The following is a 111,234-nucleotide window of genomic DNA, read 5'->3' as shown; positions in this document are numbered from 1 at the left end:
CTCACGGATTTGTCCGGCAACTGGCGCGCTGGAATGTAGCGGTGGGACAGCTTCACTGACGCTTCCAGCGCTTCGTCGAGGATCTGCACCTGATGGTGTTTTTCCATGGTCGAGGCCACGCCGCGCATCATCAGCAACGCCTTGTCTTCAGACGGCTCGGCCACTTGCACCACCTGGAAGCGACGGGTCAGGGCCGGGTCTTTTTCGATGTGCTTCTTGTACTCGGCCCAGGTGGTGGCGGCCACGGTACGCAAGGTGCCGCGGGCGAGGGCGGGTTTAAGCAGGTTGGCCGCGTCACCGGTCCCGGCGGCGCCACCGGCACCTACCAGGGTGTGGGCTTCGTCGATAAACAGGATGATTGGTTTCGGCGAGGCCTGGACGTCTTCGATGACCTGGCGCAGGCGCTGTTCGAACTCGCCTTTCATACTGGCGCCGGCTTGCAGCAGGCCGACATCGAGGCTGCGCAGTTCCACATCTTTCAGCGCGGGTGGTACGTCGCCGGCGACGATGCGCAGGGCGAAGCCTTCGACCACGGCGGTCTTGCCGACGCCGGCTTCACCGGTAAGGATCGGGTTGTTCTGGCGGCGACGCATGAGGATGTCCACCAGTTGGCGGATCTCTTCGTCACGCCCGACGATCGGGTCGAGCTTGCCGCTGCGGGCCTGTTCGGTCAGGTCGACGGTGAAGCGCTTGAGGGCTTCCTGCTTGCCCATCGCGCTCGGGGCCATGGCGCCGCTGGCCTCGCCCGGTACAGCACCGGCATTGAAGCCGTCGCTGGCACTCAGTGCATTTTCGGGCGAGTCGCCGACGTATTCGTCAAAGCGTTCGCTCAGGGCTTCGGCCTTGATCTTGTCGAACTCACCGGACAAGCCCAACAGCGCATGGCGCAGGCTCGGCGTCTTGAGAATTCCCAGCACCAGGTAACCGGTGCGTACCTGGCTTTCACCAAACATCAGGCTGCCGTAGACCCAGCCACGCTCGACCGCTTCTTCCACATGGGACGACAAGTCAGTGATCGACGTCGAGCCACGGGGCAGGCGGTCCAGGGCTTCGGTCAGGTCGCGGGCCAGACGCGCCGGCTCGACATTGAACTGTCGAATGATGCGGTGCAGGTCAGAGTCCTGCAGTTGCAGCAACTGGTGAAACCAGTGGGCCAGTTCCACGTACGGGTTGCCCCGCAGCTTGCAGAACACGGTGGCGGCTTCGATGGCCTTGTAGGCCACGCTGTTGAGTTTGCCGAACAGTGCGGCGCGACTGATTTCACCCATGCTCTGGATTCCTTGAGGTGTTGGCGTGTTCGGCGTAATGCCGGGCCAGGATTAGGTCGTTGGCGTCATGCTCGGGTTGGCCGAGCCAGGTGTTGAAGCCCAGGCGGAACTGGCCGTTGAGTTGCAGGGCCGGCACTTCCGGTTGTTGCAGGATCAGGTTCAGGTCCCAGTCCAGTTCGTGGCCCAGGTACTCGGCGACCCACGCCACCAGCTCGTTGAACGGCTGGCTGCCGGGCAGCATGCCCATGTAGTCATCGAGCTTCAGCGGGCCCAGGCGAATGCGGAATTTATGCTGGCGGTCCCACACGTGGCTGCCCAGGCAAAAGTCCACGCCCAGCTGGTTGGCGCTGACACTCACGCGGCTGCGTTCGGGCAGCTCCAGCCATTGGCCGATGTACTCTTCGATCTCCACCGGCAGGCCGAAGTACTCGCCGAGAATCGCCTTCAGGCCGTCCGGATAGCGGGTTTGTGCCGACAGGTGGCCGCTGTAATGCAGCTTCGCCGTGTCGGGGATCAGGCCCTGGTTGAGCAGGCTCGGGGTGCCGCGACCGCTCAATGCGGCGAGGCGCGCCGACCAGTAGTCATCGTCCGGGCGATCATGGCTGACGGTAGGCCGTGCCTCGGCCCAGGCGCGATAAAACAGGGTCAGCAGGCGGTGGTGGAACACATCCAGGAAGCGCTTGCTGGTGCTGTCGGCGTTGTTGCGCTGGCGCTCACGCACGTACTCGGTGATGTGCAGCGGCAGCGGGCCGTTGGGGCCGCCGAGGCCGAAGAAGAACTGCTCCAGCCGTGCCGGCTGGCCTTCAGCCCCAGGTTCGACCGAGGCCAATGTGGCCGGCGCAAAGGTGCAATCGGCCTGCTGCCCGAGACGCAGCGGGTCATCCGCCAGGCGCAGGGAGTGCCCCAGGCGTGGCAGGTCCGGCGATTCGCACTCGATGCGCCGCAGCGCCTGGAAGAAGTCATATTCCCAGGGCTCCTGATGCATCGCATCCAGGGTACTCACAGGGTCGGACGGCGTCCGGGCTTGGCTTTCCATCGCATGATCTCGCCGCGTTCGGTGGTACGGATCACCGTCTCGGTAAAACTGTTGATCGACACATAGCGTGCCAGGAACCGTTCAAACACCGCACCGAGCAGGAACACGCCGGTGCCGCGGAACGCGTTTTCATCAAATTCCAGAGTGATCTCAAGGCCGCGGCCAAACACGATCGGGCCGGGCATCGGCAGGCGCCGGGTCACCGCCTTGCTGCTGACTTCCCGCAGGCCTTCGATCTGCAATTGCAGGGCGGCGTCGTTGCTGTCGCCATACAGGCGCAGCAGTTCACGCAGCGCGGCGGCGCCCTGGCCTTGCTCGCTCAGCGACAGGTAGTTCAACGACAACTGGCTGATCAGACGCCAGGCCTTGGCGTCATGGGCATGGCTGGCGCGCGGGCGGCTTGGCCCGGCGACGCAGCGCACGGCCAAGACCGGCGCACTGTCGGCCAGGGTGAAGTCGGTCTTGCCGTTGCCCACGCTCATGAACAGCGGCAAGTCGCGGTTAGTGCACAGTGCGGTCACGCCCAGTTGGCGCAGGTCATGGCGGTACGGGGCTTGCTGGGTGTCTACCAGGCTGACGAAGGTTTCGCTGCCCACATAGGTGGAGCGCGGCCCGTTGCGGCGCTGGTCGCTGGACAACACGCGGGGTTCGCGACGCACCGTGTAGTAAGCCTGGTCACGGCCATAGCGCGACGGATCGCGTACCGCGTAGAACGGCAGGAACGGCTGCTCCGGTCCGGTGCCGTGGCCCGTGATGCCGCTCAAGGAGTGAATCTCGAAATCCATCGGTCGCGTGCGGTCGGCGATCACATGGTGTTCGTTGACCCGCTCGGACAAGTGAATCCGGTCCACACGCTTGGGAAACAGGTTGATTGCCGGGGTGCAGAACGGCACGAATTGCGCCTTGCCGACGCTGCCTTCCAGGCTTGGATCGTGACGGTCGAACAGCACGATCAGTTCCAGTTCCTGGCCGTCACAGCGTTTGACGGCGCGGCTCAGCTCAGCGAATTCAACGAATAGAAAACGGTGGGGCAGGGCGAAGTATTCCTGGAGCAAGCGATAGCCCTGGAATGCCCGAGGCACCACCGGCATTGCCGCATCGGCGTCGTCGAAACCCCGGGAGCGCAAGGCATCCGGCGGCAGGCGTTCAACCCAATCACCGCCGGGCTTGCGCGCGAACACCGCGCAGGCATTGCCCAGCAGTTGTTCGTAGAGGCGGAACGGTTGCTCGTCGGCACCGCTGAGGTACAGCGGCAAGTTATCCAGGGCGAGGCTGTTGAACGGCAGTTCGGCGCCGGTACGCAAGGTCAGGCGCAGGCCGGCCTTGGCCTTGGGTTCGCTGGCGGCCAACCGCCCGAGCACGGCGGACGGGTTGCCGAAGTACTCGGCCTGGGCGACCTGCAACGGCCACAGCGTCACCGGGTGCGCGGTGCGGTACTCGCAGCAGGTCTGGGTTTCGCGGCCCAAGGCGGCGCGCAGGACGGTGTCGCGGGGCAGTGGAAAACCACTGGCCAGGGAGCCTTCATCGGGATCGGCCTGCAACTGCACCACGGTCATCGACGGGGTCGGCGCCAGGTAGTGCGGGTAGGCGATCTCCAGCAGGTTGTTGGTGAAGGTCGGGTACTCGGCGTCGAGCTTGAGCTGGACCCGGGCCGTGAGATACGCAAAGCCTTCGAGCAAGCGTTCGACGTACGGGTCGGCGCAGTCCATGCCGGACAGGGTCAGCCGACTGGCGATCTTCGGGTATTCCTTGGCGAACTCGGCGGCGCTTTCGCGCACGTGGTGCAGTTCCTGGTTATACAGCTCCAGCAAGCGCGGGTTCATGGGCGTCTCCGCTGGTCGGCGTTGACCACACGTACATGGCCGGACTCCAGGTCCAGGTCGGTTTGCAGCAACAGGCGCAACGGCACCGGCTGCGCCCACAGGTCGCCTTCGATCTCGAAACTCAGGGCGTTGTGGTTCATCTCACCGTGGCCGACGCGTGCCTTGACCCGCAAGGTGTGGCGCAGGATGCGCGGCTCGAAGGTGGCGATGGCTTGTCGGATCAAGGCTTCCAGGGCGCTGATGTCGACACTGGAGACACTGTTGCCCGCCAGCGCCGGCAGCCCGTAATTGACCACCGATGTACCGGCCGGCGTGTGCAGCGTGGCATCGGCGTTGAGCAGTGAAGTGGTGTTGAGCAGCCACGTCAGGTCACGCAGCACCGAGGCTTTCAATTGGTTCAGGGACAGCACGCGTTTGTCGGCGCTTTCCTTGGGATTGGTCGGGTCATCGTCGGTCAACCGGTCCAGCAGGGACGGTTGCAGGCGATCGCGGGAAGCAATTTCAGTTACCACCAAAGCAGCTCCACGGACGGGTTGCGAGAGGAACAGGGGGCTTGCAGCCGCCACTTGGGGTGGCGGCTACAGGGGCAATCAGCGTTTGGTGTTGGAGCGAATGTTCCAGCCAAACTTGATCGCGCCGCCGTCTTTGGTGCCGTCGGCTTTCTGTGGCTGGTAGTCCACCATCACCTGGGCAAAGTTCAGGGTCACGTTTTCGGTCAGGCGGTCATCGCTGCCCGAACCACCGGTGCTCAGGGAGGTGACCAGCACTTCTTCCAGGTTGATGATCATGTACTCGACCTGGCTTTCACCGCCGGCCTTGCGCACGGTCAGCGTGACCTTGTCGATGTGCTTGCCGCTCGCGCAGTGCATCATCAGGTTGGGCGAGGCCTTGTCGACGTACTTGGTCAGCGACAGGTCCTGGATGTTCACCTTGCCCGCACCGCCGCCACCGCCCACGTGCATGTTGCCGGACTGGGCCATGCCCCAGCTCCAGTTCAATACGTCGATTTCGTCCTTGTGGGCCTTGTCCATGGACTCGCCCTTGATGTCGCCGATCTTGATGAAAATATCAACAGCCATGTTTTCTCCCTGTGTGGTCTCAGCCACAGAATTTGTTAACGCTGATCGTTCCCACGCTCTGCGTGGTAACGCATCTTGTGACGCTCTGCGTCACTGGGACGCGTAGCGTCCCGGGCGGCATTCCCACGCGGAGCGTGGGAACGAGCGACGGTGTTACGCGCCTTTCGCCGAAGGCAGTTTCGATACCAGGCGCAGCGACACGGTCAGCCCTTCGAGCTGGTAGTGCGGGCGCAGGTAGAACCGGGAGTTGTAGTACCCCGGGTTGCCTTCGACGTCTTCCACGATCACTTCGGCGGCAGCCAATGGATGCTGGGCCTTGGTGGTTTCGGTGGAGTGCGCTGGGTCACCGTCGACGTAGTTGAGGATCCAGTCCTGCAACCAGCGTTGCATCTCGTCCTTCTCTTTGAAGGAACCGATCTTGTCGCGCACGATGCATTTCAAGTAGTGGGCGAAACGGCAGGTGGCGAACAGGTACGGCAGGCGCGCGGCCAGGTTGGCGTTGGCGGTGGCATCCGGGTCATCGTATTCGGCCGGTTTCTGCAGCGACTGGGCGCCGATGAAGGCAGCGAAGTCGGTGTTTTTCTTGTGCAGCAGCGGCATGAAACCGTTCTTCGCCAGTTCCGCTTCGCGGCGGTCGCTGATAGCGATTTCGGTCGGGCACTTCATGTCCACGCCACCGTCATCCGTCGGGAAGGTGTGGGCCGGCAGGTTCTCGACTTCACCGCCCGACTCCACGCCACGGATGCGCGAGCACCAGCCGAAGTGTTTGAACGAACGGTTGATGTTCACCGCCATCGCGTAAGCGGCGTTGGCCCAGGTGTACTTGGAGCTGTCGGCACCGTCGGTGTTTTCTTCGAAGGCGAAGGCTTCCACCGGATCGGTCTTGGCACCGTACGGCAGGCGCGCCAGGAAGCGCGGCATGGTCAGGCCGATGTAGCGCGAGTCTTCCGATTCACGCAGCGAGCGCCAGCCGGCGTATTCCGGGGTGGTGAAGATCTTGGTCAGGTCGCGCGGGTTCGACAGTTCCTGCCACGAGCCCATGCCCATCACGGTTGGCGAAGCGGCGGCAATGAACGGTGCGTGCATGGCGGCGCAGACTTTCGACAGCTCCCCCAGCAGCTCCACGTCGGGAGGCGACTGGTCGAAGTAGTAGTCGCCCACCAGGCAACCGTAAGGTTCGCCGCCGAACTGGCCGTATTCTTCTTCGTACATCTTCTTGAAGATCGGGCTCTGGTCCCACGCGGTGCCCTTGAATTTCTTCAGGGTCTTGTGCAGGTCCGGCTTGGAGATGTTGAGCACGCGAATCTTCAGCTGCTCATCGCTCTCGGTGTTGTTCACCAGGTAGTGCAGGCCACGCCAGGCGCTTTCCAGCTGCTGGAAATCCTGGTGATGGATGATCTGGTTGACCTGGGCGGTGAGCTTGGCGTCGATGGCGGCGATGATCGATTCGATCGACTTGATCGCGTCGTTGGACACCAGGTCGGTCTGGGCCAGAGCCTGCTCGGCCAGGGTGCGCACAGCGGTTTCCACGGCTTCGCGGGCACGCTCGGTCTTGGGTTTGAATTCTTGCAGCAGCAGGTTCGCGAACTCGCTGGCTTCTTCGGTGGTACCCAGGATCTGGGTGCCTTCGCGGGCGGTATTGTCAGTCATGATTACTGCTCCCCTGCAGGCTTGGGCGCGCTGGCAAGTGCCTGAAGCAGTGCCGGGTCCTTGATCGCCTTCATGATGATTTCTTCAGCGCCGGTCTTGCCGTCCATGTAGGTCAGCAGGTTGGCCAGCTGGGTGCGGGCTTCGAGCAGTTGCTTGAGCGAATCGACCTTGCGCGCCACAGCGGCGGGGCTGAAGTCGTCCATGCTTTCGAAGGTGATGTCCAGGCTCAGGTTGCCTTCGCCGGTCAGCTCGTTGGGCACGTGGAACGCGACGCGTGGCTGCATGGCCTTGAGGCGCGAGTCGAAGTTGTCGACGTCCACTTCAAGGAACTTGCGGTCGGCCACAGGCGCCAGAGGCTCGGCGGGCTTGCCGGCGAGATCGGCCATCACGCCCATGACGAAGGGCAGCTGGACCTTTTTCTCGGCGCCGTAGAGCTCGACGTCGTACTCGATCTGCACCCGAGGCGCACGGTTGCGCGCGATGAATTTCTGAGAACTTTGCTTCGCCACGTTGCTGCTCCTGGTCGCTTGAGCGACGGTGTTGTAACTGCGCGATCCGTACGCTTATTCGCTGTCCGGCCCGCGCAGATTTTCAAATTGGGACATGCCGTCGGGAATCAGGTTGCGCACGATGGCCGCAAAGTCGGCGTGCACCAGATTCTTCGCCCGGTTCAACAGCACCGGCAGCGGGCTCGAAGGCTCGTGCCGGGTGTAGTACGCAAGGATCTTGTCGAGGCTGCGCAGCACTTCATCGCGGCTTGCGATGTCGCCGGTCGGGCGTGCTGCAACGGGCGCGGCGGCGTATTCAACCGAGGGGGCATTGTCGTCACTGACAACCTCGGGCTCGCTGGCAGCGCCGCTGTGCGGGGCGTATTGGTTAAGTATCTGCGCGGCCTGCTTGAGCAGTTGCTTCAAGGGGCCGAGGTCCACGCCCTGGGCGGAACCGACCTGGTCGCTGACGTATTCTTCGATGGCCTCACAGGCGTCGCGGGCGGCGTTCAGCGCGTCGCGGGTGGCTTGCAGTTGCTCGGCATCGCTGTCGAGGAATGCGCCGTTAAGCTGTTCGGCACCGAGGTTTTCGCCGGGGAAACTCTGCAGCCCGCTGGCATTCAGCGCGGCGCGCAGGCTGACGGGCCCGAAGGTGCGCGAACGGGTGAGAATGGCCTCACGCAGCAGGCGGATGTTCGCGTCGCTGGCCACGCCGCTGAGGGCGTTGATGCGCACGGTGGGGTCGTTGTCGTCATCGGCATCCAGGCGCGGATGCAGGTCGGCCCAGTATTCGCGCAGCAGCGCGTTGATTAGTGCGAGTGCGTCGGCAAGCCCTGCAATGCCCTGGAGGGCGAGGGCGGCTTGCAACAGGAAATGGGTGATGCGCAGGTCTTTGCTGCGTTGCAGGAGGTCGAGACTTTGCTGCTGGATGCTGCGCCATTCCGGAGGTTCGGCAGGCAGGATCGAGTCGCCCATGCTGCGCTCGGGTTGACCCTGTGCGGCACGCTCAAGATGCAAGTAATCGGCGTCATATTCCAAGTCTTCGCCACAGGGCGAAGTCGCGGAAACGGCGGCGAGCAGCAGAGGCACATCCACTAAATTCGATCTCCCTATCAGCCCGTTAGATGACGGGCAACTCATGCATTAGTTGCGCGAGGAACTTTGCATGTTTTCTTGGTCTTATTTAGCGCTTTGACATCATGCTGATTTCAAAGCGCCATCATTGGTGTTCAAGAAGTTGTGCATTTTTGGTGTAGTACTTATGCCTTGTCAAGGTAAGCTATTCGCCCTCTATGACAGATGTGCGGTGCTTAACATCTTGTGCGACTGATCAGTCGAAGCAGGTGCCGAGGCAGGATTTTTGTCATACAGGCCGGTTAAGATCAGCAATTACGCGGGTTGAAGCAGGCTTTCAAGGTTTTGGAAGGATCTGTCGTGGATCTCTCGGAGCATTTCTCCCAGGGAACGGCCGCGCGCGAAGTATCAGCAAGGAGGCAAGATGTCGCTGTGCTTGACTATCACTAGTTATCACAAGATTACCCCTGGCCAGTGTTCTGAAAAGTCCCTGGACCAGGGAGTGATGGCTATTGGCCGCGGTTCCGAAAATGACTGGGTACTGCCTGATCCAGAACGTCTTGTTTCCACGCAACATTGCGTTATTCAGTACAAAGATGGTCGTTACTACTTAACTGATAACAGCACTAATGGAGTTGAGTTAGTGCATGCCGGTATTCGTTTGCGGCGGGGAAGCAGCGAGCCATTGCAGGACGGCGAACTGATCCGCATCGGCGATTACGAGATCCAGGCGCGTATCGATTTCAACCTGAAAGTGACAGATACCCCGTCTTTCACCGGTGACGCTTCCAACAGTTTCGAAGCCCTGATGGGCGCCGCCGTGAAGGCCCCGACGCCACCTCCGGTGATCGCGCCGCAGTTCCAGGGCGCCTCGTCGATGGACACCCTGCCGGACCTGTTCGACTTCCTCGCGCCCACCAGCGTACCGCCGGCCACCGTGCACGATCACGTGCCGGCCGAGCAGCACGACTTCCGCCCGCCGACACCGCTGCCCGTGGCTGAGCCGCCTGCGCCGGTGGTCTCGGGCTCAGTAATCCCCGAAGACTGGGATCTGTTCGGCGATGCCCCGACACCCAGGCCTGTTGCACCGCCGCCGCCAACACCGCCACAGCCGCCGGTCATCGAGCCGCCCAAGGTCGAGCGCCCGCTCCCGGTGGCTGATGCCAGCCAGCCCGACCTGTTGCAAGCCTTCCTGCGTGGTGCGGGCCTCGATCAGTTGCGCCTGGACAAGGCCCAGGCCGAAGCCCAGATGGAAAGCATCGGCCGCAGTTACCGGCTGATGGTCGAAGGCCTGATCGACGTGTTGCGTGCCCGCAGCAGCCTCAAGGGCGAGTTCCGCATGCAGCAGACGGTGATTCAACCGGTGGAAAACAATCCGTTGAAATTCGCCCCGAATGCCGATGAAGCGCTACTGCTGCTCCTACGCCACAGCAATCAGGCGTTTATGGCACCGGACTTGGCCGTGCGCGACAGTTTCGACGATCTTCGCGCCCACCAACTGGCCGTCATGGCCGGGGTCGAAGCCGCCATCAAGCACCTGCTGACGCGCTTTGAACCGGCGCAGCTCGAAGAGCGCATGGGCAAGCCCGGCGGGCTATCGAGCATTTTCAACGGCTCGCGCCAGGCCCAGTACTGGCAGCAGTTCACCGAGCTCTACAGCAATATTTCCCGCGAGGCCCAGGAAGATTTCCAGGACCTGTTCGGGCGTGAATTCAGCCGTGCCTACGAAGCGCACAGCAGCCGACAGCGTCACTAACAACGCAGTACATGGAACAACGGATAGCTAAGTACGTCATTGAGGACGCAGGATGATTCCCAGGTTTTTACTCGCAGTCGCCACCGCGCTTCTGCTGACGGCGTGTGCCAAGGATGCGGCCAAGCCCGAGGCCGCCGAAGCTGAGGCAGACACCGCCGCCGTCGAGCTGCATTTCCATGCCATCGCCGGGCTCAACCCCGGCGCCAATGGCCAGGCAGCCCCGGTACGGGTGCGGATTTTCGAACTGAAAAACGCCGCCACCTTCAGCCGTTCCGACTACTTCGCCCTGGCCGATCGCGCACAGTCGACCCTCGGCCTCGACCTGCTCGACCAGGACGAAGTGGTGATCCTGCCCGGCCAGCAATTGAGCATCCAGCGCGACCTCGACCCGTCCACCCGCCAGATCGGCCTGCTGGTGGGCTATCGCGAACTGGACCGTGCCGAGTGGCGCACGGTGCTCAACGTGCCGGCACGCCAATACACCGAATACCAGATCAGCCTCGATGTGCATGCCGTGCGTGCCGACGTCGTGGTCCCCCCATCCAGCCCTGCCCAATAAGAATCGGAGCCCCCATGTCCTGGAACAATCGCGTGGTCTGGTCGGAAGGCATGTTCATCGGAACGCAGCACTTCCAGCAGCATGACCGTTACCTGGAAAACCTGATCGATGCGCGCAGCCGCCCGTTGTCGGCGGGGGCCTGGGGCTTTTCCGAACTGTTGATCGACCAGGGCCTGCTGGCCCAGGGCAAGCTGGCGATCGTCTCGGCACGCGGCCTGTTACCGGATGGCACGCCGTTCAATATCCCCCAGGACGACCTGGCGCCGAGCCCGCTGAATATCGACGACAACTTGCGCGATGGCCTGGTGTACCTGGCGTTGCCCCTCAAGCGTGCCGGCGCCCGCGACACCGTCGACGAAGGCGAGGCCCTGGAAGCCGCGCGCTATGTCAGCCAGGTGCGTGAAGTGCGCGACGACAACGCGCCCTTCGAAAACCGTGCGCCGGTGGCGGTCGGCTCCCGCGCCTTGCGCCTGTTGACCGCCCAGGATGGCATCAGCGATTACGCGGCCATCGGCCTGGTGCGCATCAAGGAAAAACGCGCCGACCGCGCCCTGGTGCTGGACGAGAGCTACATCCCGCCGGTCCTCGACGTGACGGCCAGCAAACCGCTGACCGCGTTTCGCAGCGAACTGCTGGGCCTGCTGCACCAGCGCGGCGAAGCGTTGGCCGGGCGCGTGGTGGCTTCGGGCGCCGGTGGTGCTTCGGAGATTGCCGACTTCATGCTGCTGCAACTGGTCAACCGCGCCCAGCCGCTGATCCAGCACCTGAGTCAGTTGAGCCCGCTGCACCCGGAGCGTTTCTTCAGTGAGCTGGTGAGCTTGGCCGGCGAGTTCTCGACCTTCTCCACCACGGGCCGCCGCCCCCACGAATACCCGCAATACCAGCATGACGACCTGGCCTTGAGCTTCACCCCGGTGATGCAGGCCCTGCGCGAGGCGCTGTCGATGCTGATCGACAGCAAGGCCACGCCGATCCCGATTGTCGAGAAAGCCTACGGCGTGCACGTGGCGATGCTGGCCGACAAAACCCTGATCGACAGCGCCAGTTTCATCCTGGTGGTGCGCGCCGATGTGCCGGGCGAAACCCTGCGCGCACGCTTCGGCCAGCAAAGCAAAGTCGGCTCGGTGGAACACATCCGCGACCTGGTCAACCTGCAACTGCCGGGCATCGGCCTGCTGCCGCTGCCGGTGGCGCCACGGCAGATTCCGTACCACGCAGGCTCCACCTACTACGAGCTGGACCGGGGCAGCGAGCACTGGCAGCAACTGGGTAATTCCGGTGGCTTTGCGTTCCACATCGCCGGCCAGTTCCCGGGGTTGAACCTGGCTTTCTGGGCCATCCGAGGGTAATCCGCGATGCATCCGAATGACGATGACCGCACCCAGTTCATGCCGCGTCCCGGTGGCCGCGCGCCGGAGCCTGTTCGCGCAGAGCCGGCGCCGCTGTCGATGCCCGCTGCGCCGATCCTGACCGGCAAGGCCCAGGGCCTGAACCCGCTGGAAAGCGCCGCCGGCCCGTTGTTGGCGCTGCTGACGCGCCTGCGCAACACGATCTCGCACCCTGCGCCAGCGAGCCTGCGTGCGCAGCTGCTGGCTTACCTGCGCCAGTTCGAAGAACGTGCCGAGGCGGCCGGCGTGGCCCGCAATGACGTGCTGCTGGCGCGTTACGCGCTGTGCACCGCCCTCGATGAAGCCGTGCTGAGTACGCCGTGGGGCAGTGCCAGTGACTGGGGCAAGCAGAGCCTGCTGATCACCGTGCACAACGAAGCCTGGGGCGGCGAAAAGGTCTTCCAATTGCTGGATCACTGCCTGCAAAGCCCGCGGGAACGCCTGTACCTGCTGGAACTGCTGTACCTGTGCCTGTGCCTGGGTTTCGAAGGTCGCTACCGCGTGATGAACGATGGCCGCAGCCAGCTGGAAGCCTTGCGCGAGCGTACCGCTGCGGCGATTCGCAGTGCCCGTGGCGAGCATGAGCGCGAGCTGTCACCCCATTGGCGCGGCGTGACCGTGGCCCGTGATCGCCTGGCGCAGTTCATGCCGCCATGGATCGCCGTGGCCATCGGCCTGGCACTGCTGTTGGCATTGCTGTTCGGGTTGCGGATGAAACTGGCGTCGGATGCCGAGCCGGTGTTCAAGAATATTCATGCCCTGGGGGAGATCCCGGTGCAGGCCATCGACCGTCCGGTGGCCCAGCCGAAAATCATTGAGCGACCGCGTCTGGCAGGCTTCCTGGTGGAAGACATCAAGGCCGGTCGCGTAGCCGTGGAAGATGCCGTCGACCGCTCCGTGGTGACCATCCGTGGTGATGAACTGTTCGCCTCGGCCAGCTCCAGCATCGTCGATGACTTCCAGCCGCTGATGCTGCGTATTGCCGACGCCATCCGCAAGGTCAAAGGCCAGGTGCGGGTCACCGGCCACAGCGATAACCGTCCGATTGCGACCCTGCGCTTTCCGTCCAACTGGGCGCTGTCCGAGGCGCGGGCCAAGTCGGTGCTGGAGATTCTCGCGGCCAAGACCGGCCAGCCGGAACGCTTCAGCGCCGAAGGCCGCAGCGACACCGAGCCGGTGGCGACCAACGCCACAGCCGAAGGCCGTGCGCGCAATCGCCGGGTAGAAATCACCGTATTGGCGGAGGGCGTCGAGTGAAGGCGTTTTTCAGTTTTGTGATTCGCTGGGTGATCCCGCTGCTGGGCCTGATCGCCTTGAGCCTGATCATCTGGTTTGTGGGCCCGTTGCTCGATGTGCTGGTGCCGGAAGGGCGCCGCTGGGCGCTGATCATCCTGGTGTTCGCGGTGTGGATTGCCTACCGCGTGTTCCGGATTATCCGGGCCCGCCGCCAGGCCGCCGAAGTAATGCGCAGCCTTGCCGCAGAAACCCCGCCAGACCCTGCCAGCGTCGCCACCGCCGAAGAGCTGGCGACCCTGCGCCAGCGCATGGACGAAGCCCTGGCCCTGTTGAAAAAGGCCAAGCTGGGCGGTGACGAGCGCCGCAACCTGTATGAGCTGCCGTGGTACGTGATCATCGGCCCGCCGGGCTCGGGCAAGACCACCGCGCTGGTCAATTCCGGGCTGCACTTTCCCTTGGCGGCGCAGTTGGGTGCCGGTGCGGTACGGGGCGTGGGCGGTACGCGCAATTGCGATTGGTGGTTTACCGACCAGGCCGTATTGCTCGACACCGCTGGCCGCTACACCACCCAGGACAGCAACTCCACGGTGGATAAAGCCGCCTGGCTGGGCTTTCTCGACCTGCTGAAAAAGCAGCGTTCCCGGCGCCCGATTGATGGTGCGTTTATCGCCATCAGCCTCTCGGACCTGCTGCTGGGCAGCGATGCCGAGCGTGCCGCCCATGCCGCCGCGATCCGCTTGCGCATCCAGGAGCTGTACACCCAACTGGGCGTGCGCTTCCCGATCTACCTGATGCTCACCAAGCTCGACCTGGTGCCGGGCTTCATGGAGTTCTTCGACAACCTGAGCAAGGAAGAGCGCGCCCAAGTGTGGGGCATGACCTTCGCCCTGGACGACGGCAAGAACAGCGACAGCCCGCTGGCCCATCTGCAAAGCGAGTTCGCCGGCCTGGAACAGCGCCTCAACGAGCGCCTGGTGGAGCGCCTGCAACAGGAACGCGACCCGGCGCGGCGCGACCTGATCTACGGTTTCCCGCAGCAGTTCGGCGCGTTGAAGGATTGCCTGCAAGGCTTCCTCGAAGGCGTGTTCAAACCCAACGCCTTTGAAGAGCGCGTCTTGCTGCGCGGTGTGTACTTCACCAGCGGCACCCAGGAAGGCAGCCCGATTGACCGCTTGATCGGCGCCATGGCCCAGAGCATGAACCTGGACCGCCAGCACCTGGCGCGCCAGACCGGCACCGGGCGCAGTTACTTCATCGAAAAACTGTTCACCGCCGTGGCGTTTGCCGAGCGTGGCCTGGTGGGCGTCAACCCGAAGGTCGAGCGCCGTCGCAAGTGGATTGCCCGGGGTGTGCTGGCCGCAACCGTGGCGCTGGTACTGGTCGTCAGCACGTTGTGGTGGGTGAGTTATCGCGCCAACCAGGCCTACATCGCCCAGGTTGACCAGAAGGTCGCGCCGTTGGGCCAGACCGTGCAGAACCTCAGCCCGGCACAGCGCGAAGTACTCGCGGTGCTGCCCCTGCTTAACGCCGTGAAGAACCTCGCGGGCGACTCGCCGAGCTGGTCCGAAGGCTTGGGCCTGTATCAGGGCGACATGCTCGAAGCCGAATCCGCCAGCGTCTACCGCAAGCTGTTGATCGCCGTGTTCGCGCCCCGTTTGGTGACGCGCATCGAAGAGCAACTGCACGGTGGCGGCAATTCCGACTTCCTCTATGAAGGCTTGAAGGCCTACCTGATGCTCGCCGACAGCGAGCATTACGACCCGGACTTCATCAAGGCCTGGATCGCCCTCGACTGGGACCGCAACCTGCCGCGCGACCTGCCGGCGGACCAACGCCAGGCATTGATCGGGCACTTGCAGGCCTTGTTCGAGCGGCATCCGCCCAGCGCCCGTCTCGACCCGCGCTTGATCGACGACCTGCGTCGGCAACTGCAGCAACTGCCGGTGGCCCAGCGCGTCTACGACCGTATCAAGCGCCAGAAACTGCCGGAAGGCGTGCCGGACTTTCGCATCAACGAAGCGGCGGGCCGTGATGCGGCGCTGGTGTTCAGTCGCAAGAGCGGCAAGCCGTTGGGCGAACCGTTGAGCGGTTTCTTCACCGCCAAGGGTTATCGCCAGGGCTTCCTGCTGGCCAGCCTGAACCAGACTGGCACCCTCGCTGAAGAGCAATGGGTACTGGGCCACGAGCAGGCCGACCAACAAAACGTCGTCAGCCTCGCCGCCGATGTGCGCCGCCTGTACTTCCAGGACTATCAACGCCAGTGGGATGCGTTGCTGGCGGATATCGACTTTGTGCCGATCACCAGCGTGGCCCAGGCGGCCGACGTCTTGCGGGTGATTTCCGGGCCGACCTCGCCGCTGAAGAAGCTGCTGGTGGCGGTCTCCAAAGAGACCGACTTGCAAGCGGAAGAACGCTTGCTGGCCGCCAAGGGCGCGCCGGTGGAAGGTGGCGTGGACAAGCTCAAGGAACGCCTCGGCAGCCTGCTTGGCCAGGACCAGCCAACTGCGAATGCACCAGCGGCCAGTGAAGATCCGGTGACGGCGCACTTCGCCGAACTCAACAGCATCGTCAGCAAGAACGAAGGCGAACCGGCGGCCATCGATGGCCTGCTGGCGGACATGAATGCGCTGTATGTGCAGGTCAGCGCCATGGTCGGCGCCAGTGGCGATGCGTTGCTCGGCGAAGCGAAAAACCAGGCGGCGGCTGCGGCCACGCGGGTCAGCCTGAATGCCGAACGCCAGCCGCCGCTAGTGCAGGGCATGGTCAAGTCAGTGGTCAACTCCACCACCAACAGCATGATGGGCGGGGTGCGCAACCAGTTGAATGCGGCGTGGGTCAGCGAAGTGGTGAACGTGTATCGCCAGTCCCTGGCCGGGCGTTATCCGATGTCGCCCGGCAGTGCGCGGGACGCGACCCTGGATGACTTCGGCCAGTTCTTCGGGGTGGGCGGGGTGATGGACAATTACTTCCGCAAGTACCTGCAACCTTACGTCGACACCTCCACGCAAACCTGGCGCTGGCAGCCGGGCGCGGCGCAGAAACTCGGCATCGCGCCGGGCGTGCTGCAAACCTTCCAGCGTGCGGCGACCATTCGGGATGCGTTTTTCCGTGCCGGTGGCACCCAGCCGATCGTGCGCTTTGAACTCAAACCGGTGGCGATGGACGCGACCATCACCCAGTTCCTGCTGGACCTGGACGGCCAGCAACTGAGCTATGACCACGGCCCGAGCCGGCCGGTCGCGATGCAGTGGCCGAATCCCGGCAGCATTGGCGTGGTGCGCATTTCCATCATGCCGCCGTCAGCCAGCGGGCGCTCCGGCGTGACGCTGGACGGCCCGTGGGCCTGGTTTCGTCTGCTGGAGCAATCGGACCTGACCGCCGGCAATTCGCCGGACCGCTTCAACCTGCGTCTGCGGGTCGACGGCGCGAGCATCTCCTACGAGTTGCGGGCCAACAGTGCCTTCAACCCGTTCAAGAGCCGCGTGCTTAACGGCTTCAGCCTGCCGGAGCGGCTATGACCACGCTGGGTTTCTACGGCAAGTTGGCGTGCCGCGGCGACTTTGTCAGCCGCGCGCTGCCCCAGAGTTTTATCGGCCCTTGGGACAGTTGGCTGGCGTCCGGATTGCTCGCCAGCCAGACCCGCCTCGGGGCTGACTGGCTGAATGCTTACCTGGTCAGCCCATTGTGGCGCTTCGTGTTGGCGCCGGGTGTGTGCGGGCCGGACGCGGCGGTGGGCGTGGTGATGCCGAGCATCGACCGGGTGGGGCGCTATTTCCCGCTGACGGTGGCTGCGCTGTTGGATCACGACACCGACCCGGCCTCCGTCGTTGGCGGCCCGGACACCTGGTTTGAACAGGTGGAAGAGTTGTTGCTGAGCACGCTGGACGCCGGCGCCAGCTTCGAAGGTTTCAGCGGCGGGATCGAATCCCTCGGCGCTCCAGCCTGCCAACCTCGCACCTTGGGTAGTCGCTTTGCGGGCTTGCAGCGTGTCAACGCCACAGACCCTCAAGCGCGGATGACTGCGCTTGCCGAACAGGCCTGCGAAGGCGCGAGCCTGTGGTGGGGCCGTGGTTCGCAACAGATTTCTCCCGGTTTAATGCGGTGTCAGGGCTTGCCTGCTGCCGACGATTTTGCGCAATTTTTGCTCGGCCAAGAAGGTGTTGTGTAGATGCGGTCCACGTTCAAATCCGCCAGCAAAAGCCACGTCGGCATGGTTCGCCAAGTCAATGAAGACGCTTGCCTCGACCTGCCGGAAAACGGCCTGTGGGTGGTGGCCGACGGCATGGGCGGGCACGCGGCGGGGGATTACGTCAGCAGCCTGATTGTCGACAGCCTGCGCAGCATTCCCGTGGGCCGTTCCCTTGAGGAATACACGGCGGCGTTGCGCAGCGACCTGCTGCGAGTCAACGGCGCGGTGCGCGAAGAAACCGCCCACCGTGGCGTGACCATGATGGGCAGCACCGTGGTGTTGCTCGCCACCCGAGGCTTGCGCGGCGTGTGCCTGTGGGCCGGCGACAGCCGCCTGTATCGCCTGCGCGACGGCCTGCTGGAAAGCATTTCCCGCGACCACAGCTACGTGCAGGACTTGCAGGACAGCGGCCTGCTCAGCGAAGCCGATGCGCGGGTGCATCCACGGGCGAATATCGTCACCCGCGCGATTGGCGTGGAAGCACAGTTGGCGTTGTCGTCGGTCGACCTGTTGATCGCCCCCGGCGACAGTTACCTGCTGTGCAGCGACGGCCTGAACAAGACCGTCGAAGACCACGAGATCCGCGAAGTACTGAGCCATGCCGAGCCGGACGAAATCGTCCGCAGCCTGGTGCACCTGGGGCTCAATCGCGGCGCGCCGGACAACATCACCGCCATCGTTGTGAAGGTGTCGACATGAACATCATCATTCCCGGCTACGACATCGAAGGCGAAATCGGCGTTGGCGCCATGGCTAGCGTGTACCTGGCGACCCAGCGTTCCCTGGAGCGCAAGGTGGCGCTGAAGATCATGGCGGCGGCGCTGGCGGCCGACCCGAGCTTCTGCGAGCGCTTCCTGCGCGAAGGCAAGACCCTGGCGCGCCTGTCCCACCCGCACACCGTGACCATCCATGACATCGGCAATGTCGGTGAGCTGTACTACATGGCCATGGAATACCTGCCCAATGGCACGCTCAAGGAGCGCATCGCCGCGGGCCTGACGCCGGAGCAGGGGCTGACGTATATCCGCCAGATCGCCTCGGCGCTGGGTTATGCCCACGCCCAGGGCCTGGTACACCGCGATGTGAAGCCGGCGAACATTCTGTTCCGCGCGGATGGCACGGCGGTGTTGTCGGACTTTGGCATCGCCAAGTCCCTGGATGACCGCACGCAGTTCACCCAGGCCGGATTTGCCGTCGGCACGCCGAGCTACATGAGCCCGGAGCAGGCCCGGGGCCAGGAAATTGACGGGCGCGCCGACCTGTATGCGCTGGGCGTGGTGCTCTATGAAATCCTCGTGGGCAAGTTGCCTTACAACGGCACCGATGCGCTTTCCACAGCACTGGCACACCTGACTGAACCGCTGCCGGAATTGCCGGTGCACCACGGGCGCTATCAGGAGGTGCTGCGCAAGCTGCTGGCCAAGGACCCGGCGGAGCGCTTCCCGGATGCGGCGGCGTTGCTGCTGGCGCTGGATCAGTTGCCGAAGGAGGAGCAGGTAGAGGCGACGTTGATTCGGCCCCTGCCGATTCCGGTTGCGGTCTCCAATGACCTGGCCGGACTCACGCCGGTTTCCATCGAAATCCCGACCGAAAAGCCGCAGCCACAACCCGTGCGGCAACCGGTGGTGACGCCGACGCAACACTCGGCCGTGTCCGGACAAAACCGTGGGCCGGTGTTGGCGTTGGCGGCAGTTGCCGTGGCAGTCGCGCTGGCGATTGCGGGCGCAAGTTACTGGTGGTTGAAAGATGACGCGCCAGCCGCCGCGCCGCCGGTTGCCGAGGCGGCCAAGACCATCGCGCCGCCTGCCGCGCAACCGGTAGCGGCGCAGGTTGACGGCGGTCAACGCCCGTTGCTGATGGCCGGCAAGAAAACCCTGTTCCAGCGGGTACTGAGCAAGCCCGGCGCCAAGCTTTCCCACGAAGCGGGCGGGGCGCCTGGCGAAGGTTTGCCGGCGTTTTCCGTGCTCTATGTCTACCAACGCAAGGACGTCGACGGCAGCCCCTGGCTACGGGTTGGCGCCGCCACCGACGGGCGCAGCGACGGCTGGCTGCCGGCGGCGCAAGCCAGCGACTGGAAGCAGAGCCTGGTGCTCAAGTTCACCGAGCGTTCGGGCCGGGCGCCGGTGATGTTCCTGCGCCAATCTGCGGAAGTGGAAAAGCTGCTGGCCGATCCTGCCGCAGCGAAAAACCTGCTGCTCAAGGTGCAGAAAAACAGCGAGGACAACCAGCAAGTGCTGGCCTTGGAACCGGCCGCCAGTGCTGTGCCGCAGAACCAGTTTTACCTGCTGCCGATCTTCGACTCCAAAGAGAGCTTCGACGAAAACGGCCAGCCGGTGCAGTTGCTCAACGTCGCCTCCATCGACCCGGGCAACACGCCTAATGTCATCGCCAAGGCTGTCGGCCGAACGCCGGCGATCGATGCCAGCGCCGACGCCTTCCGCACTGCGGTGGTGCTGGTGGTCGACACCACGGTGTCGATGCAGCCCTACATCGACCAGGTTCGCGACGTGGTCCACGAGCTGCAAACCCGCATCGCCGAGCGTGGCGAACTGGACAGCGTGAGCTTTGGCCTGGTGGGTTTTCGCAACAGCATCAAGAAAACCCCCGGCCTGGAGTATGTAGCCAAGACCCTGATCACCCTCGACCAAGGGCGCGACCCGCAGCGCTTCCTCGACATGGCGCGGCAGGTCAAAGCGTCGACGGTGTCCAGCCACTCGTTCAACGAAGACGCGTTCGCCGGTGTCATGCAGGCGGTGGAAGGCATGGACTGGTCCGGCTACGGCGGGCGCTTGATCCTGCTGGTGACCGACGCCGGTGCGTTGCGCAAGAACGACCCGTTCGCCACCACCCAGATGAACGAAGCCGAAGTACGCCAGGCTGCATTGGGCAAGCAGATCAAGATCTACGCCTTGCACCTGCGCACCGACGCCGGCAAGAAAACCCACAGCGGCGCCGAAACCCAGTACCGCACCCTGACCGCCGACGCCAACCCGCAGATCGGCGACCTGTACACGCCGGTGCCCGGTGGCGATGTGCGCAAGTTCGGCGAGCGGGTCGACGAGATCGGCACGGTGTTCGCCAACCTGGTGCATCAGGTGCGCAGCAACACACCGCAGCCGGTGCCGCTGCTCAGTGCCGCGCCGACCCTGGCGGACAAATCCGCCGCCGTCGGTTACGCGATGCACATGGATTTCCTTGGCCGCAAAACCGCGAGCCAGGCGCCGCAACTGGTGAGTGCCTGGACCGCCGATCGCGACCTGACCAACACCGCGCTGCCGGCCTTTCAGGTGTGCGTGATGCTGACCAAATTGCAGCTCAACGATTTGCAGCAGTCCTTGAAACTGATCGTCGACGCCGCGCGCAAAACCCAGACCTCACCGAAGGATTTCTTCCAGGAAATCGCCAGCGCCTCGGCCTATATGAGCCGTGATCCACAGGCCTTGAAAAAGGGCGGCAACCTGGCGGACGGCGGCATCCTTGGCGAATACCTGGAAGGCCTGCCGTACCGCAGCAAGTCGCTGAACATGACCCAGGATTTGTGGCTGTCGTTGAGCGTGGCCGAGCAGGAAGACTTTATCGACGAGCTGGATTCGAAGATCCGCCTCTACGAAACCTTCCATAACGATGTGGCCAACTGGGTCCGTTTCGGCGATGCCGAGCCGGGTGATGCGTTGTACCGCGTGCCGCTGTCGACGCTGCCGTAATGCTGAACTTGAGCGCAGTGCACAAGAGCCGGGGCGTTGGTTCCCAGCGCTACAGCCTGGTGATACCGGGCTTGCAACTGCGTGCGGGTGAACAGTTGGCGGTGGTCGGGCCGAGTGGCTGTGGCAAGAGCACCTTGCTGGATTTGCTCGCGCTGGTGTTGGCGCCAGATCAGGTCGGGCAGTTCGATTTCAACCGCGTCGACATTGCCGGGCTTTGGCGTGGTAACCAGCAAAGCGCGCTGGCGGAGCTACGCAGTCGGCACCTGGGTTACGTGCTGCAAACCGGCGGCCTGCTGGGCTTTCTCGATGTGCGCGGCAACATTGCGTTGTCGCGGCAACTCCTGGGTTTGAAAGACGACGGCAGCGTGGCGCGGTTGGCCGAGCAGTTGGAAATCACTGATCAGTTGGACAAGAAGCCGGCGGCGTTGTCCGTCGGCCAGCGTCAGCGGGTCAGTTGCGCAAGAGCCCTGGCCCACGGTCCGCAGCTGTTGCTGGCGGATGAGCCCACCGCTGCGCTCGACCCGTTGAACGCCGAGCGGGTGATGCAGGCGCTGTTGGCCCAGGCCCGGCATAACGGCGCGTGCTGCGTGATCGCCACCCATGATGAGCCCCTGGCCCGGGCCAGCGGCTTGCAGGTGCGGCGCATCAGTTGCCGTCGCGACGCCGACGGCGGCGTCACCGCCACCCTCGGGGAGGCGTGCTGATGCGTATCGCCCTGGTGGCTTCCCTGGCCTGGCAGGATTACCGCAACGATGCGTGGCTGTCGGTGTGTTCGGTGCTGGCGCTGGTGGCGGTGATCGCGCCGTTGCTGGTGTTATTCGGCCTGAAATTTGGACTGGTTAGCAGTTTGACCGAACGTTTGGAGAACGACCCGGCCACCCGGGAAATTATTCCGTTGGGCGGTGGTCGATTCAGCAGTGAATTTGTCGAGCAGCTCCGCCAGCGCAGCGACGTGGCGTTCGCCTTGCCGCGCACCCGGCAGATTGCGGCGACGGCGCAGTTGGAGGCGGTGACGGTGGAGATGCTGCCGACCGCCGCCAACGACCCATTGCTGGCCGGCCTGCCGATGCCCAAGGGCCTGGATCAGATCGTGCTGAGCCACACCGCTGCCGAAAAGCTCGGGGCAAAGGCCGGGGATTGGCTGGAGGCGAGTTTTGGGCGCCAGGTGGCGGGGCGCATCGAGTCGCAACGCCTGCGGGTTCAAGTGCTGCAGGTAGCGCCGCTGGAAGCCTTCGCCCGGGATGGATTGTTTGCACCCTTGGGCTTGCTGGAAGCGGCGGAAGATTATCGCGATGGCCGCGCGGTGCCGGCGTTTGGCTGGGACGGCGATGCGGTGGGCGTCAGCGAGCAACGGGTATACCCGGCGTTCCGTTTGTATGCGCGGCGCCTGGTGGATGTGGAGCCGCTGCGGGTGTATTTCGCCGGGCAGAATCTGTTGGTGTCGACCCAGGCCCAGACCATCGCCCAGGTGCAGTCGTTGAGCCGCAACCTGTCGATCGTGTTCTGGATCATCGCCGGGCTGGCGTTGGCGGGCGCGTTTGCCGCGATCTTTGCCGCGGCGCTGGCGTCGGTTGCACGCAAGCGCCGGGAGCTGTCGGTATTGCGGCTGTTGGGGTTTTCCACCGCCGGGTTGTTGCTGTTTGTGGTGTTGCAGGCGCTCTACAGCGCGGGGTTTGCCGCTGTATTGAGTGGGCTTTTATATGGCTTGGCAGAGTCCGGCCTGAACCAATTATTCGTGCAGGTGCCGGGCGAATACGCCAGTCACCTGCTGGCGCGTCACTACGGCCTGGCCCTGGCAGCTGTCCTCGGCGTCAGCGCCGTGGCGGCGGCGTGTGGCGGTTGGCGTGTGGCGCGTATCCAGGCTTCTGAAGGAATCAGAGATGTATAAGTTACTGGGCGCCGCCATGGCGCTGACCCTGTCCTGCGTGGCCTGGGCCGATGAGGCGAGCGACAAGCTGGACAACCCCAAGCCGTTGCCGGATGACGTCAGCCTGCCGCTGCCCTGCGAAGGCAACATGGTGTTCCGCTATGCCTACGTGCTGGCCCAGGGCACCCTGGATGACCGCGAGATCAGCCTCGGCTACCCGTTCAGCGAAGGTGAAGCGGGCTATCAGCAGTCGTTCATTTCCGGTTATCGCCGCGACTTCATCAACGGCCAGTTCACCCTCAAGGACCTGCCCAAGGACTGGAACAAGGTCATCGCGCCGCTGATGCCGAAGACCGACGCCAAGACCCCGCTCAAGCCCATGCTGTACTTCATCGGCAAGTACGAAGTCACTGCGCGGCAATATGCGCAGGTCATGTCCCAGGCGCAATCCCTGGCCAGTGGCGAACCCGCCCCGGCGTGCGATGTACCTACCGGGATGGCGGCGCGCTTGCCCAAGGTCAAGCTGTCGCGCTTTGAAGCCGAACGTTTCTCGGCGGTGTACAGCGCCTGGTTGATGAAATATCACCGCGAGCTGCTGCCGGTGAGTGGTCGCGGTGCTTCGGCGGACGACGGCGGCCTGGGCTTTGTGCGCCTGCCTACCGAAGTGGAGTGGGAGTTTGCCGCGCGCGGTGGCCAGGCGGTCAGCCGTCAGGACCTGGAAGGCCGGCTGTTTCCACGGCGTACCGAGGGCAGCGAAAGCGATGGTCCCCTTGCCGATTACGCGGTGTTCAATCAGGTCGCGGGTGGCACCGGCCAGGCCGCACGGCTGATGCCCATCGGCACCAAGCTGCCCAACCCGATCGGCATGTTCGATGTGATCGGCAACGCAGCGGAAATGGTCCAGGAATCCTTCCAACTGGTGCACGCCGGGCGTCGCCAGGGCACCTACGGCGGCTTTGTGGTCAAGGGCGGTAATTATCTGGAAGGCGAGGGCACGCTGTTCACCGGCATGCGCCGCGAGTACCCGTTGTTCGCCGCCGACGGTACCGAACAAAGCAACGAGACCACCGGCTTTCGCGTGGCGATTGGCGCCTTGTCGGCACCGCGTTCGCGCTACAAGGAACTGTTTGCCCAGTGGCAGAAGGAAGGTCGCCTGGCCTCGCTGACCGATGCCATCGACGACGCCCAGGACCCGACCAAGCGCCTGGACAGCATCATCGCCGCCAGCGTCGACCCGCGCCTGCAAGCGGAGCTCGGCCTGGTCAACGAAGAGCTCAAGCGCAACGTCTCGCTGATCGCCCAGCAGCGCGAAGAAGCGGCCGGCAACCTGATTCAGTCCGCGGCCCTGGTGGCCGAGACCATCAACAACTACAACATCCGCCTGATCAATTTGCAGAAGAGCCGCCAGCAGGCCATCGACGCCAAGGACGAGGCCAGCGCGCAGCTGTTCGCCACGGCGATCACCAATGGGCGCAGTGCGCTGGACGGCGCGGTGGCGATCTACATCGACAACCTGGCCACCGGCACGCGCTACACCGATGCGGTGATCCAGGCGCAGTTTCAACGGATCAAGGAAGAGTTGGATCGCAAGCCGGTACTGGGCAAGAGCCTGGTGACGCGTGCGACGTTATTCGTTCGCCATGTGGGCAACTACCGCAAGCAACAGCGGGCCGACCCGGCGACGATTTTGAAGGAATTGCTCGCAGCGAGCGGTCAGCGGTCTTGACCGCTGGTTGTACGGCGAGCTTGGAAGGGACTCAGGCGGCGGTGGGCCGTGCTGGGCAAGTCAAACTTAAAAGAGAACACAACGATGATTTTTTCCCGTAAGGCAGTTTCCAAGCGTCATCTGCTGCTGATTGCCGCAGGCTTCAGCACGGTGCTGACCGGTTGCGCAACGTCGCCGACCAACAAGGTCGCCTCGACCACCAAGGTCGAGTACTACCCGAACTGCTACGAGCCGGTGCAGCACCTGCGTACTACCGATTCGGACCTGACCAAGTCGGTGGTCACCGGTGCCGCCCTGGGTGCGGCCGGTGGTGCATTGCTGGGCGCCTTGACCGGCGACTCCGACAAGCGCGGCCGCAACGCTGCCATCGGTGCAGCGGGCGGCGCCCTGGCCGGTGGTGCAGCGGGTTACTACACCGAGCGCCAGAAGCAGATCACCGATGACAACCAGCGCATCGCGTCCTACGCCACCGACGTCAACAAGCGCGCTTCCGATATCGACCGCAGCACCGCGTACGCCAAGGCGTCCCAGCAGTGCTACCAGAGCGCGTTCACCAAGCTGGTGGCTGACCGCAAGGCCAAGACCGTCAACGACGTCGAAGGCCGCAAGCGCCTGGCAGAAATCGTCTCGGGCCTGAAAGAGTCCAACGACCTGATCGTCGCGGTGAACGGCAAGGCCAGCGAAGACCTGAACAACTACACCCAGGCGTACGAGCAGGATCTGCAACAAGTGGGTGTACAACGCGCCGACGTAGTCACTGTTGCGACTGCCGATACCACGCCGGTGGTGACGCCAGCCAAAGGCAAGAAGCCGGTAAAAGTCGCGAAGAAGCCGGTGCTGCCAACCGTGCCGAAAGAAGCCGTAGCCACCGAGAAAACCATCCAGACCGCCCAGACCAAGCAAGCTGAAAGCAAGCAGGTTGCCAGCGCCGGTAAAGCGCAGATCGAAGGCACTTGCCGTGATCCGAACCTGGCGGATTGGGCACCGGTTCCTTGCCCTAACGTCTGAGGCAAGTTGTTGCTATAAGCGTTAAACGCCAGCCGATCTCCTGCTAAAACGGGAGATCGGTAGCGTTATTTGCACAAATCGTTAAACTGCTGCGGCCACCCAATAATTACACTGAGGCCGTGTGCATGAAATTTCGTTTTCTTCTCTGGATGCTTGGCCTGTTGATGGGCAAAGCCAGCCGCACCAACCCTGCGTTCCAGCAGCAGTTGGGTGACAAGGACCTGGCGTTCCAGTTGCAGACCCTCGACGGCAAGGTTGCCCGTCACTTCATCGTCAAAGACCAGCGCATTACCAGCCGCTCGGGTGTTCATCCCGCGCCTGCGTTTGCCATCGCCTTCAAAGACGCCGCCTACGGCTTCGCCACGATGCAGGCGAAGAACAAGCAACTGGCGTTCATGACGGGGATTCAGGACAAGTCGATCCAGATCAAGGGCAACCCGGCGCTGGTGATCTGGTTCCAGGGGTTGACCAAGTATTTGAAGCCGAAGAAAAAGCCCAAAGGCTAGGGGTTCTTCAGCAATACTGCGTCGCCTGCATTCGCGAGCAAGCCCGCTCCCACATTCGACCGAGTTCCAACTTTGGAATGGGATTGAATGTGGGAGCGGGCTTGCTCGCGAATACGGTGTAACAGGCGCCCGATTTATCCCTGGCTGAACTGCGAAGCCAACTCGCGCAACAACGTTTCCGCGTCCAGCACCTTGCTCACCACATCCTCTGCCTTGTCCCGGGTCAGCCCCAGGCGCTCAAGCAGTTCGTCCGGGATGGATTCATCCGGCCCCGAGCCGATGCCGCGGCTGCGCAGCAAGCGCACGGCCAGGCACACCAGGTTCGGGTATTCCGCATATTGGCCGTCGTAGGTCGGGTCGTGCTGGAAGCGCAGGGCGGTGGACAGTTCGTCCGGCATGTCCCAATAGCGCATCAACCACGCACCAATCTGCTCGCGGCTGATGCCCAGCAGATGCTGCTCGATGTAGCTGTGGCACAGGTGCGGGTTGACCTCCAGGTGCCGGCAGATCAGTGAGAAGTGCGGCGGGAAGACGTGGGCCAGCAACAGGTAGCCGAAATTGTGCAGCAGGCCGGCGAGGTACGTCAGCCCGGCTTCCGGGCGCTGGGCGCGGGGCATGGCGCGGGTCAGGCCTTCGATGACGGCAGCGGTGTAGATCGACTGGTGCCAGTACGGCGTGGCCTGTTGCGGGTGGTCCTTGGGCAGGCTCAAGGTCTTGCCCAGGGCCAGGCCGAGTGCGAGGTTGATCACCAGGTCAAAGCCCAGCACGCGCACGATGGCGTCTTCCACCGAGCGGATCTTGCCCGGCGAGGCGTAGTAGGGCGACGCGGCCCAACTCACCACCTGGGCGGCCAGGGCCGGGTCGGTTTCGACCACGCCGGTGATGTCGTCGATGGTGGCGTTGGGGTCGACCCGCAGCTTGATGATCTTTTGCGCGGTATCGGCCAGCGGTGGAATTTCGATGGTGGCTTCCAGGCGCTGCTGGATACGGCGGGCGGTGAACGCCTGCATCGCCTGGGTGATTTCCTCGCGGTCGTCGTTGGGGCGATCCAGGTTTGGCCGGATGTTGCTCAGCGGCTCGCCGAAATGCGCGGCGCTGGCCTTGGTCAGCATGCTCTTGAACGCGTCGCTGGAAATCTCCAGCAGCAGCCCGGCTTCGCCCGAGTGCACCAGCACGGTCGGCTCACGCAACAGGCTTTCTTCGTAGAGGCAGGGAGAACTGGTCAGCGGCGGCAGGCCGGGCAGCAGGCTCAGGCTGTGCTTGCCGAGCATGCGCTCCAGGCGCTCCGGCGACACGGCCGTGAGGCGCCGACCGGTGAGCTCGGCGAGGCGATTAAGGTCCAGCAACTGGTTCTGTGGAAACAGCACCATGAGTGCACCCACGGCATCATCGAGCAGTACGGCTTGAACCTTCTGCGCCGGGTTCAGGCCGGGGCGTTCGGCAACTTCCGTGTAGCTGATGGCGAGCTTTGCAAGCAGCGTCCGAATCACCGAGGGTGCAGTCGGTGGGGCTGTGGCGAGGGCAACTTCTGACATGGCCTGAATCCAATTTCCTACAGTCATTGGAGTATAACCAGCTTGATACAAGTGAGGGTTGTCTAAGTGAGTCAGCCGTCACACTTGGCCGTATTGCTGCCCATGTCTCAGCCAGCGATCCAGCAGCGGGCTGACGTGTTCCGGCCAACGCTCCAGTAACGCCTGGGCCGCGTCGCGCACGGCGGGCAGCAAGTCGGCATCGCGCATCAGGTCGGCGACCTTGAATTGCAGCAGGCCGGTCTGGCGGGTGCCGAGCATCTCGCCGGGGCCGCGCAGTTCGAGGTCTTTTTCGGCGATCACGAAGCCGTCGTTGGTTTCGCGCATGATCCCCAGGCGCTGGCGACCGATCTGCGACAGCGGCGGGTGGTACAGCAGCACACAGTGGCTGGCGGCGCTGCCCCGGCCGACGCGGCCGCGCAATTGGTGCAGTTGGGCCAGGCCCAGGCGCTCGGGGTTCTCGATGATCATCAGGCTGGCGTTGGGGACGTCGACGCCTACTTCAATCACCGTGGTCGCCACCAGCAATTGCAGGTTGCCGGCCTTGAACTCGGCCATTACCGCGGCCTTTTCCACCGGCTTCATGCGACCGTGAATCAGCCCGACCTTGAGTTCGCCCAAGGCGCTGGTGAGGTCTTCGTAGGTGGTTTCGGCGGCCTGGCAGGTCAGCTCTTCGGATTCTTCGATCAGCGTGCACACCCAATACGCCTGACGGCCTTCGGCGCAGGCGCCGCGCACCCGTTCGATGACTTCGACGCGGCGGGTGTCGGTGACGAGCACGGTGTTGACCGGCGTTCGGCCCGGCGGCAGTTCGTCGAGGATCGAAGTGTCGAGGTCGGCGTAGGCGCTCATGGCCAGGGTGCGCGGGATCGGTGTGGCGGTCATGATCAACTGGTGCGGGCTCATGCGGCCGCCCACGCCTTTCTGGCGCAGGGCCAGGCGCTGCTGCACACCGAAGCGGTGCTGTTCGTCGATGATCACCAGCGCCAGATTCTTGAACTTCACTTCGTCCTGGAACAACGCGTGGGTGCCCACCACCATCGGGGCGCCGGCGGCGATCTGCTCCAGGGCGGCTACGCGGTTCTTGCCCTTGAGCTTGCCGGCCAGCCACGCGACTTCCAGGCCCAGCGGTTCGAGCCAGCGCTTGAAGGTGATGAAGTGCTGCTCGGCGAGAATCTCGGTGGGCGCCATCAGCGCCACCTGATAGCCGGCTTCGAGGGCCTGCAACGCGGCGAGGGCGGCGACCACGGTTTTACCCGCGCCCACGTCGCCCTGGATCAGCCGCAGCATCGGTTCTTTCTGGCTCAGGTCGTAGGCAATTTCGTTGCCGACCCGTTGCTGGGCGCCCGTCGGTGCAAACCCCAGGTTGGCCAGGTATTGCGCAGGCAGGCGCTTGGCCTTGGGCATGGCCGGCGCGCGCAGCGAACGCATGCTCTCGCGCAGGCGCTGCTGGGACAGTTGATGGGTCAGCAGTTCTTCGAACGCCAGGCGATGCTGGGCCCAGTGATGACCGAGAGCCAACTCGTCGACGTCGGCGTCGGCGGGTGGGTGATGCAGGTAGCGGATAGCATCATCCAGCGGCGCCAGTTGATAGTCGCGCGCCAGTTCCTGGGGCAGCCAGTCGGGCAGGCTTTTTGGCCCGAGCATCGTCAGAGTCTGCATGCACAGTTGGCGCAAGCGCTGCTGGGTCAGGCCCTCGGTGAGCGGGTAAATTGGCGTGAGGGTGGTGTCTACCGGCGGCGGTTCGTCGCCGGTAATCGCGCGGTATTCCGGGTGATAGATTTCCAGCCCCGAAGCGCCGGGCCGGGCTTCGCCGTAGCAGCGCACGCGGGTACCACGCTTGAGGCCTTCCTTCTGGGCGTTGCTGAAGTGGTAGAAGCGCAGGCTCAGGCCGCCGGTGCCGTCTTGCAGGCGCACGACCAAACTGCGGCGCTTGCCCATGACCACGTCGGCGCCGCTGACGGTGCCTTCAACCACGGCGTCCTGCCCAGGGCGCAAGTGGCCGATGGGCACCACGCGGGTGCGGTCCTGGTAACGCAGGGGCAGGTGGAACAGCACGTCCTGGAGATTTTCCAGCCCGACCTTGGCCAACTTCTCGGCCATGGCCTCCCCGACACCCTTGAGTGCCGTCACCGATACCTGCGACAGCTCAGTCATACCGTTACTTAGCTCGCAGCAGGCGGCTTGGCCACCGAACACAGGCGGATCGAGTCGGCGAGGATTTCAATCGCTTTCGGACGCGGGAAGCTCGCACGCCAGGCAATCGCCACGGTGCGGAACGGTACCGGCGGCGTCAGTGGGCGCACGGCGATTACGCCGGGGGCGTAGTGATGGCTGTCGACCGCCGACAGCGGCAGGATCGAGATACCCAGTCCGGAGGCGACCATATGGCGAATGGTTTCCAGGGAGCTGGACTCCACGGTGGTGTGCTTGGCGCCGTCGTTGCCCTTGGTCAGGGTCGGGCAGGCTTCCAGCACCTGGTCGCGGAAGCAATGGCCTTCGCCCAGCAACAGCAGGCTCTTGTCGTTGAGCAGGCCCGCGTCGATGGTGTCTTTCTGCGTCCATGGGTGGGACGCCGGCATCAGCACGTAGAACGGCTCATCGTAGAGCGGCAGCGTCAGCACATCCGCCTCGTTGAACGGCAGGGCGATGATGATCGCGTCCAGCTCGCCGTTGCGCAGTTTGTCGCGCAGCACGTGGGTGAAGTTTTCTTCGATATACAGCGGCATCTGCGGCGCGACGCGGTGCAGTTGCGGAATCAAGTGCGGGAACAGGTACGGGCCGACGGTGTAGATGGCGCCGACTTTCAGCGGGGCGGTCAGCTGGTTCTTGCCGGCCTGGGCCAGCTCGCGAATGCTTTGGGCCTGTTCCAGAACCTTCTGGGCCTGGGCGACGATGCCTTCGCCGACGGGCGTCAGGCGCACGGCGCTTTTGCTGCGCTCGAAAATCAGCACACCGAGTTCGTCTTCAAGCTTCTTCACACCCACCGACAGCGTCGGCTGGCTGACGTGGCAACGCTCGGCCGCGTGGCCGAAGTGCTGCTCTTGGGCGAGGGTAACGATGTAGCGTAATTCTGTAAGAGTCATAGCGGGCGTCCATGAGGTTGCGGGCCAAGCATACCGGCTGCAATCGATAGACGCACGTTATCAGACAGCGTAGGGGCCGCGACACCGGTTAATCGGGTATCGCCGCCCCGTATTTCACTTTTGCGGGTACTTGAAGGTGAAGGTTTCGGTGAAGGGAGCCCACCATTCAGGCACGCCGGTTTCCTTGTCTACATGGTGGAAGAAGCCCTTGATCTGTGGGCTTTCATAGCGCAACACCACGGTGTAGGTGCCGGGGCCGTCCATTTTCACGTTGTTGGCGTAGTGGGCGCCGTCTTTGGCCACCATCGGCAACAGCGTGCCGATTTCCTTGTAGTCGGGCGAGCCCTGCTTGACCAGTGAGTAGCTGATGGTCAGGTAGGGCACCCACTCACCGTTGGACAGGCCGTATTTGTTGTCGGCGGTGGCGTGCACATCGGTCTCAAGGTGTACCGAGTCCTTGCTCATCACCATGCCTGGCGGCATGGGCGCCATTTCGATGCCCACCAAGTACGAGGAGGCGATCTCCATGTCATTGATCTGCACCGGTCCGCCAATCGGGTATTCGCGGGCTTGGGCGAGGGAGGAAGCGGCCACGGCGCTGACGAGCAGCAGTGCGGCGGCGAAGGGGTTGCGCAGGTGTTTCATGGTGGGGCTCCTGGGGCGGTTAATGTGATTGTGTCGGGCGTGAATGCAGTAAACGGTTACCCAGCACCAGGAGCGAGAGGGTGACGAGCCACGCCACCAATTGAACGCCCAGAGGTCGGTCGGTGTAGCCCACCAGCGCGGTCAATGCGCGGCCGGTGAGGCTGCCATCGGAGACCAGCCAGGAGGTGTCCCAGAGCTGGTAGCCCCAGGCGGGAATCAGGTCGATACCGGCGAGGATCGCGGCGGCCCGGCCAGCCATGCCGGCGGCAAGCAAGGCGATCATCCAGCCGGTAATCGAGAACAGGCGCTTGAGGCTGATGGCGACCAGGCCGCGGTACATCAGCCAGGACAGCGCGGCGCCGGCGACGATGCCGAGCACGCCGCCGGCCAACATCGACAGTGGGTCTGTCTGGCTGGATGCGGCGATGCCATAGAGGAACAGCACGATTTCCGAGCCTTCGCGCAGCACGGCCACGGTGATGACCACGGCCAGGGCCCAGAGTGATTTTTCACCCTTGAGTACTGAATTGCCGGCGCTGCGCAGTTGGGTCGCCAGCTCGCGACCATGACTGGCCATCCATAAGTTGTGCCAGCCCAGCATGACCACGGCGACTACCAGGATGGCTGCGTTGAAAATCTCCTGGCCAAAGCCCTGCAGCGCCTGGGTAATTGCGCCGGTAAATAGTGCGAGGATGCCGGCACCGAGCACGCCGGCTGCGATTCCGCCGCCAATGAACAGCCCACGTCTTGCCAGGCCCTGGGTGGCGGCCATCACGATGCCCACCACAATCCCGGCTTCCAGCACTTCTCGAAACACGATCAAGAGACAGGCCAGCATGGCTTACTCCTTGGCCGCGACGGCGGTGACCGTGCCTTTGGCCTGGTCGGGGTGGTAGTCATCGAAGAAGGTGTAGGTGCCGGGATGCAGCGGGCCGGCAAACACCGTGATGGTGTTGCCGGGGACGATGATTTTTTCGAATTTCATGTCGTAGCTTTCGAACTCGTCGACGCTTTCATCATGGCTGGTGAGTTGAATGCGAAAGCGCTCACCGGCCGGCACCTCGAACGTCGAGGGGCTGAAGGTGTGGTTCTGAATGACCAGGGTGACCAGCTGATCCGCCTGTGCAGCGACGGGTAAAGCCAGTAGGAGGAGAGCCAGCCGGGCAAGGTTGGGCATGCCGAATGTCCGCTAATGAGAACTATTCGCGGATAATTAGCGTTGTCTTTAAGTGTTACAAGTGAAGATCGAGTTAGGTGTTGACTCGTTCAAGCCTGGTTCAGGTTGCGGTGATGCGCGGGGGAGGGAGCAACAGCCGTGGGCACCCGAGAGTGCCCACGGTGGGGGTTAGCGGCGACGTTTTTCGATGTTGTAAACGAACGGTGCAACGATCTCGATGCTCCCGCCTTTCAACATGTCGGCCGGCGGCTTGGGCAGCGGCTGGGCACGACGGATCATGTCGAGGGTGGCGCGGTCCAGGTCGGCGTTGCCGGAGCGGCCCACCAGTTCGTAGGACAGCACGTTGCCATCGGCATCCACCACGAAACGCAGGCGGTTCAGGCCTTCCTTGCCACGCGCCTGGGCGCCCGGCGGGTACTTCTTGTACTTCTGCAGGTGGCCCAGCAGGGTACTTTCCCAGGTGGCCTTGGCCGCGATCTGCTGCGGTGAAGGGCCCGGTTGTGGCTGGGCGGATTTTTCCGTAGGCGCGTTGTTCTGCGGAGTTTCGCTCGGCGGCTCTTCGGAAGGTTTTTCCTTGGGCGGATCGGGCTTCTTCTCCACAGGCTTGGGCGGCTGTGGTTTTGGCTTGGGCTTGACCGGCTTTGGCACCTGGATCGTCGGCTTAGGTGCCTCGGCCAGTTTCGGCAATGGCAGCTCTTCGACTGGCGCAGGCGGCTGTGGCGGCGTGATCACCTTCGGCGGGGCCGGAGGTGGTGGCGCCGGCATCGGTGCCAGGTCGATGACCATGGCGGCCGGAGGCAGCTGGACCATATGTGGCGCCGACCACTGGAGCGCGATGATGATCGCGACGGCGTGGACGCCCAGCACGACGGCAAGGCTGGTGCCATAACGCGTCAGTTTGTGGCGCGTCGTGATCATTTCTTGGCTGCCGTCTCAAGTCCGACCAGGCCTACCTTGAGGTAGCCGGCCGCCCGCAGGGCATCCATCACGCTCATCAGGTCGCCGTAGTCCACGCCCTTGTCGGCCTGGAAGAAGATGGTCGTGTCTTTCTTGCCCTGGGTCTTGGCGTCGAGCACCGCGCCCAGGGTTTCGGATTTGACTTCTTCTTCGCCCAGGAACAGACGCTGGTCCGCCTTCACGCTGAGGAATATCGGTTTCTCCGGCCGCGGCGCAGGTTTCGCGCTGGAAGCGGGCAGGTCGACCTTGATATCCACGGTGGCCAACGGTGCAGCCACCATGAAGATGATCAGCAGCACCAGCATCACGTCGATAAACGGCGTGACGTTGATTTCGTGGTTCTCGACGAGCTCGTCGTCGCCTTGATTCAAATGCAGGCCCATGGCCGATTACCCCACTTTCACCATATGCGGTTGCGAGCTGCGCTCGGAAGGCAGGTGATCGAGGTCACGGCTGACCAGCAACAGGACTTCTGCCGAAGCGTCCGATACCTGAGCCTTGTAGCCGGCGATCGAACGGGCGAAGACGTTGTAGATCACCACCGCAGGAATCGCGGCAACCAGGCCCAGTGCGGTTGCCAGCAGGGCTTCGGCGATGCCGGGCGCCACGACGGCGAGGTTGGTGGTCTGGGTTTTGGCGATGCCGATGAAGCTGTTCATGATGCCCCACACGGTACCGAACAGGCCGACGAAGGGCGCGGTGGAACCGATGGTGGCCAGCACGCCGGTGCCGTTGCTCATGTTGCGACCGCAGGCGGCAACCAGGCGCTCAAGACGGAAACTGACGCGCTCCTTGATGCCTTCCTTTTCACGGGTGTTGGCCGACAGGCGCATCTCTTCGAGTGCGTCGTGAACCAGCAGGTGCGCCAGGGTGCCCTTCTTCGCCGCGCTTTCGCTGGCTTCTTTCAGGGTGGTGGCTTTTTTCAGGTGGACGATTTCAGTGCGCAGGCGACGCTTGGCGCCCAGCAGTTCGAAGCCCTTGGCGATCCAGATGGTCCAGGTGATGATCGAAGCGATGGCCAGGCCGATCATCACGATCTTCACGATGATGTCAGCGTTCTGGTACATGCCCCAGGGCGACAGGTCGTGTGCCATGCCCAGGCTGTTGTCTTCTTCCAGCACGACGCCGGATTCGTCAGCCGGTGCGCCTTCGGCGGCCAGGGCCGGGTCGGTCGCGGCCGGTGCGGCGGCTGGCGCAGGAGCGTTTTGCTCTGTAGCTTGCGCGCTCGCTGCAGGCGGGGCGGCCGGCGCGGTGTTGTCGGCGAACGCGGCGGTCGGTGCCAGCAGGACGCTGAACAGCACTGCAGCAATCGCACGCCAGGCGCGGGATGGGCTGTGAGGCTTGGTTGGCGAAGCGGGGGATGTATTGCGTGTCATGCTGGCCGGACCTGAGAGAAAAAAATGAGTGAGCGTCCTTCCAGACCGTAACGGGTCGAGGACAAATGGGCGGTTATTATTGCAAGTAATTCTTGTTAACAGAAGTAATACAGTTACTTTATTTGTCGTTTTGCTGGCCGCTGGTCATCTGCGGGGGCTAACCTTGACCTTTAAGAACGGAGTTTTGTGATGTCTGCGCCTTCTGTGGTGATTGCCGGTTGCGGCGATGTCGGTAGCCGTCTGGCCACCCAATTGCTGGCCCAGGGCTGGGAGGTTCATGGCCTGCGGCGGGATATTTCGCGCCTTCCCAAGGGCGTTATCGGGATTGCCGGCGACCTGTTCAATGAAGACTGCCCCGATACCTGGCCGGTGGGCGGGGTGGATTACCTGGTGTATTGCGCGGCCGCCACCGATCACGACGAGGCGGGTTATCGTGCGGCATACGTGCAAGGGTTGCGGCATGTGCTGGAGTGGCTGAACGACTACGGCCAGGAGCCCAAGCACCTGCTGTTTGTGTCCAGCAGCAGTGTGTATGGGCAGCAGAACGGTGAGTGGGTCGACGAAAGCTCCGAGACCAAGGCAGGCGGTTATTCCGGCCAAGTCATGCTGGAAGCCGAGCAAGTGGCGTTGAATAGCGGCATTCCCGCGAGCGTGGTGCGCCTCACCGGTATCTATGGCCCGGGCCGGGAATGGCTGCTGAGCCAAGTGCGCCAGGGCTATCGCGTGGCGATTGATCCGCCTTTATATGGCAACCGGATTCACGCGGATGACGCGGCGGGTTTGCTGGCGTTTTTGCTGCAGCACGTGGAGCAGGGGGGTGTGCTGGATAAGTGCTACATCGGCGTTGACGATGCTCCGGCCCCGCTGGCCGAGGTGGTTGCCTGGTTGCGCGAGTACCTTGGCGTGACCGAATGGGCCGAGAACGCCAGCGTCCGCCGTGCTGGGAGCAAACAATGCAGCAATGCCCGGGCCAAGGCGCTGGGCTGGGTGCCGCGTTATCCGAGTTACCGCGAAGGGTATGCGGCGATCCTGGAGGGTTGATCGCGGCGTGAAGAAAAAGGAGCCTGAGGGCTCCTTTTTTGCATCACTGTTTTTCCAGCAACCACTGTCGTGGCCCGGGGGTAAACGAGGGTACCTCGTCGGCCTGGGCGGTGTTGATCGCCTGGAAGATCTCCAGTTGCTTGCCCTTGCGCGCAAAGATCCACGGGTTGCCCTGGCCGTTCAACTGTAGCCAGATACTGTCGTAGCCGCCGCTCATGGAGGCGCAATCGCCCGCCAGGCACAGCGAGTACTGATCGGCGCCGGGCAAGCCGGTTACCTGGCCATTGGCCTGGAACTGTACGGTGGCGCCTTCGCCAGTGCCGCTGCTGATTTTCCAGGTGCCGCCCATGTAGGCGGCGTACAGGGTGCGTTCGAAGTTGGCACCCAGTGGCGCGCCTTCGGGGGCTGGATCCTTGGCACGGGCGAACAGTTGCTCGGGCTCGTTATCATTGGCCCCTTGCAGCAGCAGCTTGCCTTTACGCTTGAGTTCAGTGGCGGAGCTGCCGTAGAAATCGACACTCCAGGCGCCGGATTTTTCACCCAGCAATTTGCCTTCAGCTACTTCAAAACCGTTGTAGTAGCGGGCCTGGGACGCTTTGGTGTTCACCTCCCATTCGAGGTTCGGACCATAGCTCTGCAGGGCTTCACGCAAAGGGCCGCCCTTGGCTGCCGCGTCGATGGCGGCCTGGTTGATCCAGGTGCCGCTCACATCCAGGTCGGCGGGATTGCTGGCGCAGCCGCCGAGCAACAGGGCGAGCAACGAAGAGGCAACGAGCGCTTTGCGCATTACGAAATCCTTCCAAGAACCAATTCGGCGCAGCCTTCCCGTGGAAGCGCTGCGCCGGATGTTTTACTCGATGACCAGAATGGCGTCCATCTCAACCTGCGCGCCCTTTGGCAGGGCGGCAACGCCGATGGCGGCGCGGGCAGGGTACGGCTGTTCGAAGTATTTGCCCATGATCTCGTTGACCTTGGCGAAGTGGCTCAGGTCGGTGAGGAAGATGTTCAGTTTGACGATGTCCTTGAACGAACCGCCCGCAGCTTCGGCAACCGACTTCAGGTTTTCGAAGACCTGGATGGTCTGGGCTTCAAAGCCTTCAACCAGCTCCATGGTTTTTGGGTCCAGTGGAATCTGGCCGGACATGTAGACGGTATTGCCCGCCTTGATCGCCTGGGAATAAGTACCGATTGCTGCTGGTGCCTTGTCGCTGGTGATAACAGTCTTGGTCATGAATGACTCCTTGTAATGGATGGGCTAGGCGCGCATGCGGGTGATGCGGATGACCCCGGTCAGGGCGCGCAGTTTCTTGATCACGCGGGCCAGGTGCACGCGATCGTGCACGCTGACCACCAGTTGGACCACGCTGATGCGGCCATCGCGTTCGTCCATGCTGATTTTCTCGATATTGCCGTCGGCCGCGTTCACGCTGCTGGCCAGCAGGGCGATCAGGCCGCGCTGGTGTTCCAGCTCGACCCGCAGCTCGACGTTGAATTCGCCAGTGACATCCTTTGCCCACGAAAGCTGGATGCATTTCTCGGGGTTGTGGCGGATTTCACTGATATTGCGGCAGTTGTCCAGGTGCACCACCATGCCTTTGCCGGCGGACAAGTGGCCGACAATCGGGTCGCCCGGGATCGGCGTGCAGCACTTGGCGTAGCTGAGCACCAGGCCTTCGGTGCCGCGAATCGCCAGCGGGCCTTCGGGGCTTGGCAACTGTTCGCCTTCGCCCAGCAGGCGGCGCGCGACCACATAGGCCATGCGGTTGCCCAGGCCGATGTCTTCCAGCAAGTCTTCGATCAGTTCCTGGCGGTACTCGTGCAGCATCGCCTGCACGCGTTCGGCCGGGATCTTGTCCAGTGAGCTGTCGAAGCCGTTGAGCACCTTGTTCAGCAGGCGTTCGCCCAGGCTGATGGACTCGGAACGGCGTTGCAGTTTCAGGGCGTGACGGATGTGGGTGCGAGCCTTGCCGGTGACCACAAAGTTGAGCCAGGCCGGGTTCGGGCGCGCGCCCGGTGCGCTGACGATCTCCACCGTGGAACCGCTTTGCAGCGGTTCCGACAGCGGGGCCAGTCGACGATTGATCCGACAGGCTATGCAGCTGTTACCCACATCGGTGTGCACCGCGTAGGCAAAGTCGACCGCCGTGGAGCCTTTGGGCAGCTCCATGATCCGGCCTTTGGGCGTGAACACGTAGACCTCGTCCGGGAACAGGTCGATCTTCACGCTTTCGATAAATTCCAGGGAGTTGCCGGCACGTTGCTGCATTTCCAGCACGCCCTTGACCCACTGGCGGGCGCGGGCATGGGTGCCTTTTGGCTGCTCGTCGCCGGTGGATTTGTACAGCCAATGGGCGGCGATGCCGTTGTTGGCCATCTCTTCCATTTCGCGGGTACGGATCTGGATCTCGATCGGCACCCCGTGCATACCGAACAGCGTGGTATGCAGCGACTGATAACCGTTGGCCTTGGGAATCGCGATGTAATCCTTGAAGCGTCCCGGCAGGGGCTTGTACAAATTATGTACAGCACCCAGCACGCGGTAGCAGGTATCGACCTTGTCGACGATGATCCGGAACGCGTACACGTCCATGATCTCGTTGAAGGCCCGGCGCTTGCCGCGCATCTTCTTGTAGATGCCGTAGATGTGTTTCTGCCGGCCGCTGACTTCGCCCTCGATCTCATCGATCGCCAGGCAATGGCTCAGGGATTCTTCGATCTTGTTGACGATTTCCTTGCGATTGCCCCGGGCGCGTTTCACTGCCTGGTAGATGCGCGCGGAACGCATCGGGTGCATTGCCTTGAAGCCGAGGTCTTCGAACTCGATACGAATGGCGTGCATGCCCAGCCGGTTGGCGATGGGCGCGTAGATTTCCAGGGTTTCCTTGGCGATGCGCCGGCGTTTTTCACCGGACAGCACTTCCAGCGTGCGCATGTTGTGCAGCCGGTCGGCCAGCTTGACCAGGATCACCCGGATGTCCCGGGCCATGGCCATGGCCATCTTCTGGAAGTTTTCCGCCTGGGCTTCGGCCTTGGTCTCGAAGTTCATTTGGGTCAGTTTGCTGACCCCGTCGACCAGTTCGGCCACGGTTTCGCCAAATTGCGCACTGAGCGCTTCCTTGGCAATGCCGGTGTCTTCGATCACGTCATGCAGCATCGCGGCCATCAGGCTCTGATGGTCCATGTGCATGTCGGCAAGAATATTGGCCACGGCAAGAGGATGCGTGACATACGCCTCGCCACTGCGGCGGCGTTGGCCGTCGTGGGCTTGTTCGGCGTAGAAATACGCTCGGCGGACCAGGTTGACCTGGTCTGGGCCGAGGTAGGTCGATAAGCGATCGGCGAGGGCGTCTATGCTCGGCAAAGTATTAACTCCTGCCGTTGGCTGTGACCCCGCGCCGTGCTACGTCGACCAGGCATAGGCTTAGACGGCCTCGTTGGACTCGTCCTCGAACGCTGCAAACAGCGGTTCGTCTTCAACGATTTCGGCGTTGGCGATGAACTCGTAGCTCATCAGGCCTTCAGCGATTTCACGCAGGGCTACAACGGTAGGCTTGTCGTTTTCCCACTGGACCAGGGGCTCTTTGCCGCCAGTGGCCAGTTGACGGGCACGCTTGGTAGAGAGCATGACCAGCTCAAAGCGGTTATCCACGTGTTCTAGGCAGTCTTCAACGGTTACGCGGGCCATGGTATTCCTCGGAGCGAATGCAATATGCGCGCTGCCCGGTTGGGCGAGCGGACTGAACAGTTTAAAAAATCACCAGCGTTTAGGGAAGCGCTGATTTTTCGCAGGCCATCGCAAACGCGCTACAAGTGCCAATGTAAAGCCCCTGCAGCGGTTTTGGGAAGAGCCAATCAGCCGAGCAGTTCGGCCAATAATTTGCCGAAACGCTGCTGCTGACGCTTTTGCTGGAGCTGATTGGCGCGGAAAATCGCTTTCAGATCGTCCAGCGCGTGAGCGAAATCGTCGTTGATGATCAGGTAGTCGTAGTCGACGTAGTGGCTCATTTCACTGACGGCTTCACGCATGCGACCTTCGATGATCTCGTCGCTGTCCTGGCCGCGATTGGTCAGGCGCTGGTGCAACGCTTCCAGCGAAGGCGGCAGGATGAAGATCGAGCGGGCTTTGGGCATCAGCTGGCGCACTTGCTCGGCGCCCTGCCAGTCGATTTCCAGGATCAGGTCGTGGCCTTCGTCCAGGGTCTGCTGCAGGTGGCTTTGGGAGGTTCCGTAGAGGTTGCCGAAGACCTCGGCGCGCTCCAGGAAATCACCGTGCTCGATCATCTTGACGAACTCGGTGCGCTCGACGAAGTGGTAGTGCACGCCGTTCACTTCACCCGGGCGCATGGCGCGGGTGGTGTGGGATACCGAGATGCGGATCTGCTCGTCAGCGTCGGTCAGGGCCTTGACCAGGCTGCTTTTGCCCGCGCCCGATGGGGCGGAAATGATGTACAGGGTGCCGGTGCTGTGGGTCATGTCAGGGTGCCTTACTCGATATTCTGTACTTGTTCGCGCATTTGCTCGATCAACACTTTGAGGTTGACCGCCGCCTGGGTACTGCGCGGATCAAAGGCTTTGGAGCCCAGTGTATTGGCTTCGCGGTTGAGTTCCTGCATCAGGAAGTCCAGGCGCCGACCGGCGGCACCGGCAGACTTGAGCACGCGGCGCACTTCCAGGATGTGGGTGCTCAGGCGGTCGAGTTCTTCGGCCACGTCGCTTTTTTGCGCCAGCAGGACCATCTCTTGCTCCAGGCGCACCGGATCCAGTTCGGCCTGCATGTCGGCGAAGCGGTCCAGGACCTTCTGGCGCTGGGTGGCAAGCATCTGCGGCACCAGTTCGCGCAGGGTCACCACGTCTTCTTCAATGGAGGTCAGGCGGTCGCTGATCAGGCGGGCCAGTTCGGCCCCTTCACGCTCGCGGCCGGCCTTGAGTTCTTTCAAGCCCTGGTTGAACAGGGCCAGCGCCTCGGCGTTCAACGCCTGCGGATCGGTGGCGTCGGCCACCAGCACGCCGGGCCAGGCCAGGACTTCCAGCGGGTTGATGGCGGCAGGCTGCTTGATCAGGCCGGCGATGGTTTCGGCGGCGGCGATCAATTGCGCGGCGCGCTCGCGATCCACCTGCAACGGCTTGCCGGTGGTTTCCTCGGTAAAGCGCAGGGTGCATTCCAGCTTGCCGCGGGAGATGCCCTGGCGCAGTGCCTCACGAACCGCGCCTTCGAGGTCGCGAAACGATTCCGGCAGGCGCAGGTGCGGCTCCAGGTAGCGGCTGTTGACCGAGCGCAATTCCCAGCTCAGGGTGCCTTGGACGCCGGCTTTTTCGACGCGGGCGAAGGCGGTCATGCTGTGCACCATGGAGGTACCTCGCGATGCAGTCCCGCAAACAGGCGGGCTGATGGGTAGATTGAAGCCGACAGGCTGCGAAGGCGCAGGATTGTAGCTCAAGGGGACGGGTGGCCCCAAACAGTGGCTTCGGTGCCCGGGTTTGTAACAGGATTTTTTAGCCGTGCCGATCAGGGCTGGCGGCTCTATAATGCTCGGCAGTTTTTCGTCCTCCGTACAGGTATCCCCTATGAAACGTCCAAGTGGTCGCGCTGCCGATCAGCTCCGCTCGATCCGCATCACCCGCAACTACACCAAACACGCCGAGGGATCTGTACTGGTCGAGTTTGGCGATACCAAGGTTATCTGCACCGTCAGCGTCGAAAACGGCGTGCCGCGTTTCCTCAAGGGCCAGGGCCAGGGTTGGTTGACCGCCGAATACGGCATGCTGCCGCGCGCCACCGGCGAGCGTAACCAGCGTGAAGCCAGCCGCGGCAAGCAAGGCGGCCGCACCCTGGAAATCCAGCGCCTGATCGGTCGCTCCCTGCGTGCAGCCCTGGACATGTCCAAGCTGGGCGACGTGACCCTGTACGTCGACTGCGACGTGATCCAGGCCGACGGTGGTACCCGTACTGCCTCCATCACCGGCGCCATGGTTGCCCTGGTCGACGCGCTCAAGGTCATCAAGAAACGTGGCGGCCTGAAAGGCGGCGATCCGCTCAAGCAGATGATCGCGGCTGTATCGGTCGGCATGTATCAGGGCGAGCCGGTGCTGGATCTGGACTATCTTGAAGATTCGGCTGCCGAGACCGACCTGAACGTGGTGATGACCAGTACCGGTGGTTTCATCGAAGTGCAGGGCACCGCCGAAGGCGCGCCATTCCAGCCGGCGGACCTGAATGCCATGCTGGCCCTGGCCCAGAAGGGCATGACCGAAATCTTCGAACTGCAGAACGCCGCATTGGCCGACTGATTCAATCCCAAGGAGCGACGCCATGAGTGACAGCCAACTTCCACTGCCGACACCGTCCAAGGAAGTTCGCCAGTGGGCGATGCTCTGTCATTTTGCGGCGTTCTTCGGGCTGATGTTCCCGTTCGGCAGCCTGCTGGGGCCCTTGATTCTTTGGCAGGTGAAGAAGGATGCAGACCCGTTCATTGATGACCAGGGCAAGGAAGCGCTGAATTTCCAGATCACCGTGGGCATTGGCTGGGCGGTCTGCTTCCTGCTGGGTTTTATCGTGATCGGCTTCGTGTTGATGACCGTGCTGGTGATCGGCGCGGTGGTGATGACGATCATTGCGGGCATCAAGGCCAACAAGGGCGTGGCTTATCGTTATCCGTGGACATTGCGGTTGATCAAATAACCACCGCCCACAAAAAAACCGACAGTGATGTCGGTTTTTTTGTGCCTGGAAAAAGACCTTAGATGGTCAAGGTCCAGTCGTAGTCCACGATCAGCGGCGCGTGCTGCGAGAAGCGCGGCTGGCGTGGCAGACGTGCGCTGCGCACGAAGCGACGCAAGCCTGGCGTCAGCAGCTGGTAGTCAAAACGCCAGCCGAGGTTGAGCATCTCGGCCTGTTCGTTATCCGGCCACCAGCTGTACTGGTCGCCTTCGCGGCTGACTTCCCGCAGGGCATCGACATAGCCCATGTTGCCGACAATCTCGTCCATCCAGGCCCGTTCCGGCGCCAGGAAGCCCGGGGATTGCTGGCTGTCGCGCCAGTTCTTGATATCCAGCTTCTGTTGCGCCACGTACAGCGAGCCACAGTAAATGTACTCGCGACGTTTGCGCCGCTGTTTATCCAGATAACGGGCGAAGTCGTCCATTAGCTTGAACTTCTGGTTCAAGTCTTCATCGCCATTCTGCCCTGATGGAAGCAGCAAGGTCGCAATGCTGACCTTATCGAAATCGGCTTGCAGGTAGCGCCCGTAGCGGTCGGCTGTCTCGAAGCCGAGGCCGCTGATGACCGCCTTGGGTTGCAACCGCGAATACAAAGCCACGCCGCCTTGGGCGGGAACTTCGGCATCACAGGCATAAAGGAAGTAGCCATCCAGTTGGAAGGCTGGGTCGTCCAGTTCAAAGGCGGAGGCGCGGGTGTCCTGCAGGCAGATGACGTCGGCATTCTGGGCTTGCAGCCAACTGAGCAAACCACGCTCGACTGCAGCCTGAATACCATTGACGTTCACACTGATGATCCGCATAAATGGCCCCAAAAATCGCGTGCGTGTATGATACACGCCGTCTACCTAATTAGCTAAATCCGTGGTATCTGAGGCTTTTTTCATGCAGGCGTATCAACGCGATTTTATTCGTTTTGCCATCGATCGCGGCGTATTGCGCTTCGGTGAGTTCACTTTGAAGTCCGGGCGCACCAGCCCTTACTTCTTCAATGCCGGCCTTTTCAACTCGGGTTCTGCCCTGGCGCAGCTGGGTCGTTTCTATGCGGCCGCCATCGTTGAAAGCGGTATTTCCTTCGACGTGCTGTTCGGCCCTGCCTACAAAGGCATCCCCCTGGCGGCCGCGACCGCCGTGGCGTTGGCTGAACATCACGAGCTGGATCTGCCTTGGTGCTTCAACCGCAAGGAAGCCAAGGCCCACGGCGAAGGCGGCAGCCTGGTGGGGGCGCCGCTCAAGGGCGACGTGCTGATCATCGACGACGTGATCACTGCCGGTACGGCGATTCGCGAAGTGATGCAGATCATCGCTTCCCAGGACGGCGCCAAGGCGGCCGGCGTGTTGATCGCGCTGAACCGCCAGGAGCGCGGCAACGGTGAATTGTCGGCGATCCAGGAAGTGGAACGTGATTTCGCGATTCCAGTGGTGAGCATCGTGTCCCTGAACCAGGTGTTGCAGTTCCTGGAAGATGACCCGCAGCTCAAGCAGCATTTGCCGGCGGTCAAGGCTTATCGCGAGCAGTTCGGCGTTTAGAAGATCCATGTGGGAGCGGGCTTGCTCGCGAATACGGCTTGTCAGTTGATATATGTGTCGACTGACCCGCCGCTTTCGCGAGCAAGCCCGCTCCCACATTTTTAGACCGAGTACATAGAAAAGGCCCCGTTCAATCGAATTGAACGGGGCCTTTTTGTTTACCAGCGCTTAGGGGCGCTTGCGGTTGCTGATCAGGGTACCCACACCGGTATCGGTGAAGATTTCCAGCAGGATCGCATTCGGCACCCGGCCATCCAGGATCAACGAGCTGCCAACGCCGCCTTGCACCGCTTCCAGCGCGCAGCGGATCTTCGGCAGCATGCCGCCGTAGATGGTGCCGTCGGCGATCAGGTCGTCCACTTGCTGGGTCGTCAGGCCGGTCAAGACCTTGCCTTCCTTGTCCATCAAGCCGGCGATGTTGGTGAGCAGCATCAGCTTCTCGGCCTTCAGCGCCTCGGCCACCTTGCCGGCCACGAGGTCGGCGTTGATGTTGTAGGACTCACCGTTGGCACCGACACCGATCGGCGCGATCACCGGAATGAAATCGCCTTTCACCAGCAGGTTCAGCAGGTCGGTGTTGATGCCGATCACTTCGCCCACCTGGCCGATGTCGATGATTTCCGGCTGGGTCATCTCCGGGGTCTTGCGGGTCACGGTGAGCTTCTTCGCCCGGATCAGTTCGGCGTCCTTGCCGGTCAGGCCGATGGCGCTGCCGCCATGGCGGTTGATCAGGTTGACGATGTCTTTGTTCACCTGGCCGCCCAGGACCATCTCCACCACGTCCATGGTCTGGGCGTCGGTCACACGCATGCCGTCGATGAAGTGACTCTCGATGGACAGGCGCTTGAGCAGGTCACCGATTTGCGGGCCGCCACCGTGTACCACCACCGGGTTGATCCCGACGGCTTTCATCAACACGATGTCGCGGGCAAAGCCGGTTTTCAGCTCGTCGCTTTCCATGGCATTGCCGCCGTACTTGATCACCAGCGTCTTGCCGACGTAGCGTCGAATGTAAGGCAACGCTTCGGAAAGGACCTTGGCGGTATTGGCGGCGGCTTCGCGTTCGAGGGTCATTCAGGACTCCGGTAAAAAATCAGAACGGTAATTGGAGATCAGGGGCAACACGTTTCAACTGGGCGTGGAACACGTCCTTGATGCGCTGCAACTCAGCCTCGGTATCCGCCTCGAAACGCAGCACCAGCACCGGTGTGGTGTTGGATGCGCGAACCAGGCCCCAGCCTTTGGCGTAATCGACTCGCACACCATCAATGCTGGTCAGGTCGGCGCCTTCGCCCCATTGCGCATCGTGCAGTGCGTCAATGATGCTGAATTTGCTCTCCTCGGTCACATGGATATTGATCTCTGGCGTAGAAATATCATTCGGGAAGGTCTGGAACAGCTCCTGCGCGGTCGATTTTTCCTTGCTGAGGATCTCCAGCAGACGAGCGGCGCTGTAAATGCCGTCGTCAAAGCCGAACCAGCGCTCCTTGAAGAACACATGGCCGCTCATTTCGCCGGCCAATAGCGCGCCGGTTTCTTTCATTTTCTTTTTGATCAACGAGTGGCCAGTCTTCCACATTAGCGGGCGACCGCCATATTCCTTGATCAGCGGTGTGAGGCGGCGGGTGCACTTCACGTCGAAGATAATTTCGGCACCTGGGTTGCGCGCAACCACGTCGCGGGCAAACAGCATCAGCAGGCGGTCCGCAAACACGTTTTCGCCGGTGTCCGTCACCACGCCAACGCGGTCGCCGTCACCGTCGAAGGCCAGGCCGACGTCAGCCCCTGTCTCCTTGACCTTGGCGATCAGGTCCACCAGGTTCTCGGGCTTGCCTGGATCCGGGTGATGGTTCGGGAAGTTGCCGTCTACGTCACAGAACAGTGGGATCACTTCGCAGTTCAGGGCTTCGAGCAGTTGCGGGGCGATCACGCCGGCCGCGCCATTGCCGCAGTCCACCACCACTTTGAGGCGGCGCGCGAGTTTGACGTCGCCGGTGATTTGGTCAGAGTAGCGCTGCAGGATGTCGACTTTGGTGACGCTGCCTTCGCCGCTGGTCAGGTCGTTGGTCTTCAGGCGGGTGTGCAGGGCCTGGATCTGTTCGTTGGCGAGGGTATCGCCAGCGATGACGATCTTGAAGCCGTTGTAGTCCGACGGGTTATGGCTGCCGGTGAGCATCACGCCCGACTTGCCGGCCAGTACGTTGGCTGCGTAGTACAGCGCAGGCGTCGGCACCAGGCCCACGTCGCTGACGTGGCAACCGCTGTCGGCCAGGCCCTGGATCAGTTGCTCGACCAGCTCGGGGCCGGACAGGCGGCCATCACGGCCTACGGAAACGTTGGGCTCGCCCTGTGCCAGGCTCTGGGAGCCAATGGCGCGGCCGATCCAGTAGGCGGTCTCGGCGGTCAGGGTCTTGGGGACCACGCCACGAATGTCATAGGCGCGGAAAATGCTGTCGGGAAATGTCGGGGCGACTCGGGCTGGGTTGCTCATTGCGGGGGGGAACTCCATCGATAAGGGGCTGGGCTGGCCTCAAGGGTGCTGACCGGCAGGCTCAAACTGAAGGGTAAGACGGCGTTTTTGGCATAGAGTTCGTGGTGCAAAAGTGCCATCGGCGCCGAAGCTCCGCCCTTTTGCCCCCTTAATGCCCTGATTTCACTGGGGAAACCTTGCTGGTAAGTTCCGCGCATTCTTCATCCTGAAAGGCCATGCGTTGGCATCAGGCCGGGTGAGGCACCCGGCTTGTTCGGCTAAGTCAATTCAGCTTAGTCAGTGGCTGCCGGAATGCCCGAAGCCACCTGCGCCGCGTTGTGTTTCGTCGAACTCTTCGACCAGCTCGAAGTGCGCCTGCACCACCGGTACCAGCACGAGTTGGGCAATGCGCTCGCCGACGGCGATATTGAACGCGGTCTGGCCACGGTTCCAGCAGGACACCATCAACTCGCCCTGGTAGTCCGAGTCGATCAGCCCCACCAGGTTGCCGAGGACGATGCCGTGTTTGTGGCCCAGGCCGGAGCGCGGCAGGATCAGCGCCGCCAGGCCCGGGTCGCCCACGTAGATCGACAGGCCGGTCGGAATCAGAATGGTCTGGCCTGGTTCAAGCACGGTGTCCTGCTTGAGCATGGCACGCAGGTCGAGGCCGGCGGAGCCTGGTGTGGCGTAGGCCGGCAGCGGGAATTCGTTGCCGATGCGGGGGTCGAGGATCTTGGCTTGCAAAGCGTGCATGGAAATTAAACCTGGTTCAGCCGTTGGGCGATAAAAGAGATCAGTTGGCGGGCAATCTTGCCCTTGCTGGTCTGGGCGAAAACGGTAGCGTGCAACTCGCGGTCGATCACGCTGATGGCATTTTCCTCACTGTTGAAGCCGATGCTCGGGTTGGCGACATCGTTGGCGACAATCAGGTCGAGGTTTTTGTCTTTCAATTTGCGTGCGGCATAGTCCAGCAAATGCTCGGTTTCGGCGGCAAAACCGACGCTGAACGGGCGGTCCTCACGGGTGGCGATGGTCGCCAGGATGTCCGGGTTACGGACCATTTGCAGGAGCAGGCCGTCGCCGCTTGTAGGGTCTTTCTTGAGTTTCTGCGGTGCAACCACCTCGGGGCGGTAGTCCGCTACCGCAGCCGAAGCGATGAACAGGTCGCAGGGAATCGCCGCTTCACAGGCCGCCAGCATGTCGCGGGCGCTGACTACGTCGATTCGGGTGACGCGATCCGGGGTCGGCAGATGCACCGGGCCGGTGATCAACGTCACACGGGCGCCTGCCTCGACCGCCGCTTCCGCCAGGGCAAAGCCCATTTTTCCTGAGCTATGGTTGGTGATGTAGCGCACCGGGTCGATGTTTTCCTGGGTCGGGCCGGCGGTGATCAGCACGTGCTTGCCGGTCAGGGCCAGGTGCTGGAAGCAGTCGGCGGCGCAGTGGGCCAGGTCGGTGGCTTCGAGCATGCGGCCCATGCCCACGTCGCCGCAGGCCTGGCTGCCGGAGGCCGGGCCGAAAACCTTGAGGCCGCGGCTTTGCAGGAGTTGGGTGTTGGCCTGGGTGGCCGGGTCGCGCCACATGGCCTGGTTCATGGCCGGGGCGATCGCGACGGTGGCGTCGGTGGCCAGTACCAGGGTGGTCAGCAGGTCGTCGGCAATGCCTTGGGCCAGGCGGGCGATCAGGTCGGCGGTGGCCGGGGCAATCAGCACCAGGTCGGCCCACTTGGCCAGCTCGATGTGGCCCATGGCGGCTTCGGCCGCAGGGTCCAGCAGGTCGAGGTGCACCGGGTGGCCGGACAAGGCTTGCATGGTCAACGGGGTGATGAATTCACTGCCGCCACGGGTCATGACCACGCGCACTTCGGCGCCTTGGTCGAGAAGCCTGCGAACCAGCTCTGCGCTCTTGTAGGCGGCAATGCCGCCGCCGACGCCGAGAACGATGCGTTTCCGATACAGACGCTGCATTGGCTTGCCTTTCCAGTTCAGTGATGGCGTTGCGATGCCCCCTCCCCAGGTGAAATCGCACGCAAAAAGATGGCCTAAGATACCACAGCGTCCGCCATGCAACAGCGGCGCACATGCACACGGAGGTGCCATGAGTATTCGCGATTGGCCTGCGGCAGAGCGTCCGCGGGAGAAGCTGTTGGAGCTGGGAGCGGAGAACCTTTCCGACGCGGAATTGCTGGCGATTTTCCTGCGCACCGGGGTGTCAGGCAGGAGTGCCGTGGACCTGGCGCGCCATCTGCTGGCGCAATTTGGCAGCCTTCGGGCGCTGATGGAGGCGAGGCAGCCGGTGTTCAGCCAGCATTTGGGGTTGGGGCCGGCGAAGTTCGCCCAGCTTCAAGCCGTACTGGAGATGGCGCGCCGCCATTTGGCTGAACGCCTGCGCAACGATTCGGTGCTGGAAAGCCCGGAGGCCGTGCGCGACTACCTCAAGGCACTGCTGCGCCACGAGCCTCACGAGATATTCGGCTGCCTGTTTCTCGACGCCAAGCATCGAGTGCTGGGCTTCGAAAAGCTGTTTCAAGGCACCATCGACAACGCCATCGTCTACCCGCGACAAGTGGTGAAGCGCGCGCTGGACTACAACGCCGCGGCGCTGATCCTGTGCCACAACCATCCTTCCGGCAGCCCCGAGCCCAGCATCGCTGATCGAAAATTGACCAAGGTGCTGCAAAAGGCGCTGGAGATGGTGGACGTGCGTGTGCTGGACCACATCATTGTGGGGGAGGGTGACCCGCTGTCGATGGCGGAATTTGGGTGGATGTAGGGGCTGGCATGCCAGCCCCTGGCAGGGGTCAGGGCTTGACGCTGACCTTGGAGTAATCCTGGCGCCCGAACGGGCTCACCTGATACCCCTCGACATTCTTGCGGGTCAGCGCAAACGCGGTCGGGTGCGCCAGTGGCAGCCAGAGCGCCTGTTGCTGGATCTGCGCCTGGGCCTGCTGGTACAGCTTGCTGCGCACGCCTTGTTCGCTGGTGGTCTTGCCGGCGCTGATCAGCTTGTCCAGCGCCGGGTCGCAGTAGCGGGCAAAGTTGGTGCCGGACTTCACGGCCGCGCAGGAGAACTGCGGCGTCAGGAAGTTATCCGGGTCGCCGTTGTCACCGGCCCAGCCCATGAACAGCAGGTCGTGCTCGCCGGCCTTGGCGCGTCGGATCAGTTCGCCCCACTCGATCACACGGATTTCAGCCTGGATGCCGACCTTGGCCAGGTCCGCCTGCAGCAGTTGTGCGCCCAGGCTGGGGTTGGGGTTCAGCAGGCTGCCCGACGGCCGGGTCCAGATCGTGGTCTTGAAGCCATCCTTGAGCCCGGCGCGATCCAGCAGTTGCTTGGCCTTGGCAATGTCCTGCGGATAGCCCGGCAGGTCCTTGGCATAGCTCCAGGTATTGGGCGGGTAAGGGCCGTTGGCGGCTTCGGCGGTGCCTTCGAATACGGCCTTCAGATAGCTGGCCTTGTCGAAGGCCAGGTTGATCGCCTGGCGAACTTCCGGCTTGTCCAGTGGCGGATGCTGGCTGTTGATGGCGACAAACGCGGTCATGAAGGCCGCGGTTTTCTCGATCTTCAGGTCGGCGTCTTTCTGGGCGGCATCAATATCCAGGGGCTTGGGCGACAAGGCGATCTGGCACTCGTCGCGACGCAGTCTCTGCAGGCGCACGTTGGCGTCCGGGGTGATCGCAAAGATCAGGTTATCCACCGCAGGCTTGCCGGCGAAGTAATCCGGGTTGGCCTTGTAGCGAATCGTCGCGTCCTTCTGGAAGCGCCCGAAAATGAACGGCCCGGTGCCGATAGGCTGGCTGTTGAGCTTCTCCGGGGTGCCGGCCTTGAGCAGTTTGTCGGCATATTCCGCCGGGTAGATCGAGGCAAAGCCCATGCTCAAGGCGGCGAGGAAGGTCGAATCGGCGTGGTCCAGGGTGAAGCGCACGGTCAGCGGGTCGAGGGCGTCGATCTTCTTGATCAGCGTGGGCAACTGCAGCGACTGGGCGTGGGGGAAGCCGCTCTGGGCGATCTTGTGCCAGGGGTTGGCCGGGTCGAGCATGCGCTCGAAGCTGAAGCGCACGTCTTCGGCGGTCAGGCTGCGGCTCGGCGTGAAGTAGTCGGTACGGTGGAATTTAACGTCCGGGTGCAGCTTGAAGGTGTAGGTGAGGCCGTCCGGCGACACTTCCCAGCTGTCCGCGAGGCTCGGGACCAGCTTGCCGCTGGTGGCGTCGAAGTCCACCAGGCGGTTCATCAATACGTCTGCCGAGGCGTTGGTGGTGGTCAGCGAGTTGTATTGCACCACGTCGAAGCCTTCGGGGCTGGCTTCGGTGCAGACGCTCAGGGTAGTGGCCGCCTGGGCGTGTGCAGCAATAAAAAGAGGGGCTAGCAATAGCGGTAGGGCAGCGAGGCGCATATTCGGTTTCCTTTGCAGATCGAAGGCCCATCTGCGAGTGCAGTCTGGAAAAGTCCTACCGTAGTGGGCTGATTGACAAATGACTAGCCCATTTTTGCCTGTGCTTTTGCCGCAAATACTGTTTTGATGGCGCCTCAGGTCGTTTTGCCGAGCACTTTGCAGTGCGCGCGGGCGCTGTAAATCATTCTGTGCGACGAGCGGTTAGCTTCTATAGCGGCCCACCCTGGCAACGGTTCAGGCGTCCATGGCCTGGATTTACGCGTATAAAAGTACACGGCCTGTTGTTGCACTGGGGTCTTTCTGGTATAAAGCAGCGCTCTTTTCTAGGGGCCCGGTTCCTTCGCTAGTAGGTGTAGCCGGTAAGACCCTAAAGAAACGCGGCGCCTGGCGCCAAATGACTGAGAGATTAAGCGGCCAACCCATGCCGGGTTGGGCATGTGGTTTTAGAGGGCTGAGGCATGTCGAGAGTCTGTCAAGTTACCGGTAAGGGTCCGGTGACTGGGAATAACATTTCCCACGCAAACAACAAAACCCGTCGTCGTTTCCTGCCAAACCTGCAGCATCACCGCTTTTGGGTTGAAGAAGAGAAACGTTTTGTTCGTCTGCGCGTATCTGCCAAAGGCATGCGTGTTATCGACAAGCGCGGCATCACTGTCGTGCTGGCCGAACTGCGCCGCGACGGCAAAATCTAAGGAGCTAAATCATGCGTGAATTGATTCGAATGATCTCTAGCGCCGGTACTGGTCACTTCTACACTACCGACAAGAACAAGCGTACTACCCCGGACAAGCTCGAAAAGAAAATGTTCGACCCGCGCGTTCGCAAGCACGTGATCTACAAAGAAGGCAAAATCAAGTAATTGGTTTTCTTTCTTGTGAAAAAAAGCCCGTATCTCACGATGCGGGCTTTTTTTTGTGCCTGTTAAATGATCAGGCCTTTTCTTCGAACACCACGTAGATCTTGCGGCAGGGTTCCAGCACTTCCCAGGTGCCGCTGAAGCCGGCCGGAATGACGAAGCGATCACCGGCCCGCAAGGTCTTGGCGTTGCCGTCGGCATCGCGCAACACCGAAACACCCTGCACGATCTCGCAATACTCATGCTCGGTGTAGTTGACCTTCCACTGTCCGACTTCACCTTCCCAGACCCCGGCGCTCATCTGGCCGCACGGACTGTTGTAGTGGTTGTAGACGGTTTGCTCCGGGTCGCCCTTGAGGATTTTCTCCGCAGCCGGACGGTAGCGATCTGGCTCGGTCCTGGCCTGGCTGAAGTCGACGATATTCTGGATGTTCATGGGCGTGTCCCGTCTGGCCTGCGGTTGGAGAGCTCAAAGTCTATGTTTATTAAAATGAACATCGCAAGGGCGTTTGCTGCCGTTATGTCAAATATATTGAAACATCCATCGCCGCTGGTTTAGGGTGGCAGCTGCCTTGAGCCGAACAGCTGGCTGGCCGGGCAAGAATTCTTCGAAGGTGCCTGGGTACATCGCCCGGCCCTTGTATTCAATAAGAGGAGGACACTCGCATGACCACCCTGACCCGTGCCGACTGGGAACAACGCGCCAAGGATCTGAAGATCGAAGGCCGCGCCTACATCAATGGCGAATACACCGCCGCCGTTTCCGGCGACACGTTCGAATGCCTGAGCCCAGTCGATGGCCGCCTGCTGGCAACCGTTGCCAGCTGTGACGTCGCCGACGCCCAGCGTGCCGTAGAAAACGCCCGTGCCACGTTCAATTCCGGTGCCTGGTCGCGCCTGGCGCCAGCCAAGCGCAAAGCCACCATGATCCGTTTCGCCGGCCTGCTCAAGGCCAACGCCGAAGAGCTGGCACTGCTTGAAACCCTGGACATGGGCAAGCCGATCAGCGACTCCCTGAACATCGACGTCCCAGGCGCGGCGCAAGCGCTGAGCTGGAGCGGCGAGGCCATCGACAAGATCTACGATGAAGTCGCAGCCACCCCTCACGACCAGCTGGGCCTGGTGACCCGTGAGCCCGTCGGCGTTGTCGCGGCCATCGTGCCGTGGAACTTCCCGCTGATGATGGCCTGCTGGAAACTCGGGCCGGCGTTGTCCACCGGTAACTCGGTGATCCTCAAGCCGTCTGAAAAATCACCGCTGACTGCCATCCGCATCGCTGCCCTCGCGGTTGAAGCCGGCATCCCGAAAGGCGTGTTCAATGTGCTGCCGGGTTATGGCCACACCGTGGGCAACGCCCTGGCGTTGCACATGGACGTCGACACCCTGGTGTTCACCGGTTCCACCAAGATTGCCAAGCAACTGCTGATTCGCTCCGGCGAGTCGAACATGAAGCGCGTCTGGCTGGAAGCTGGCGGCAAGAGCCCGAACATCGTGTTTGCCGATGCCCCGGACCTGCAAGCCGCCGCCGAATCCGCGGCTGGCGCCATCGCCTTCAACCAGGGCGAAGTGTGCACCGCTGGTTCGCGCCTGCTGGTGGAGCGTTCGATCAAGGATAAATTCCTGCCGCTGGTGATCGAGGCCCTCAAGGCCTGGAAGCCGGGCAACCCGCTGGACCCGGCCACCACGGTCGGTGCGCTGGTGGATACCCAGCAGATGAACACCGTGCTGTCGTACATCGAAGCCGGGCATGCCGATGGCGCCAAGCTGGTGGCCGGCGGCAAGCGCACGCTGCAGGAAAGCGGTGGTACCTATGTCGAGCCGACGATTTTCGACGGCGTGACCAACGCCATGAAGATCGCCCAGGAAGAAATCTTCGGCCCGGTGCTGTCGGTGATTGCCTTCGACAGCGTGGAAGAAGCCATTGCGATCGCCAACGACACCCAATACGGCCTGGCCGCTGCAGTGTGGACGTCGAACATCTCCAAGGCACACCTGACCGCCAAGGCACTGCGTGCCGGCAGCGTGTGGGTCAACCAGTACGATGGCGGCGACATGACCGCACCGTTCGGTGGTTTCAAGCAGTCGGGTAACGGCCGCGACAAGTCGCTGCACGCGTTCGACAAGTACACCGAGCTGAAGGCGACCTGGATCAAGTTGTAAGCCTCCAGGAACACCGCTGTAAAAAATGTGGGAGCGGGCTTGCTCGCGAATGAGGTATCACAGTCGCTGATGTATTGACTGGTACACCGCATTCGCGAGCAAGCCCGCTCCCACACTGTTTTGTGTGATCTCCAAATCATCCACAGGAGCGTGGAAATGCGTTGGGCGACCTATTTCGCCGTGTTGGCGTCGGTCTTGAGCGTGGGCCTGGCCTTGGGCGTGAGCATGCCGCTGGTGTCCCTGCGCCTGGAAAGCTGGGGCTATGGCAGCTTCGCCATCGGAGTCATGGCGGCGATGCCGGCCTTCGGTGTGCTGCTGGGTGCCAAGGTCTCCAGCGGCCTGGCCTCGCGCCTGGGCACGGCGAACCTGATGCGCCTGTGCCTGTGGGCGGGGGCGATTTCCATCGGCTTGCTGGCGGTATTGCCCAGCTACCCGGTATGGCTGGTGTTGCGGCTGATGATCGGGGTGATCCTGACCATCGTGTTTATCCTCGGCGAAAGCTGGATCAACCAACTGGTGATCGAACGTTGGCGCGGCCGTCTGGTGGCGCTGTATGGCTGCAGCTATGCCTTGAGCCAGCTGTCGGGCCCGTTGCTGCTGGGCGCGCTGGGTACGGACAACGATATTGGCTTCTGGGTGGGTGTCGGTCTGCTGACGTGCTCGCCGATCCTGCTGCTGGGCCGTTCCGGTGCGCCGACTGCCGAGTCTTTCAGCGTGACCTTTGGCGACCTGCTGCGCTTCTGCCAGGGCTTGCCGGCGATTGCCTGGGCGGTGGCGTTGTTCGCCGCATTCGAGGCGATGATTCTTACGTTGTTGCCGGTGTATTGCCTGCAACAGGGTTTCACCGCCGAGATTGCTCTGGCGATGGTCAGCACGGTGGTGGTCGGTGATGCGTTGCTGCAACTGCCGATTGGCGCGCTGGCGGACTACCTGCCTCGGCGCACGCTGTTTCTCGGCTGCGCGCTGATGCTGCTGGTGACGAGCCTGGCGATTCCGCTGTTGCTCGATACGCTGATGATCTGGCCGGTGTGGGTGCTGTTCGGGGCCAGTGCCGGCGGGTTATTCACCCTGTCGCTGATCCTGATTGGCGAGCGCTACCGCGACGACGCGCTGGTGCGCGCCAATGCGCATATCGCGCAGCTGTGGGGCATTGGCTGCCTGATCGGCCCGCTGGTGGCCGGTGCCGGCAGCCAGTGGATCAGCGGGCATGCGTTGCCGTTGTTGATGGCGGCGGGGGCGTTGGGGTTGGTGATTCTGTTGCTGCGCCAAGGTGCATTCGGCGCCACACAACCCGCCTGAACTTGAAATGCGATCACCTGTGGGAGCCGGGCTTGCCCGCGATGGCGGAGTGTCAGCGCCGGATACGTAAACTGACACTCCGCCATCGCAGGCAAGCCAGCTCCCACAGGTCCCGTCGCTGTTCTTAAAGCATGCGTTCCAGCCCGACGGATGTGGCAAACCAGGCATTGAACCGGCGCCACCAACTGCCGGGTTCTCGGGTCAGGGTGTGCAGTTGGCCGTTGTCTTCGGTCACCCATACCACCTGGCCATTCTGCAGCTTCGCCTGATAGCTCAACGGGGGCGCCATGCCCTCCAGTGCCAGGTTGCGCACGTGTTCCGCCAGTTCGGGACTGTCCACCAGCACCCCGACTTCGGTGTTCCACAGCACCGAGCGCGGGTCGAAGTTGAATGAGCCGATGAAGGATTTCTCCCGATCAAAGATGATCGCCTTGCTGTGCAGGCTGGAATCCGAACCGTGGAATGTACCTTTGCGGAACAGATGAGGGCCGCTGCCGCCACCGTCTCCCGGCTGGCGGCGCAACTCGTATAGCTTCACCCCGTGTTCCAGCAGCGCCTTGCGATAGGGCGCATAACCGCCGTGCACGGCCGGTACGTCGGTGGCTTCCAGGGAATTGGTCAGCAGGCTTACCGATACGCCGGCGTCCGCACGCCCGGTCAGGTACACCAGCCCGGGCTGCCCGGGCACGAAGTAAGCCGAAATCATCATCAGCTCATGGCTGACACCTTCCAACTCCGGCGCCAGTTGGGTCGTCAGCAGCAGCCGTGGATCCGGATCAGCCTTGGCCAGCACCTTGCTCGGCGCATCCCACAGTGCCTGGTTCCAGGCCCAGATCAGCTCACGGCGCCAGATGTCCATGCGCGGCTGGGTCTTGTAGGTGCGCAGGCGGTTGTACAGGGCATGGTTTTGTTGGCGAGACTCGGCAAGGGAATCTTCCAGGCGTACGCGGGCACTGGCCAGGTCGCCTTTGGAAGCGCTGCTGACGAAGTCACCAATGGGTTTGCTCAGGGCACTGTTCCAGTACTGATCGAAACTGTGGCCCAGTTGCTCGGCCACCGGGCCCACGCTGAGCATGTCGATATCGGTGAAGTTGAGGTTGGGCTCGGCGTCGAAATACTCATCCCCCAGGTTGCGCCCGCCGACGATGGCCACGCTGTTGTCTGCCAGCCACAGCTTGTTGTGCATGCGCCGGTGTTGCAGCGACAGGTCGAACAGCCGTGCCATGGCCCGCGTCACGCCGGTGCTGCGGCCCAGGTGCAGCGGGTTGAACAGGCGAATCTGGATCTGCGGGTGGGCGGCGAGGGTGGCGATGATCTGGTCCAGGCCGTCGCTCGTGGTGTCGTCCAGCAGGATGCGCACGCGCACGCCACGGTCGGCGGCCTTGAGCAGTTCATCCACGAGCATGCGGGTGCTGATGCCGTCGTGGACGATGTAGTACTGCAAGTCGAGGCTGGTCTGGGCGTTGCGGATCAGTTCGGCGCGGGCCATGAAGGCTTCGCTGCTGTTGGGCAGCAGGCGGAACCCGGAGCGGCCTTTGTAGGGGGCGGCCTGGGCCTGGATCGAGCGGCCGAAGGAAGATTCGCTGGCCGGCAGCGCCTCGCTGGGTGTGCGTGGCGTGTCGATGGTGGCGCAGCCGCCCAGGGCCAGGATGCCCAGCAGGAAAAACGGTAATAGCCGGTGGGTCATCAATGACATGGGTTCCGAATCAGGGCGATTGTCGGCATATGACGGCTATTTCCCGTAAAAGGTCAGTCCATCGCTTCGGCCAGCAACCGGATGGCGGTCGCGCCGACCTTGCGTACAGCCTCTTCAATCTGCGGCGTTGGTTTGGCAGCGTAGTTCATGCGCAGGCAGTTCCTGTACTTGCCGGAGGCGGAAAAGATACTTCCCACGGCAATCTGTACACCTTCATCCACCAGCAGCCGGTTGAGTTTCAGGGTATCGAAGCCTTCCGGCAGTTCCACCCACAGCATGAAACTGCCCTGGGGGCGGCTGGCGCGGGTGCCCGCCGGGAAATAGCGGCTGACCCAATCGAGCATCAGGTCGCGATTGCGCTGGTATTGCGTGCGCATCCGCCGCAAATGTGGCTCGAAATGTCCACCTTTCAGAAACTCGGCAATTGCGATCTGCGGCTGGGTCGCGGTGGAGCCGGTGCTGATGTATTTCATGTGCAGCACACGCTCCAGATAGCGACCGGGTGCGACCCAGCCAATCCGCAGGCCGGGTGCGAGGGTCTTCGAGAAAGAGCTGCACAGTACGACGCGGCCATCTTCGTCGAAGGACTTGATGGTGCGTGGCCGCGGGTAGCTGTAGGCCAGTTCGCCATACACGTCGTCTTCGATGATCGCCACGTCAAAGCGCTGGGCCAGGGTCAGCAGTGCGCGTTTGCGCGACTCCGGCATGATGTAGCCCAGTGGGTTGTTGCAGTTGGGGGTCAACTGTATGACTTTGATCGGCCATTGTTCCAGTGCCAGTTCCAGCGCTTCCAGGCTGATACCGGTGAGTGGGTCGGTCGGGATTTCCAGGGCTTTCATGCCCAGGCCCTTCAGGGTTTGCATGGCGCCGTGGAAGCTTGGCGAGTCGACGGCAACGATGTCGCCGGGCTCGCAAATGGCGTGGATGCTGGCGGACAGGGCCTCGTGGCAGCCGGTGGTGATCACCAGGTCCTGGGGCGTCAGTTGGCAGCCTGAATCGAGCATCAGGCGGGCAATCTGTTCACGCAGGTCCAGGTTGCCGTGGATAGTGTCGTAATACAGCCCCGGCATGTCCTGGCGCCGACTGATCCGGGCGAGGCTGCGTAGCAGGGGTTTCATGGTCGGCGACAATACATCCGGCATGCCCCGGCCCAACTGTATGGCGTCTTTGCGTGGCACCGCGCGGATCAGCTCCAGCACTTGGTCCCACTGGGAAATTTCCACCGGGCGCTGGGCCGGGCGGCCTACGGCGGGCAATGCCGGCAAGTCGCGGCCCACCGGTACGAAGTAGCCGGATTTGGGTTTGGGCATCGCCAGGCCGTTGTCTTCCAGTACGCGGTAGGCCTGCTGCACGGTGCTCAGGCTGACCCCATGCTCCACACTCAAGGCCCGAACTGACGGCAATCTGTCGCCCGGGCGATAGAAGCCCTGCTCGATGCGCGTGCCCAACAGTTCGGCGAGGTTGACGTATAGGGTCATGGCGGTGCTTCCCGGTTACCAGTACAGATAGGCTGAAAATACAGGATTCAGCGGCCGATAGGCAGTATCTGTATGGATTTAATACAGGGTGGTTGAATCTGTCATGGTTTTACGCGCCGGCTCATCCTACGTACTCATGGCAACACGTTAATGAGGGGCAGGAAAATGAGCGGTATGAGCGATGTGCGGTTGGCGTTACACAGTCAGGAACTGGAAGCCGGGCAGGAGCGGCGCATGGCGGCGCGTACCAAGGCCCCCACACTCAGTTCATGGGCGTTGTTCTGGCACCGCATGCATACGCGCAAAACCTTGCTGGAGCTGACCCCCGAGCAACTGCGAGACGTAGGCTTGAGTGCCGAGCAGGCGCGCCGGGAAGGCTTGAAGCCCTTCTGGCGCGGCTGATTCAGACCAGTTCTTTCAATCGGTGCCAGAGCATTCCCAGCGCCAGCAGCGGCGAGCGCAAATGCTTGCCGCCCGGGAAAGTGATGTGCGGCACCTTGGCAAACAGGTCAAAGCGCCCGCTTTGCTGGCCGCTGATGGCTTCGCCCAACAGTTTGCCTGCCAGGTGGGTGGCGTTGAGGCCATGGCCGGCATAGGCCTGGGCGAAATACACATTGGGCTGGTCGGCCAGTCGGCCAATCTGCGGCAGGCGGTTGGCGCCAATGCCGATCATCCCGCCCCACTGGTAGTCGATTTTCACGTTGGCCAGTTGTGGAAACACCTGCAGCATTTTCGGACGCATATAGGCACCGATGTCCTTCGGATCCCGTCCGGAGTAATGGCAGGCACCGCCGAACAGCAAGCGTCGGTCGGCGGATAGCCGGAAGTAATCCACCGTCACCCGCTGGTCACACACCGCCATGTTTTGCGGCAGCAACTCGGCTGCCTGGGCTTCGCTCAAGGGCTCGGTGGCGATGATGTAGCTGCCGGCGGGCAGCACCTTGCCGCTCAGATGCGGGTTGAGGCCGTTCAAATAAGCATTGCAGCCCAGCACCAGGGTCTTGGCGCGCACATTGCCCTGGGCGGTGTGTACGTTGACCTCCGGGCCGTAATCGATCCGCACCGCCTCGGAATGCTCGAACAACTGGACGCCCAACTGCTGTGCAGCGGCTGCCTCGCCGAGAGCCAGGTTCAGCGGGTGCAGGTGGCCGGAGCCCATGTCGATCATGCCACCAACATAGCGGTTGGAACCGATCACGCTGCGCATTTCGCCCGCTTGCAGCAGGCGCACTTCGTGGCGATAACCGAGGCTTCGCAGCTCTTCGGCGTCGGCGGCCAGGTGTTCCAGGTCGCGGGGTTTGTTGGCCAAGTCGCAGTAGCCCCAAGTCAGGTCGCAGGCGATCTGCGAACGCTCGACCCGCTGGCGCACGATTTCCACGGCTTCCAGGCCCATCAATTTCATCTGGCGCACGCCCTCGGTGCCGATGACGTTGGTGAACTGATCCAGGCCATGACCGACGCCACGAATCAGTTGCCCGCCATTGCGCCCGCTGGCGCCCCAGGCAATCTTGCGGGCTTCCAGCAGGACTACGCTGAAACCCCGTTCGGCCAGTTCCAGAGCAGTGTTGAGCCCCGAAAAGCCGCCGCCGACCACGCACACATCGGCCACGATTTCACCTGTCAGCACCGGATAATCAGGCTGCGGGAAACTGCTGGCGGCGTAGTAGGAATTGGCGTGCCGGGCGCTGGCGGTCATGGGGAGCATCCCTGTTTGGAAAATTTGACGCAGGATACAGCGGTCGGGCGAAGCTGTCTCACCGGGGGCTTTTAGGGCAGAATCCACGCCTATTCGCCGTTCGGTCCCTGTGTCGATGAGTTGCAACAGTCAGAAAGTCAACGCGCTGCGCCGGCAGATTCCCTCGTTCGAGTGTGTCCCGGGTTGCCACGACTGCTGTGGGCCGGTGACCACGTCCACCGAGGAAATGTCGCGCCTGCCGCGCAAGACCGCTGCCGAGCAGGAAGCGGCGATGGACGAGCTCAACTGCGTGCACCTTGGCCCCAATGGCTGCACCGTGTACGACGAGCGCCCGCTGATTTGCCGCTTGTTCGGCACCACGCCGACCTTGCCATGCCCCAACGACCGCCGCCCGGTGGAGTTGATCCACCCACGGGTGGAAAAGCAGATTCATGCGTACATGGCGTCGACGCGTCAGGTCTTGGTCTAGCGGATGTCCCCGCTCCCACATTGGCCTGTGGTGCTGTCTTAATCCGGGATCGGCAGGTTCAGGCTCTCTTTCACCTCTTCCATCACGATATAGCTCTTGGACTCCCGTACGTGGGGCAGCTTGAGCAGGATATCGCCGAGCAACTTGCGGTACGACGCCATCTCCGAAATGCGCGCCTTCACCAGATAGTCGAAATCCCCCGACACCAGGTGGCACTCCAGCACGTGGGGCAGTTTCAGCACGGCGCGTCGGAATTCTTCAAAGGTGTCGCCGGACTTGTAGTCGAGGCTGATCTCGACAAACACCAGCAGGCTGCCCTTCAAATGCTGCGGGTTGAGCCGGGCGTTGTAGCCCATGATGATCCCTTCGCGCTCCAGGCGCCGGACCCGCTCGGTGCAGGGCGTGGTCGATAGCCCGACCTTTTCCCCCAGCTCCGTAAACGAAATTCGCCCGTCGGCCTGCAGGATGCGCAGGATGTTGCGGTCGATCTTGTCCAGCTCCCGCTTGGTCTGAGTGTTGGTCCGCATAGGGGATGCTCCTCCGTGAAAAGGGTTTTTGCCGAGAATTGTCGCCAAATATAGGCAGTTATATAGTGAAATGCACTGGTGATTGCTTTTTATACTGCCCACATCTTTGTGCTGAACAACAAACGTCAGCGGTCAAGCCGTGATGAGGGAATAAAAATGCGCGTTCTGGTCTTGGGTAGCGGTGTCATTGGCGTGGCCAGTGCCTACTATTTGGCACGAGCTGGTTTTGAAGTGGTCGTGGTCGACCGTCAGCCGGCTGTGGCCATGGAGACCAGTTTCGCCAACGCCGGGCAGATCTCGCCGGGCTACGCCTCGCCTTGGGCTGCGCCGGGTGTGCCGCTCAAGGCCATCAAATGGCTGCTGGAGCGCCACGCACCCCTGGCGATCAAGGCCACTGCCGATATCGACCAGTACCTGTGGATGGCGCAGATGCTGCGCAACTGCACCGCCAGCCGTTATGCGGTGAACAAGGAGCGTATGGTGCGCCTGTCCGAATACAGCCGCGATTGCATCGACGAGCTGCGTGCCGAGACCGGCATCGCCTACGAAGGGCGCACCCTGGGGACTACCCAACTGTTCCGTACCCAGGCTCAGCTGGACGGTGCTGCCAAGGACATCGCCGTGTTGAAAGAGTCCGGTGTGCCTTACGAGCTGCTGGACCGCGCCGGCATTGCCCGGGTTGAACCAGCCCTGGCCAGCGTCACCGATATCCTCGCCGGTGCCCTGCGCCTGCCGAATGACCAGACCGGCGACTGTCAGATGTTTACCACCCGTCTTGCCGACATGTGCAAGCAACTGGGTGTCGAATTCCGCTTCGAGCAAGATATCCAGCGCCTGGACTACGCCGGTGACCGGATCAACGGCGTGTGGATCGACGGCAAGCTGGAAACTGCCGACCGCTACGTGCTGGCCCTCGGCAGCTACTCGCCGAAATTGCTCAAGCCGCTGGGAATCAAGGCGCCGGTGTACCCGCTCAAGGGTTACTCGATGACCGTGCCGATCACCAACCCGGCGATGGCCCCGACCTCGACCATTCTCGATGAGACCTACAAGGTCGCGATCACCCGTTTCGACAACCGTATTCGCGTCGGTGGCATGGCTGAGATAGCCGGTTTTGACCTGTCGCTGAACCCGCGTCGGCGGGAAACCCTGGAGATGATCGTCAACGACCTTTATCCTCAGGGCGGTGATTTGAGCCAGGCCAGTTTCTGGACCGGCCTGCGCCCGACCACGCCAGACGGCACGCCGATCGTGGGTGCTACCCCGTTCAAAAACCTGTTTCTGAACACCGGCCACGGCACCCTCGGTTGGACCATGGCCTGTGGCTCTGGTCGTTTGCTGGCCGACCTGATGGCGAAGAAAACCCCGCAAATCAGTGCCGAAGGCCTCGATATTTCCCGTTATGGCAACCACCAGGAGTCTGCAAAACATGTCAATCCAGCGCCAGCTCACCAATGAGCGCATGAGCCAGATCGTTGTTCACAGCGGTACCGTGTATCTGGCAGGGCAGGTCGGCGACGACATGAGTGCCGGGATTGAACAGCAGACCCGCGAAACCCTCGTCAATATTGAGCGTTTGCTGGACCTGGCCGGTACCGACAAGACCAAGCTGCTGTCGGTGACCATCTACCTGAAAGACATTGACGCCGATTTCGCCGGGATGAACGCGGTATGGGACAAGTGGCTGCCAAAAGGCGTCGCGCCGGCCCGTGCCACGGTTGAAGCGAAACTCTGCGAACCGGAAATCCTGGTGGAGCTGTCGGTTGTGGCCGCTCTGCCGTAAGCAAAAAATCCTCTCCCGGTGCCTGCGTTGTCAGCGGGTACCGGTTTTTTCTTCCCACCGCCGCCTAGAAGCCTGCCGCCATGCGTCCTGCCCGTGCCCTGATCGACCTCCAAGCCCTGCGCCATAACTACCAACTGGCCCGTGAAGTCACGGGTGGGGCCAAGGCCCTCGCCGTGATCAAGGCGGACGCCTACGGCCACGGTGCCGTGCGCGTTGCCCAGGCGCTGGAAGCCGAAGCGGACGGGTTTGCCGTGGCCTGCATCGAGGAAGCGCTGGAGCTGCGGGCTGCCGGGATCCGCGGGCCGGTGCTGTTGCTCGAAGGTTTTTTCGAAGCCGACGAGCTGCCGCTGATCATCGAACATGATTTCTGGTGCGTGGTGCATTCGCTGTGGCAGCTGGACGCGATTGAACAGGCGCAACTCAGCAAGCCGCTGACCGTCTGGCTCAAGCTAGATTCGGGCATGCACCGTGTTGGCTTGCACCCCAAGGATTATCACGACGCTTACCAGCGCCTGCTGGCCAGCGGCAAAGTCGCGAAGATCGTGCTGATGAGCCACTTCGCCCGCGCCGATGAGCTGGACAGCACCAGCAGCGAAGAGCAAGTAGCGGTGTTTGAAGCGGCGCGCCAGGGCTTGTCGGCCCAGGTCAGCCTGCGCAACTCGCCGTCGGTGCTGGGCTGGCCGAACGTTTCCAGTGACTGGGTACGCCCGGGCATCATGCTCTACGGCGCCACGCCGTTTGGCGAAGGCCAGGCCATCGCCGCGCGTTTGCAGCCGGTGATGACCCTCGAATCGAAAGTCATCTGCGTACGTGAACTGCCGGCCGGCGAACCTGTGGGCTACGGCGCCAGGTTCATTACCCCGAAACCGATGCGCATCGGGGTAGTTGCCATGGGCTACGCCGACGGCTACCCGCGCCACGCACCCACCGGCACCCCGGTGCTGGTGGCCGGCCAGCGCAGCCAGTTGCTGGGCCGTGTGTCGATGGACATGCTGTGTGTCGACCTGACCGACGTGCCCCAGGCCGGGCTCGGTTCCACCGTCGAATTGTGGGGCAAAAACATCCTCGCCAGTGACGTTGCCACCGCCGCCGACACCATTCCGTACCAGATCTTCTGCAACCTGCGCCGAGTGCCACGGCTCTATTCCGGCGCTTGAGCGGCACCCACGAATGGCAGATCCCGGGATTTAGGCCAAAGTGTTGTAAATACTGAACGCTGTCGCCATGATAACGCTCAATTACAACAACGCCTGAATCCTAGGAGGCTCCTGCATTGGACGTCGGCGAACGACTGCAATCCATCCGTAAACTGAAAGGTCTTTCCCAGCGTGAGCTAGCCAAGCGCGCGGGCGTCACCAACAGCACCATTTCGATGATCGAAAAAAACAGTGTCAGCCCCTCCATCAGCTCCTTGCGCAAGGTGCTGGGCGGCATTCCCATGTCGATGGTGGAGTTCTTTTCCGAGGAGATCCTCCAGGAAAAACCGACCCAGATCGTCTATAAAGCCAATGAGCTGATCGATATCTCCGACGGCGCCGTCACCATGAAACTGGTGGGCCGCGCGCATCCGAGCCGGGCGATTGCGTTCCTCAACGAGATCTACCCGCCAGGCGCTGATACCGGCGAAGAGATGCTCACCCACGAGGGCGAGGAAACCGGGATCCTGGTGGAAGGTCGCCTGGAGCTGGTGGTCGGCCTTGAAACTTTTGTGCTCGAAGCCGGCGATAGCTACTACTTTGAAAGCACCAAGCCGCACCGTTTTCGCAATCCGTTCGAAGTGCCGGCGCGACTAATCAGCGCAGCCACACCCGCGAACTTTTAAGAAAAGAGGCGTCCTGCCTATGTCGCAGAGACGCCCGTAGCAGCATTCTGTCTTGCTGAATCTCCCCTTGGTTAATAGGGTTGTTTCGGCGGGGCGGGCTAACCGTTATACTTTCGCCGCCTGCGAAACCGTGGCCGCAGGCGTGAATAGCCACCATTGAGGGTGAACGCGTGAACCTAATTATGAAAATGCTGGCTGCACCAGCAACCGTACTGGCCCTATGGGCTGTCAGCGCTCAAGCTGCGACCAATGATGAAATTGCCAAGCGCCTGGAGCCTGTAGGCCAGGTGTGCGTCCAGGGGCAAGAGTGCAAGGGGATGGAAGTGGCAGTGGCTGCGGGCGGCGGCGGCGGTGCGAAATCGCCGGATGACGTAATCGCCAAGCACTGCAACGCTTGCCACGGTACCGGCCTGTTGGGCGCACCGAAAATCGGTGACACCGCCGCCTGGAAAGACCGCGCGGACCATCAGGGTGGCCTCGATGGTCTGCTGGCCAAGGCCATTACCGGTCTGAACGCCATGCCGCCAAAAGGCACCTGCGCCGATTGCTCGGATGCCGAGCTTAAAGGCGCGATCGAGAAGATGTCGGGTCTGAAATAAACCGATCTTCGCCAAAAGAGCCGCTGACCAGCGGCTTTTTTGTGCCCGCGATTTGCCTTTTGAGGCTGTTCTTTGCAGCAAAGACCCGGCAAGCTCGGTCCAACCCCAATTCATGGAATGTTCGGGAGAAGTCGGATGGTGCAGTTGTGTTCAATCGAGCAAGCAGTCGACGACGTACTGGCACGGCTGCCGGCGCATATTCACATGGGCATGCCCCTGGGCCTGGGCAAACCCAACCTGTTCGTCAACGCGCTGTACCGGCGTATCGCCAAGTTGCCGGACCGGGCGCTGACCATCTACACAGCCCTGGCCCTGGGTCGCCCTACCTTGGGCGATGGTTTGCAGAAGCGCTTTCTCGAGCCCTTTATCGAACGGGTCTTCGGTGACTATCCCGAGCTGGACTTCCTCGCCGCACTGCGCAAGGACAGCCTGCCGTCGAACATTCACGTGCAGCAGTTCTTCATGCAGCCCGGCAGTTTGCTTCACAGCCTTTCGGCGCAGCAGGATTACGTCAGCAGCAACTACAGCCACGCCGCCCGTGATATCAATGCCGCCGGCCTGAACCTCGTCGCGCAACTGGTGGCCAGCAGCGCCGAACATCCGGATCGCCTGAGCCTGAGCTGCAACCCCGACATCACCCTCGACCTGTTGCCGATGATCGCCAAGCGCCGCGAGGCCGGTGAAACCATCCTGGTGGTGGGCCAGGTTCACAGCGATTTGCCCTACATGCCCGGCGACGCCGAGCTGGGCATGGATGAGTTCGACTTCCTGATCGACGAGAAGGACAGCACCACGCTGTTCTCCACCCCGAACATGCCGGTGGGTTTCCAGGATCACTTTATCGGTTTGCACGCCAGCACCCTGGTGCGCGACGGCGGTACCTTGCAGATCGGCATCGGCTCCATGGGCGATGCACTGACTGCGGCCTTGCTGGCGCGCCAGGCCGATAACGAGGCGTATCGCCTGTTGCTCACCGACCTGGATGTGTACCAATGGGCACCGCTGATCAGCCACGAAGGCGGCGTCGCGCCGTTTGCCCGTGGCCTGTACGGTTGCAGCGAAATGTTCGTCAACGGCCTGCTGGTGCTGGCCGATGCCGGGATTGTGCGGCGCAAGGTATACCCGGACGTCGCGACCCAGGAGCGGGCCAACGCCGGCACCCTGGACGAAGCGGCACAGACCGACGGCATCTCGGTGCATGGCGGCTTCTTCCTCGGGCCTCGTAGCTTTTACGAGCGTTTGCGGGACTTGCCACAGAGCAAGCGCCTGGAATTCAACATGACCCGCATCAGCTACATCAACGAGCTGTACGGCCAGGAAGAACTCAAGCGTTTGCAGCGCCTGGATGCGCGCTTCATCAACAGCGCGTTTACCGTGACCCTGTTGGGCGCGGGCGTGGCCGACCAGTTGGAAGACGGCCGCGTGCTCAGCGGTGTTGGCGGGCAATACAACTTTGTCGCCCAGGGCCATGCGCTGGAAGGCGCGCGCTCGATCCTGATCCTGCGCAGCTGGCGCGAATCGGGCGGCGAGGTCAGTTCCAATATCGTCTGGGAATACGGCCACTGCACGATCCCCCGGCACCTGCGAGACATCGTCATCACCGAATACGGCATCGCGGATTTACGCGGGCAGACTGATGCCAGGGTGATCGAGGCGCTGCTGAATATCACCGACTCACGGTTCCAGGAAGATTTGATCGAGCAGGCGCAGAAGGCCGGGAAGTTGCCGAAGGATTTCCAGCTGGATCCGCGGTTTGCCGACAACACGCCGGAGCGTCTGCAGGGGATTCAGGCGCGGCATCCACGGCTGTTCCCGGAGTATCCGCTGGGCAGTGACTTCACCGATGAAGAGCGGGATTTGTTGCGGGCGTTGAACTGGCTCAAGAGCAAATTCAAGCTGACGGAGATTCTGGAGCTGGGCAAGGCGGCGCTGGATGCACCGGAGCCGGAAGCGTTTCCCGAGCATTTGGTACGGATGCGACTGGATAAGCCGGAGGGGTTGAAGGAGGACTTGTATCAGCGCCTGTTGCTAGCGGGCCTACAAGCTACCGCGCACTAACAAACACAGGAGATCAAATGTGGGAGCGGGCTTGCTCGCGAAAGCGGTGTGTCAGTCACCGGATAGGTCGACTGATCCACCGCTTTCGCGAGCAAGCCCGCTCCCACATGTTTAACCGTGCCCGCACCGATTACTCGATAAAGGTCACAACCCCACCCGCCAACGACTGCACCCGCGCCAGCGACTCAACCCGGTAACCCTGGGCATCCAGCTCCGCACGGCCACCCTGGAACGACTTCTCGATCACGATCCCCAAACCTGCAACGGTCGCGCCGGCCTGTTTGATGATCGAGATCAGCGCCTGGGACGCCTTACCGTTGGCCAGAAAGTCGTCAATGATCAGCACGCGGTCGCTGCTGGTCAGGTGGCGCGGGGAAATCGCCACGGTGCTTTCGGTTTTCTTGGTGAAGGAATACACCGTCGCCGACAGCAGGTTTTCGGTCAGGGTCAGGGACTGTTGCTTGCGGGCGAAAATCACCGGCACGCCGAGGTTCAGGCCGGTCATGATCGCCGGTGCAATGCCCGAGGCTTCGATGGTGACGATCTTGGTGATCCCCGAATCCTTGAACAACGCAGCAAACTCGTCACCGATCAGTTTCATCAGCGCCGGGTCGATCTGGTGGTTCAGAAAGGCGTCGACCTTGAGTACCTGATCGGAAAGCACGATGCCTTCTTCGCGAATTTTCTTGTGCAGTGCTTCCACGAAAGCTTCCTCTGTTGGCGCAACACGCGCCGAAAGTAGATTAAAAAGTAGTCGATTCTAGCGCTTTAACATCGCGCGTATATCCGCCAGTGCGGTGTTGCCGCGAACGGCTTTGACTTCGGTCGGTGTGTCGTCGTTGCCTTCCCAGGCCAGGTCGTCCGGCGGCAGTTCGTCGAGGAACCGGCTGGGGGCACAATCGATGATCTCGCCGTACTGCTTGCGCTTGGCGGCAAAGGTGAAGGCCAATGTCTGACGCGCGCGGGTAATGCCCACGTAGGCCAGGCGCCGTTCTTCCTCGATGGTGTCGGCTTCGATGCTGGAGCGGTGCGGGAGGATTTCCTCTTCCATGCCCATGATGAACACGTAGGGGAATTCCAGGCCCTTGGACGCATGCAAGGTCATCATCTGCACGCCTTCGGCGCCGTCTTCCTCTTCCTGCTGGCGTTCAAGCATGTCCCGCAGCACAAGCTTGCCGATGGCGTCCTCGACGGTCATCTCGCCTTCTTCGTCCTTCTCCAGGGTATTTTTCAACGCCTCGATCAGGAACCACACGTTGCCCATGCGGTAATCGGCAGCCTTGTCGCTGGAGCTGTTGGTGCGCAGCCAGTTCTCGTAGTCGATGTCCATGACCATGCTGCGCAGGGCGCTGATCGGGTCTTCGCCGGCGCACTGCTCGCGCACCTTGTCCATGAAGCGCTTGAAGCGCGCCAGGCGGTCGGTGAAACGAGTGTCGAGGTGCTCGCCCAGGCCGATTTCGTCGGTGGCGGCGTACATCGAGATCTTGCGTTCGGTGGCGTAGTTGCCGAGCTTTTCCAGGGTAGTCGAACCGATTTCTCGGCGTGGGACGTTGATCACCCGCAGGAAGGCGTTGTCGTCGTCCGGGTTCACGATCAGCCGGAAGTAGGCCATCAGGTCTTTCACTTCCTGGCGTCCGAAAAAGCTGTTGCCGCCCGACAGGCGATAAGGAATCTGGTGGTGCTGCAGCTTCAGCTCGATCAGCTTGGCCTGGTAGTTGCCGCGGTACAGGATCGCGAAATCGCTGTAGGGCCGGTCGGTGCGCAGGTGCAGCGTGAGCAGTTCGACGGCCACGCGCTCGGCTTCGGCGTCTTCGTTGCGGCAGCGGATCACGCGGATCTCGTCGCCGTGGCCCATCTCGCTCCACAGTTGCTTTTCAAACTCGTGGGGGTTGTTGGAGATCAGCACGTTGGCGCAACGCAGGATGCGGCTGGTGGAGCGGTAGTTCTGCTCCAGCATCACCACTTTCAGGGACGGGTAGTCGTCCTTGAGCAGCATCAGGTTTTCCGGGCGGGCGCCGCGCCAGGCGTAGATCGACTGGTCGTCATCGCCTACCACGGTGAACTGGTTGCGCTTGCCGATCAGCAGCTTCACCAGCAGGTATTGGCTGGCGTTGGTGTCCTGGTATTCGTCCACCAGCAGGTAGCGGACTTTGTTCTGCCACTTTTCGAGGATGTCGGCATGTTCCTGGAACAGCTTCACCGGCAGCAGGATCAGGTCGTCGAAGTCCACCGCGTTGAACGCCTTCAGCGTGCGCTGGTAGTGGGTGTAGACAATGGCGGCAGTCTGCTCCTTGGGGTTGCGCGCAGCTTCCAGGGCTTCGGCGGGCAGGATCAGGTCGTTTTTCCACGAGCCGATCATGTTCTTGATCTCGTCGACGCCGTCGTCGCCCGCGTATTCCTTCTGCATGATGTCGGTCATCAGCGCCTTGACGTCTGTCTCGTCAAAGATCGAGAAGCCCGGCTTGTAGCCCAACCGCACGTGTTCCTTGCGGATGATGTTCAGCCCCAGGTTGTGGAAGGTACACACGGTGAGGCCACGGCCTTCGCCACCCTTGAGCAGGGTGCCGACGCGCTCTTTCATTTCCCGCGCCGCCTTGTTGGTAAAGGTCATGGCGACGATGTACTGGGCACGGATGCCACAGCTCTGGATCAGGTGCGCGATCTTGCGGGTGATCACGCTGGTCTTGCCGGAACCGGCACCGGCGAGCACCAATAGAGGGCCGCCGACGTAGTTCACGGCTTCTTGCTGCCGGGGATTGAGTCGGGACATACGAAATTCAGGAGGTCATTGATCAAAAGGGCGGGCATTTTAACAGGCTGGCAAGATTCTGCTGCCTCTGAACGACAGTGTGACGTACCACTCGATCTAAATTTGCCGGTTTTGTTACTTTGCCGCAGGATGTGCAGGGTATTTAGGACTATTGTTCGGTCTAGAGCTGCACAGTGCGCATTTGATAACCCATATCATTGGTCATTATCGGGGCGCACGTCATAATGCCCGCCGCCAACGAAATTTTGCAGAGTCTAGGGAGCTAGCTTGTCTACGCCTGTCGAACCCTTGCGTTTGCTGCTGCTGGCCGATGAGCCAGCGTGGGCAGCGTTATTGCGCGAGTGCCTGGCGCCGATGGGCGACGGAGCTGTGCTGATCAGCGCGCCAAACTGGGAGTCTGTGAGCAACCTGTTCGACGACGATCACAGCGCGGTGCTGTTGACCACGGCCAACCTTCAGCCCGGCCCCGGTCGCTGCAGCTTGCCAACGGTATTGCTGTTGGAAGAGGAACCCCTGGTTTCACCCCTCGGCGTCAGCGACTGGCTGATCCTGAATGCATTGGATGTCGATACATTGCGCCGTTGCCTGCGGCATGTGCGCGAGCGCGGTGTGCTGGAAAACACCCTGCAACGCCTGGCCGAACAGGACCCGCTGACCGGTATCGCCAACCGCCAGGGCTTCCAGACCCTGTTGACCGCCCGCCTGGCGGAAAACGAAGGCCGTGGCGTTGCCCTCGGCCACCTCGACCTGGACAACTTCCGTCACGCCAACGACGCCCTCGGCCACCAGGCCGGCGACCGGCTGATCCTGCAAGTGGTCTCGCGGCTCAAGAGCCAGCTGGAGGCCGGCGATCAACTGGCGCGCCTGGGCAGCGACGAATTTGCCCTGCTGATCGACACCCGCCGTGCGCCCCAGCGCGCCGAATGGATGGCCGAGCGCATCGTCGAAGCCATGGCCGAACCCTATTGGGTCGATGGCGAAAGCCTGCTGATCGGTTGTAGCCTCGGCGTGGCCCATGCCCGCGCCAAGGCCGGCGCCGACCCGTTGATGTGGCACGCCCACATCGCCATGCAGCAAGCCAAAAGCACCCAGGGCTGCACCTTTCATATCTTCAACGAACGCATCAACCGCAATGCCCGCAGCCTCGCCGACCTTGAAAGCGAGCTGCGCCGGGCGTTGCGTCGTGACGAACTGGAGCTGCATTACCAGCCCCGCCTGGACCTCGACGATGGGCATATCGTCGGCCTGGAAGCACTGGTGCGCTGGCGCCACGGTGAGCGCGGCCTGTTGCCGCCGAGCGAGTTCGTGCCGCTGGCCGAGCAGAGCGGCTTGATCGTGCCGCTGGGCTACTGGGTGATTTCCCGGGCCCTGCGCGACATGCAGGACCTGCGCGAACGCGGGATTGCGCCGTTGCACATGGCGGTCAACCTGTCGTTCCGCCAGTTTCAGGACAGCCAACTGCTCAGCACCCTCAGCCGGCTGATTGCCGAGCGCGGCGTGGAAGCCCAGTGGCTGGAATTTGAGCTGACGGAAACCGCCGTGATGCGCCGCAGCGACCTGGTCAAGCAGACCATGGATGCGCTGGGCCGCCTGGGCGTGCGCTTTTCCCTGGATGACTTTGGCACCGGCTTTTCGTCGTTCGTGCACCTCAACAGCCTGCCGATTGCCTTGCTGAAGATCGACAAGAGCTTTGTCGGCGGCATGGAAGAGCGCGAAGAGAATCGCAAGCTGGTGCACGCCATGATCAACCTGGCTCATAACCTGAACCTGGAAGTGGTCGCCGAGGGCGTGGAAACCGCCGAGCAACTGGCGTTGCTGCGGTTGTTCGGCTGCGATCAGGCCCAGGGTTACCTGATCAGCAAGCCGTTGCCGTTGGCGGAACTGGTGGACTACCTGACGTTTGGTGACAGCCAGGAACAGGTGGGCGGCGTGATCTGATGTTGTGAACCCGATCAAAAATGTGGGAGCGGGCTTGCTCGCGAATGCGGTATTTCAGCCAACCAATTCATGGCTGACCCACCGCATTCGCGAGCAAGCCCGCTCCCACATTTGACCGAGTACAGCCGTTACTCCGGCTGCGCGGCTTGAAATCCGCGGTGGGTTTCAGGCTCCTGGCGAATCATCCGCTTCATCTTCCGTTCAAACGCCCAGGTCAGGCTGACTGCCGCGCACGCCAGGCCCAGGGCCAGGCCCCACCAAACGCCCGTCGGCCCCCAGCCGAGATTGAACGCCATCAACCATGCGGCCGGTGCGCCGATCAGCCAGTAGCAGCCCAGCCCGACCAGGAAGGTGGTCTTGGCATCCTTGAGTCCGCGAATACAGCCCATGGCGATGGTCTGCACGCCGTCGAACAGCTCAAACCATGCGGCCACCGCCAGCAGGCTGACGGCGAGGTTGATCACGTCGCGAAACGCCGGGTCATGCTGGTCGAGGAACAGGCTGATCAGTGGGTGCGAGAACAACCACAGCACCGCTGCAAAGCCCAGCATCACCACTGCGCCAAAGCCTATGCCAACTCGCCCGGCCAGCCGCGCTTCCAGCAACTGCCCGGCACCGTAATGCTGGCCGATACGCATGGTGATCGCGTACGACATGCCCGCCGGCACCATGAACGCCACCGACACGATCTGCAGGGCGATCTGGTGCGCAGCCAGCTGCGTGCTGCCCATGGTGCCCATGCACAGCGCGGCGAACGCAAACAGCCCGACTTCCACCGCATAGGTGCCACCAATCGGCAGGCCCAGGCGCCACAGTTCCCGCAGGTAATGCAGGTTGGGCCGCAGCAGACCCTTGCGCAGCGGATACGCGTCGTAGGCACGGTTGTATTTGATGTACCAGATCAGCGCCAGGGCCATGCAGTTGGCAACGATGGCGGTGACCAGGCCAATGCCCACCAGCCCGAGTTTCGGCAGGCCGAACATGCCTTCGATCAACGCGTGGTTGAGCAGGTAGTTGATCACCGTGCCGCCCAGGCTGATCACCATCACCGGCGTGGCCTTGCCGATAGCACTGGTGAAGCCGCGCAGGGCCATGAACGTCAGGTAGCCGGGCAGGGCGAACGGCAGGATGGTCAGGAACTGGCCGGCGGACGCGACGTTGGTTTCGGTCTGGCCGAACATCAGCAGCACTGGCTTGAGGTTCCACAGCAGCAAACCAGCCACCAGCGCCATCAACCAGGCCAGCCACAGCCCGGCCTGGGTCAGGCGGGTGGCGCCTTCGATGTCGCCGGCGCCCTGGCGGATCGCGACCAGCGTGCCCACGGCAGCGATCACGCCGATGCAGAAAATCGACACGAACGAATAGCTCGCCGCACCCAGGCCTCCGCCGGCCAGGGCCTCGGGGCTCAGGCGGGCCATCATCAGGGTGTCGGTCAGCACCATCAGCATGTGGGCCAACTGTGAGGCAATCAGCGGCCCTGACAGCCGCAGAATGGCCCAGAGTTCGGTACGTGCCGGATGCTGCATGATCATCACGCTCAAAAAGTCAGGGAGGGGTGGAAGGGTTGATTCTCGGCGCCCACAGCGCATTGCACAAAGGGATAAATCCGATGGTTCGCATGATTAAAACTCATGCCTGAATGATTCTGGTAGGGTTTCGATATTGCGCCGTCGGAGTTTTCGCCATGTCTCGTCGTCTTCCTCCTCTTTACGCCTTGCGCGCGTTTGAAGCTGCGTCCCGCTACAACTCGTTCACCCGGGCGGCGGAAGAGTTGTCGATTACCCAAAGTGCGGTGAGCCGGCACATTCGTACCCTGGAAGAGCATTTCGCCTGCCGCCTGTTCCAGCGCAGCGGCCGCACCTTGCAACTCACCGAGGCAGCGCGCCTGTTGCTGCCGGGCGTGCGTGAAGGCTTTGCGGCCCTGGAGCGCGCCTGCCATACCTTGAATGCCGAGGACGACATCCTGCGCATGAAGGCGCCGTCCACCCTGACCATGCGCTGGCTGCTGGCGCGGCTCAGTCGCTTCCGGCACCTGCAGCCGGGCAATGAAGTGCAACTGACCAGCGCCTGGATGAGCGTCGATGAGGTGGATTTCAACCAGGAACCATTCGATTGCGCGGTGTTGCTGAGCAACGGGCATTTCCCGCCGGACTGGGAAGCCAGCTACCTGTTTCCGGAGTTGCTGATTCCGGTGGGCGCGCCGAACCTGTTGAGCGACGGACCCTGGGACGTTGCGCGCCTGGCCGCTGCCGAACTGCTGCACCCGACGCCGGACCGGCGTGACTGGCGTAACTGGCTGGAGCGCATGGGGCTGTCATCCCAGGTTTCGCTCAAGGGCGGGCAGGTGTTCGACACCTTGGAGTTGGGCATGATCGCCGCCGCCCGAGGGTACGGCGTGTCCATGGGCGACTTGCTGATGGTGGCCGAAGACGTGGCCCAGGGCCGCCTGAGTCTGCCATGGCCCACCGCTGTGGCCAGTGGGGAAAATTACTATCTGGTGTGGCCGAAGACCCGGCCGGGTGGCGAGCGTTTGCGACGGCTGGGTGACTTTCTCCAGGGCGAAGTGCAGGCCATGGAATTGCCCCAGGTCGAGCGCCTCGACTGAGTGGATTGCGCACCGGCCAGCAATCGTTTGCGCGATACCCCTGTGATTCGCTCAAGTATTGAGCCTGCCCGCCGAAGTAGGGTTGTTGGAACTACCGTTCTGCAACGTTTCCCCTATTAGAATTTTGCCGAGCAGCGCTATGAGATCAGGATGATCCTGGCCTCGGCCAGGAGCCTTCATGTCTCAACCTCGCGCCCGGATTGCCTCTCAACTGGGGCTTGCCCTCGCCGTGATACTGGCTGTCGTCATCAGCGGCAGCACGGTATTCGCGTTGCGTTCGCTGGACTCCGCCAACCTCGACACCCGCGAGGAGCACCTGGCCAGCGAGGCCCGCTTGCTGGCCGACCAGCTCAATACCTTCCACAGCACCTTGCGCGAAAGTACCCAGCGTTTGAGCGGGCTGTTTGAAAAGCGCTTCAGCGCCGGCTTGAGTACGCGCCCTGAGCAACCGGTGACGGTGGCGGGCGTGCAGACGCCGGGCCTGTACCTGGGCGAGGAAGTGCTCAACAACAACTTCGCTGAAGTCGATGAGTTCAAGCAGATGTCCGGCGGCGTGGCGACCTTGTTCGTACGCAGCGGCGAGGACTTTATCCGCGTCAGCACCTCCCTGACCAAGCAGGATGGCAGCCGCGCCATCGGTACGGCGCTGGATCACCAGCATCCGGCCTATCAACGCTTGCTGGGCGGACAGGGCTACGTTGGCCGCGCGGTGTTGTTCGATCGCTCCTACATGACCCAGTACAGCCCGGTGCGGGACGCCAGCGGCAAAGTGATTGCGGTGCTGTTTGTCGGCTTCGACTACACCGATGCGCAGAACGCCCAGTTCGACAACCTCAAGCGTTTCCGCATCGGCCAGACCGGTTCCCTGGCGCTGCTGGACGAACAGAAGCACTGGCTGGTACCGCCCGCTGGCGTGCAGGCGCTGGATCAGTCGATTCCGGTGATGCTCGACCTGGCCGCCAAACCTGGAAAAGGCCGTTTCTGGAGCGACAAGAACGAAGATTTCTACAGCGTTGCCGTGCCGTTTGAAGGCGGCCCGTGGTCGGTGGTGGCGAGCATGCCGAAAGCCGAAATTCGCGCGGTGACCTGGTCGGTGGGGATTCGCCTGGCGATCGGCAGCTTGCTCGCGATGCTGCTGGCGGTGGGCGCGGCGGTCTGGTTGCTGCGCAGCAAGTTGCAGCCATTGGGCGACCTGGTGCGTCAGGCCGAAGCCCTGGGCGCCGGTGATTTGAGCGCACGGCTGAACGTTTCCAGCCATGATGAAATCGGCCAACTAGCCCGCAGTTTCAACCAGATGGGCGAAGCGCTGTCGACCATGGTGTCGCATATCCGCAAGGCGGCTGAAGACGTGAACAGCCGCGCCCAGGCACTGTCGGGGTTGTCCGGCGGTGCGTACGAAGGCATGGAGCAACAGTCCGGCGAGATCACCAGCATGGCCGGCGCGGTGGAAGAGTTCAGCGCCACCTCGCTGAATATTGCCGACAACATGGGCAACACCGAACGCCTGGCCCAGGACAACGCCCAGCAAACCAGGATCGGCCGCACCTCGATGCAAGAAGCGTCGTCGTCCCTGGAACACATCGCCACCGCGCTGAACAGCACGGCCACGGTGATCAACACCCTGGGCCAGCGCTCCCAGGAAATCGGCGGGATCGTCGGAGTGATCACCGCGATTGCCGAACAGACCAACCTGCTGGCGCTCAACGCCGCCATCGAAGCGGCGCGGGCCGGTGAGCAGGGGCGCGGGTTTGCGGTGGTGGCCGATGAAGTGCGCAACCTCGCATCGCGCACTCGTCAGGCCACGGATGAGATTTCCGGGATGATCCAGAGTATCCAGCAGGAAACCGGCAACGCCATCAGCACCATGGAGCAAGGCAACGTGCTGATGCAGGAAGGCCTGGCTCGCAACGCTGACGTCGCCTCTGCGCTGGCGCGGATCGACGAGCAAAGCCGCTCGGCGGGCCAGCAGTTTGCGGCCATTACCACGGCGACCCAGGAGCAGAGCAGCACGGCGACCCTGCTGAGCAGCAACTTGCAGAGCATCGCCCTGGCCAACAGCGAGCAGCGTGAAGTGGTGTCCAACCTTGCGATCACCGCCAAGGAACTGGAGACCCTGGCGGCGGGCTTGCGGCATGAGGTTGACCGGTTTCGTTGATTGACTGTTCGGGCCTCATCGCGGGCAAGCCCGCTCCCACAGTTGACCGTGTTGTTCTGGAGTACGCGGTCCACTGTGGGAGCCGGGCTTGCCCGCGATGACGGCCGACCCGACGCGTCAAACGTCGGATCGGTCGCCCAGCCCCGGGTCCACACGCTTGCCAATGTCCTTGAGTCGCGCCAGTTGGTCGACCATCCCTGGCGCTTCATCCAGGCTGCTGACAAAGGTCCACAGGTAAGTCATCACCGCATACACGTGGCCGGCCTTGACCGCCGGCGACAGCGCCAGCTGGCTGATGGCAACCACAAACAGCAGTGCCGCCAGCGTACCGATAAACAGGAACGCGGCAGCCTCGCGGTCCGACAGCCAGATCCGCAGGCGTGACAACACCTGGTAGTGGCGCCGCAAGGTCTGCGCGCCGACCTTTTCCACCAGGCCGATTTCCTTTTCCAGGCGGTCATTCAAGCGCTCATGCAGCTCCTGATTGCGCCGGGCGAAACGTGGCAACAAGGTTGTGCACAGCACCAGCGCCGTCAGGCAGGCCAGGCCGATCCACGGCTCGATCACCAACAGCATCACTGCCGCACCGACGATCGACACCAGCGCCGTCGCGATGATTGGCACGTGTTTTTCGAAAAAATCCACAAAGTCCCGCGCCAACACTACCCGCGCCGCTGCCCGTGAGGTGCTGTGGTTTTGCAGGCGCTGGTTGAGAATCACCGGCACCGCAAGGTCCGCGTAGATACGGGTGAAGGTGCGCGTATCCAGCGCCCGTCGCGCCGCCCCGACCACCCAGAACGCCAGCACCACGGCGGCGTAGAACAGCGCGCTGCCGGCATCGCCGCGGATGATCGAGTCCACCGCGAACCCCGCAAACAGTGGGTAGGCCAGCAGCAATGCGTTCTCCAGGGCCACCAGCGACAAGGTGCAGAACAACTTGCCGGGATAGGCCTTGGCGATCGCCTTGAGGGTTTGGCTGGCGGATTGTTGCCCGAACTTTTTGCTTTCTTCGATCAGGATCTGGGGTGTTACGGATGACATGGGGTGCACCGAGAGTGAGATAAACGCTATTATTGAGCGACTGCTCAAGTATCCTTGAGCGACCGCTCAAAAAGCAAGCGCCGTCGATCTGCCGGTGCCTGAAGGAAAAGCCTCATGTCGCGTATCGACCGTAAAGACCAGATCATCGCCGCCGCCCTGGAGCTGTTTCGCAGCAAAGGGTTTGCCGATGTTTCCACCCGCGACCTGGCGGAGCATGCCGGGCTGTCCCGCAGCCACGTCTATCACTACTTCAGCGACTGGAAAGAGCTGCGCCGCGAAGCGTTCGTGCGGTTCGCCAACGAGCAACTGGACGAGGTGAGGGCGCCGCTGGTGGATCTGCCGCCATTGGAAGCCCTCGAAGGGTTCCTGCGTGACTGCCTGCCCTCCACGGCAGACGCCGGTTGGGCGCTATGGCTGGATGCCTGGGACGAAGCCATGCATGACGAGCCATTGGCCCAGGCCTACCTGGTGATCAACGCCCAATGGCAAGCCATGCTCGCCGAGATCATCGAGCAAGGTGTGGCGGCCAAAGTGTTCCGCTGTGAGTCGCCCAAGCGCGCTGCGCGACAACTCTTTGCCGTAGCGATGGGCTATGCCGATGACTTGTTGCTCAAACCCTCCGTTGAGTCAGCTGAAGCGGTGATGGATGAGGTGATGGAAGTGGCGGGGCTGCTTCTGGCGTTGCCTAGGACGCGCTAGCAGGGCGGTACTGCAAGGCCTCCGCCAGATGATGGCGTGCGATGGCTTCCACTTGTTCCAGGTCGGCCAGGGTGCGGGCGACCTTGAGCAGGCGATGGGCCGCCCGCAACGACAGCGTCAGCCGTTCGCAGGCGCTTTCCAGCCAGCCTTCATCAGCCTTTTCCAGTTTGCAGTGCTGGCGTAGCCCCGGCAGGTCGAGAAACGCATTGGCGCAGCCCTGGCGCCGTTGTTGGCGGTCCCGGGCATCGGCGACGAGGACGGAGGCGCTGGCGGTATCATCACCGGACTGTATGCCCGGGTTCAGCGCGGTGCTTTCCCGGGCGACGGTCACGTGCAGGTCGATCCGGTCCAGCAGCGGCCCCGAGAGTTTGTTGCGATAGCGCTGAATCTGCTCCGGCGTGCAGCGACAGCGCCCACTGGGCTCGCCCACATAGCCGCAAGGGCAGGGGTTCATTGCCGCCACCAACTGAAAGCGCGCCGGGAAACGCACCCGGTCGCGAGCGCGGGAAATCACGATATGCCCGGACTCCAGCGGCTCACGTAGCACCTCCAGGACCTTGCGATCAAACTCCGGCAACTCGTCGAGAAACAACACACCGTGATGGGCCAGGGTTATTTCCCCCGGCTGCGGTTTCGAGCCGCCGCCCACCAGCGCCGGGCCGGATGCCGAATGATGCGGCTGGCGAAATGGCCGGTGTGGCCAATGGCTCAGCGGCGCTAGGCTGACCACCGATTGAATCGCCGCCACCTCCAGCGCTTCCTGTTCACTCAAGGGCGGCAACAACCCTGGTAGACGGCTGGCGAGCAAGGTCTTGCCGGTGCCCGGTGGCCCGCTGAGCAACAGGTTGTGGGCGCCCGCCGCAGCGATCAACAGCGCACGCTTGGCTGCCAGTTGGCCCTGCACTTCACTCAGGTCCGGGTAGGGTTTGTTCAAGTACATCAGGCCACTGGAAACGAAGGGCTCGATCGGCACGTGACCGTTCAGGTGCGCCACCACTTGCAGCAGGTGATCCACGGCAATCACCTTCAACCCCGAAGCCAGGCAGGCTTCCTCGGCATTGGCCCGCGGCACGATCAAGGTGCGCCCGACCTTGCGCGCCGCCAGGGCTGCGGGCAACACACCTTTCACCGGCCGTACCTCACCGGACAGCGCCAGCTCGCCCAGGCATTCCACGTTATCGAGGGTCAGCGCCGGTACCTGCACGCTGGCGGCGAGAATCCCCAGGGCAATCGCCAAATCAAAGCGCCCGCCGTCCTTGGGGAGGTCGGCGGGTGCGAGGTTGAGGGTGATGCGGCGGGACGGGTATTGCAGCGCAGAATTGAGAATGGCGCTGCGCACGCGGTCTTTGCTTTCCTTGACGGCGGTTTCCGGCAGGCCCACCAGCGTCAGCGACGGCAAGCCGTTGGCCATGTGCACCTCGACAGTGACGGCGGGCGCTTCGACGCCTATCTGGGCGCGACTATGGACGATGGCGAGGGACATGCTGGTTCCTTGAAATGAGTGGCCGCTTCCTGCGGTTTTTCAAGGGTAGTTGAGTGATGGCGACGCGCGGCGGCGAGGTTTTACAGAACGTATCGCGCTAGCGGTCCGACGGCGGCACACACAGAAACTCCTTCGCCAACGTCAACCACGCCTGCGCCGCAAACGACAACTTGCACTGCCGACGCCACGCCAGCATCAGTCGCCAGTTCAGCGCCGGCGACTGTATTTCCGCGATGCTGAACTGGCTCGCATCAAGGGTTTCGCAGAATGCCCGGGGCAGCAGGGTGATGCCCACGCCCAGTCGTACCAGGGAGGCGATAAAGTCCCATTGGCTGCTGCGGCCACTGATCCGCGGCTCAAAACCGGCTTGTGCACAGGCATCAAGTACGAATTGGTTCAGGGTGAAGGTGTCATCGTAAAAGATGAATTCGCAGGCTTGCAGTTCGCTCAGCTCTACCGAGCTGCGTCCCTGCCAGGGAGAGTCATGGGGCGCGAGCAGGCACAGTGGCGATTCGAACAGGGGCATGGATTCGAATTCGGACCAGATATCCGCCACGCGCGGCGAGTCCAGGATGGTGCCGAACTCCAGCGTGCCCTGGCGCAGATCCTGGATGGTGATATTGCCGCCGCTTTCGAACAGTTTCAGTTCGATCTTCGGGTAACGGGCGTGATACTCCGCAAAAATCGGCGCCAGTGCGAGGTGGGTCGAGGGCGAAAGCCCCATGCGCAGGGCGCCGCGCCCGACATGCTGCAAGTCTTGCAGCTCTACCGTCATTTCATCGTGCAGCGCGATCATTTCCTTGGCGCGCTTGAGCACAATTTCCCCGGCGTCCGTCAGGGTGAAGCGTTTTCCCATGCGGTCGAGCAGCTTCAGGCCAAGGCTCGACTCCAATTGCTGCACCATCTTGCTGACTGTTGGCTGGGTCAGGTGCAGCTTCACAGCGGCTTTGGTAAAGCTCTGCTGGTCGACGACTTCTACGAAATAACGGAGCGCCCGGATGTCCATCTTGCATTCCAATTTTGCATGGTTTTCATAATATTAATTCATTATATCTTTAAAAAATGGCTGGATAAGATTTGTTACATCTGTTCCCAGCCAGCGCTTCCATGACGCCTTAAGGGCCTTGCCAGACGCTTCCATGGCCAGATTTCTCGCAGTGTATGAATCAAAGGCAACGCTATTTCTGGAGAGCAACTGTGCTTAACAAAACGCGTCATTCTTTTTCCGGTTCTGATGAGATGTCTCAGGGAGCGCGCTTCGTTAAGGAGTTGCTGGCGCAGGCGCAGATCGAGGTCAACGGGCCATCGGCTGCCGATATGCAACTGCACCACAGTGCCACATTTGATCTCGCCCTGGCCAAGGGCAATCTGGGCCTTGGCGAAGACTACATGGATGGCGGCTGGGACGCCGAGGCGCTGGATGAGTTTTTTTTCCGCCTCATGCGCTCCGGCGTGATCGACCAGGCCAACCCGGCCACCTTGTTGTTTCACGCGTTCAGCTCCCGCTGGCTGAACCTGCAAAACAAGAAACGCGCCTGGCAAGTCGGCGAAGCACATTACGACCTCGGCAATGACTTCTACGCGCGCATGCTCGACTCGCGCATGACCTACACCTGTGGCTACTGGAAAGATGCCACCACCCTGGAGCAGGCGCAGTTCGCCAAGCTGGACCTGATCTGTAAAAAACTGGGGCTCAAGCCGGGCATGCGCGTGCTGGATATCGGCTGTGGCTGGGGCAGTTTCATGAGCCATGCGGCCGAGCACTACGGGGTCGAGTGTGTCGGCGTGACCATCTCCAAGGAGCAGGCGGAGTGGGGGCGGGCCAAGTATTCACATCTGCCGATCGAGTTTCGTCTGCAGGACTATCGGGATATCGACGAGCAGTTCGACCATATCGCCAGTGTCGGCATGTTCGAGCATGTGGGGCGCAAGAACCATCGGGCGTATATGGAGGTCGCCAACCGCTGCCTGAAAGACGATGGGTTGTTCCTGCTACACACTATCGGCAAGAACCAACGCAACAGCACGCCGGATCCGTGGATCGACAAATACATCTTTCCCAACGGTGATTTGCCTTCGATCGGGCAGATCGGCGACGCCATGGACGGGTTATTTGTTGCCGAGGATTTGCACAACTTTGGCGCCGACTACGACAAGACGCTGATGGCCTGGTGCGAAAACTTCGAACTGGCGTGGCCGGATTTCGCAGACACCTTTGGCCAGCGTTTCTACCGGATGTGGCGCTATTACCTGCTGTCGTGTGCAGGGGCGTTTCGCGCGCGGGATATCCAGCTGTGGCAGTGGGTATTGTCGAAGAAGGGGGTTGTCGGCGGGTATCAGCGGGTGAGCTGAGGGTTGCAACGGTTTAACGGGGACAGGTGAAACCTGCCCCGGTTGGGCCGGCTTATTCGGCGGCAGGCGTCAATCGCGCTTCCAGCTCCGCCACCTTGGCCTCAAGGCTTTCCAACCGCGCCCGAGTGCGCGCCAGCACCACCATCTGGCTATCAAACTCTTCCCGGCTTACCAGGTCCAGCTTGCTGAAACCGCTTTGCAGCAGTGCCTTGAACTGGCTTTCAATTTCATTGCGTGGCAGCGGCGTGTCGCTGCTGAACAGGCGGGAGGCGTGGCCGCTCAGGGCGTCGAGGAGGTCTTTGGGCGCGAGCATGGGAAATCGTCCGGAAAATCTGTTGGCCGGCAGTGTATCACGCAGCGTCTATAGTCTTTTCCAGCCCCTGCGGCGCACGCTTTTCGCGCATGAGGACGGGCGGTCGCGCACCGTTTTCGTGCGTATCTTCGCTGTCGTGGCGCCCGGTAGGTGGGCACAGGCGAACAAAGGACTGATTTCAGTGATTTTTACGGAGCTGGCAAGCTTTCTGCTTAGACGATCATGACCCATGCACTGATGCAGTCGCTGTGACGATGCAGTGCGCCGACGGACCAGCGGTACATGTTTCGTCACCAGTGGTTAGCGAGCGTCGCAATGGCAAATGCCAGGGCGACGAAGCGTTACAAAGCCAGGCACTGCGCTTAGACTTGAGACGGGTTTGTTTTCCTGGGGCAAGTCCACCAATTCGGGAGAGAGTTTTCATGAAGCTAGTCACTGCCATCATCAAGCCGTTCAAGTTGGACGATGTACGCGAGTCACTGTCCGAGATCGGCGTGCAGGGCATTACCGTTACTGAGGTCAAAGGCTTCGGTCGGCAGAAGGGTCACACCGAGCTGTATCGCGGCGCGGAATACGTGGTCGATTTCCTGCCAAAGGTGAAGATTGATGTCGCCATTGACGACAAGGATCTTGACCGGGTTATCGAGGCGATAACCAAGGCCGCCAACACCGGCAAGATCGGTGACGGCAAGATCTTCGTGGTCAATCTGGAACAGGCTATTCGCATCCGTACCGGCGAAACCGATACCGACGCAATCTAAGCCGCCAAACCCCAACGCCCCAGGAGAAAACAATATGACTCTGCGTAAATTCGCAGGGCTAGGAGCCCTGTTGTCCCTCGTAATGCCGGCCCTGGCCATGGCGGCGGACCCAGTACCTGCTCCAGTCCTCAATTCCGGCGACACCGCGTGGATGCTCACGTCCACCGCGCTGGTGCTGTTCATGACCATTCCAGGCCTCGCGCTGTTCTACGGCGGCATGGTTCGCTCCAAAAACATTCTTTCCGTGATGATGCAGTGCTTTGCCATCACCGGCCTGATCACCATCCTGTGGTTCGTGTACGGCTACAGCATGGCGTTCGACACCACCGGTATGGAAGCAGGCGTCGTCAACCTCAACTCGTTTGTGGGTGGCTTGTCCAAACTGTTCCTCTCGGGTGTGACCCCGGCCAGCATCACCGGCCCGGCGGCGTTGTTCCCTGAGGCCGTGTTCGTGACCTTCCAGATGACCTTCGCGATCATCACCCCGGCGCTGATCGTCGGTGCATTCGCCGAGCGGATGAAGTTCTCCGCGATGCTGATCTTCATGGGCGTCTGGTTCACCCTGGTCTACGCACCGATCGCCCACATGGTATGGGGCGGTCCGGGTTCGTTGCTGGGCGACTGGGGCGTGCTCGACTTCGCAGGCGGCACCGTGGTGCACATCAACGCCGGTGTGGCCGGCCTGGTAGCGTGCCTGGTACTCGGCAAGCGTAAAGGCTTCCCAACCACCCCAATGGCCCCGCACAACCTCGGTTACACCCTGGTGGGCGCGGCCATGCTGTGGGTCGGCTGGTTCGGCTTCAACGCCGGCTCCGCTGCTGCGGCCAACGGCACTGCCGGCATGGCGATGCTGGTGACCCAGATCGCTACCGCTGCTGCGGCCCTGGGCTGGATGTTCGCCGAGTGGGTCACCCACGGCAAGCCGAGCGCACTGGGCATCGCCTCGGGTGTGGTTGCGGGCCTGGTGGCAATCACCCCAGCCGCTGGCACCGTGGGCCCGATGGGCGCCCTGGTGATCGGCCTGGCTGCCGGTGTGGTGTGCTTCTTCTGCGCCACTACCCTGAAACGCAAACTGGGCTACGACGACTCCCTGGACGCCTTCGGCGTGCACGGTATCGGCGGTATCCTCGGCGCGATCCTGACCGGCGTGTTCGCCGCACCGTCGATGGGTGGCTTCAACGCCGCTACTACCGACATTGCCGCACAGGTCTGGGTTCAGGCCAAAGGCGTCGGCTTCACCGTCATCTACACCGCTATCGTGACGTACATCATCCTCAAGGTGCTGGACGTGGTGATGGGCCTGCGGGTGACCGAAGAAGAAGAGGCGGTTGGCCTCGATCTGGCGCAACACAACGAGCGCGGCTACAACTTGTAAGTACGCGAAAAAAAGATGCCCGGCTTGCCGGGCATTTTTTTGCCTTGGGTTTGTCTGTGGCTAAAGGTGTATGGGTTTTTTTGCGACTTTGTGATGGGATCCGCACTGCACTTTTCAGTGTGCGAATGTCTTACAGGCATGTAGGCGTATTCGGCACTTTGTTTTTTCCCTGAGCGCGCTAGAATGCGCGCCGATAGGCGGAGAACTGTATGTGGCAACAGACCCTGATAACCCTGCGGGCCAAGCCCCGGGGCTTTCATCTGGTGACGGACGAGTTGCTCGCCGGCCTGCCTGAATTGAAGGCCTGTCGGGTGGGACTGTTGCATTTGTGGCTGCAGCACACCTCGGCCTCGTTGACGGTCAACGAGAATGCCGACCCGGCGGTTCGCCGTGACTTCGAGCGTTTTTTCAATGCGCTGGTGCCGCAAGGCACGGCGGGATATGAACACAACGACGAGGGTCCGGATGATCTGCCGGCGCACTTCAAGGCCAGTCTGCTGGGCTGTCAGCTGAGTTTGCCGGTAAGGGCCGGCCGCTTGGCGATGGGGACCTGGCAAGGTGTTTATCTGGGCGAGCACCGTGATCATGGCGGTGCTCGTAAAGTCCTCGCCACCTTGCACGGTGATGGGGCATAAGCCACTGGTTAACCGGTGGATGTTGATTTTTTTCCGGCGGCCGTCGACAGGCGGCGAAGCTGGGCTATAACTAATCTGCTTTTCGCAAGTCATGAGGTAGAACATGAGCGACGATGATCTGGAAAACGACGACCTCGAAGTAGGCGACGACGACGAAACCGAAGAAGGTCTTGAGGCGGCTGCCGAAGACGTGGCTGACGACGACGGTGGCGACGATGCACCGGTCCCGGCAGCCAAGGGCAAGGCCAAGGCTGCAGTGTCGGTTGACGAGTTGCCGAGCGTAGAAGCCAAGAACAAAGAGCGCGATGCGCTGGCCCGGGCGATGGAAGAATTCCTCGCCAAAGGCGGCAAAGTGCAGGAAGTCGAGGCTAACGTGGTGGCAGATCCACCGAAGAAGCCGGATAACAAGTACGGCAGCCGGCCTATCTAAGGCCTGCTGTCTGCTTGCTGAAAAAGCCCGCCGTCGCTGCGGGCTTTTTCATGGGCGAAACAAAATGGTCAGGGCTAACACCCATCCAAGGATGAAGAGCGTGTGTGGCGAGGGAGCTTGCTCCCGTTGGGGCGCGAAGCGGCCCCTGGTTGGGTCGACGCGGTCTTTCAGAAAGGCCGTCGTGGCTGGTTCAGGGGCCGCTTCGCAGCCCAGCGGGAGCAAGCTCCCTCGCCACAAAAGCCCTTCATCATCAGGTTATGCGTTCCAGCGGGCTAGCACGTCGGGTAGCTCGGTCAGGCTGCGAATCTCGGCATCCGGCAATTTCTCGGCCTCCCAGGCCTTGCCTGCCGGGTTGAACCACACCGCCCGCAGTCCCGCCTGTTGCGCCCCGGCAATGTCATCCCCGGGATGATCCCCGACGTGCACCGCCGCGCCCGGCTCAACGCCGCCGCGCTGCAAGGCCTCCTGGAATAACCGCGCATCCGGCTTGGCGATACCAATGTCTTCAGCCCGCAGCGCAAAGTGGAAGTAATCCGCCAGCCCCACACGTTGCACATCGGCATTACCGTTGGTAATCACCCCCAGTAGATAGTCGCGGCGCAGTGCTTGCAGCATCGGTTCCGCTTCGGGGAATACGGTGAGTTGATGCCGGGCATGGATGAACGCTTCAAAGCACACATCCGCCATCTGCGCCGCTTCCGGCAACGGGTACCCGGCTTCCTCGAAGGCGTATTGCAGCACCTTGTGACGCAACACGCTGATGCGATATTTCAGCTCGGGATGACGCTCCAGCACCTGCTGGCGCAGGCTGGCAAACTTCTCCAGGGGCAAGTCGCCCACCTTGGTGGCGTGGGTCGCCAGCCACTCGCGCATCGATGCCTCGGCGCTGATGATGACCGGCACGTTATCCCAGAGCGTATCGTCCAGGTCGAAGGTGATCAGCTTGATGCTCATGAGTCGCTGCCCTTAATGCGTTTGGCCCGTGGATGGGCGCTGTCGTACACCGTTGCCAGGTGCTGGAAGTCCAGGTGGGTGTAGATCTGGGTGGTCTTGATGTCGGAGTGGCCCAGCAGTTCCTGCACCGCACGCAGGTCCTGGGAGGACTCCAGCAAGTGGCTGGCAAAGGAGTGCCGGAGCATGTGCGGGTGCAGGTTCTGCCCCAGCTCGCGCTCGCCGGCGGCCTTGACCCGCACTTGTATGGCCCGGGGCCCGAGACGCCGGCCTTGCTGGCTGATAAACACCGCGTCGTCCGCCGGGTTGGCCAGGGCGCGCAGGGGCAGCCACAGCAGCAAGGCTTCGCGGGCCTTCTTGCCCACGGGTAATACGCGGGTCTTGCTGCCTTTGCCGAGCACCTGCACCAGGCCATCCGCCAGGTCCAGTTGATCGAGGTTAAGCCCGGTCAGCTCCGACAGGCGCAGGCCCGAGGAGTAGAAGAGTTCGAGGATTGCCTGGTCGCGATGGGCCAGGAAGTCGTCCTCCACGGCGCCATCGAGCAATTGCAGGGCGCGATCCGTGTCGAGGGTCTTGGGCAGGCGGCGTTCGCCCTTGGGCGGCGCCAGGCCGTTGGCCGGGTCGTGGTCGCACAGGCCTTCGCGGTTCAGGTAGTGATAGAGGCCGCGTACCGCCGACAGCAGGCGCGCCAGGCTGCGGGAGGATTGGCCTTGCTGGTGCAGGCGGGCGATCAGGCTGCGCAGACCCTGGATGTCCAGGGCCTTCCAGCTGCCGATGTGTTGTTTCTCGCAGAACGCCAGGACCTTGTTCAAGTCCCGCCGGTAGGCTTCCAGGGTATGCGGCGACACCTGGCGCTCGCTGCGCAGGTGAGCGCAGTAGGCGTCCAGTTGTCGTTCCATGGCTAGCGCACCGCGCGCAATGCGCTGGTGAAGCGTGGCAGGACGCGGCCCAGCACTTCGGCGATGTAGCTCAGGAACAGCGTGCCCACCGAGCTTTTGTAATGCTGCGGATCACGGCTGGCGATGGCCAGCACGCCATGCAAACCTTGATGACTGAGGGCAACCACGGCGGTGGAGCCGATCTGCTGGCGCTGCTCGGCGCCAAACAGGAAGTCCAGCTCATGCTCGCGCAAGGTGCCGCTGATGGTCTTGCCTTCGGACAGCAGGCCGCCAATCGCGGTCTGGGCATCGCTGCCGCTGACCCAGCGACCCACCGGCATCGGGTTGTCGCTGAACAGGATCAGGCTGACAAAGGGCACCTGGAAATCCTGGCGCAGGCTGTCTTCGACGGCGATCACCGCTTCTTCCAGGCTGGCGGCGTCCATCAGGGTCAGGACCAGGCGGCGGGTCTTGTCGAACAGGCGGTCGTTGTCGCGGGCCACATCCATCAGCTGCGAGAGCCGATGGCGCATTTCGATATTGCGCTCGCGCAGGATCTTCATCTGCCGCTCCACCAGCGACACGGTATCGCCGCGCTGGTGGGGAATACGCAGGGCCGGCAGCAGTTCTTCGTGTTCAACGAAGAAGTCCGGGTTAGCCTCCAGATACGCCGCAACGGCTGCGGCCTCCAGACTTTCGCTTGGGGATGCTTGCGCGGGTACTTGAGGCTTATCAGTCATTAGATTTGCTCACTCATAGACGGACCTGTCCTTCGTAGACGCGGGTGGCCGGGCCGGTCATTTTCACCGGTTGGCCGGGGCCTGCCCATTCGATGGACAGGCGTCCACCGGGCAGGTCGATCAGCAGCGGCGAATCCATCCACCCCTGGCTGATCGCGGCTACGGCAGCGGCGCAGGCGCCGGTCCCGCAAGCCTGGGTTTCGCCGGCCCCGCGTTCCCACACGCGCAACTGCGCACGGGAACGGTCGATGACCTGCAGGAAGCCCACATTGACCCGCGCGGGAAAGCGCGGGTGGTTTTCGATCTTCGGCCCCAGTTCATGCACCGGCGCGTTGTTGATGTCATCCACCCGCAGCACGGCATGGGGGTTGCCCATGGACACGGCGGCCAGGTTGACGGTCTTGCCGTCCACGTCCACCGGGTAGCTCAGGGCTTGCTCGGTGGCCTGGAACGGAATGTCCGCCGGCACCAGCCGTGGCGCGCCCATGTTGACGCCGATCTGGCCGTCGCTGCGAATATCCAGCTCGATGATGCCGCTTTTGGTCTCGACGCGAATCTGCCGCTTGGCGGTCAGGCGCTTGTCCAGGACAAAACGGGCGAAACAGCGGGCACCATTGCCGCACTGTTCCACTTCGGAGCCATCGGAGTTGAAGATCCGGTAACGGAAATCCACTTCCGGGTTACTCGGCGCTTCCACCAGCAACAATTGGTCGAAGCCGACACCGGTGTGCCGGTCGCCCCACAGCTTGGCGTGCTTGGGCAGGATGTGCGCGTGCTGGCTGACCAGGTCGAGGACCATGAAGTCATTGCCCAGCCCGTGCATCTTGGTAAAACGCAGCAACATGACCTTACTCCGGCAGCAGGCTTTCGCCAGCAAACAACTCGGCTACCGTCTCGCGGCGACGCACTTCAAACGCTTGACCACCGTCCACCAGCACCTCGGCGGTACGCCCGCGGGTGTTGTAGTTGGAGCTCATGACAAACCCATAGGCACCGGCCGAATGCACGGCCAGCAGGTCGCCTTCTTCCAGGGCCAGCTGACGTTCCTTGGCCAGGAAGTCGCCGGTCTCGCAGATCGGGCCGACGATATCGTAGCTGCGGCCTTCGCCTGCGCGTGGCTTGACGGCCGTCACATTCATCCAGGCCTGGTACAGCGCCGGACGGATCAGGTCGTTCATCGCCGCGTCGACGATGGCGAAATCCTTGTGCTCGGTGTGCTTGAGGTACTCGACCTGGGTCAGCAGCAGGCCGGCGTTGGCGACGATGTAGCGGCCCGGCTCGAACATCAGCGTCAGGTCGCGGCCTTCGAGGCGCTCGCGCACGGCCTTGATGTAGTCGGACACCAGCGGCGGCTCTTCATCGCGATAACGCACACCCACGCCGCCACCGAGGTCGATGTGGTGCAGGTAGATGCCGCACTCGCCGAGGCGGTCGACCAGCGCCAGCAGGCGGTCGAGGGCGTCGAGGAACGGTGGCAGGCTGGTCAGTTGCGAGCCGATATGGCAGTCGACACCCAAGACTTCCAGGTTCGGCAACTGCGCGGCGCGGATGTACACGTCCTCGGCGTCGGCAATGGCGATGCCGAACTTGTTCTCTTTGAGACCGGTGGAAATGTACGGGTGAGTGCCGGCGTCGACGTCCGGGTTGACCCGCAGGGAGATCGGCGCGCGAACGCCCATCTCGGCGGCCACCACTTGCAGGCGCTCCAGCTCGTCGGTGGATTCGACGTTGAAGCAGTGCACGCCAACTTCCAGGGCGCGGCGCATGTCTTCGCGGCTCTTGCCGACACCGGAGAACACAATTTTGTCAGCCTTGCCGCCGGCGGCCAGTACACGCTCAAGCTCGCCCCGGGACACGATGTCGAAACCGGCGCCCAGGCGCGCCAGGACATTGAGTACACCCAGGTTGGAGTTGGCTTTTACGGCGAAGCACACCAGGCTCGGCGTGCCTTCCAGCGCATCGGCAAAGGAGCGGTATTGCGCTTCGATGTGGGCACGGGAGTACACGTAGGTCGGGGTACCAAAGCGCTCGGCGATGGCGGACAGCGCGACACCTTCCGCGAACAGCTCGCCGTCCCGGTAGTTAAAAGCGTCCATGATGTTCCCTTAGTAGGTGTCGTGCTTGTGCGCTTTGGTTTGCGACGATTGCGCCTGTTCATTCGGGTCTTTGCTGTCATCGGGCAGATACAGCGGGCCTTTTTGACCACAGGCACTAACGAGGCAAGCGACCGCGACGAGCGCAGCAAGGGAAGAGATCAGGCGCTTCATGGCGAAATCCTTGAATATGCATTAATTGCGCCCGAGTATACCGACCACCCGCCGGATTGCCTATGCGCCGAAATACCCGTCCGGCGGGGCTTTGCCGAGTTTGTCGCGATTGTGCTTACACCAATCGAGGATAATTCACACGGCTGTGGGTAATGAAATCGGTATCCTTTGCAATCATGATGGCGCGTCCGTATTGTGCGGCGCTTGAGCGAGACCAGACACTTTTCGAGGTTCCCACAATGAGTTTGACCGAAGCCCGTTTTCACGACCTGGTGGATGCGACCCAGCAAGCGCTGGAGGATATTTTCGACGACAGCGGTCTGGATGTGGACCTGGAGAACTCGGCCGGTGTGCTCACCGTCAAGTTTGAAAATGGCACCCAATTGATTTTCAGCCGCCAGGAGCCCCTGCGTCAGCTATGGCTGGCGGCGCGTTCCGGTGGTTTTCACTTCGATTACGATGAAGAAGAAAAACGCTGGACCCACGACACCACCGATGAGCTGCTGAGCGAAATGCTCGCGCGCCTCACCCAGGAACAAGCCGGCGTCGAGCTGGACTTCGACGAGATCTGATCGTGACGCAGCCCGTTCCCGTACGCCCGCCCAAGCCGCTGTTCAGCAATGTCAGCCCGGCGGTGCCGTCACCTTGTATCAGTTTATGTCGGCTGGATGAGCACAAAGTCTGCCTCGGTTGCTTCCGTCATGTGGAAGACATCCGCGAATGGCGCTCTGCCGACGATGCGCGACGCCGCGTTATCGTCGCACAGGCCGAGCAGCGCAGGACCTGCGCCTGAGGCCGTCTTGTTTATTTATTGTGCTGTGGTAGTGTCCGGATACACCTCAACTCATCGAGGTCCGTGAGAACCCCGCCTTTTCCTGGCGGGGTTTTGCTTTTTTGTGCAGAAAAAAGGAGTCTGCCTGAATCATGACCGCACCTTCCATCATCCTCACCCGTCTTGACGTGCAGCGTCTTGAGCAACTGATCGACCGTGTCGGCGAGGCGTCGCCGGGCGTTGAAGCCCTGCAACACGAACTCGACCGCGCCGAAGAAGTGGTTGGCCACGATGAAGTGCCTGCATCTGTCGTGACCATGAACTCCAGCGTGCATTGCCGTGAACAAGGCAGTGGCAAGGACTATCACCTGACCCTGGTCTACCCCAAGGACGCGAACGCCGACGAAGGCAAAATCTCGATCCTGGCGCCGGTGGGCAGTGCATTGCTGGGCCTGCAAGTCGGCCAGCACATCGACTGGCCAGCACCGGGTGGCAAGACCCTCAAGCTTGAATTGCTCGGCGTCGAAGGCCAGCCGAAAGACGGTGGCGCCTTTCCTCTCTAAACCTGGTTCAGCGCTTCATTGAGCGCCAGTTCCAGATCAGCCTTGTAGCGCAGGTACAGATTGCTCGGGCTTTGAACATCACCGAGCAGGCCGGACAGGTCCAGATCGGTGATGTAGCAGCGGTAACGCTCGGCTTCCCGGCGTTGCCCGACGATTTGCTGGGCGACCACCGCAAACAGTTGGTCGCCAAATTCCAGCTCGGAAAACTCCCGTTGATTGCAGTACAAGGTGATCCCCACCTGGCCCGGTGCTGCCTTGCCGATAATCGCCTGCACGTCGTAGAACGGCTTGTTGGCCGGGGTTTGCGGCGCTGGGCGCGGTTCGGCCCGCCGTGCACGGCCGCTGCCTGACGGCAACAGCTGGTAATACAGGATTTGCACCGCGCCGAAGGGCTGTTGCGGATCCAGCGGCAGCAGCGCGTCGCGGCGATAAATGATCGACTGCAGGAAGCGCTGCAACGGCACCAACAGGCTTTGCTCGTCGTGGAACGGCAGGCGCTGCTGCCAGAGCGCGTTGAACTCATCCAGCACGTACAGCTCGGCAACTCCGTCGCTGATCCGGTAGAACACCTGCACACAGTCGGGCAGGCCCATGGGCAGCAGCAGCGCCAGGTCGTGGTCTTCCAGGGCCATGGTGTCCAGGTGCAGCGGGCTGTAGCTGGCCAGTTCCTCAGTGAGGTAGGCGATCAGCGCGTCCTGGGTCGCCAGTGACACATGGTTGGCCTGGCCGGGTGTCAGCTCCATCACGTGGTAGTGCTGTTGCACCTGCACCAGGTAGCGGTGGTTTTCCTGGCCCAGCAGCAGGTTTTGCGCGGTGTCGAAGATTTCCTCCACGCGCTGGGCAATGAACTGCGCGCGGTTGTGGCAGAAACAGCGCACCCGCAAGCGCGGCAAGTGATTGGGCGGTAGCTGATTGAGGTAGTCGCGCAGGCAATCGAGCAGCGCGTGGGGGCCGTCATAGCGGCTGACCATCACCTCGTTCCAACTGTTGAGCGTGACCTGGTCCAGGGTCAGCACCAGGTTTTCCCGTACGCCCGCGTAACTCAGGGAGTCGGTGCGCTCGGTGGTCATCAGGATGTTCAGGTCGCGATGATGCTTGAGCGGGTCGACGCCGACGTTGATCAGCAGCAGCACTTCCTCGGGCACTGCCGAGCGCAGCAGGCGGTCTTCATCGACGCTGGCCAGGGGCAGGACGACGGTTTGTTGTAGGCTGCCCAGCAGGTTGAACAGCTCGAATTCGGTCATGTCACTGCTGCCGGGATGCAGCGCCAGGCGGGTACTGCTGTCGATCACGCCGTTGCGGTGGCACCAGGTGAGCATTTCCAGCAAATCGCGGCTGCGCTTGATCGGCGCGAAGTGCTCCCATTCCAGAGCGGTCAGGCTGCCGTTGTACAAGCCCCAATGATGCTGGCCGGGCTCTTTGCGGTTGGGCGACTGCACCAGGGTCAGGGTGTCTTCGGCAAGGTCGGGCGCAATGCCGGGGTTGATGAACTCGACCTTGCCGGCCTTGCGCTCGAAGGCGGCGTACAGGCGCCGGCCCAGCACATTGAGATCGCGCTTGTTGATCAGGCTGACGGTCTGTTCGGTGCGGGCAAACTGGGTCAGGAAGCGATAGCTGTAGTTCAGCTCGTTGACCAGCGCCCGGCGCTCGGAGGCCACCTGGCGGACTTTCCATTGGCTGCGGCTGTCCAGCAGGGCCAGTTGGCGCTGGTCCCAACCCCATTCGCTGGCCAGGCGCTCCAGCAGCAAACGCTGCCACCCGGTGCGCTGGCCCGCGCTGAGCTTGCGGTTGACCTTCAGGTACAGGCTGCGCCGCACCAGTTCCAGGCGTTCCGGCTCATTACGGGCCTTGAGGTACTCCTCGATCCGGCGGTAGACGACGATGTACGGGTCCAGCTCGTCCAGGTCCAGCTGATTGGCAAACACAGCGCGCTTGAAGCGCAGGCTCAGGCACTGCACCTTCGGGTGCTCGCTGGCGTAGACCTCGGTCAGCAGGAGTTTCAGTACTGATTTGTAGGGCGATTCGATGCCCTTGAACAACTGCCACAAGCCGGCACCGATAAATTCACCCGGCGGGATGTGCGCCAGGTGGCCCAGGTCGAGGGTTTCATCGGCGCGAATAAAGCGTTTGGAAATCAGCGCGTGGGTGAAGTCGGCATAGCGGGTTTCTTCGTACACCGGCACCAGCCACCAGATCGGCGTGCGCCCGGCCAGCCAGATGGCGGTGCGGTAGAACTCGTCCAGCAGCAGGTAATGCTGGCTGGTGCCGCAGTCTTCTGAACTCAGTTGGCTGTCGCGCTCGCCCTGGATAAACCGCGTCGGCTCGATCAGGAAGAAGTGCGCCTCGGCGCCCATGCTCAGGGCCCAGGTTTCGAGCAGTTGGCATTTCTTGCGCAACTCGGCCAGCTCGTTCTCGCTGAGATCGGCCGCATGGCAGACCCACACGTCCATATCACTTTGATCGGCCTGGGCCAGGGTGCCCAGGCTGCCCATCAGGAACAGGCCATGAATCGGCCGCGGTGGGTTGCCGTGGCGGGGCTTGTAGGAAAACGTGCGGGTCAGGCGCTGGGCCTCGGCCAAGGCTTGCGCGTCGGGTTCAAAATTCGACAGGCCGGCCGGCGTGCTGCCCGACACATAGCCCGGCAACAGCGGGTGATTCACGTGGAAAAACAGCGGCAGCAGGGTCAACACGCTTTGCTGGCGTGGCGTCAGCCCTTCGACGGCCCGGGCCATGCGGCCTTCGTTCAGGGCCAGAAACCGCGCGCGTAACTGGGCCAGCACCTTGCGGTCGATGCCTTCGTCCAGGTCGGGGCGGATTTCGTGGGTGCGGGTCATGTCGAACTCGGTGGCTCGCAGGGCCCGACGTGGGCGGCCGTGTGGGAGTTTACAGCCAGTAGCGTAGGAGGTTTAGAGGGAATTTGTTTTTGACGCCGGAATTTTATCCCGGGCGCGGGAATGCCCGCGGAATCCGTGAAGAGAGGATCCCGTGGGCGATACGAGGTGTCAGGCGGCTTCTTTGGCGGTCGTCAGAATAGTCAGCAGGCTTTGTGCGTGTTCGGCAGCGTCCCGGCCGAGGCTGGTGAGGTAACCACCGTCTGGCTGGTCGATCAGGTCTTTATCAAACAGGCGCCGGGCGGCGGCAATGGCAGTGGGAGCGGCAGTCTGATGAACTTTCAGACCTTCCTGGGAGCTGCCCAGGTTGAAGAGTGCAAGGATTTCCAGTTCGGCAACCAACTCAGGGGTATACGACATAAGGACTCCAGACTTTCTAGGAATTTTTAGACGTTAGCAGCCATAAGGTGAACGCACTTGGGCGAGCTGTCCAGTCGGAACTCATGCGGTGTTGATGTGGGGCAGGATTGTGGCCAGCAAGAGTTTGCTGGCCAGCGCGGTGTGAGGCTTATTGCTTCTCGGGTGGCAGCTCCGGCAGCGCACGCAACGCAGTTTCATACCATTCGGTATTGAAGGCGCGATCTTCTTCGAGCAGCGCGTCAATTTCGATGGCGAGGACGTGGGCCATCATTTGCAGGATGTCTTCGCGCTCGTAGCCCACCAGGGTCAGCTTGTTGAACGTGGCCTTGGCGGCGGGCGGGTTGTCGCTTTCGATCTGGTTTTCGATCGCTTCAATCAAGGTGGTCTCGGCGAACTCTTCTTCGTCGTTGTCGATATCGGTTGGCTCGCTCATGGCAGGCTCCTGGAGGAAAGGGCGCCAGTCTACCCCCATTCACTCGGCTGATGCTGCTGGCCAGGCGCGGCCTCCCGATCTATAACCACTGCTGCCAACCCCGTACACGGCCTGGAGGCTTTGTGATGCTCAAGCTTTATGGATTTTCGGTCAGCAACTACTACAACATGGTCAAACTGGCGCTGCTGGAGAAAGGGCTGCCCTTCGAAGAGGTGCCGTTCTACGCAGGCCAGACCCCTGAAGCCTTGGCCGTGAGCCCCCGGGGCAAGGTGCCGGTGCTGGGTGTCGAGCAAGGGTTTATCAACGAAACCAGCGTGATCCTCGAATACCTCGAACAGACCCAGGGCGGGCGATCGCTGCTGCCGAGCGAGCCGTTCCAGCGCGCCCAAGTGCTGGCGTTGTGCAGGGAAATCGAGCTGTACATCGAGTTGCCGGCCCGGGCGTGTTTTGCCGAGGCGTTTTTCGGAATGCCGGTGCCGGAGGCGATCAAGGAAAAGTCCAGGGCGGAGTTATTGCTGGGGATCGCATCGCTGGGGCGGCACGGGAAGTTTGCGCCGTATGTGGCGGGGGACAGTTTCACGATTGCGGATTTGTATTTTGTGTACAGCGTGGACCTGGCCTGTGCCGTGGCCGGGAAGCTGTTCGGGCTGGATCTGTTGGCTGAGTTGCCGAAGGCCAAGCCGTTGCTGGAGCGCTTGCAGGCGCTGCCGAATGCCCAGCGGGTGGCGGCGGACAAGGAAGCGGCGATGCCGGCGTTTATGGCGATGATTGCTGCCAAGAAATAGATCTTGGGTGTTTGTGATGAGGCTTTCGCGAGCAAGCCCGCTCCCACATTTGACCGAGTTCCACCTTTGGAATGCAGTCGAATGTGGGAGCGGGCTTGCTCGCGAAGCTTTTAGCGGCTGGCGAGCAATGCCTGGCCGCGAACCACGGCAGCCTTCACCTGCGCCGGCGCAGTCCCGCCGATATGGTTACGGGCATTCACCGAGCCTTCCAGGGTCAGCACCGCAAACACGTCCTGCTCGATCTGGTCGCTGAACTGGCGCAGTTCTTCCAGGCTCATTTCCGCCAGGTCCTTGCCGGTGTCCACGCCGTACTTCACGGCATGCCCGACGATCTCGTGGCAGTCGCGGAACGGCAGGCCACGGCGTACCAGGTAGTCCGCCAGGTCGGTGGCGGTGGAGAAACCGCGCAGGGCCGCTTCACGCATGATGGCGTGCTTGGGCTTGATCGCCGGGATCATGTCGGCAAAGGCTCGCAGCGAGTCGCGCAGGGTATCGGCGGCGTCGAACAGCGGTTCCTTGTCTTCCTGGTTGTCCTTGTTGTAGGCCAGCGGCTGGCCTTTCATCAGGGTCAACAGGCCCATCAGCGCACCGAATACACGGCCGCTCTTGCCGCGTACCAGCTCCGGCACGTCGGGGTTTTTCTTTTGCGGCATGATCGAGCTGCCGGTGCAGAAGCGGTCCGGCAGGTCAATGAACTGGAATTGCGCGCTGGTCCACAGCACCAGCTCTTCGGAGAAGCGCGACAAGTGCATCATCGCAATGCTGGCCGCGGCGCAGAATTCGATGGCGAAGTCACGGTCCGACACGCCGTCCAGGGAGTTGCCGCCCACGGCGTCGAAACCCAGCAGCTGCGCGGTGTATTCGCGGTCGATCGGGTAGGTGGTGCCAGCCAGTGCAGCGCTGCCCAGAGGCATGCGGTTGGCGCGCTTGCGGCAGTCCACCAGGCGCTCGTAGTCGCGGCTGAGCATTTCGAACCAGGCCAGCAGGTGGTGGCCGAAGGTCACAGGCTGTGCGGTCTGCAGGTGGGTGAAGCCGGGCATGATGGTGCCGGATTCACGCTCTGCCTGCTCCAGCAGGCCTTTTTGCAGGCGGGTGATTTCTGCCAGGATCAGGTCGATCTCGTCCCGCAGCCACAGGCGGATATCGGTAGCCACCTGGTCGTTACGGCTGCGACCGGTGTGCAGTTTCTTGCCGGTCACACCGATGCGGTCGGTGAGGCGGGCCTCGATGTTCATGTGCACGTCTTCCAGGTCGACGCGCCAGTCGAAGGTGCCGGCTTCGATCTCGCCACGGATGGTGGTCAGGCCGTCGATGATGCTGTCGCGCTCGGCGTCGGTCAGCACGCCGACCTTGGCCAGCATCGTGGCGTGGGCGATCGAGCCCATGATGTCGTGGCGGTAGAGGCGCTGGTCGAAAGTGACGGAGGCGGTGAAGCGCGCGACGAAGGCGTCGACGGGTTCACTGAAGCGGCCGCCCCAGGACTGGTTGGTCTTGTCGGTGCTCATGGATTCGCTCGTGATCTGCTGGAAAGAGGGCATGAAAGTGTGGCGCCGATAATAACAGGGTTGCCCCCGGAGGCGACGATGCCGGGGCGGGGCATTTTTATTTGTTTCCAAGATGGCTAAGTGCCTTGCCCCCGGACTCGCGCAGGACGAGACTGGAGCCAGGACCGATCGGGGGGGGAAACTTGCGGTCCTTGGTCAAACAAAGCGTGTTTATTGAAACGATATTTGACGATTGAGCAATATCGTCTTCGCCAGCGTCTACAGTTGCACTGATAGAGCTTCGCGCTGACAGAAGGTGCACTGCACCAATGCCGGGCGATGAGGTCGAACTCCAGGCTATCCATTAGAGAGGGGGTGTTCGTATTGTGTATCAGCAAACCCTACGACGATGCCCGAAGGCAGCAGGCTTTGGGCGCGATTGAACAGGTCCGGGTAAATATTGGTGCCACTCTCGGGGCACTTTTTGCCGCTCGCGCTAGTCTTAGCGTGGATCGCCGTGACGGAAGTCACCGCACCTGTCTACGCTATCCTTGTGCGAGACTCACGCAGGAATCCAGCGCAATATGAATGTCCTGATCGTTGATGACGAACCCCAAGCCCGCGAGCGACTGAGCCGTTTGGTCAGTGAACTCGAGGGTTACAATGTCCTTGAGCCGAGCGCCACCAGTGGCGAGGAAGCCTTGGCCCTTATTGACAGCCTCAAGCCGGACGTCGTGTTGCTCGACATCCGCATGCCGGGCCTTGATGGCTTGCAGGTGGCTGCCCGCCTGAGCGAGCGAGAATCGCCGCCTTCGGTGGTGCTGTGCGCCTCCCAGGATGAGTTCTCTTCCGAGGCCCTGGATGCCAGCGGCGCCAGTTTCCTGGTCAAGCCGATCAATGCCGATGCGTTGCTTCGCGCCTTGAAAAAGGCCGAGCGTCCCAATCGTGTCCAACTGGCAGCCTTGACCCAGCCCGCAGCCCAGGGCGGCAATGGGCCACGCAGCCATATCAGCGCCCGTACCCGCAAGGGCATCGAGTTGATTCCCCTGGACCAGGTGGTCTACTTCATCGCCGATCACAAGTACGTGACCTTGCGTCACGAGGCTGGTGAAGTGCTGCTCGATGAGCCACTCAAGGCGCTGGAAGATGAATTTGGCGACCGCTTTGTGCGCATCCACCGCAATGCGCTGGTGGCCCGCGAGCGAATCGAGCGCCTGCAGCGCACGCCGCTTGGGCACTTTCAGCTGTTCCTGAAGGGCCTCAATGGCGACGCCCTGATCGTCAGCCGGCGCCATGTCGCCGGTGTGCGCAAGATGATGCAGCAGCTTTAGCCCGAGGGCTGACGCGAGCTTCACCGCCCATATCCCGGTGCGACGCGGCCAGGGAGGCCCCGCACTTGCTGATTCAAATCAAAGCGCATTTGCCTGAGCTGTTATTATCTGCCGTATCTATTCAGTACGGATTGATCCATGTCCTCTCGCGAAATCCGCATCGCCACCCGTAAAAGCGCCCTGGCCTTATGGCAGGCCGAGTACGTCAAAGCACGTCTTGAGCAGGCCCATCCCGGCCTGAAGGTGTCCCTGGTGCCCATGGTCAGTCGCGGCGACAAGCTGCTTGATTCGCCACTGTCGAAAATCGGCGGCAAGGGCCTGTTCGTCAAGGAGCTGGAAACCGCGCTGCTGGAGAACGAAGCCGACATCGCCGTGCATTCTATGAAAGATGTGCCCATGGACTTCCCCGAAGGCCTGGGCCTTTTTTGCATCTGCGAGCGCGAAGACCCCCGCGATGCCTTCGTTTCCAATACCTACGCCTCCCTGGATGAGCTGCCGCTGGGCAGCGTCGTCGGCACCTCCAGCCTGCGTCGCCAGGCGCAGTTGCTGACCCGCCGCCCGGACCTGCAAATCCGCTTCCTGCGGGGCAACGTCAATACTCGCCTGGCCAAGCTCGACGCCGGTGAATATGACGCGATCATTCTCGCGGCAGCCGGCTTGATCCGCTTGGGCTTTGAAGACCGCATCACCTCGGCCATCAGCGTCGAAGACAGCTTGCCGGCCGGCGGGCAGGGCGCTGTGGGCATTGAATGCCGCACCGCCGACAGCGAAATTCATGCGCTGCTCAAGCCGCTGGATCACCAGGACACCGAAATTCGCGTCACCGCCGAACGTGCCCTGAACAAGCACCTCAACGGTGGCTGCCAGGTGCCGATCGCCTGTTACGCCGTGCTTGAGGGCGAGAACCTCTGGCTGCGTGGCCTGGTGGGCGACCCGAGTGGTGGGTTGTTGCTCACCGCAGAGATTCGCGGGCCGCAAAGCGAGGCCACCAGCCTGGGTATAAAGGTCGCCGAGGAACTGCTGGAAAAAGGCGCCGGTGCCATTCTGCAAGCGGTGTACGGCGAGGCCGGGCCGCAGTGATGCAATGGCGTGTGCTGCTGACGCGGCCTGCCGAGGAGTCGGCGGCCCTGGCGGCGACGTTATCCGAAGAAGGTGTTTTCAGCAGCAGCCTGCCGTTGCTGGAGATTGAAGCGCTGCCTGTCACGCCTGAACAACAGACTGTTTTTCGCGAGCTGGACCGCTATTGCGCGGTGATCGTGGTGAGCAAGCCGGCCGCGCGCCTGGGCTTGCAGTTGTTGGCTCAACACTGGCCGCAACCGCCGGCGTTACCGTGGTTCAGTGTCGGCGCTGCTACGGCGCAGGTGTTGGCCGAGCATGGCCTTTATGTCAGTTATCCCCACGACGGCGACGACAGTGAAGCCTTGCTTGAACTGGTCGCCTTGCGCGAGGCTATCTCGAAGCCCGGCGCCCGGGTGCTGATCCTGCGGGGCGAGGGCGGGCGAGAGCTGCTGGCTGAGCGTTTACGCGAGCAAGGTGCTAGTGTCGACTATCTGGAGTTGTATCGCCGTTTCCTGCCGGACTACGACCGTGCAACGCTGACCCAGCGCATAAACGTGGAACGCTTGAACGGCGTGGTGGTCAGCAGTGGGCAGGGTTTTTTACACCTGCAAGCGCTGGCCGGTACAGATTGGCCCCAGGTGGCACAGCTGCCGTTGTTCGTGCCCAGCCCGCGAGTCGCCGAGATGGCGCGTGCCGCTGGCGCGAAAGAAGTTGTGGATTGTCGTGGCGCCAGTGCCGCGGCTTTGTTAGTGGCGTTACGGAGTGTTTCCGTTCCCACTCTCTAATACGCAAAGGATGGATACGTGAGCGAAACAGCCTTGCCTAAAGATGAAGCTCAGCCCGCGCTTGATGCGCCTGTTGAGACACCGGTCACCACCGCCCCGCGCCGTGGCAACGGCCTGGCCATCGTGGCCTTGTTGCTCGGCGCCGCCGGCGTTGCCGCCGGTGGCTGGGGGATCTGGCAGGTCCGCGCACTGCAGGCGAGCAGCCAGCAACAGCTGGGCCAAGTGCAAACCCTGGACGACCAATCCCAGAGCCTCAAGCAGAGCCAGCAGCAGCTGTCGGCCCGTCTGGGGCAACTGCCCGGCGCCGATGAGCTGGAAGACCGTCGCCGGCTGGTGGCGCAATTGCAGGGTGATCAACAACGCCTGAGCCAGCGCCTGGAAACGGTGCTGGGGGCCAGCCGCCAGGACTGGCGCCTGGCCGAGGCCGAGCACTTGATCCGCCTGGCCAGCCTGCGTCTTTCCGCCTTGCAGGACATCAACAGTGCCCAGGCACTGGTCCAGGGCGCTGACGAAATCCTCCGCGAACAAAGTGACCCTGGCTCCTACGCCGCCCGTGAGCAGTTGGCCAAGAGCCTCGCCGCGTTGCGCAATATCGAACAGCCCGACCGTACCGGGCTGTACCTGCAACTGGCGGCATTGCGCGATCAGGTTGTGCAGTTGGCGGCCATCGCGCCGGAATACCAACTCCCTGAAGCGGCCAATGATGGGCGTCCGACCACCGACACGGACAGCCGTTGGAGTCAGTGGTGGGCGCAGATCTCGCGGTATTTCCGCATCGACTTCAATCCTGATGACAACATTCGCCCGCTCCTGGCAGGGCAAGGCCTGAACCAGGTGCGCCTGGCCCTGAGCCTTGCACTTGAGCAGGCGCAATGGGCGGCGCTCAACGGCGAGCCGGCGGTGTACAGCCGATCCCTGGGCGAGGCTCGCAGCGTGTTGCAGGACAACTTCAATCAAGACAACCCGCAAAGCAAAGCCATGCTGGCCCGTATTGCCGAGCTTGAGCCCAAGGCCGTCTCAGTGGTCACGCCGGACCTGGCCGCTAGCCTGGCTGCCGTGCAGGCTTACCTTGACCGTCGCCACCTGTCTGCCGAGGAAGCCAAGGCTTCCGCTGGCAAGCCGGCGACCCAGGAGTAAAGCCGATGAAGCGCTTCTATGTGATCCTGGTGCTGGCGATTGCGATCGGCCTGGCACTGGCCGTGGGCATTTCGAAACATACCGGCTACGTGCTGATTACCTATCCCCATGTGCTGCATTACGAGTCGGGGCTGTGGTCGACGCTGGTGGCGTTGTTTGCCATCGGCCTGGTGATCTATTTGGCCAGGGTGCTGCTGGGCCTGGTGCTGACCTCGGGTGGCGTGGTCAATCCGTGGTCGCGGCGCAACCGCAGCCGTCGGGTCCAGGTTGCCATTGAGCAGGGCCAGATGGACCTCGCCGAAGGGCGCTGGGCCAGTGCCGAGCGTCACTTGCACCGTGCGGCCGAAGCCGAACGCCAGCCATTGCTCTACTACCTCGGCGCCGCCCGTGCGGCCAACGAACAGGGCCGTTATGAGGAAGCGGATGGCCTGCTGGAACGCGCGCTTGAGCGCCAGCCCCAGGCCGAACTGGCGGTAGCCTTGAGCCATGCGCAGTTGCAGATGGACCGCGGTGACACCGATGGCGCCCTGGTCACCCTGCAGGCCATGCATGAGCGTCATCCGCATAACGTCCAGGTATTGCGCCAACTGCAGCGGCTGTATCAACAGCGTGGCGACTGGTCTTCGGTAATCCGGCTATTGCCGGAGTTGCGCAAGGACAAGGTGTTGCCGCCTGCCGAGTTGGCCGACCTGGAGCGACGTGCCTGGGGCGAGAACCTGACCCTGGCTGCCCAGCGCGAAGAGCAGGGCGAGGCCGGGCAGCAATCCCTGGAGCTGGCCTGGCAACAACTGACTTCGGCCCAGCGCCAGGAGCCGCAACTGGTGCTGGCGTACGCCGAACAACTGCGCCAGTTGGGCGCGGACGCCAAGGCCGAAGAAGTGCTGCGCGGTGCCCTCAAGCGCGAGTACGACAGTCATCTGATCCGGCTCTACGGGCTGCTGCGTGGCAGCGATCCGGCGAAACAGTTGAAGTTCGCCGAAGGCTGGCTCAAGGACCATCCAGGCGATGCCAGCCTGCTGCTGACCCTGGGGCGCCTGTGCCTGCAAAACAGCTTGTGGGGCAAGGCGCGGGATTACCTTGAAAGCAGCCTTCAGGTGCAGCGCAACCCTGAGGCCTGCGCCGAGCTGGCACGCCTGCTGGCGCAGTTGGGCGACACTGAGCGCAGCAACCAGTTGTTCCAGGAAGGCCTGGGCTTGCTGGACAAGCGTTTGCTGGCGTCACCGCTGCCGGTGCCGGCACGGGTTTGAAGTAGGAAACAGAGTAAGGGTTGCCTCAGAATTGTCTGGTGGCCAACCCTTCAATAACGCCCAATAGCTGTAGTCAATACGGCTTGTAGTAAACTCCTACGTAGACGCGCGTTTAATCGCTCGCCTTCTGACGGGATATCCCTACGCTCTCGCGGAATCGTCTGCTCTGGCGCGTATTGAAAGGGGTAAGGTCTTTCCTCTACCGTAACTACCTATCTCTTGCGTTGCGGATAAACAATGTCTTTGGCCCCCTCACGCTCCCTGTTCCTCCTGGCGTTCCTGGCTGGTGCGCTGACGCTGGGCGCGTCCTTTTACCTGGAATACGCCGCGCTTTTGCGGCCTTGTTTCCTGTGCCAGGTGCAACGAATTCTTGTGGCTGCCTTCACGCTGATCAATCTCGTGGCAGCGATTCATGGGCCGAAGCGGTCCGGGATCTACCTGTATTGGGCGGCGAGCATGGGGTGTGCAGTGCTGGGCGCCATTACCGCCGTACGCCAGGTGCTGCTGCAAAATACGCCGCCGGAACAGTTGCCTGCCTGTTGGCCCGGCCTTCAATCCATGATCGAGAACCTGTCGCTGAGAGAGACGTTGGCCTTGATCTTCAAGGGCACCGTCGACTGCGTGGAAATCAACTGGACGCTGTTCGACTTGAGTATTCCCGAGTGGAGCCTGCTGTTCTTCGTGGCGATGCTGATCCTTGGCATCGCGCAGTTCTCGCGGTTGCTGCTGAGCCAGCGTTTTGGCCTTGCACGGCACTGACAGGTAACCGCAGGTTGTAGGAAGGGATTAAACACTTGTATGAACTTTCTCTCCTGCGTACCTTGATGACATAGTCGTGCGGGCATAATCTGGCCCGCACGCGTTATTGAAACAGACTGTTCGATGCACCTTTGCCCGGTTGCCGCTTTAACCTTGAAGTGTTGCGCGGGCAGCGTGCGGCGCCCCTATAGGGAAGAGAGATCATCATGCTGGAACGTTGTCAGAATGCTCAGGAACGCTGGGGTGGGGTGCACAAGCTGATCGATGGTTGGTTGAAAGCGCGTCACGAACTGGTTCGGGCCTTTGATGCTCTCGGTGCCAAGCCCGAAGCGCTCAGCGAGAACCGCAAGCCATTGCAGGAATTCTGCGGCGTATTGGTGGACTACGTATCGGCGGGGCACTTCGGTATCTACGAGCAGTTGACCAGAGAGGCCGAGGCTTTCGACGATCAACGTGGCCTCGATTTGGCGGAGACGATTTACCCGCGCATCGATGTCATCACCGAGAAGCTGCTGGCGTTCAACGACCTGTGTGATGCCGGCCAGTGCGTTGCAGAAAAATTCAAAGAGCTGGGTGGTTTGCTTCACGAGCGTTTCGAGCTGGAAGATTGCCTGATCGAAGTGCTGCACAACGCTCACAAGGAAGAGTTGACGGCTAAGGCCTGACTCCCCCCGACACAAGAAAACGGTGCGCATTGCGCACCGTTTTTCGTTTGGGCTCAGGCGCCCGCCTTGAGCAATTCGATCTCGAATACCAGCGGCGTATAAGGCGGGATCAGTTCGCCTGCGCCATCAGCGCCATAGGCTTGGTCGGATGGAATCACCAGGCGCCACTTCGCGCCCACCGGCATCTGTTGCAACGCACTGCGCCAGCCATTGATCACACTGTCCAGGCGAAACCACTGAGGTTGTGTGCTCTTGTCGAAGACGGTCCCGTCGGGTAACCGCCCAACATAATTCACTTGCACGCGATCATCGGCCGCCGGTTTCTTCCCGCTGCCAGGGGTCAGTTCGGTCAGCAGGATGCCGTCTGCCAATTCACGCACACCACTTTTGGATTTCTCACTGGCTAAAAATTGTTGCTCGGCAGCGAGTGCCTTTTCACTTTGTGGTGCTCGATTGTCCGGCGCGTTTTGTGCTTCGTGCTGGGCAAGGATCTGTTCGATGCGTGTGTCGTCCAGGGCCAGTGGCTTACCTTGATAGGCCTGTTTGAGTCCGTCGATCAGCGCCTCTACCTGCAACCCAGGCATCTCCTGGCGCAGGCGCTCACCCAGGCTCGCGCCCAGGCTGTAGGCCAGGTCGTGGTCATCTTTGGAGGGGGATTTCTCGCTTGCGTTGGCCACGCAAAGCACCACGCTCAACACTAAAAAAAGGTAACGCGACATGGGCGTTCTCCAGCCGAAAGTGCGATGGATTATGCCAGTGTGAATGCTTAAAAAGTGGCGTGGATTTTCGTTATATCAATAAGAATTTTCGTGCGGTGCAACGCAAGCCAATCGATACTGTCAACATGCCCTAGCGGCGGTAAGAGCAGAGGGCTAGTATGAGCCGCACCCACGTCAGCCAGGAGGTAAACCATGTCGGCCAAACAGAAGCCTGTAAATACCCCGTTGCATTTGCTCCAACAACTTTCGGGCAGCCTGCTCGAACATTTGGAAAGCGCCTGTTCACAAGCCTTGGCTGATGCTGAGAAGTTGCTCGCCAAGCTTGAAAAACAACGCGGCAAAGCTCAGGAAAAACTGCACAAATCCCGCACCAAACTGCAAGGCGCAGCGACCGCTGGCAAAGCCAAGGCACAAGCCAAGGCCAAGGACGCCGTCAAAGAACTTGAGGACTTGCTCGACGCCCTCAAGGATCGTCAATCCGAAACCCGCACCTACATTTCCCAACTCAAGCGTGATGCTTCCGAGAGCCTGAAATTGGCCCAGGGTGTTGGTCGTGTGAAGGAAGCTGTAGGCAAAGTGCTGAGCACCCGTGCTCCGGCTAAGGCCGTTGCAGCCAGCGCAGCGAAGAAGCCAGCCAGCAAAGCAGTCGCCGCCAAGGCACCTGCGAAAGCTGCGGCCAAGCCTGCGGCAAAAGCACCGGCTAAATCGGCTGCCAAACCAGCGGCTAAAACTGCTGCTGCAAAACCAGCTGCCAAGCCAGCTGCTAAAACCGCTGCTGCAAAACCAGCTGCCAAACCAGCCGCTAAAACCGCTGCTGCAAAACCAGCTGCCAAGCCAGCCGCTAAAACTGCTGCTGCGAAACCAGCCGCGAAGCCAGCTGCTAAAACCGCTGCTGCGAAACCAGCCGCGAAGCCAGCTGCTAAAACTGCTGCTGCGAAACCAGCTGCGAAGCCAGCCGCTAAACCTGCTGCTGCAAAACCTGCCGCGAAGCCAGCCGCTAAACCTGCTGCTGCAAAACCAGCCGCGAAGCCGGCCGCTAAGCCTGCTGCTGCGAAACCAGCTGCCAAGCCGGCCGCCAAACCTGCTGCTGCCAAACCAGCTGCCAAACCAGCCGCTAAACCTGCCGCCGCCAAGCCAGCACCAGCCAAACCAGCTACTCCAGCTGCAAAGCCTGCGACCCCGGCTGCACCTGCTGCCAGTACCACAGCGCCAACCGCACCGGCCAGCAGCACGCCTGCACCGGCAGCGCCAAGCGTCACCCCAACCAGCGCTTCCTAAGTGCCGGTAACCGCGGCGCGCAGCTGATGCAGCGCGTCGTGGTCAAGGTTGGCGGCTTCGGCCGCCAGTCCTTCAACCCATGCTTGATGATTCACCTCGGCCATCGGCCAACGCTGCGCCACACCTTCCAGGCGTGATAGCAGCAGCCTTTCTGCATCCAATTCCAAAGCCTTGACCCGCTCCCGTAACGCTCCCAGCTCAGCATCCTGCTGCGCCATGGCCCGCCATCGCGTGCGTACTTGCCGCAGCGGTTCAACCACCTCCGCCTGCCACGGCCCGGCGATCTGCCGCAGTGCCTGCAAGCGCGACGTTTCCGGCGCCACACCCCGCTGCTCCAGCCACAACCCGCACAACACCAGGCACACATCAGCCCCTTGCGCCTGCAAGCGCAGGCACGCGTCCTCGACGCCCGGGCGGGCGTAAGTCGAGAGGGCAAAGCTCCACAGGTCAGCGCACATATTCACACCCAAGCCAGCGGCCAACGAAGCTGGTAGACTCCGCCGCCATTATGATCCGACTTCAAAGCCTAACATTACAGCGTGGCCCGCAACGTCTTCTCGAAGACGCCGAGCTGACTCTGCACGCCGGTCACAAAGCCGGCCTGATCGGTGCCAACGGCGCCGGCAAATCCACGTTGTTCGCCTTGCTGCTGGGTGAGCTGACTCCCGACTCCGGGGATTGTCTGCTGCCGGCCGACTGGCGCATCGCCCATATGCGCCAGGAGATCGACACCCTCGACCGCATTGCGATCGACTACGTGCTCGATGGCGACCTGCGCCTGCGCCAGGTGCAACACGACCTCGCCGAGGCCGAGAAAGCCCAGGACGGCGCCGCACAGGCCCGCCTGCACTCGGAACTGGACAGCGCCGACGGCTACACCGCCGACGCGCGTGCGCGCAAGATGCTTGCCGGCCTTGGCTTTACCAACGAACAGATGGACCGCCCGGTCGCCGACTTCTCCGGTGGCTGGCGCATGCGCCTGAACCTGGCCCAGGCGCTGATGTGCCCCTCGGACCTGTTGCTGCTCGATGAACCGACCAACCACCTGGACCTCGATGCGATCCTGTGGCTGGAAGACTTCCTGAAAAGCTACCCGGGCACCTTGCTGCTGATTTCCCACGACCGGGATTTCCTCGACGCCGTGGTGGACAACATTGCCCACGTCGACCAGAAGAAAATCACCCTGTACCGCGGCGGCTACAGCGCCTTCGAACGCGCCCGTGCCGAACGCCTGGCCCAGCAACAGCAGGCCTACGAGAAGCAGCAGGCGCAGCGCGCGCACATGGAAAGCTACATCGCCCGGTTCAAGGCCCAGGCCACCAAGGCCCGTCAGGCCCAGAGCCGGATCAAGGCCCTGGAGCGCATGGAAGAACTGTCGGCGGCCCACGTCGATTCACCGTTCGACTTTGTGTTCCGCGAGTCGGTGAAAATCTCCAGCCCGTTGCTGGACCTTTCCGATGCCCGCCTGGGCTATGGCGACAAGACCATCCTCGAGAAGGTCAAGTTGCAGCTCACCCCTGGCGCGCGGATCGGCCTGCTCGGCCCCAACGGCGCGGGCAAGTCGACATTGATCAAAAACCTCTCGGGCGAATTGCAGCCCCTGGCCGGTCGCCTGGTGCGCGGTGAGAACCTGGTGGTGGGCTACTTCGCCCAGCACCAGCTGGACTCCCTCGACGCCAAGGCCAGCCCGCTGCTGCACTTGCAGCGCCTGGCGCCGACCGAACGCGAACAGACCCTGCGGGACTTCCTCGGTGGTTTCGACTTCCGTGGTGCGCGCATTGACGAGCCGGTGCTGAATTTCTCCGGTGGCGAAAAGGCCCGCCTGGCCCTGGCCCTGATCGCCTGGGACCGGCCAAACCTGTTGCTGCTCGACGAACCGACCAACCACCTCGACCTGGAAATGCGCCTGGCGTTGACCATGGCCCTGCAGGAATTCAGCGGCGCGGTACTGGTGGTGTCTCACGATCGCCACCTGCTCAAGAGCACCACGGATAACTTCCTGCTGGTGGCTGACGGCAAGGTCGAGGAATTCGACGGCGACCTGGAAGACTATGCCCGTTGGCTGTCGGACTACCGCCTGCGCAACGCGCCGGTCAGCAACACGCCGGTCAACCCGGACAAGACCGACAAGAAGGCCCAGCGCCAGGCCGCGGCTGCATTGCGTCAGCAACTGGCCCCGCACAAGCGTGAAGCGGACAAGCTGGAAGCCGAATTGGGCAAGATCCACGAGAAGCTGGCGAAGATCGAAACCAGCCTGGGTGACAGCGCCGTCTACGAGCCGGCCCGCAAGGATGAATTGCGCGACCTGCTGGCCGAACAGGCCAAGCTCAAGGTACGTGAAGCGCAGTTGGAGGAGACCTGGATGGAAGCCCTCGAACTGCTGGAATCCTTGCAAGCGGAGCTGGAGGCGCTGTCCTGATGGAAGCGCTGCAACTGCCGCTGCCGGCCCAATGGATCGCGCCGATCTGGGTGGCCGTACAGATTCTGCTTATCTTGCTGGCCGGCTATCTCGCCCAGCGCTTCGTCGCCAAATGCCTGAACCGCCTGGGGGAACGTTATCCGTTCCCGCCGCAGTTGCTGATGCCGCTGCGCGGCGGCCTGCGCTGGCTGATCATGGGCAGCGCGCTGATCTTCGTGCTGGAGCGCCTGGGCGTCTCTGCCACGGTGTTGTGGACAGCGTTGTCGGGTTTTGTGGCGGTGGCAGCGGTGGCGTTCTTCGCCATGTGGTCGGTGTTGTCCAACCTGCTGTGCGCCATCCTGATCTTCACCGTCGGGCCGTTCCGCCTGGGTGATGTGGTCGAGTTGGTGGACACCGTCGACAAGCCCGGCGTCAAAGGCCGGGTGGTGGCGATCAACCTGCTCTACACCACGCTGATCGAAGTGGAAGAGGCCGGTACCGGCAGTGTCATGGTGCAAGTGCCCAACAGCCTGTTCTTCCAGCGCTCGGTGCGCCGTTGGCGCGGCAGCGACGTGCTGCCTTAACCTGTGGCGAGGGAGCTTGCTCCCGCTGGGCTGCGTAGCAGCCCCAAAAAAAGCCGGGACCGCTACGCACTCCAGCGGGAGCAAGCTCCCTCGCCACAGCAAGCCCCCTCGCCACAAAGGCGCACCCCAAAATTTTTCTAGCCATTTCTCAGCCGGCAGCGTTAGTTTAGAAACATTCAGCAAACTAAGCTCTGAGGTGTGTAATGGCGCTCGACACATGGCTGGCCTTTTTCCTGGCCAGTTGGATCATCAGTCTTTCCCCTGGCGCCGGTGCCATTGCGTCGATGTCCAGCGGCCTGCAATACGGTTTCCTGCGCGGTTACTGGAACGCCCTGGGCCTGCAATTGGGCCTGGCGATGCAGATTGCCGTGGTCGCCGGTGGCCTGGGGGCGATTCTTGCCGCATCCTCCACCGCGTTTTATGCGATCAAATGGTTTGGCGTAGCGTACCTGGTGTACCTGGCCATCAAGCAATGGCGCGCGCTGCCAACCGACCTGAGCGATGACGCGGCGATTCGCCCGATCGGCAAGCCGATGGCGATGATGTTCCGCGGGTTCCTGGTCAACGCCAGCAACCCCAAGGCCCTGGTGTTCATGCTGGCGGTGCTGCCGCAGTTCGTGAACCCGCAGGCGCCGCTGCTGAACCAATACCTGATCCTGGGCGCGACCATGATCTGCGTGGACATGATCGTGATGGCCGGCTACACCGGGCTCGCCTCGAAAGTGTTGCGCCTGTTGCGCACACCGAAGCAGCAGAAGCGCATGAACCGTACGTTTGCCGGGTTGTTTGTTGGTGCGGCGGGCTTTCTCGCAAGTCTGCATCGCGCAACGGCGTAACTGACGAAACCAGATCAAAAAATGTGGGAGCGGG

106 protein-coding genes and 1 pseudogene (1 of these 107 cut by a window edge) are annotated in these 111,234 nt (G+C 62.2%); 54 read left to right on the top strand and 53 right to left on the bottom strand.

Translation table 11 applies throughout. From position 1 onward, the window contains the following. From tssH to tssA, 8 genes are all read right to left on the bottom strand, one after another. Positions 1 to 1,268, bottom strand: partial view of a type VI secretion system ATPase TssH gene (gene tssH, locus HYE77_RS07335; RefSeq protein WP_177068610.1) — the beginning only. The gene continues 1,390 nt to the left of window position 1, outside the view; 1,268 of the gene's 2,658 nt are visible here — the first part of the coding sequence; it begins with the start codon at positions 1,266 to 1,268; its stop codon lies off the left edge, out of view. Further along, positions 1,261 to 2,304, bottom strand: coding sequence for a type VI secretion system baseplate subunit TssG (tssG, locus tag HYE77_RS07330; protein WP_177068609.1), 1,044 nt, complete (start codon positions 2,302 to 2,304; stop codon positions 1,261 to 1,263). The genes tssH and tssG overlap by 8 nt, the downstream gene beginning before the upstream one ends. After that, on the bottom strand, positions 2,268 to 4,127 hold the full coding sequence (tssF, locus tag HYE77_RS07325) for a type VI secretion system baseplate subunit TssF (RefSeq protein WP_063033828.1): 1,860 nt from the start codon (positions 4,125 to 4,127) through the stop codon (positions 2,268 to 2,270). The genes tssG and tssF overlap by 37 nt, the downstream gene beginning before the upstream one ends. Beyond that, positions 4,124 to 4,639, bottom strand: a complete 516-nt coding sequence (tssE, locus tag HYE77_RS07320) for a type VI secretion system baseplate subunit TssE (RefSeq protein WP_177068608.1) — start codon at positions 4,637 to 4,639, stop codon at positions 4,124 to 4,126. The genes tssF and tssE overlap by 4 nt, the downstream gene beginning before the upstream one ends. 78 nt (positions 4,640 to 4,717) lie before the next feature. Then, on the bottom strand, positions 4,718 to 5,206 hold the full coding sequence (locus HYE77_RS07315) for a type VI secretion system tube protein Hcp (protein WP_003213345.1): 489 nt from the start codon (positions 5,204 to 5,206) through the stop codon (positions 4,718 to 4,720). A 153-nt stretch (positions 5,207 to 5,359) separates the two neighbouring features. Continuing rightward, on the bottom strand, positions 5,360 to 6,856 hold the full coding sequence (gene tssC, locus HYE77_RS07310) for a type VI secretion system contractile sheath large subunit (RefSeq protein WP_003213343.1): 1,497 nt from the start codon (positions 6,854 to 6,856) through the stop codon (positions 5,360 to 5,362). Between the two features lie 2 nt (positions 6,857 to 6,858). Next, entirely contained in the window at positions 6,859 to 7,365 is a 507-nt protein-coding gene (gene tssB, locus HYE77_RS07305; RefSeq protein ID WP_003213340.1) for a type VI secretion system contractile sheath small subunit, read from the bottom strand. Positions 7,366 to 7,419: 54 nt separating this feature from the next. Then, the gene (tssA, locus tag HYE77_RS07300) at positions 7,420 to 8,439 is read right to left on the bottom strand and encodes a type VI secretion system protein TssA (protein WP_177068607.1); all 1,020 of its coding nucleotides are present in this window, start codon (positions 8,437 to 8,439) and stop codon (positions 7,420 to 7,422) included. 403 nt (positions 8,440 to 8,842) lie between these two features. Here tssA and tagH point away from each other — a divergent pair, with 403 nt between their 5' ends. From tagH to HYE77_RS07235, 13 genes are all read left to right on the top strand, one after another. Beyond that, on the top strand, positions 8,843 to 10,174 hold the full coding sequence (tagH, locus tag HYE77_RS07295; RefSeq protein WP_177068606.1) for a type VI secretion system-associated FHA domain protein TagH: 1,332 nt from the start codon (positions 8,843 to 8,845) through the stop codon (positions 10,172 to 10,174). Between the two features lie 52 nt (positions 10,175 to 10,226). After that, the gene (gene tssJ, locus HYE77_RS07290; RefSeq protein WP_003213332.1) at positions 10,227 to 10,733 is read left to right on the top strand and encodes a type VI secretion system lipoprotein TssJ; all 507 of its coding nucleotides are present in this window, start codon (positions 10,227 to 10,229) and stop codon (positions 10,731 to 10,733) included. 14 nt (positions 10,734 to 10,747) lie between these two features. After that, complete coding sequence (gene tssK / locus HYE77_RS07285) at positions 10,748 to 12,082, top strand: type VI secretion system baseplate subunit TssK (protein ID WP_003213330.1); 1,335 nt, start codon at positions 10,748 to 10,750, stop codon at positions 12,080 to 12,082. 6 nt (positions 12,083 to 12,088) lie between these two features. Beyond that, positions 12,089 to 13,378, top strand: a complete 1,290-nt coding sequence (locus HYE77_RS07280; protein WP_102370169.1) for a DotU family type VI secretion system protein — start codon at positions 12,089 to 12,091, stop codon at positions 13,376 to 13,378. Further along, the gene (gene tssM / locus HYE77_RS07275) at positions 13,375 to 16,875 is read left to right on the top strand and encodes a type VI secretion system membrane subunit TssM (protein WP_177068605.1); all 3,501 of its coding nucleotides are present in this window, start codon (positions 13,375 to 13,377) and stop codon (positions 16,873 to 16,875) included. Before HYE77_RS07280 ends, tssM begins: the two co-directional genes overlap by 4 nt. Further along, entirely contained in the window at positions 16,872 to 17,525 is a 654-nt protein-coding gene (gene tagF / locus HYE77_RS07270; RefSeq protein WP_008439457.1) for a type VI secretion system-associated protein TagF, read from the top strand. Before tssM ends, tagF begins: the two co-directional genes overlap by 4 nt. After that, a complete protein-coding gene (locus HYE77_RS07265) occupies positions 17,526 to 18,245 on the top strand; it encodes a PP2C family serine/threonine-protein phosphatase (RefSeq protein ID WP_003213320.1) in 720 nt (239 codons plus the stop codon). Further along, positions 18,242 to 21,250, top strand: a complete 3,009-nt coding sequence (locus HYE77_RS07260) for a serine/threonine-protein kinase (RefSeq protein WP_177068604.1) — start codon at positions 18,242 to 18,244, stop codon at positions 21,248 to 21,250. Before HYE77_RS07265 ends, HYE77_RS07260 begins: the two co-directional genes overlap by 4 nt. Beyond that, a complete protein-coding gene (locus HYE77_RS07255) occupies positions 21,250 to 21,954 on the top strand; it encodes an ABC transporter ATP-binding protein (RefSeq protein ID WP_177068603.1) in 705 nt (234 codons plus the stop codon). The genes HYE77_RS07260 and HYE77_RS07255 overlap by 1 nt, the downstream gene beginning before the upstream one ends. Further along, on the top strand, positions 21,954 to 23,138 hold the full coding sequence (locus HYE77_RS07250; RefSeq protein WP_177068602.1) for an ABC transporter permease: 1,185 nt from the start codon (positions 21,954 to 21,956) through the stop codon (positions 23,136 to 23,138). Before HYE77_RS07255 ends, HYE77_RS07250 begins: the two co-directional genes overlap by 1 nt. Next, a complete protein-coding gene (locus HYE77_RS07245) occupies positions 23,131 to 24,843 on the top strand; it encodes an SUMF1/EgtB/PvdO family nonheme iron enzyme (protein ID WP_003213313.1) in 1,713 nt (570 codons plus the stop codon). The genes HYE77_RS07250 and HYE77_RS07245 overlap by 8 nt, the downstream gene beginning before the upstream one ends. An 84-nt stretch (positions 24,844 to 24,927) precedes the next feature. Further along, positions 24,928 to 25,851 (top strand): type VI secretion system-associated lipoprotein TagQ, encoded by a 924-nt coding sequence (gene tagQ / locus HYE77_RS07240; RefSeq protein WP_177068601.1) that lies wholly within the window; start codon positions 24,928 to 24,930, stop codon positions 25,849 to 25,851. A gap of 125 nt (positions 25,852 to 25,976) precedes the next feature. Beyond that, a complete protein-coding gene (locus HYE77_RS07235; RefSeq protein ID WP_008439448.1) occupies positions 25,977 to 26,357 on the top strand; it encodes a hypothetical protein in 381 nt (126 codons plus the stop codon). A gap of 134 nt (positions 26,358 to 26,491) precedes the next feature. Here the strand turns inward: HYE77_RS07235 and HYE77_RS07230 are convergent, their stop codons facing one another. The 9 genes from HYE77_RS07230 to exbB all read right to left on the bottom strand — a co-directional run bounded on the left by HYE77_RS07230 (position 26,492) and on the right by exbB (position 35,130). Then, positions 26,492 to 27,892, bottom strand: coding sequence for an aminoacyl-tRNA deacylase and HDOD domain-containing protein (locus HYE77_RS07230; protein ID WP_087693715.1), 1,401 nt, complete (start codon positions 27,890 to 27,892; stop codon positions 26,492 to 26,494). 78 nt (positions 27,893 to 27,970) lie between these two features. After that, a complete protein-coding gene (recG, locus tag HYE77_RS07225) occupies positions 27,971 to 30,046 on the bottom strand; it encodes an ATP-dependent DNA helicase RecG (RefSeq protein WP_003213306.1) in 2,076 nt (691 codons plus the stop codon). Between the two features lie 8 nt (positions 30,047 to 30,054). Beyond that, positions 30,055 to 30,975, bottom strand: a complete 921-nt coding sequence (locus tag HYE77_RS07220; protein ID WP_003213305.1) for a hydrogen peroxide-inducible genes activator — start codon at positions 30,973 to 30,975, stop codon at positions 30,055 to 30,057. 114 nt (positions 30,976 to 31,089) lie between these two features. Next, positions 31,090 to 31,620: an iron transporter gene (locus HYE77_RS07215; protein WP_177068600.1), complete on the bottom strand. Its 531-nt coding sequence runs from the start codon at positions 31,618 to 31,620 to the stop codon at positions 31,090 to 31,092. 19 nt (positions 31,621 to 31,639) lie between these two features. Continuing rightward, a complete protein-coding gene (locus HYE77_RS07210) occupies positions 31,640 to 32,458 on the bottom strand; it encodes an FTR1 family protein (RefSeq protein ID WP_008439439.1) in 819 nt (272 codons plus the stop codon). Positions 32,459 to 32,461: 3 nt separating this feature from the next. After that, positions 32,462 to 32,797, bottom strand: coding sequence for a cupredoxin domain-containing protein (locus HYE77_RS07205; RefSeq protein WP_003213299.1), 336 nt, complete (start codon positions 32,795 to 32,797; stop codon positions 32,462 to 32,464). Positions 32,798 to 32,965: 168 nt separating this feature from the next. Next, entirely contained in the window at positions 32,966 to 33,715 is a 750-nt protein-coding gene (locus tag HYE77_RS07200; RefSeq protein ID WP_003213297.1) for an energy transducer TonB, read from the bottom strand. Next, positions 33,712 to 34,137, bottom strand: a complete 426-nt coding sequence (exbD, locus tag HYE77_RS07195; RefSeq protein WP_017476711.1) for a TonB system transport protein ExbD — start codon at positions 34,135 to 34,137, stop codon at positions 33,712 to 33,714. Before exbD ends, HYE77_RS07200 begins: the two co-directional genes overlap by 4 nt. A gap of 6 nt (positions 34,138 to 34,143) precedes the next feature. After that, positions 34,144 to 35,130, bottom strand: coding sequence for a tonB-system energizer ExbB (gene exbB, locus HYE77_RS07190; RefSeq protein ID WP_177068599.1), 987 nt, complete (start codon positions 35,128 to 35,130; stop codon positions 34,144 to 34,146). Positions 35,131 to 35,319: 189 nt separating this feature from the next. On the opposite strand from exbB, the gene HYE77_RS07185 reads away from it, so the two are divergent. After that, a complete protein-coding gene (locus tag HYE77_RS07185) occupies positions 35,320 to 36,171 on the top strand; it encodes an SDR family oxidoreductase (RefSeq protein ID WP_087693712.1) in 852 nt (283 codons plus the stop codon). Positions 36,172 to 36,214: 43 nt separating this feature from the next. Here the strand turns inward: HYE77_RS07185 and HYE77_RS07180 are convergent, their stop codons facing one another. From HYE77_RS07180 to HYE77_RS07155, 6 genes are all read right to left on the bottom strand, one after another. Beyond that, positions 36,215 to 36,958: a hypothetical protein gene (locus tag HYE77_RS07180; protein ID WP_003213290.1), complete on the bottom strand. Its 744-nt coding sequence runs from the start codon at positions 36,956 to 36,958 to the stop codon at positions 36,215 to 36,217. Between the two features lie 63 nt (positions 36,959 to 37,021). Next, entirely contained in the window at positions 37,022 to 37,402 is a 381-nt protein-coding gene (locus HYE77_RS07175) for a RidA family protein (protein ID WP_003213288.1), read from the bottom strand. A 24-nt stretch (positions 37,403 to 37,426) separates the two neighbouring features. Then, the gene (spoT, locus tag HYE77_RS07170) at positions 37,427 to 39,532 is read right to left on the bottom strand and encodes a bifunctional GTP diphosphokinase/guanosine-3',5'-bis pyrophosphate 3'-pyrophosphohydrolase (protein ID WP_008439435.1); all 2,106 of its coding nucleotides are present in this window, start codon (positions 39,530 to 39,532) and stop codon (positions 37,427 to 37,429) included. 60 nt (positions 39,533 to 39,592) lie between these two features. After that, positions 39,593 to 39,856, bottom strand: a complete 264-nt coding sequence (gene rpoZ / locus HYE77_RS07165; protein ID WP_003176920.1) for a DNA-directed RNA polymerase subunit omega — start codon at positions 39,854 to 39,856, stop codon at positions 39,593 to 39,595. Positions 39,857 to 40,023: 167 nt separating this feature from the next. Then, on the bottom strand, positions 40,024 to 40,644 hold the full coding sequence (gmk, locus tag HYE77_RS07160; RefSeq protein ID WP_003213284.1) for a guanylate kinase: 621 nt from the start codon (positions 40,642 to 40,644) through the stop codon (positions 40,024 to 40,026). An 11-nt stretch (positions 40,645 to 40,655) separates the two neighbouring features. Next, entirely contained in the window at positions 40,656 to 41,519 is an 864-nt protein-coding gene (locus HYE77_RS07155; RefSeq protein WP_087693711.1) for a YicC/YloC family endoribonuclease, read from the bottom strand. A 217-nt stretch (positions 41,520 to 41,736) separates the two neighbouring features. Between HYE77_RS07155 and rph the strand changes: the two genes are divergently transcribed. Next, the gene (gene rph / locus HYE77_RS07150) at positions 41,737 to 42,459 is read left to right on the top strand and encodes a ribonuclease PH (RefSeq protein ID WP_003213280.1); all 723 of its coding nucleotides are present in this window, start codon (positions 41,737 to 41,739) and stop codon (positions 42,457 to 42,459) included. 22 nt (positions 42,460 to 42,481) lie between these two features. Beyond that, on the top strand, positions 42,482 to 42,850 hold the full coding sequence (locus tag HYE77_RS07145; RefSeq protein WP_177068598.1) for a DUF4870 domain-containing protein: 369 nt from the start codon (positions 42,482 to 42,484) through the stop codon (positions 42,848 to 42,850). A gap of 58 nt (positions 42,851 to 42,908) precedes the next feature. On the opposite strand, the gene HYE77_RS07140 is transcribed toward HYE77_RS07145, so the two are convergent. Further along, positions 42,909 to 43,688: an exodeoxyribonuclease III gene (locus tag HYE77_RS07140; protein WP_003176915.1), complete on the bottom strand. Its 780-nt coding sequence runs from the start codon at positions 43,686 to 43,688 to the stop codon at positions 42,909 to 42,911. A gap of 82 nt (positions 43,689 to 43,770) precedes the next feature. Here HYE77_RS07140 and pyrE point away from each other — a divergent pair, with 82 nt between their 5' ends. After that, a complete protein-coding gene (gene pyrE / locus HYE77_RS07135) occupies positions 43,771 to 44,415 on the top strand; it encodes an orotate phosphoribosyltransferase (protein WP_003213276.1) in 645 nt (214 codons plus the stop codon). 168 nt (positions 44,416 to 44,583) lie between these two features. On the opposite strand, the gene argB is transcribed toward pyrE, so the two are convergent. The 4 genes and pseudogenes from argB to coaBC form a co-directional block, all read right to left on the bottom strand. Continuing rightward, positions 44,584 to 45,489, bottom strand: a complete 906-nt coding sequence (argB, locus tag HYE77_RS07130; protein ID WP_003213275.1) for an acetylglutamate kinase — start codon at positions 45,487 to 45,489, stop codon at positions 44,584 to 44,586. 19 nt (positions 45,490 to 45,508) lie between these two features. After that, a pseudogene (locus HYE77_RS07125) lies at positions 45,509 to 46,930 on the bottom strand (phosphomannomutase/phosphoglucomutase); the annotation flags it as partial. A 252-nt stretch (positions 46,931 to 47,182) separates the two neighbouring features. Then, a complete protein-coding gene (dut, locus tag HYE77_RS07120; protein ID WP_003213270.1) occupies positions 47,183 to 47,638 on the bottom strand; it encodes a dUTP diphosphatase in 456 nt (151 codons plus the stop codon). Between the two features lie 5 nt (positions 47,639 to 47,643). After that, the gene (gene coaBC, locus HYE77_RS07115) at positions 47,644 to 48,852 is read right to left on the bottom strand and encodes a bifunctional phosphopantothenoylcysteine decarboxylase/phosphopantothenate--cysteine ligase CoaBC (RefSeq protein WP_008439425.1); all 1,209 of its coding nucleotides are present in this window, start codon (positions 48,850 to 48,852) and stop codon (positions 47,644 to 47,646) included. Positions 48,853 to 48,982: 130 nt separating this feature from the next. Between coaBC and radC the strand changes: the two genes are divergently transcribed. Beyond that, entirely contained in the window at positions 48,983 to 49,657 is a 675-nt protein-coding gene (radC, locus tag HYE77_RS07110; RefSeq protein ID WP_003213267.1) for a DNA repair protein RadC, read from the top strand. A 28-nt stretch (positions 49,658 to 49,685) separates the two neighbouring features. Here radC and HYE77_RS07105 read toward each other — a convergent pair whose 3' ends face one another. Continuing rightward, on the bottom strand, positions 49,686 to 51,278 hold the full coding sequence (locus HYE77_RS07105; RefSeq protein ID WP_008439424.1) for an ABC transporter substrate-binding protein: 1,593 nt from the start codon (positions 51,276 to 51,278) through the stop codon (positions 49,686 to 49,688). Positions 51,279 to 51,736: 458 nt separating this feature from the next. On the opposite strand from HYE77_RS07105, the gene rpmB reads away from it, so the two are divergent. Both rpmB and rpmG read left to right on the top strand, forming a co-directional pair. Further along, the gene (gene rpmB / locus HYE77_RS07100) at positions 51,737 to 51,970 is read left to right on the top strand and encodes a 50S ribosomal protein L28 (protein WP_003213263.1); all 234 of its coding nucleotides are present in this window, start codon (positions 51,737 to 51,739) and stop codon (positions 51,968 to 51,970) included. Between the two features lie 11 nt (positions 51,971 to 51,981). Then, positions 51,982 to 52,137 carry a 50S ribosomal protein L33 gene (rpmG, locus tag HYE77_RS07095; protein ID WP_003176906.1) on the top strand — a complete coding sequence of 52 codons (156 nt, stop codon included), beginning with the start codon at positions 51,982 to 51,984 and terminating at the stop codon, positions 52,135 to 52,137. Positions 52,138 to 52,207: 70 nt separating this feature from the next. On the opposite strand, the gene HYE77_RS07090 is transcribed toward rpmG, so the two are convergent. Continuing rightward, positions 52,208 to 52,570: a cupin domain-containing protein gene (locus tag HYE77_RS07090; RefSeq protein WP_003213261.1), complete on the bottom strand. Its 363-nt coding sequence runs from the start codon at positions 52,568 to 52,570 to the stop codon at positions 52,208 to 52,210. Between the two features lie 230 nt (positions 52,571 to 52,800). On the opposite strand from HYE77_RS07090, the gene HYE77_RS07085 reads away from it, so the two are divergent. After that, on the top strand, positions 52,801 to 54,294 hold the full coding sequence (locus HYE77_RS07085; protein WP_003213259.1) for an aldehyde dehydrogenase: 1,494 nt from the start codon (positions 52,801 to 52,803) through the stop codon (positions 54,292 to 54,294). A gap of 156 nt (positions 54,295 to 54,450) precedes the next feature. Next, positions 54,451 to 55,593, top strand: a complete 1,143-nt coding sequence (locus HYE77_RS07080; protein WP_177068597.1) for an MFS transporter — start codon at positions 54,451 to 54,453, stop codon at positions 55,591 to 55,593. A 124-nt stretch (positions 55,594 to 55,717) separates the two neighbouring features. On the opposite strand, the gene HYE77_RS07075 is transcribed toward HYE77_RS07080, so the two are convergent. After that, positions 55,718 to 57,280 carry a phospholipase D family protein gene (locus HYE77_RS07075; RefSeq protein ID WP_177068662.1) on the bottom strand — a complete coding sequence of 521 codons (1,563 nt, stop codon included), beginning with the start codon at positions 57,278 to 57,280 and terminating at the stop codon, positions 55,718 to 55,720. A gap of 62 nt (positions 57,281 to 57,342) precedes the next feature. Then, complete coding sequence (locus tag HYE77_RS07070) at positions 57,343 to 58,767, bottom strand: PLP-dependent aminotransferase family protein (RefSeq protein WP_008439421.1); 1,425 nt, start codon at positions 58,765 to 58,767, stop codon at positions 57,343 to 57,345. A gap of 165 nt (positions 58,768 to 58,932) precedes the next feature. Here HYE77_RS07070 and HYE77_RS07065 point away from each other — a divergent pair, with 165 nt between their 5' ends. Beyond that, complete coding sequence (locus HYE77_RS07065; protein ID WP_023659297.1) at positions 58,933 to 59,169, top strand: DUF1127 domain-containing protein; 237 nt, start codon at positions 58,933 to 58,935, stop codon at positions 59,167 to 59,169. 1 nt (position 59,170) lies between these two features. On the opposite strand, the gene HYE77_RS07060 is transcribed toward HYE77_RS07065, so the two are convergent. Further along, positions 59,171 to 60,463 carry an FAD-binding oxidoreductase gene (locus HYE77_RS07060; protein WP_177028058.1) on the bottom strand — a complete coding sequence of 431 codons (1,293 nt, stop codon included), beginning with the start codon at positions 60,461 to 60,463 and terminating at the stop codon, positions 59,171 to 59,173. Positions 60,464 to 60,578: 115 nt separating this feature from the next. Between HYE77_RS07060 and HYE77_RS07055 the strand changes: the two genes are divergently transcribed. Further along, positions 60,579 to 60,932, top strand: coding sequence for a YkgJ family cysteine cluster protein (locus HYE77_RS07055; RefSeq protein WP_008439419.1), 354 nt, complete (start codon positions 60,579 to 60,581; stop codon positions 60,930 to 60,932). Positions 60,933 to 60,970: 38 nt separating this feature from the next. On the opposite strand, the gene HYE77_RS07050 is transcribed toward HYE77_RS07055, so the two are convergent. Next, positions 60,971 to 61,459 carry an Lrp/AsnC ligand binding domain-containing protein gene (locus tag HYE77_RS07050; protein WP_003206849.1) on the bottom strand — a complete coding sequence of 163 codons (489 nt, stop codon included), beginning with the start codon at positions 61,457 to 61,459 and terminating at the stop codon, positions 60,971 to 60,973. Between the two features lie 156 nt (positions 61,460 to 61,615). On the opposite strand from HYE77_RS07050, the gene dadA reads away from it, so the two are divergent. The 6 genes from dadA to HYE77_RS07020 all read left to right on the top strand — a co-directional run bounded on the left by dadA (position 61,616) and on the right by HYE77_RS07020 (position 67,721). Continuing rightward, positions 61,616 to 62,917, top strand: coding sequence for a D-amino acid dehydrogenase (dadA, locus tag HYE77_RS07045; RefSeq protein ID WP_003208750.1), 1,302 nt, complete (start codon positions 61,616 to 61,618; stop codon positions 62,915 to 62,917). Further along, positions 62,889 to 63,242 carry a RidA family protein gene (locus HYE77_RS07040; protein ID WP_003208752.1) on the top strand — a complete coding sequence of 118 codons (354 nt, stop codon included), beginning with the start codon at positions 62,889 to 62,891 and terminating at the stop codon, positions 63,240 to 63,242. The genes dadA and HYE77_RS07040 overlap by 29 nt, the downstream gene beginning before the upstream one ends. Before the next feature lie 80 nt (positions 63,243 to 63,322). After that, entirely contained in the window at positions 63,323 to 64,399 is a 1,077-nt protein-coding gene (gene alr / locus HYE77_RS07035) for an alanine racemase (RefSeq protein ID WP_003208753.1), read from the top strand. Positions 64,400 to 64,515: 116 nt separating this feature from the next. Further along, positions 64,516 to 65,064: a cupin domain-containing protein gene (locus HYE77_RS07030; protein WP_003208755.1), complete on the top strand. Its 549-nt coding sequence runs from the start codon at positions 64,516 to 64,518 to the stop codon at positions 65,062 to 65,064. Positions 65,065 to 65,246: 182 nt separating this feature from the next. Then, complete coding sequence (locus tag HYE77_RS07025; RefSeq protein WP_003208757.1) at positions 65,247 to 65,663, top strand: cytochrome c5 family protein; 417 nt, start codon at positions 65,247 to 65,249, stop codon at positions 65,661 to 65,663. Positions 65,664 to 65,798: 135 nt separating this feature from the next. Further along, on the top strand, positions 65,799 to 67,721 hold the full coding sequence (locus HYE77_RS07020) for an acetyl-CoA hydrolase/transferase C-terminal domain-containing protein (protein ID WP_003208758.1): 1,923 nt from the start codon (positions 65,799 to 65,801) through the stop codon (positions 67,719 to 67,721). A gap of 130 nt (positions 67,722 to 67,851) precedes the next feature. On the opposite strand, the gene HYE77_RS07015 is transcribed toward HYE77_RS07020, so the two are convergent. Both HYE77_RS07015 and rep read right to left on the bottom strand, forming a co-directional pair. Further along, positions 67,852 to 68,424: a xanthine phosphoribosyltransferase gene (locus HYE77_RS07015; RefSeq protein WP_008439415.1), complete on the bottom strand. Its 573-nt coding sequence runs from the start codon at positions 68,422 to 68,424 to the stop codon at positions 67,852 to 67,854. A 57-nt stretch (positions 68,425 to 68,481) separates the two neighbouring features. Then, positions 68,482 to 70,491 carry a DNA helicase Rep gene (gene rep, locus HYE77_RS07010; protein ID WP_008439414.1) on the bottom strand — a complete coding sequence of 670 codons (2,010 nt, stop codon included), beginning with the start codon at positions 70,489 to 70,491 and terminating at the stop codon, positions 68,482 to 68,484. 267 nt (positions 70,492 to 70,758) lie between these two features. Between rep and HYE77_RS07005 the strand changes: the two genes are divergently transcribed. Next, positions 70,759 to 72,429 (top strand): bifunctional diguanylate cyclase/phosphodiesterase, encoded by a 1,671-nt coding sequence (locus tag HYE77_RS07005; RefSeq protein ID WP_177068596.1) that lies wholly within the window; start codon positions 70,759 to 70,761, stop codon positions 72,427 to 72,429. 128 nt (positions 72,430 to 72,557) lie between these two features. On the opposite strand, the gene HYE77_RS07000 is transcribed toward HYE77_RS07005, so the two are convergent. Beyond that, a complete protein-coding gene (locus HYE77_RS07000) occupies positions 72,558 to 73,961 on the bottom strand; it encodes a NorM family multidrug efflux MATE transporter (protein ID WP_177068595.1) in 1,404 nt (467 codons plus the stop codon). A 152-nt stretch (positions 73,962 to 74,113) separates the two neighbouring features. Between HYE77_RS07000 and HYE77_RS06995 the strand changes: the two genes are divergently transcribed. Continuing rightward, positions 74,114 to 75,034: a LysR substrate-binding domain-containing protein gene (locus HYE77_RS06995; protein ID WP_177068594.1), complete on the top strand. Its 921-nt coding sequence runs from the start codon at positions 74,114 to 74,116 to the stop codon at positions 75,032 to 75,034. 178 nt (positions 75,035 to 75,212) lie between these two features. After that, entirely contained in the window at positions 75,213 to 77,189 is a 1,977-nt protein-coding gene (locus tag HYE77_RS06990) for a methyl-accepting chemotaxis protein (RefSeq protein ID WP_008439409.1), read from the top strand. 117 nt (positions 77,190 to 77,306) lie between these two features. Here HYE77_RS06990 and HYE77_RS06985 read toward each other — a convergent pair whose 3' ends face one another. After that, positions 77,307 to 78,230, bottom strand: coding sequence for an ABC transporter six-transmembrane domain-containing protein (locus tag HYE77_RS06985; RefSeq protein WP_177068593.1), 924 nt, complete (start codon positions 78,228 to 78,230; stop codon positions 77,307 to 77,309). Between the two features lie 114 nt (positions 78,231 to 78,344). Here HYE77_RS06985 and HYE77_RS06980 point away from each other — a divergent pair, with 114 nt between their 5' ends. Continuing rightward, positions 78,345 to 78,929 carry a TetR/AcrR family transcriptional regulator gene (locus HYE77_RS06980; RefSeq protein ID WP_003208775.1) on the top strand — a complete coding sequence of 195 codons (585 nt, stop codon included), beginning with the start codon at positions 78,345 to 78,347 and terminating at the stop codon, positions 78,927 to 78,929. On the opposite strand, the gene HYE77_RS06975 is transcribed toward HYE77_RS06980, so the two are convergent. Then, positions 78,916 to 80,412: a YifB family Mg chelatase-like AAA ATPase gene (locus tag HYE77_RS06975; RefSeq protein ID WP_003208777.1), complete on the bottom strand. Its 1,497-nt coding sequence runs from the start codon at positions 80,410 to 80,412 to the stop codon at positions 78,916 to 78,918. The genes HYE77_RS06980 and HYE77_RS06975 overlap by 14 nt on opposite strands. A 97-nt stretch (positions 80,413 to 80,509) precedes the next feature. Beyond that, complete coding sequence (locus tag HYE77_RS06970) at positions 80,510 to 81,418, bottom strand: LysR family transcriptional regulator (protein WP_003208779.1); 909 nt, start codon at positions 81,416 to 81,418, stop codon at positions 80,510 to 80,512. A 263-nt stretch (positions 81,419 to 81,681) separates the two neighbouring features. Here HYE77_RS06970 and cfa point away from each other — a divergent pair, with 263 nt between their 5' ends. Then, positions 81,682 to 82,764, top strand: coding sequence for a cyclopropane fatty acyl phospholipid synthase (gene cfa / locus HYE77_RS06965; RefSeq protein ID WP_003208781.1), 1,083 nt, complete (start codon positions 81,682 to 81,684; stop codon positions 82,762 to 82,764). Positions 82,765 to 82,816: 52 nt separating this feature from the next. Here the strand turns inward: cfa and HYE77_RS06960 are convergent, their stop codons facing one another. Beyond that, a complete protein-coding gene (locus tag HYE77_RS06960; protein ID WP_371103568.1) occupies positions 82,817 to 83,026 on the bottom strand; it encodes an accessory factor UbiK family protein in 210 nt (69 codons plus the stop codon). A 473-nt stretch (positions 83,027 to 83,499) separates the two neighbouring features. Here HYE77_RS06960 and glnK point away from each other — a divergent pair, with 473 nt between their 5' ends. The 4 genes from glnK (at position 83,500) to sutA (ending at position 86,278) form a co-directional block, all read left to right on the top strand. After that, the gene (gene glnK / locus HYE77_RS06955; protein WP_002555808.1) at positions 83,500 to 83,838 is read left to right on the top strand and encodes a P-II family nitrogen regulator; all 339 of its coding nucleotides are present in this window, start codon (positions 83,500 to 83,502) and stop codon (positions 83,836 to 83,838) included. Positions 83,839 to 83,872: 34 nt separating this feature from the next. After that, positions 83,873 to 85,213, top strand: a complete 1,341-nt coding sequence (locus HYE77_RS06950; RefSeq protein WP_008439352.1) for an ammonium transporter — start codon at positions 83,873 to 83,875, stop codon at positions 85,211 to 85,213. Between the two features lie 209 nt (positions 85,214 to 85,422). Next, positions 85,423 to 85,848: a secondary thiamine-phosphate synthase enzyme YjbQ gene (locus tag HYE77_RS06945; protein WP_003208787.1), complete on the top strand. Its 426-nt coding sequence runs from the start codon at positions 85,423 to 85,425 to the stop codon at positions 85,846 to 85,848. Between the two features lie 103 nt (positions 85,849 to 85,951). Then, positions 85,952 to 86,278, top strand: a complete 327-nt coding sequence (gene sutA / locus HYE77_RS06940) for a transcriptional regulator SutA (protein ID WP_003208791.1) — start codon at positions 85,952 to 85,954, stop codon at positions 86,276 to 86,278. A gap of 255 nt (positions 86,279 to 86,533) precedes the next feature. On the opposite strand, the gene HYE77_RS06935 is transcribed toward sutA, so the two are convergent. The 6 genes from HYE77_RS06935 to HYE77_RS06910 are packed head-to-tail and all read right to left on the bottom strand — an operon-like array spanning position 86,534 to position 91,114. After that, positions 86,534 to 87,232 (bottom strand): HAD family hydrolase, encoded by a 699-nt coding sequence (locus tag HYE77_RS06935; protein WP_177068592.1) that lies wholly within the window; start codon positions 87,230 to 87,232, stop codon positions 86,534 to 86,536. Further along, a complete protein-coding gene (gene xerC / locus HYE77_RS06930; protein ID WP_008439350.1) occupies positions 87,229 to 88,128 on the bottom strand; it encodes a tyrosine recombinase XerC in 900 nt (299 codons plus the stop codon). Before xerC ends, HYE77_RS06935 begins: the two co-directional genes overlap by 4 nt. A gap of 2 nt (positions 88,129 to 88,130) precedes the next feature. After that, a complete protein-coding gene (locus HYE77_RS06925) occupies positions 88,131 to 88,847 on the bottom strand; it encodes a DUF484 family protein (RefSeq protein WP_003208796.1) in 717 nt (238 codons plus the stop codon). 13 nt (positions 88,848 to 88,860) lie between these two features. After that, complete coding sequence (gene dapF, locus HYE77_RS06920; protein WP_008439347.1) at positions 88,861 to 89,691, bottom strand: diaminopimelate epimerase; 831 nt, start codon at positions 89,689 to 89,691, stop codon at positions 88,861 to 88,863. Positions 89,692 to 89,695: 4 nt separating this feature from the next. Next, complete coding sequence (gene lysA, locus HYE77_RS06915; protein WP_177068591.1) at positions 89,696 to 90,943, bottom strand: diaminopimelate decarboxylase; 1,248 nt, start codon at positions 90,941 to 90,943, stop codon at positions 89,696 to 89,698. A gap of 9 nt (positions 90,944 to 90,952) precedes the next feature. Then, positions 90,953 to 91,114 carry a lipoprotein gene (locus HYE77_RS06910; RefSeq protein WP_003208801.1) on the bottom strand — a complete coding sequence of 54 codons (162 nt, stop codon included), beginning with the start codon at positions 91,112 to 91,114 and terminating at the stop codon, positions 90,953 to 90,955. A 239-nt stretch (positions 91,115 to 91,353) separates the two neighbouring features. Between HYE77_RS06910 and cyaY the strand changes: the two genes are divergently transcribed. From cyaY to rnk, 3 genes are all read left to right on the top strand, one after another. Further along, positions 91,354 to 91,686, top strand: coding sequence for an iron donor protein CyaY (gene cyaY, locus HYE77_RS06905; protein ID WP_003208803.1), 333 nt, complete (start codon positions 91,354 to 91,356; stop codon positions 91,684 to 91,686). 2 nt (positions 91,687 to 91,688) lie between these two features. Further along, on the top strand, positions 91,689 to 91,907 hold the full coding sequence (locus HYE77_RS06900) for a DUF1289 domain-containing protein (protein ID WP_003208805.1): 219 nt from the start codon (positions 91,689 to 91,691) through the stop codon (positions 91,905 to 91,907). Positions 91,908 to 92,038: 131 nt separating this feature from the next. Continuing rightward, positions 92,039 to 92,449 carry a nucleoside diphosphate kinase regulator gene (rnk, locus tag HYE77_RS06895; RefSeq protein WP_003208808.1) on the top strand — a complete coding sequence of 137 codons (411 nt, stop codon included), beginning with the start codon at positions 92,039 to 92,041 and terminating at the stop codon, positions 92,447 to 92,449. On the opposite strand, the gene HYE77_RS06890 is transcribed toward rnk, so the two are convergent. The 3 genes from HYE77_RS06890 to HYE77_RS06880 form a co-directional block, all read right to left on the bottom strand. Further along, entirely contained in the window at positions 92,446 to 95,283 is a 2,838-nt protein-coding gene (locus HYE77_RS06890; RefSeq protein ID WP_177068590.1) for a class I adenylate cyclase, read from the bottom strand. The two genes, rnk and HYE77_RS06890, sit on opposite strands and share 4 nt — an antisense overlap. Before the next feature lie 168 nt (positions 95,284 to 95,451). Then, positions 95,452 to 95,700 (bottom strand): TIGR02647 family protein, encoded by a 249-nt coding sequence (locus HYE77_RS06885; protein ID WP_003208812.1) that lies wholly within the window; start codon positions 95,698 to 95,700, stop codon positions 95,452 to 95,454. A 148-nt stretch (positions 95,701 to 95,848) separates the two neighbouring features. Then, positions 95,849 to 96,133 (bottom strand): hypothetical protein, encoded by a 285-nt coding sequence (locus HYE77_RS06880; RefSeq protein ID WP_003208814.1) that lies wholly within the window; start codon positions 96,131 to 96,133, stop codon positions 95,849 to 95,851. 125 nt (positions 96,134 to 96,258) lie between these two features. On the opposite strand from HYE77_RS06880, the gene HYE77_RS06875 reads away from it, so the two are divergent. Continuing rightward, positions 96,259 to 96,918, top strand: coding sequence for a glutathione S-transferase family protein (locus HYE77_RS06875; protein WP_177068589.1), 660 nt, complete (start codon positions 96,259 to 96,261; stop codon positions 96,916 to 96,918). A gap of 110 nt (positions 96,919 to 97,028) precedes the next feature. Here the strand turns inward: HYE77_RS06875 and argH are convergent, their stop codons facing one another. Beyond that, positions 97,029 to 98,423: an argininosuccinate lyase gene (gene argH / locus HYE77_RS06870; protein WP_003208818.1), complete on the bottom strand. Its 1,395-nt coding sequence runs from the start codon at positions 98,421 to 98,423 to the stop codon at positions 97,029 to 97,031. Positions 98,424 to 98,986: 563 nt separating this feature from the next. On the opposite strand from argH, the gene HYE77_RS06865 reads away from it, so the two are divergent. The 7 genes from HYE77_RS06865 to HYE77_RS06840 all read left to right on the top strand — a co-directional run bounded on the left by HYE77_RS06865 (position 98,987) and on the right by HYE77_RS06840 (position 105,385). Further along, positions 98,987 to 99,733, top strand: a complete 747-nt coding sequence (locus HYE77_RS06865; protein WP_003208820.1) for a LytTR family DNA-binding domain-containing protein — start codon at positions 98,987 to 98,989, stop codon at positions 99,731 to 99,733. Between the two features lie 138 nt (positions 99,734 to 99,871). Further along, positions 99,872 to 100,813 (top strand): hydroxymethylbilane synthase, encoded by a 942-nt coding sequence (gene hemC / locus HYE77_RS06860; protein ID WP_008439333.1) that lies wholly within the window; start codon positions 99,872 to 99,874, stop codon positions 100,811 to 100,813. Next, positions 100,810 to 101,577: a uroporphyrinogen-III synthase gene (locus HYE77_RS32550; RefSeq protein WP_371321556.1), complete on the top strand. Its 768-nt coding sequence runs from the start codon at positions 100,810 to 100,812 to the stop codon at positions 101,575 to 101,577. Before hemC ends, HYE77_RS32550 begins: the two co-directional genes overlap by 4 nt. An 18-nt stretch (positions 101,578 to 101,595) precedes the next feature. Continuing rightward, on the top strand, positions 101,596 to 102,714 hold the full coding sequence (locus HYE77_RS32545; protein ID WP_256662378.1) for a uroporphyrinogen-III C-methyltransferase: 1,119 nt from the start codon (positions 101,596 to 101,598) through the stop codon (positions 102,712 to 102,714). Positions 102,715 to 102,719: 5 nt separating this feature from the next. Further along, positions 102,720 to 103,961: a heme biosynthesis protein HemY gene (locus tag HYE77_RS06850; protein WP_177028051.1), complete on the top strand. Its 1,242-nt coding sequence runs from the start codon at positions 102,720 to 102,722 to the stop codon at positions 103,959 to 103,961. Between the two features lie 237 nt (positions 103,962 to 104,198). Next, on the top strand, positions 104,199 to 104,720 hold the full coding sequence (locus HYE77_RS06845; protein ID WP_003208831.1) for a disulfide bond formation protein B: 522 nt from the start codon (positions 104,199 to 104,201) through the stop codon (positions 104,718 to 104,720). 206 nt (positions 104,721 to 104,926) lie between these two features. Then, a complete protein-coding gene (locus tag HYE77_RS06840) occupies positions 104,927 to 105,385 on the top strand; it encodes an Rsd/AlgQ family anti-sigma factor (RefSeq protein ID WP_003208832.1) in 459 nt (152 codons plus the stop codon). 53 nt (positions 105,386 to 105,438) lie between these two features. Here HYE77_RS06840 and HYE77_RS06835 read toward each other — a convergent pair whose 3' ends face one another. Next, positions 105,439 to 106,104, bottom strand: a complete 666-nt coding sequence (locus HYE77_RS06835; protein WP_003208833.1) for an FKBP-type peptidyl-prolyl cis-trans isomerase — start codon at positions 106,102 to 106,104, stop codon at positions 105,439 to 105,441. A gap of 192 nt (positions 106,105 to 106,296) precedes the next feature. Between HYE77_RS06835 and HYE77_RS06830 the strand changes: the two genes are divergently transcribed. Continuing rightward, entirely contained in the window at positions 106,297 to 107,382 is a 1,086-nt protein-coding gene (locus HYE77_RS06830) for an AlgP family protein (protein WP_177068588.1), read from the top strand. On the opposite strand, the gene HYE77_RS06825 is transcribed toward HYE77_RS06830, so the two are convergent. Continuing rightward, positions 107,379 to 107,840: a TIGR02444 family protein gene (locus HYE77_RS06825; RefSeq protein WP_008439308.1), complete on the bottom strand. Its 462-nt coding sequence runs from the start codon at positions 107,838 to 107,840 to the stop codon at positions 107,379 to 107,381. The two genes, HYE77_RS06830 and HYE77_RS06825, sit on opposite strands and share 4 nt — an antisense overlap. A gap of 50 nt (positions 107,841 to 107,890) precedes the next feature. Here HYE77_RS06825 and HYE77_RS06820 point away from each other — a divergent pair, with 50 nt between their 5' ends. From HYE77_RS06820 to HYE77_RS06810, 3 genes are all read left to right on the top strand, one after another. Then, complete coding sequence (locus HYE77_RS06820; protein ID WP_003208841.1) at positions 107,891 to 109,801, top strand: ATP-binding cassette domain-containing protein; 1,911 nt, start codon at positions 107,891 to 107,893, stop codon at positions 109,799 to 109,801. Continuing rightward, a complete protein-coding gene (locus tag HYE77_RS06815; protein WP_008439307.1) occupies positions 109,801 to 110,364 on the top strand; it encodes a mechanosensitive ion channel family protein in 564 nt (187 codons plus the stop codon). Before HYE77_RS06820 ends, HYE77_RS06815 begins: the two co-directional genes overlap by 1 nt. 203 nt (positions 110,365 to 110,567) lie before the next feature. Continuing rightward, positions 110,568 to 111,200, top strand: a complete 633-nt coding sequence (locus tag HYE77_RS06810) for a LysE family transporter (protein WP_003208844.1) — start codon at positions 110,568 to 110,570, stop codon at positions 111,198 to 111,200. The last annotated feature ends 34 nt before the right edge of the window (positions 111,201 to 111,234 follow it).

The organism is Pseudomonas sp. IPO3774, assembly GCF_013386835.1.
Classification (GTDB): domain Bacteria; phylum Pseudomonadota; class Gammaproteobacteria; order Pseudomonadales; family Pseudomonadaceae; genus Aquipseudomonas.
This window is presented reverse-complemented; position numbering and strand designations above follow the sequence as displayed.

What these genes read in the sequence shown, in the direction of transcription:
- tssG (WP_177068609.1), bottom strand. Translation starts at nt 2,304, where the DNA reads ATGGAAAGCCAAGCCCGGACGCCGTCCGACCCTGTGAGTACCCTGGAT.
- tssF (WP_063033828.1), bottom strand. Translation starts at nt 4,127, where the DNA reads ATGAACCCGCGCTTGCTGGAGCTGTATAACCAGGAACTGCACCACGTG.
- HYE77_RS07315 (WP_003213345.1), bottom strand. Translation starts at nt 5,206, where the DNA reads ATGGCTGTTGATATTTTCATCAAGATCGGCGACATCAAGGGCGAGTCC.
- tssC (WP_003213343.1), bottom strand. Translation starts at nt 6,856, where the DNA reads ATGACTGACAATACCGCCCGCGAAGGCACCCAGATCCTGGGTACCACC.
- tagH (WP_177068606.1), top strand. Translation starts at nt 8,843, where the DNA reads ATGTCGCTGTGCTTGACTATCACTAGTTATCACAAGATTACCCCTGGC.
- tssJ (WP_003213332.1), top strand. Translation starts at nt 10,227, where the DNA reads ATGATTCCCAGGTTTTTACTCGCAGTCGCCACCGCGCTTCTGCTGACG.
- tssK (WP_003213330.1), top strand. Translation starts at nt 10,748, where the DNA reads ATGTCCTGGAACAATCGCGTGGTCTGGTCGGAAGGCATGTTCATCGGA.
- HYE77_RS07280 (WP_102370169.1), top strand. Translation starts at nt 12,089, where the DNA reads ATGCATCCGAATGACGATGACCGCACCCAGTTCATGCCGCGTCCCGGT.
- tagF (WP_008439457.1), top strand. Translation starts at nt 16,872, where the DNA reads ATGACCACGCTGGGTTTCTACGGCAAGTTGGCGTGCCGCGGCGACTTT.
- HYE77_RS07265 (WP_003213320.1), top strand. Translation starts at nt 17,526, where the DNA reads ATGCGGTCCACGTTCAAATCCGCCAGCAAAAGCCACGTCGGCATGGTT.
- HYE77_RS07260 (WP_177068604.1), top strand. Translation starts at nt 18,242, where the DNA reads ATGAACATCATCATTCCCGGCTACGACATCGAAGGCGAAATCGGCGTT.
- HYE77_RS07255 (WP_177068603.1), top strand. Translation starts at nt 21,250, where the DNA reads ATGCTGAACTTGAGCGCAGTGCACAAGAGCCGGGGCGTTGGTTCCCAG.
- HYE77_RS07250 (WP_177068602.1), top strand. Translation starts at nt 21,954, where the DNA reads ATGCGTATCGCCCTGGTGGCTTCCCTGGCCTGGCAGGATTACCGCAAC.
- HYE77_RS07245 (WP_003213313.1), top strand. Translation starts at nt 23,131, where the DNA reads ATGTATAAGTTACTGGGCGCCGCCATGGCGCTGACCCTGTCCTGCGTG.
- tagQ (WP_177068601.1), top strand. Translation starts at nt 24,928, where the DNA reads ATGATTTTTTCCCGTAAGGCAGTTTCCAAGCGTCATCTGCTGCTGATT.
- HYE77_RS07235 (WP_008439448.1), top strand. Translation starts at nt 25,977, where the DNA reads ATGAAATTTCGTTTTCTTCTCTGGATGCTTGGCCTGTTGATGGGCAAA.
- HYE77_RS07230 (WP_087693715.1), bottom strand. Translation starts at nt 27,892, where the DNA reads ATGTCAGAAGTTGCCCTCGCCACAGCCCCACCGACTGCACCCTCGGTG.
- recG (WP_003213306.1), bottom strand. Translation starts at nt 30,046, where the DNA reads ATGACTGAGCTGTCGCAGGTATCGGTGACGGCACTCAAGGGTGTCGGG.
- HYE77_RS07220 (WP_003213305.1), bottom strand. Translation starts at nt 30,975, where the DNA reads ATGACTCTTACAGAATTACGCTACATCGTTACCCTCGCCCAAGAGCAG.
- HYE77_RS07215 (WP_177068600.1), bottom strand. Translation starts at nt 31,620, where the DNA reads ATGAAACACCTGCGCAACCCCTTCGCCGCCGCACTGCTGCTCGTCAGC.
- HYE77_RS07210 (WP_008439439.1), bottom strand. Translation starts at nt 32,458, where the DNA reads ATGCTGGCCTGTCTCTTGATCGTGTTTCGAGAAGTGCTGGAAGCCGGG.
- HYE77_RS07205 (WP_003213299.1), bottom strand. Translation starts at nt 32,797, where the DNA reads ATGCCCAACCTTGCCCGGCTGGCTCTCCTCCTACTGGCTTTACCCGTC.
- HYE77_RS07200 (WP_003213297.1), bottom strand. Translation starts at nt 33,715, where the DNA reads ATGATCACGACGCGCCACAAACTGACGCGTTATGGCACCAGCCTTGCC.
- exbD (WP_017476711.1), bottom strand. Translation starts at nt 34,137, where the DNA reads ATGGGCCTGCATTTGAATCAAGGCGACGACGAGCTCGTCGAGAACCAC.
- exbB (WP_177068599.1), bottom strand. Translation starts at nt 35,130, where the DNA reads ATGACACGCAATACATCCCCCGCTTCGCCAACCAAGCCTCACAGCCCA.
- HYE77_RS07185 (WP_087693712.1), top strand. Translation starts at nt 35,320, where the DNA reads ATGTCTGCGCCTTCTGTGGTGATTGCCGGTTGCGGCGATGTCGGTAGC.
- HYE77_RS07180 (WP_003213290.1), bottom strand. Translation starts at nt 36,958, where the DNA reads ATGCGCAAAGCGCTCGTTGCCTCTTCGTTGCTCGCCCTGTTGCTCGGC.
- HYE77_RS07175 (WP_003213288.1), bottom strand. Translation starts at nt 37,402, where the DNA reads ATGACCAAGACTGTTATCACCAGCGACAAGGCACCAGCAGCAATCGGT.
- rpoZ (WP_003176920.1), bottom strand. Translation starts at nt 39,856, where the DNA reads ATGGCCCGCGTAACCGTTGAAGACTGCCTAGAACACGTGGATAACCGC.
- gmk (WP_003213284.1), bottom strand. Translation starts at nt 40,644, where the DNA reads ATGACCCACAGCACCGGCACCCTGTACATCATTTCCGCCCCATCGGGC.
- HYE77_RS07155 (WP_087693711.1), bottom strand. Translation starts at nt 41,519, where the DNA reads ATGGTGCACAGCATGACCGCCTTCGCCCGCGTCGAAAAAGCCGGCGTC.
- rph (WP_003213280.1), top strand. Translation starts at nt 41,737, where the DNA reads ATGAAACGTCCAAGTGGTCGCGCTGCCGATCAGCTCCGCTCGATCCGC.
- HYE77_RS07145 (WP_177068598.1), top strand. Translation starts at nt 42,482, where the DNA reads ATGAGTGACAGCCAACTTCCACTGCCGACACCGTCCAAGGAAGTTCGC.
- HYE77_RS07140 (WP_003176915.1), bottom strand. Translation starts at nt 43,688, where the DNA reads ATGCGGATCATCAGTGTGAACGTCAATGGTATTCAGGCTGCAGTCGAG.
- pyrE (WP_003213276.1), top strand. Translation starts at nt 43,771, where the DNA reads ATGCAGGCGTATCAACGCGATTTTATTCGTTTTGCCATCGATCGCGGC.
- argB (WP_003213275.1), bottom strand. Translation starts at nt 45,489, where the DNA reads ATGACCCTCGAACGCGAAGCCGCCGCCAATACCGCCAAGGTCCTTTCC.
- dut (WP_003213270.1), bottom strand. Translation starts at nt 47,638, where the DNA reads ATGCACGCTTTGCAAGCCAAGATCCTCGACCCCCGCATCGGCAACGAA.
- coaBC (WP_008439425.1), bottom strand. Translation starts at nt 48,852, where the DNA reads ATGCAGCGTCTGTATCGGAAACGCATCGTTCTCGGCGTCGGCGGCGGC.
- radC (WP_003213267.1), top strand. Translation starts at nt 48,983, where the DNA reads ATGAGTATTCGCGATTGGCCTGCGGCAGAGCGTCCGCGGGAGAAGCTG.
- HYE77_RS07105 (WP_008439424.1), bottom strand. Translation starts at nt 51,278, where the DNA reads ATGCGCCTCGCTGCCCTACCGCTATTGCTAGCCCCTCTTTTTATTGCT.
- rpmB (WP_003213263.1), top strand. Translation starts at nt 51,737, where the DNA reads ATGTCGAGAGTCTGTCAAGTTACCGGTAAGGGTCCGGTGACTGGGAAT.
- rpmG (WP_003176906.1), top strand. Translation starts at nt 51,982, where the DNA reads ATGCGTGAATTGATTCGAATGATCTCTAGCGCCGGTACTGGTCACTTC.
- HYE77_RS07090 (WP_003213261.1), bottom strand. Translation starts at nt 52,570, where the DNA reads ATGAACATCCAGAATATCGTCGACTTCAGCCAGGCCAGGACCGAGCCA.
- HYE77_RS07085 (WP_003213259.1), top strand. Translation starts at nt 52,801, where the DNA reads ATGACCACCCTGACCCGTGCCGACTGGGAACAACGCGCCAAGGATCTG.
- HYE77_RS07080 (WP_177068597.1), top strand. Translation starts at nt 54,451, where the DNA reads ATGCGTTGGGCGACCTATTTCGCCGTGTTGGCGTCGGTCTTGAGCGTG.
- HYE77_RS07075 (WP_177068662.1), bottom strand. Translation starts at nt 57,280, where the DNA reads ATGACCCACCGGCTATTACCGTTTTTCCTGCTGGGCATCCTGGCCCTG.
- HYE77_RS07070 (WP_008439421.1), bottom strand. Translation starts at nt 58,767, where the DNA reads ATGACCCTATACGTCAACCTCGCCGAACTGTTGGGCACGCGCATCGAG.
- HYE77_RS07065 (WP_023659297.1), top strand. Translation starts at nt 58,933, where the DNA reads ATGAGCGGTATGAGCGATGTGCGGTTGGCGTTACACAGTCAGGAACTG.
- HYE77_RS07060 (WP_177028058.1), bottom strand. Translation starts at nt 60,463, where the DNA reads ATGACCGCCAGCGCCCGGCACGCCAATTCCTACTACGCCGCCAGCAGT.
- HYE77_RS07055 (WP_008439419.1), top strand. Translation starts at nt 60,579, where the DNA reads ATGAGTTGCAACAGTCAGAAAGTCAACGCGCTGCGCCGGCAGATTCCC.
- HYE77_RS07050 (WP_003206849.1), bottom strand. Translation starts at nt 61,459, where the DNA reads ATGCGGACCAACACTCAGACCAAGCGGGAGCTGGACAAGATCGACCGC.
- dadA (WP_003208750.1), top strand. Translation starts at nt 61,616, where the DNA reads ATGCGCGTTCTGGTCTTGGGTAGCGGTGTCATTGGCGTGGCCAGTGCC.
- HYE77_RS07040 (WP_003208752.1), top strand. Translation starts at nt 62,889, where the DNA reads ATGTCAATCCAGCGCCAGCTCACCAATGAGCGCATGAGCCAGATCGTT.
- alr (WP_003208753.1), top strand. Translation starts at nt 63,323, where the DNA reads ATGCGTCCTGCCCGTGCCCTGATCGACCTCCAAGCCCTGCGCCATAAC.
- HYE77_RS07025 (WP_003208757.1), top strand. Translation starts at nt 65,247, where the DNA reads ATGAAAATGCTGGCTGCACCAGCAACCGTACTGGCCCTATGGGCTGTC.
- HYE77_RS07020 (WP_003208758.1), top strand. Translation starts at nt 65,799, where the DNA reads ATGGTGCAGTTGTGTTCAATCGAGCAAGCAGTCGACGACGTACTGGCA.
- rep (WP_008439414.1), bottom strand. Translation starts at nt 70,491, where the DNA reads ATGTCCCGACTCAATCCCCGGCAGCAAGAAGCCGTGAACTACGTCGGC.
- HYE77_RS07000 (WP_177068595.1), bottom strand. Translation starts at nt 73,961, where the DNA reads ATGATCATGCAGCATCCGGCACGTACCGAACTCTGGGCCATTCTGCGG.
- HYE77_RS06995 (WP_177068594.1), top strand. Translation starts at nt 74,114, where the DNA reads ATGTCTCGTCGTCTTCCTCCTCTTTACGCCTTGCGCGCGTTTGAAGCT.
- HYE77_RS06990 (WP_008439409.1), top strand. Translation starts at nt 75,213, where the DNA reads ATGTCTCAACCTCGCGCCCGGATTGCCTCTCAACTGGGGCTTGCCCTC.
- HYE77_RS06985 (WP_177068593.1), bottom strand. Translation starts at nt 78,230, where the DNA reads ATGTCATCCGTAACACCCCAGATCCTGATCGAAGAAAGCAAAAAGTTC.
- HYE77_RS06980 (WP_003208775.1), top strand. Translation starts at nt 78,345, where the DNA reads ATGTCGCGTATCGACCGTAAAGACCAGATCATCGCCGCCGCCCTGGAG.
- HYE77_RS06975 (WP_003208777.1), bottom strand. Translation starts at nt 80,412, where the DNA reads ATGTCCCTCGCCATCGTCCATAGTCGCGCCCAGATAGGCGTCGAAGCG.
- HYE77_RS06970 (WP_003208779.1), bottom strand. Translation starts at nt 81,418, where the DNA reads ATGGACATCCGGGCGCTCCGTTATTTCGTAGAAGTCGTCGACCAGCAG.
- glnK (WP_002555808.1), top strand. Translation starts at nt 83,500, where the DNA reads ATGAAGCTAGTCACTGCCATCATCAAGCCGTTCAAGTTGGACGATGTA.
- HYE77_RS06950 (WP_008439352.1), top strand. Translation starts at nt 83,873, where the DNA reads ATGACTCTGCGTAAATTCGCAGGGCTAGGAGCCCTGTTGTCCCTCGTA.
- HYE77_RS06945 (WP_003208787.1), top strand. Translation starts at nt 85,423, where the DNA reads ATGTGGCAACAGACCCTGATAACCCTGCGGGCCAAGCCCCGGGGCTTT.
- sutA (WP_003208791.1), top strand. Translation starts at nt 85,952, where the DNA reads ATGAGCGACGATGATCTGGAAAACGACGACCTCGAAGTAGGCGACGAC.
- HYE77_RS06935 (WP_177068592.1), bottom strand. Translation starts at nt 87,232, where the DNA reads ATGAGCATCAAGCTGATCACCTTCGACCTGGACGATACGCTCTGGGAT.
- xerC (WP_008439350.1), bottom strand. Translation starts at nt 88,128, where the DNA reads ATGGAACGACAACTGGACGCCTACTGCGCTCACCTGCGCAGCGAGCGC.
- HYE77_RS06925 (WP_003208796.1), bottom strand. Translation starts at nt 88,847, where the DNA reads ATGACTGATAAGCCTCAAGTACCCGCGCAAGCATCCCCAAGCGAAAGT.
- dapF (WP_008439347.1), bottom strand. Translation starts at nt 89,691, where the DNA reads ATGTTGCTGCGTTTTACCAAGATGCACGGGCTGGGCAATGACTTCATG.
- lysA (WP_177068591.1), bottom strand. Translation starts at nt 90,943, where the DNA reads ATGGACGCTTTTAACTACCGGGACGGCGAGCTGTTCGCGGAAGGTGTC.
- HYE77_RS06910 (WP_003208801.1), bottom strand. Translation starts at nt 91,114, where the DNA reads ATGAAGCGCCTGATCTCTTCCCTTGCTGCGCTCGTCGCGGTCGCTTGC.
- cyaY (WP_003208803.1), top strand. Translation starts at nt 91,354, where the DNA reads ATGAGTTTGACCGAAGCCCGTTTTCACGACCTGGTGGATGCGACCCAG.
- rnk (WP_003208808.1), top strand. Translation starts at nt 92,039, where the DNA reads ATGACCGCACCTTCCATCATCCTCACCCGTCTTGACGTGCAGCGTCTT.
- HYE77_RS06890 (WP_177068590.1), bottom strand. Translation starts at nt 95,283, where the DNA reads ATGACCCGCACCCACGAAATCCGCCCCGACCTGGACGAAGGCATCGAC.
- HYE77_RS06885 (WP_003208812.1), bottom strand. Translation starts at nt 95,700, where the DNA reads ATGTCGTATACCCCTGAGTTGGTTGCCGAACTGGAAATCCTTGCACTC.
- HYE77_RS06880 (WP_003208814.1), bottom strand. Translation starts at nt 96,133, where the DNA reads ATGAGCGAGCCAACCGATATCGACAACGACGAAGAAGAGTTCGCCGAG.
- HYE77_RS06875 (WP_177068589.1), top strand. Translation starts at nt 96,259, where the DNA reads ATGCTCAAGCTTTATGGATTTTCGGTCAGCAACTACTACAACATGGTC.
- argH (WP_003208818.1), bottom strand. Translation starts at nt 98,423, where the DNA reads ATGAGCACCGACAAGACCAACCAGTCCTGGGGCGGCCGCTTCAGTGAA.
- HYE77_RS06865 (WP_003208820.1), top strand. Translation starts at nt 98,987, where the DNA reads ATGAATGTCCTGATCGTTGATGACGAACCCCAAGCCCGCGAGCGACTG.
- hemC (WP_008439333.1), top strand. Translation starts at nt 99,872, where the DNA reads ATGTCCTCTCGCGAAATCCGCATCGCCACCCGTAAAAGCGCCCTGGCC.
- HYE77_RS06850 (WP_177028051.1), top strand. Translation starts at nt 102,720, where the DNA reads ATGAAGCGCTTCTATGTGATCCTGGTGCTGGCGATTGCGATCGGCCTG.
- HYE77_RS06845 (WP_003208831.1), top strand. Translation starts at nt 104,199, where the DNA reads ATGTCTTTGGCCCCCTCACGCTCCCTGTTCCTCCTGGCGTTCCTGGCT.
- HYE77_RS06840 (WP_003208832.1), top strand. Translation starts at nt 104,927, where the DNA reads ATGCTGGAACGTTGTCAGAATGCTCAGGAACGCTGGGGTGGGGTGCAC.
- HYE77_RS06835 (WP_003208833.1), bottom strand. Translation starts at nt 106,104, where the DNA reads ATGTCGCGTTACCTTTTTTTAGTGTTGAGCGTGGTGCTTTGCGTGGCC.
- HYE77_RS06830 (WP_177068588.1), top strand. Translation starts at nt 106,297, where the DNA reads ATGTCGGCCAAACAGAAGCCTGTAAATACCCCGTTGCATTTGCTCCAA.
- HYE77_RS06825 (WP_008439308.1), bottom strand. Translation starts at nt 107,840, where the DNA reads ATGTGCGCTGACCTGTGGAGCTTTGCCCTCTCGACTTACGCCCGCCCG.
- HYE77_RS06820 (WP_003208841.1), top strand. Translation starts at nt 107,891, where the DNA reads ATGATCCGACTTCAAAGCCTAACATTACAGCGTGGCCCGCAACGTCTT.
- HYE77_RS06815 (WP_008439307.1), top strand. Translation starts at nt 109,801, where the DNA reads ATGGAAGCGCTGCAACTGCCGCTGCCGGCCCAATGGATCGCGCCGATC.
- HYE77_RS06810 (WP_003208844.1), top strand. Translation starts at nt 110,568, where the DNA reads ATGGCGCTCGACACATGGCTGGCCTTTTTCCTGGCCAGTTGGATCATC.